95 protein-coding genes and 2 pseudogenes (1 of these 97 cut by a window edge) are annotated in these 115,343 nt (G+C 67.1%); 63 read left to right on the top strand and 34 right to left on the bottom strand.

The window, feature by feature from the left end; all coding sequences use genetic code 11:
* Nucleotides 1–697: the 5' portion of a uracil-DNA glycosylase family protein gene (locus tag ACLJOO_RS31210; protein WP_410791113.1), read on the bottom strand. 110 nt of this gene lie to the left of the window's left edge; only the first 697 of its 807 coding nucleotides appear in the window; it begins with the start codon at nt 695–697; its stop codon lies off the left edge, out of view.
* A gap of 115 nt (nt 698–812) precedes the next feature.
* Nucleotides 813–2,045 carry an amidohydrolase family protein gene (locus tag ACLJOO_RS31205; RefSeq protein WP_410791112.1) on the bottom strand — a complete coding sequence of 411 codons (1,233 nt, stop codon included), beginning with the start codon at nt 2,043–2,045 and terminating at the stop codon, nt 813–815.
* Nucleotides 2,046–2,568: 523 nt separating this feature from the next.
* On the opposite strand from ACLJOO_RS31205, the gene ACLJOO_RS31200 reads away from it, so the two are divergent.
* The 5 genes from ACLJOO_RS31200 to ACLJOO_RS31180 all read left to right on the top strand — a co-directional run bounded on the left by ACLJOO_RS31200 (nt 2,569) and on the right by ACLJOO_RS31180 (nt 11,582).
* The gene (locus ACLJOO_RS31200; protein ID WP_410791111.1) at nt 2,569–3,267 is read left to right on the top strand and encodes a hypothetical protein; all 699 of its coding nucleotides are present in this window, start codon (nt 2,569–2,571) and stop codon (nt 3,265–3,267) included.
* A 112-nt stretch (nt 3,268–3,379) separates the two neighbouring features.
* Nucleotides 3,380–4,459, top strand: a complete 1,080-nt coding sequence (locus tag ACLJOO_RS31195; RefSeq protein WP_410791110.1) for a HupE/UreJ family protein — start codon at nt 3,380–3,382, stop codon at nt 4,457–4,459.
* Nucleotides 4,456–8,091 (top strand): PQQ-binding-like beta-propeller repeat protein, encoded by a 3,636-nt coding sequence (locus ACLJOO_RS31190; RefSeq protein ID WP_410791108.1) that lies wholly within the window; start codon nt 4,456–4,458, stop codon nt 8,089–8,091. Before ACLJOO_RS31195 ends, ACLJOO_RS31190 begins: the two co-directional genes overlap by 4 nt.
* A 207-nt stretch (nt 8,092–8,298) precedes the next feature.
* Nucleotides 8,299–9,009 (top strand): response regulator transcription factor, encoded by a 711-nt coding sequence (locus ACLJOO_RS31185; RefSeq protein WP_410791106.1) that lies wholly within the window; start codon nt 8,299–8,301, stop codon nt 9,007–9,009.
* Nucleotides 9,006–11,582, top strand: a complete 2,577-nt coding sequence (locus ACLJOO_RS31180; protein WP_410791105.1) for a DUF4153 domain-containing protein — start codon at nt 9,006–9,008, stop codon at nt 11,580–11,582. Before ACLJOO_RS31185 ends, ACLJOO_RS31180 begins: the two co-directional genes overlap by 4 nt.
* Nucleotides 11,583–11,596: 14 nt before the next feature.
* Here the strand turns inward: ACLJOO_RS31180 and ACLJOO_RS31175 are convergent, their stop codons facing one another.
* Both ACLJOO_RS31175 and ACLJOO_RS31170 read right to left on the bottom strand, forming a co-directional pair.
* A complete protein-coding gene (locus ACLJOO_RS31175; protein ID WP_410791103.1) occupies nt 11,597–12,736 on the bottom strand; it encodes an amidohydrolase family protein in 1,140 nt (379 codons plus the stop codon).
* 81 nt (nt 12,737–12,817) lie between these two features.
* Nucleotides 12,818–14,155 (bottom strand): hypothetical protein, encoded by a 1,338-nt coding sequence (locus ACLJOO_RS31170; RefSeq protein WP_410791101.1) that lies wholly within the window; start codon nt 14,153–14,155, stop codon nt 12,818–12,820.
* Nucleotides 14,156–14,613: 458 nt separating this feature from the next.
* Here ACLJOO_RS31170 and ACLJOO_RS31165 point away from each other — a divergent pair, with 458 nt between their 5' ends.
* Complete coding sequence (locus ACLJOO_RS31165) at nt 14,614–15,090, top strand: hypothetical protein (protein WP_410791100.1); 477 nt, start codon at nt 14,614–14,616, stop codon at nt 15,088–15,090.
* Between the two features lie 221 nt (nt 15,091–15,311).
* On the opposite strand, the gene ACLJOO_RS31160 is transcribed toward ACLJOO_RS31165, so the two are convergent.
* Entirely contained in the window at nt 15,312–15,629 is a 318-nt protein-coding gene (locus ACLJOO_RS31160; RefSeq protein ID WP_410791099.1) for a hypothetical protein, read from the bottom strand.
* A 174-nt stretch (nt 15,630–15,803) separates the two neighbouring features.
* Between ACLJOO_RS31160 and ACLJOO_RS31155 the strand changes: the two genes are divergently transcribed.
* A complete protein-coding gene (locus ACLJOO_RS31155) occupies nt 15,804–20,075 on the top strand; it encodes a BTAD domain-containing putative transcriptional regulator (RefSeq protein ID WP_410791097.1) in 4,272 nt (1,423 codons plus the stop codon).
* A gap of 867 nt (nt 20,076–20,942) precedes the next feature.
* On the opposite strand, the gene nadB is transcribed toward ACLJOO_RS31155, so the two are convergent.
* The 3 genes from nadB to ACLJOO_RS31140 form a co-directional block, all read right to left on the bottom strand.
* Nucleotides 20,943–22,457, bottom strand: a complete 1,515-nt coding sequence (nadB, locus tag ACLJOO_RS31150) for an L-aspartate oxidase (RefSeq protein ID WP_410791096.1) — start codon at nt 22,455–22,457, stop codon at nt 20,943–20,945.
* Entirely contained in the window at nt 22,454–23,434 is a 981-nt protein-coding gene (gene nadA / locus ACLJOO_RS31145; RefSeq protein WP_410791095.1) for a quinolinate synthase NadA, read from the bottom strand. The genes nadB and nadA overlap by 4 nt, the downstream gene beginning before the upstream one ends.
* Before the next feature lie 91 nt (nt 23,435–23,525).
* On the bottom strand, nt 23,526–23,759 hold the full coding sequence (locus ACLJOO_RS31140; protein ID WP_410791094.1) for a hypothetical protein: 234 nt from the start codon (nt 23,757–23,759) through the stop codon (nt 23,526–23,528).
* Nucleotides 23,760–23,991: 232 nt separating this feature from the next.
* On the opposite strand from ACLJOO_RS31140, the gene ACLJOO_RS31135 reads away from it, so the two are divergent.
* From ACLJOO_RS31135 to ACLJOO_RS31085, 11 genes are all read left to right on the top strand, one after another.
* A complete protein-coding gene (locus tag ACLJOO_RS31135) occupies nt 23,992–24,696 on the top strand; it encodes an NUDIX hydrolase (RefSeq protein ID WP_410791093.1) in 705 nt (234 codons plus the stop codon).
* 565 nt (nt 24,697–25,261) lie between these two features.
* Nucleotides 25,262–26,386, top strand: coding sequence for a multiple monosaccharide ABC transporter substrate-binding protein (gene chvE / locus ACLJOO_RS31130; protein WP_410791092.1), 1,125 nt, complete (start codon nt 25,262–25,264; stop codon nt 26,384–26,386).
* Between the two features lie 76 nt (nt 26,387–26,462).
* Nucleotides 26,463–28,001, top strand: coding sequence for a multiple monosaccharide ABC transporter ATP-binding protein (gene mmsA, locus ACLJOO_RS31125; RefSeq protein ID WP_410791091.1), 1,539 nt, complete (start codon nt 26,463–26,465; stop codon nt 27,999–28,001).
* Nucleotides 27,998–29,248 carry a multiple monosaccharide ABC transporter permease gene (mmsB, locus tag ACLJOO_RS31120; RefSeq protein ID WP_410791090.1) on the top strand — a complete coding sequence of 417 codons (1,251 nt, stop codon included), beginning with the start codon at nt 27,998–28,000 and terminating at the stop codon, nt 29,246–29,248. Before mmsA ends, mmsB begins: the two co-directional genes overlap by 4 nt.
* 12 nt (nt 29,249–29,260) lie before the next feature.
* Nucleotides 29,261–30,331 carry a LacI family DNA-binding transcriptional regulator gene (locus ACLJOO_RS31115; RefSeq protein ID WP_410791089.1) on the top strand — a complete coding sequence of 357 codons (1,071 nt, stop codon included), beginning with the start codon at nt 29,261–29,263 and terminating at the stop codon, nt 30,329–30,331.
* A 27-nt stretch (nt 30,332–30,358) separates the two neighbouring features.
* On the top strand, nt 30,359–31,387 hold the full coding sequence (locus ACLJOO_RS31110; protein ID WP_410791088.1) for a LacI family DNA-binding transcriptional regulator: 1,029 nt from the start codon (nt 30,359–30,361) through the stop codon (nt 31,385–31,387).
* A 120-nt stretch (nt 31,388–31,507) separates the two neighbouring features.
* Nucleotides 31,508–33,172, top strand: coding sequence for a ribulokinase (araB, locus tag ACLJOO_RS31105; protein WP_410791087.1), 1,665 nt, complete (start codon nt 31,508–31,510; stop codon nt 33,170–33,172).
* A complete protein-coding gene (locus ACLJOO_RS31100) occupies nt 33,169–33,846 on the top strand; it encodes an L-ribulose-5-phosphate 4-epimerase (RefSeq protein ID WP_410791086.1) in 678 nt (225 codons plus the stop codon). The genes araB and ACLJOO_RS31100 overlap by 4 nt, the downstream gene beginning before the upstream one ends.
* Nucleotides 33,847–33,862: 16 nt before the next feature.
* Nucleotides 33,863–35,368: an L-arabinose isomerase gene (gene araA, locus ACLJOO_RS31095; RefSeq protein WP_410791084.1), complete on the top strand. Its 1,506-nt coding sequence runs from the start codon at nt 33,863–33,865 to the stop codon at nt 35,366–35,368.
* Nucleotides 35,369–35,388: 20 nt separating this feature from the next.
* Entirely contained in the window at nt 35,389–36,108 is a 720-nt protein-coding gene (locus tag ACLJOO_RS31090; RefSeq protein WP_410791083.1) for a class II aldolase/adducin family protein, read from the top strand.
* Between the two features lie 754 nt (nt 36,109–36,862).
* A complete protein-coding gene (locus tag ACLJOO_RS31085) occupies nt 36,863–37,786 on the top strand; it encodes an alpha/beta fold hydrolase (RefSeq protein WP_410791082.1) in 924 nt (307 codons plus the stop codon).
* On the opposite strand, the gene ACLJOO_RS31080 is transcribed toward ACLJOO_RS31085, so the two are convergent.
* Nucleotides 37,734–37,892 (bottom strand): VOC family protein, encoded by a 159-nt coding sequence (locus ACLJOO_RS31080; RefSeq protein ID WP_410791882.1) that lies wholly within the window; start codon nt 37,890–37,892, stop codon nt 37,734–37,736. The genes ACLJOO_RS31085 and ACLJOO_RS31080 overlap by 53 nt on opposite strands.
* Before the next feature lie 139 nt (nt 37,893–38,031).
* Between ACLJOO_RS31080 and ACLJOO_RS31075 the strand changes: the two are divergent.
* Nucleotides 38,032–38,457 (top strand): annotated as a pseudogene (locus ACLJOO_RS31075) (glutamate-cysteine ligase family protein); the annotation flags it as partial.
* Between the two features lie 157 nt (nt 38,458–38,614).
* Here ACLJOO_RS31075 and ACLJOO_RS31070 read toward each other — a convergent pair.
* Entirely contained in the window at nt 38,615–38,824 is a 210-nt protein-coding gene (locus ACLJOO_RS31070) for a CDGSH iron-sulfur domain-containing protein (RefSeq protein ID WP_410791081.1), read from the bottom strand.
* Between the two features lie 77 nt (nt 38,825–38,901).
* On the opposite strand from ACLJOO_RS31070, the gene ACLJOO_RS31065 reads away from it, so the two are divergent.
* From ACLJOO_RS31065 to ACLJOO_RS31035, 7 genes and pseudogenes are all read left to right on the top strand, one after another.
* Entirely contained in the window at nt 38,902–39,894 is a 993-nt protein-coding gene (locus ACLJOO_RS31065; RefSeq protein ID WP_410791080.1) for an iron-containing redox enzyme family protein, read from the top strand.
* A 69-nt stretch (nt 39,895–39,963) separates the two neighbouring features.
* Nucleotides 39,964–40,416, top strand: a complete 453-nt coding sequence (locus ACLJOO_RS31060; protein WP_410791079.1) for an SRPBCC family protein — start codon at nt 39,964–39,966, stop codon at nt 40,414–40,416.
* 101 nt (nt 40,417–40,517) lie between these two features.
* Nucleotides 40,518–40,763: pseudogene (locus ACLJOO_RS31055) on the top strand (ANTAR domain-containing protein); the annotation flags it as partial.
* 234 nt (nt 40,764–40,997) lie between these two features.
* Nucleotides 40,998–41,270: a GlsB/YeaQ/YmgE family stress response membrane protein gene (locus ACLJOO_RS31050; RefSeq protein WP_410791078.1), complete on the top strand. Its 273-nt coding sequence runs from the start codon at nt 40,998–41,000 to the stop codon at nt 41,268–41,270.
* Nucleotides 41,271–41,396: 126 nt separating this feature from the next.
* A complete protein-coding gene (locus ACLJOO_RS31045) occupies nt 41,397–41,645 on the top strand; it encodes a hypothetical protein (protein ID WP_410791076.1) in 249 nt (82 codons plus the stop codon).
* Nucleotides 41,646–41,780: 135 nt separating this feature from the next.
* On the top strand, nt 41,781–41,981 hold the full coding sequence (locus tag ACLJOO_RS31040; protein WP_410791075.1) for a hypothetical protein: 201 nt from the start codon (nt 41,781–41,783) through the stop codon (nt 41,979–41,981).
* 100 nt (nt 41,982–42,081) lie between these two features.
* The gene (locus tag ACLJOO_RS31035; protein WP_410791074.1) at nt 42,082–43,506 is read left to right on the top strand and encodes a serine/threonine-protein kinase; all 1,425 of its coding nucleotides are present in this window, start codon (nt 42,082–42,084) and stop codon (nt 43,504–43,506) included.
* 191 nt (nt 43,507–43,697) lie between these two features.
* Here ACLJOO_RS31035 and ACLJOO_RS31030 read toward each other — a convergent pair whose 3' ends face one another.
* On the bottom strand, nt 43,698–43,970 hold the full coding sequence (locus ACLJOO_RS31030) for a hypothetical protein (protein ID WP_410791073.1): 273 nt from the start codon (nt 43,968–43,970) through the stop codon (nt 43,698–43,700).
* A gap of 45 nt (nt 43,971–44,015) precedes the next feature.
* Nucleotides 44,016–44,459, bottom strand: coding sequence for an Hsp20/alpha crystallin family protein (locus tag ACLJOO_RS31025; RefSeq protein WP_410791072.1), 444 nt, complete (start codon nt 44,457–44,459; stop codon nt 44,016–44,018).
* Between the two features lie 128 nt (nt 44,460–44,587).
* On the opposite strand from ACLJOO_RS31025, the gene ACLJOO_RS31020 reads away from it, so the two are divergent.
* A complete protein-coding gene (locus ACLJOO_RS31020; protein WP_410791071.1) occupies nt 44,588–45,226 on the top strand; it encodes a hypothetical protein in 639 nt (212 codons plus the stop codon).
* A 171-nt stretch (nt 45,227–45,397) separates the two neighbouring features.
* Here ACLJOO_RS31020 and ACLJOO_RS31015 read toward each other — a convergent pair whose 3' ends face one another.
* Nucleotides 45,398–45,634 carry a hypothetical protein gene (locus ACLJOO_RS31015; RefSeq protein ID WP_410791070.1) on the bottom strand — a complete coding sequence of 79 codons (237 nt, stop codon included), beginning with the start codon at nt 45,632–45,634 and terminating at the stop codon, nt 45,398–45,400.
* Nucleotides 45,635–45,904: 270 nt separating this feature from the next.
* Between ACLJOO_RS31015 and ACLJOO_RS31010 the strand changes: the two genes are divergently transcribed.
* The 3 genes from ACLJOO_RS31010 to ACLJOO_RS31000 are packed head-to-tail and all read left to right on the top strand — an operon-like array spanning nt 45,905 to nt 47,524.
* Nucleotides 45,905–46,498, top strand: coding sequence for a hypothetical protein (locus ACLJOO_RS31010; RefSeq protein WP_410791069.1), 594 nt, complete (start codon nt 45,905–45,907; stop codon nt 46,496–46,498).
* A 1-nt stretch (nt 46,499) separates the two neighbouring features.
* A complete protein-coding gene (locus ACLJOO_RS31005; RefSeq protein ID WP_410791068.1) occupies nt 46,500–46,925 on the top strand; it encodes a phage holin family protein in 426 nt (141 codons plus the stop codon).
* Nucleotides 46,901–47,524, top strand: coding sequence for a DUF3618 domain-containing protein (locus tag ACLJOO_RS31000; RefSeq protein WP_410791067.1), 624 nt, complete (start codon nt 46,901–46,903; stop codon nt 47,522–47,524). The genes ACLJOO_RS31005 and ACLJOO_RS31000 overlap by 25 nt, the downstream gene beginning before the upstream one ends.
* Before the next feature lie 124 nt (nt 47,525–47,648).
* On the opposite strand, the gene ACLJOO_RS30995 is transcribed toward ACLJOO_RS31000, so the two are convergent.
* Genes ACLJOO_RS30995 through ACLJOO_RS30960 form a run of 8 tightly spaced genes read right to left on the bottom strand, consistent with a single transcriptional unit; the run spans nt 47,649 to nt 55,446 of the window.
* Nucleotides 47,649–48,716 carry an MSMEG_0565 family glycosyltransferase gene (locus tag ACLJOO_RS30995; protein WP_410791066.1) on the bottom strand — a complete coding sequence of 356 codons (1,068 nt, stop codon included), beginning with the start codon at nt 48,714–48,716 and terminating at the stop codon, nt 47,649–47,651.
* Nucleotides 48,716–49,531, bottom strand: a complete 816-nt coding sequence (locus ACLJOO_RS30990; RefSeq protein ID WP_410791065.1) for a carbon-nitrogen hydrolase family protein — start codon at nt 49,529–49,531, stop codon at nt 48,716–48,718. The genes ACLJOO_RS30995 and ACLJOO_RS30990 overlap by 1 nt, the downstream gene beginning before the upstream one ends.
* A 2-nt stretch (nt 49,532–49,533) precedes the next feature.
* Nucleotides 49,534–50,370 (bottom strand): carbon-nitrogen hydrolase family protein, encoded by an 837-nt coding sequence (locus ACLJOO_RS30985; RefSeq protein WP_410791064.1) that lies wholly within the window; start codon nt 50,368–50,370, stop codon nt 49,534–49,536.
* Nucleotides 50,367–51,755, bottom strand: coding sequence for an MSMEG_0567/sll0787 family protein (locus tag ACLJOO_RS30980; protein ID WP_410791063.1), 1,389 nt, complete (start codon nt 51,753–51,755; stop codon nt 50,367–50,369). The genes ACLJOO_RS30985 and ACLJOO_RS30980 overlap by 4 nt, the downstream gene beginning before the upstream one ends.
* Entirely contained in the window at nt 51,752–52,813 is a 1,062-nt protein-coding gene (locus tag ACLJOO_RS30975) for an MSMEG_0568 family radical SAM protein (protein WP_410791061.1), read from the bottom strand. Before ACLJOO_RS30975 ends, ACLJOO_RS30980 begins: the two co-directional genes overlap by 4 nt.
* 10 nt (nt 52,814–52,823) lie before the next feature.
* Nucleotides 52,824–53,345 carry an MSMEG_0572/Sll0783 family nitrogen starvation response protein gene (locus ACLJOO_RS30970; RefSeq protein ID WP_410791060.1) on the bottom strand — a complete coding sequence of 174 codons (522 nt, stop codon included), beginning with the start codon at nt 53,343–53,345 and terminating at the stop codon, nt 52,824–52,826.
* 21 nt (nt 53,346–53,366) lie between these two features.
* Nucleotides 53,367–54,185, bottom strand: a complete 819-nt coding sequence (locus ACLJOO_RS30965) for an amidohydrolase family protein (protein WP_410791058.1) — start codon at nt 54,183–54,185, stop codon at nt 53,367–53,369.
* A 1-nt stretch (nt 54,186) separates the two neighbouring features.
* Nucleotides 54,187–55,446, bottom strand: coding sequence for an MSMEG_0569 family flavin-dependent oxidoreductase (locus tag ACLJOO_RS30960; RefSeq protein ID WP_410791057.1), 1,260 nt, complete (start codon nt 55,444–55,446; stop codon nt 54,187–54,189).
* 176 nt (nt 55,447–55,622) lie between these two features.
* Between ACLJOO_RS30960 and ACLJOO_RS30955 the strand changes: the two genes are divergently transcribed.
* Nucleotides 55,623–56,027, top strand: a complete 405-nt coding sequence (locus ACLJOO_RS30955) for a low temperature requirement protein A (protein WP_410791881.1) — start codon at nt 55,623–55,625, stop codon at nt 56,025–56,027.
* Nucleotides 56,028–56,480: 453 nt separating this feature from the next.
* A complete protein-coding gene (locus tag ACLJOO_RS30950; protein ID WP_410791056.1) occupies nt 56,481–57,203 on the top strand; it encodes a hypothetical protein in 723 nt (240 codons plus the stop codon).
* 295 nt (nt 57,204–57,498) lie between these two features.
* Here ACLJOO_RS30950 and ACLJOO_RS30945 read toward each other — a convergent pair whose 3' ends face one another.
* From ACLJOO_RS30945 to ACLJOO_RS30935, 3 genes are all read right to left on the bottom strand, one after another.
* Entirely contained in the window at nt 57,499–59,538 is a 2,040-nt protein-coding gene (locus ACLJOO_RS30945) for a S41 family peptidase (protein ID WP_410791054.1), read from the bottom strand.
* A gap of 67 nt (nt 59,539–59,605) precedes the next feature.
* On the bottom strand, nt 59,606–63,727 hold the full coding sequence (locus ACLJOO_RS30940; RefSeq protein ID WP_410791053.1) for a trypsin-like peptidase domain-containing protein: 4,122 nt from the start codon (nt 63,725–63,727) through the stop codon (nt 59,606–59,608).
* Nucleotides 63,709–64,038: a CU044_2847 family protein gene (locus ACLJOO_RS30935; RefSeq protein WP_410791051.1), complete on the bottom strand. Its 330-nt coding sequence runs from the start codon at nt 64,036–64,038 to the stop codon at nt 63,709–63,711. The genes ACLJOO_RS30940 and ACLJOO_RS30935 overlap by 19 nt, the downstream gene beginning before the upstream one ends.
* Before the next feature lie 218 nt (nt 64,039–64,256).
* Here ACLJOO_RS30935 and ACLJOO_RS30930 point away from each other — a divergent pair, with 218 nt between their 5' ends.
* The gene (locus ACLJOO_RS30930) at nt 64,257–64,430 is read left to right on the top strand and encodes a hypothetical protein (protein ID WP_410791050.1); all 174 of its coding nucleotides are present in this window, start codon (nt 64,257–64,259) and stop codon (nt 64,428–64,430) included.
* Nucleotides 64,431–65,274: 844 nt separating this feature from the next.
* On the opposite strand, the gene ACLJOO_RS30925 is transcribed toward ACLJOO_RS30930, so the two are convergent.
* From ACLJOO_RS30925 to ACLJOO_RS30910, 4 genes are all read right to left on the bottom strand, one after another.
* Nucleotides 65,275–66,723: a M6 family metalloprotease domain-containing protein gene (locus ACLJOO_RS30925; RefSeq protein ID WP_410791049.1), complete on the bottom strand. Its 1,449-nt coding sequence runs from the start codon at nt 66,721–66,723 to the stop codon at nt 65,275–65,277.
* Nucleotides 66,724–66,929: 206 nt separating this feature from the next.
* Complete coding sequence (locus tag ACLJOO_RS30920; protein WP_410791047.1) at nt 66,930–68,618, bottom strand: S8 family peptidase; 1,689 nt, start codon at nt 68,616–68,618, stop codon at nt 66,930–66,932.
* Nucleotides 68,619–68,631: 13 nt separating this feature from the next.
* Nucleotides 68,632–69,372: a hypothetical protein gene (locus ACLJOO_RS30915; RefSeq protein WP_410791045.1), complete on the bottom strand. Its 741-nt coding sequence runs from the start codon at nt 69,370–69,372 to the stop codon at nt 68,632–68,634.
* 172 nt (nt 69,373–69,544) lie between these two features.
* Nucleotides 69,545–69,949: a hypothetical protein gene (locus ACLJOO_RS30910; RefSeq protein WP_410791044.1), complete on the bottom strand. Its 405-nt coding sequence runs from the start codon at nt 69,947–69,949 to the stop codon at nt 69,545–69,547.
* Nucleotides 69,950–69,983: 34 nt separating this feature from the next.
* Between ACLJOO_RS30910 and ACLJOO_RS30905 the strand changes: the two genes are divergently transcribed.
* Entirely contained in the window at nt 69,984–70,763 is a 780-nt protein-coding gene (locus ACLJOO_RS30905; RefSeq protein WP_410791043.1) for a hypothetical protein, read from the top strand.
* A 100-nt stretch (nt 70,764–70,863) separates the two neighbouring features.
* The gene (locus ACLJOO_RS30900) at nt 70,864–72,474 is read left to right on the top strand and encodes a phospholipase D-like domain-containing protein (RefSeq protein ID WP_410791042.1); all 1,611 of its coding nucleotides are present in this window, start codon (nt 70,864–70,866) and stop codon (nt 72,472–72,474) included.
* 529 nt (nt 72,475–73,003) lie between these two features.
* Here ACLJOO_RS30900 and ACLJOO_RS30895 read toward each other — a convergent pair.
* Both ACLJOO_RS30895 and ACLJOO_RS30890 read right to left on the bottom strand, forming a co-directional pair.
* The gene (locus tag ACLJOO_RS30895) at nt 73,004–76,903 is read right to left on the bottom strand and encodes a TIR domain-containing protein (RefSeq protein WP_410791041.1); all 3,900 of its coding nucleotides are present in this window, start codon (nt 76,901–76,903) and stop codon (nt 73,004–73,006) included.
* 13 nt (nt 76,904–76,916) lie between these two features.
* Entirely contained in the window at nt 76,917–77,477 is a 561-nt protein-coding gene (locus ACLJOO_RS30890; RefSeq protein ID WP_410791040.1) for a hypothetical protein, read from the bottom strand.
* Nucleotides 77,478–77,517: 40 nt separating this feature from the next.
* On the opposite strand from ACLJOO_RS30890, the gene ACLJOO_RS30885 reads away from it, so the two are divergent.
* The gene (locus ACLJOO_RS30885; protein ID WP_410791039.1) at nt 77,518–77,706 is read left to right on the top strand and encodes a hypothetical protein; all 189 of its coding nucleotides are present in this window, start codon (nt 77,518–77,520) and stop codon (nt 77,704–77,706) included.
* A 346-nt stretch (nt 77,707–78,052) separates the two neighbouring features.
* On the opposite strand, the gene ACLJOO_RS30880 is transcribed toward ACLJOO_RS30885, so the two are convergent.
* Nucleotides 78,053–78,952: a hypothetical protein gene (locus ACLJOO_RS30880; protein WP_410791038.1), complete on the bottom strand. Its 900-nt coding sequence runs from the start codon at nt 78,950–78,952 to the stop codon at nt 78,053–78,055.
* Between the two features lie 258 nt (nt 78,953–79,210).
* Nucleotides 79,211–80,095, bottom strand: a complete 885-nt coding sequence (locus ACLJOO_RS30875) for a DUF4231 domain-containing protein (protein WP_410791037.1) — start codon at nt 80,093–80,095, stop codon at nt 79,211–79,213.
* A gap of 250 nt (nt 80,096–80,345) precedes the next feature.
* On the opposite strand from ACLJOO_RS30875, the gene ACLJOO_RS30870 reads away from it, so the two are divergent.
* The 19 genes from ACLJOO_RS30870 (at nt 80,346) to ACLJOO_RS30780 (ending at nt 99,783) form a co-directional block, all read left to right on the top strand.
* Nucleotides 80,346–80,702: a hypothetical protein gene (locus ACLJOO_RS30870; protein ID WP_410791036.1), complete on the top strand. Its 357-nt coding sequence runs from the start codon at nt 80,346–80,348 to the stop codon at nt 80,700–80,702.
* Nucleotides 80,703–80,836: 134 nt separating this feature from the next.
* On the top strand, nt 80,837–81,541 hold the full coding sequence (locus ACLJOO_RS30865; RefSeq protein WP_410791034.1) for an AfsR/SARP family transcriptional regulator: 705 nt from the start codon (nt 80,837–80,839) through the stop codon (nt 81,539–81,541).
* Between the two features lie 102 nt (nt 81,542–81,643).
* On the top strand, nt 81,644–81,769 hold the full coding sequence (locus tag ACLJOO_RS30860) for a hypothetical protein (protein WP_410791033.1): 126 nt from the start codon (nt 81,644–81,646) through the stop codon (nt 81,767–81,769).
* A gap of 89 nt (nt 81,770–81,858) precedes the next feature.
* Nucleotides 81,859–84,003 carry an ATP-binding protein gene (locus tag ACLJOO_RS30855; protein WP_410791032.1) on the top strand — a complete coding sequence of 715 codons (2,145 nt, stop codon included), beginning with the start codon at nt 81,859–81,861 and terminating at the stop codon, nt 84,001–84,003.
* Nucleotides 84,004–84,062: 59 nt separating this feature from the next.
* Nucleotides 84,063–84,887 (top strand): Pvc16 family protein, encoded by an 825-nt coding sequence (locus ACLJOO_RS30850; protein WP_410791031.1) that lies wholly within the window; start codon nt 84,063–84,065, stop codon nt 84,885–84,887.
* A 25-nt stretch (nt 84,888–84,912) separates the two neighbouring features.
* Nucleotides 84,913–86,061 carry a phage tail sheath family protein gene (locus ACLJOO_RS30845; RefSeq protein WP_410791030.1) on the top strand — a complete coding sequence of 383 codons (1,149 nt, stop codon included), beginning with the start codon at nt 84,913–84,915 and terminating at the stop codon, nt 86,059–86,061.
* Nucleotides 86,062–86,115: 54 nt separating this feature from the next.
* Nucleotides 86,116–86,556 (top strand): phage tail protein, encoded by a 441-nt coding sequence (locus tag ACLJOO_RS30840; protein ID WP_410791028.1) that lies wholly within the window; start codon nt 86,116–86,118, stop codon nt 86,554–86,556.
* Nucleotides 86,553–86,921: a hypothetical protein gene (locus ACLJOO_RS30835; protein ID WP_410791027.1), complete on the top strand. Its 369-nt coding sequence runs from the start codon at nt 86,553–86,555 to the stop codon at nt 86,919–86,921. The genes ACLJOO_RS30840 and ACLJOO_RS30835 overlap by 4 nt, the downstream gene beginning before the upstream one ends.
* Entirely contained in the window at nt 86,918–87,070 is a 153-nt protein-coding gene (locus tag ACLJOO_RS30830) for a hypothetical protein (protein WP_410791026.1), read from the top strand. The genes ACLJOO_RS30835 and ACLJOO_RS30830 overlap by 4 nt, the downstream gene beginning before the upstream one ends.
* Before the next feature lie 48 nt (nt 87,071–87,118).
* Entirely contained in the window at nt 87,119–88,105 is a 987-nt protein-coding gene (locus ACLJOO_RS30825) for a DUF4157 domain-containing protein (RefSeq protein ID WP_410791025.1), read from the top strand.
* 1 nt (nt 88,106) lies between these two features.
* Entirely contained in the window at nt 88,107–88,862 is a 756-nt protein-coding gene (locus ACLJOO_RS30820) for a CIS tube protein (RefSeq protein ID WP_410791024.1), read from the top strand.
* Nucleotides 88,859–90,538, top strand: a complete 1,680-nt coding sequence (locus ACLJOO_RS30815) for a phage baseplate assembly protein V (protein ID WP_410791023.1) — start codon at nt 88,859–88,861, stop codon at nt 90,536–90,538. Before ACLJOO_RS30820 ends, ACLJOO_RS30815 begins: the two co-directional genes overlap by 4 nt.
* 22 nt (nt 90,539–90,560) lie before the next feature.
* On the top strand, nt 90,561–90,950 hold the full coding sequence (locus ACLJOO_RS30810) for a GPW/gp25 family protein (RefSeq protein ID WP_410791022.1): 390 nt from the start codon (nt 90,561–90,563) through the stop codon (nt 90,948–90,950).
* Nucleotides 90,947–93,166, top strand: coding sequence for a putative baseplate assembly protein (locus ACLJOO_RS30805; RefSeq protein ID WP_410791020.1), 2,220 nt, complete (start codon nt 90,947–90,949; stop codon nt 93,164–93,166). Before ACLJOO_RS30810 ends, ACLJOO_RS30805 begins: the two co-directional genes overlap by 4 nt.
* 20 nt (nt 93,167–93,186) lie before the next feature.
* Complete coding sequence (locus ACLJOO_RS30800) at nt 93,187–94,830, top strand: phage tail protein (RefSeq protein ID WP_410791019.1); 1,644 nt, start codon at nt 93,187–93,189, stop codon at nt 94,828–94,830.
* A gap of 48 nt (nt 94,831–94,878) precedes the next feature.
* The gene (locus ACLJOO_RS30795) at nt 94,879–96,942 is read left to right on the top strand and encodes a hypothetical protein (RefSeq protein ID WP_410791018.1); all 2,064 of its coding nucleotides are present in this window, start codon (nt 94,879–94,881) and stop codon (nt 96,940–96,942) included.
* A gap of 23 nt (nt 96,943–96,965) precedes the next feature.
* Nucleotides 96,966–97,238: a hypothetical protein gene (locus tag ACLJOO_RS30790; RefSeq protein WP_410791017.1), complete on the top strand. Its 273-nt coding sequence runs from the start codon at nt 96,966–96,968 to the stop codon at nt 97,236–97,238.
* Nucleotides 97,238–97,636, top strand: coding sequence for a hypothetical protein (locus ACLJOO_RS30785; protein WP_410791016.1), 399 nt, complete (start codon nt 97,238–97,240; stop codon nt 97,634–97,636). The genes ACLJOO_RS30790 and ACLJOO_RS30785 overlap by 1 nt, the downstream gene beginning before the upstream one ends.
* A gap of 35 nt (nt 97,637–97,671) precedes the next feature.
* On the top strand, nt 97,672–99,783 hold the full coding sequence (locus tag ACLJOO_RS30780) for a hypothetical protein (protein WP_410791015.1): 2,112 nt from the start codon (nt 97,672–97,674) through the stop codon (nt 99,781–99,783).
* Between the two features lie 418 nt (nt 99,784–100,201).
* Here the strand turns inward: ACLJOO_RS30780 and ACLJOO_RS30775 are convergent, their stop codons facing one another.
* Complete coding sequence (locus tag ACLJOO_RS30775) at nt 100,202–101,941, bottom strand: DUF4157 domain-containing protein (protein WP_410791014.1); 1,740 nt, start codon at nt 101,939–101,941, stop codon at nt 100,202–100,204.
* Between the two features lie 1,235 nt (nt 101,942–103,176).
* Nucleotides 103,177–104,016: a hypothetical protein gene (locus ACLJOO_RS30770; protein ID WP_410791013.1), complete on the bottom strand. Its 840-nt coding sequence runs from the start codon at nt 104,014–104,016 to the stop codon at nt 103,177–103,179.
* Between the two features lie 211 nt (nt 104,017–104,227).
* On the opposite strand from ACLJOO_RS30770, the gene ACLJOO_RS30765 reads away from it, so the two are divergent.
* The 8 genes from ACLJOO_RS30765 to ACLJOO_RS30730 all read left to right on the top strand — a co-directional run bounded on the left by ACLJOO_RS30765 (nt 104,228) and on the right by ACLJOO_RS30730 (nt 115,320).
* Nucleotides 104,228–105,013: a hypothetical protein gene (locus ACLJOO_RS30765; protein ID WP_410791012.1), complete on the top strand. Its 786-nt coding sequence runs from the start codon at nt 104,228–104,230 to the stop codon at nt 105,011–105,013.
* A gap of 361 nt (nt 105,014–105,374) precedes the next feature.
* Nucleotides 105,375–106,664 carry a hypothetical protein gene (locus ACLJOO_RS30760; protein WP_410791011.1) on the top strand — a complete coding sequence of 430 codons (1,290 nt, stop codon included), beginning with the start codon at nt 105,375–105,377 and terminating at the stop codon, nt 106,662–106,664.
* 385 nt (nt 106,665–107,049) lie between these two features.
* Entirely contained in the window at nt 107,050–107,511 is a 462-nt protein-coding gene (locus ACLJOO_RS30755; protein ID WP_410791010.1) for a hypothetical protein, read from the top strand.
* Between the two features lie 9 nt (nt 107,512–107,520).
* Nucleotides 107,521–108,459 carry a hypothetical protein gene (locus ACLJOO_RS30750; RefSeq protein WP_410791009.1) on the top strand — a complete coding sequence of 313 codons (939 nt, stop codon included), beginning with the start codon at nt 107,521–107,523 and terminating at the stop codon, nt 108,457–108,459.
* 17 nt (nt 108,460–108,476) lie between these two features.
* Complete coding sequence (locus ACLJOO_RS30745) at nt 108,477–109,808, top strand: hypothetical protein (protein WP_410791008.1); 1,332 nt, start codon at nt 108,477–108,479, stop codon at nt 109,806–109,808.
* An 83-nt stretch (nt 109,809–109,891) separates the two neighbouring features.
* Complete coding sequence (locus tag ACLJOO_RS30740; protein ID WP_410791006.1) at nt 109,892–114,025, top strand: CHAT domain-containing protein; 4,134 nt, start codon at nt 109,892–109,894, stop codon at nt 114,023–114,025.
* Nucleotides 114,026–114,133: 108 nt separating this feature from the next.
* On the top strand, nt 114,134–114,580 hold the full coding sequence (locus ACLJOO_RS30735; RefSeq protein ID WP_410791004.1) for a hypothetical protein: 447 nt from the start codon (nt 114,134–114,136) through the stop codon (nt 114,578–114,580).
* Nucleotides 114,580–115,320: a phytanoyl-CoA dioxygenase family protein gene (locus ACLJOO_RS30730; protein WP_410791003.1), complete on the top strand. Its 741-nt coding sequence runs from the start codon at nt 114,580–114,582 to the stop codon at nt 115,318–115,320. Before ACLJOO_RS30735 ends, ACLJOO_RS30730 begins: the two co-directional genes overlap by 1 nt.
* Nucleotides 115,321–115,343 lie beyond the last annotated feature (23 nt).

Below are 115,343 nucleotides of genomic sequence, written 5' to 3'. Positions count from 1 at the left end.
TCCAGATCGGTTGGCCGTAAGGGAGGTCTGCGTGCGGGATGCGGGTGTAGTCGGCTTCGGCGATGGCGGCTCCGTAGTTGGGGCCGGTTTGGTCGCCGCCGGGGTCTGGGGTGACGGCCGCGCGGGCGGCCGGGATCGCAGCGGCCCACTTGGCGGCGAGGACGGCGCCCTCGTGCGCGGAGGGGTGCGGAATCCGGAAGGTCGGGACGTCGGGTGCGGCGTCCCAGAGATCGAAGGCGGCTTGCGCGTTGCCGCCGAACGCGATGACGGCCTCCAGCCGGGAACCGGTGACGAGGTCGTAGAAGCGGTTGCGCCACGCCCGTTGGGCGGGGTCGGACAACAGCGGGCGGGCTTTGCTGCTCTTGCTGGGGTGAACTGCGAAGGGGAACGCGTTGACCAAGGCGTAGCTGCTGGTCAGCCCTAGCTTGGTGAGGAACCCCTGAACCCGCTGGCCGGCGTCGCCGACGAGGGTGCGGCCGACGAGACGTTCGGTGGGTCCTGGGTCGGAGGCGATACAGAGGACCTTGGCGCTCCCGTCGAGTCGACCGCGGTAGAACACCGGACCCCAGTCGTACCAGAACAGGTTGCGATGTTCGGGGGCGATCGGTGGTAGCGCTGCGAAGTGCCGTGCGATCGCGATGGGTGGCCCTTTGTCGAACTCGATGCTCGGTGAAGCGCCAGGGTCGAAGTCGATCATTGCCTGCCCCGTTTCCTCTGTGTGGCGGGAAGATCCAGCTTGGTCTGCGGTGATCAGCTATCGATCGGTGAAACCGATCGAGACAGCGGGGCCGCGGGCGGGCGGCCTCGAGTCGTTAGGCGAAGATCGGGCCGACGGCGGGGTAGCGCGCGATGAGTTTGGCGCGCATCTCCGCGAGTCGTCGTGGAGGTCCGTCGACGCCGGCATCGACGGGGGAGCCGAATCGGGTGTCGATCAGCATGGGGCGTCCCCAGGCGGTGACCGGTTCGTAGTCGGCCGGGGTGGAGAGTTCGGCGACCCAGTCGGGGCGACCGTAGATGATGTCCCCGCCGACCATCACCATGTCGATCCAGGACGGGTATGCCGAGACCACGTTGTCGTAGGGGTCGTCGAGGTGCTTCTGCAGGATCGCCAGGTCCGCCGCGCGGCCGGGCGCGAGGGTTCCGATCTTGTCCGCGAGGCCGGCGATCTCGGCGGCGCCACTGGTGACCATCCGGACGAGATCTGGTGCATTCACCGTGATGCCAGGAGTTTGCTCGAGGACCTGGCGGGCCACCTTGAGCTCGTGCAGCAGGCTCGGGCTGCCGGAGGGCATCCAGTCCGCGCCCAACGCGATTGGCACACCGGCCGCCAGGGCTGCGCCGATGTCAGTCGTCTCGTTGTACAGACGCAAGTTGGACTGCGGGGACCACACCAGCTTCCCGCCCGCCGCGGCGAGTTGGTCGAAATGCACACGGGCCAAGGCAGTCCCGTGGATCATGACCGTCGCGGAGCCGAACAAGGGTGAGTTGGTGAATCGGACGAACTCGTTCACCGAGGTCTGATTGGTCTTCTGTCCTTCGGCGAGATGGACGTAATGCGCCTTGACCGTCTGGGTGTCGAAGATGCCCTTGCGGATGCTTTCGATGGCGTCGTCGTCCAGGCGGTCGAAATCCACCGTGCTGCGAGCGACCTGGGTGCCGAAGATCAGCAGGTCGACGTTTCGCACCAGCGCCTCGGCCTTGTTCGGGTAGTCCTGGGAAGCGCCCTGGATGGCCGTGACACCGCCGACCGCTGCACGGACCTCTGCGTAGCGCGTCATCGCCGTCTTGACCGACACCGACTTTCCACCACTGGTCAACGTACGCCAGGGCTCCTTGACGAGCCGGCCGTACTCGGGGCTGTCACGCCACTGACCGCGATTGATGTAGGTGTCCGGTGGCTCCCACGCCGCGAACACGTTGTACTCCGGATGCCCGTGCAGATCGATCAGGCCCGGCACGATCACGCCGCCGGTGCTGATCGCGTGCTGGACATCGCGCGGCTTGGTCGAGCGCACCGACACGATCTGCCCGCCCTCCACCACCACCCAGCCACGAGCAAGCGATCCATCGCTCTTCAGGACCGACCCACCAAAAGCCGTCGGTGTCGTAGCCTCAGCACCCGTAATAGCAGCGCCGGCATCCAACGGGACATCTCGCCGCCGCAGCCGCCCTCTTGACCGGGCCGGCCGCCGAACAGCACGTGACACACCTAGCTCATACGCCTCATCAAATGCATCTCTACCCGCCACCCGCCTCCACCCCCCCGGGAAGATGCCTCCCAGCATCCCCCCAGGACGGCCCGCCAGCAACCCTCCGATACGACTCACGCAGCGATTGCCGTCGGAGTCCGATCGGTTTGAGGTTCTGTTGTGGGAGACGCCAGAGCTCGAACCCAGCAGTCCGGCTGGTCAGGTGGTTGAGCGTTGGCCGAGGATGAGCAGGTTGCCGTCGGGGTCCTCCGCTGGCAGCGTGGCTTCGGCGCGAAGACTCGCGGATGGGCGCCACCGGTGTGCAGGCACTGCGACGGGAACAAGTTGTTGGCCTGGGTCGTGGGACAGTTGCCCAACGATGACGATCTTTACGTTTCACCTCGCGGAACTCCGTCCGACGACGACGGCGGGTGCACTGTGGAAGGCGCCGGCTGTGCCTTCCACGCCCGGGTTGCGGTACGCCGAGTGCCTGGCGCTGATGCGCCTCGGTGCCCCGACCGTCTCGCCGTCCCGGATGCAGCTGCGTCGGATGGCGATGTTCGCGCGGTGGGAGGACGAGGCTGCGGTCGAGACCTTCCTGGCGGACGACCCCCTGGGCAGGCAGTTGGCGACAGGCTGGCACGTGCGCATGCAGTTCCTGCGCCGCTGGTCGCGGCTTGCGGCGCTGCCCGATCTTCCGGCGAGATCGGGCGAGTGGGATCCTGCCGAACCCGTCGTGGCGGTCACGCTGGCCCGGATGCGCCTCCTGGAGGTGCCGCGGTTCCTCAAGTGGGGCAAGCCCGTGGAACGGTTGGTTCGCGACCATCCGGGGACCACGCTGGCGCTGGCCGCGATGCGCCCGCCCCGGACGATCTCTACGTTCTCGGTCTGGCGATCCGTGCGGCAGATGGAGGAGATGGTGCACGGCCACAGCACTGTCCCGGATCCCGACCGTCACATCGCCGCAATGGCCGAACGCCGGCGCAGGGACTTCCACCACGAGTTCGCGACCCTCCGGTTCCGGCCGCTGTCGGAGCACGGCTCCTGGCAGGGGCGGAGCGGGATCGTTCCAGGGTAGGCACTCGAAGTGCTCAGCCGAGTTGTGAGCCGAGCTGGCGAGGGCCAGCGTTGGTGGGTTGTTTGCTGAGGGGTCATTGAGGCGTTGCCGGAGTCGCGTGGGATGAGATCTCATGCGGCGTCTGCTGGTGCTCACCGGGTTTACGGTCTTGTTGTTCCTGACCGGTGCCTCGTCTGCTTCGGCGCACGTCATTGCGTCGACCGGTTACTCGAGCGTTAGTCAACAGGGCAATCAGGTGACCTGGTTGCTCAGCCTCGAGTACGACGTACTGTCGCGCGCCGTCGCCCTGGGCGGGCCGACGACCGACGACCGGCAACGGTCGCAGGCCCTGGACGCCGCGAAGGACCAGATCGCCGACTATCTGCATGACCGCGTGATCGTCTCGGTCGACGGTGTGGCGTGTGAGCTCGCGCTCGAGACGACCGCGGTCGGCGAACGGGCGACCAAGGCGTACGCCGACCTGGGCCTGGTCTTCGAATGCCCCGGCTCGACCGGCGCCTTCAGGCTGAGGTACAACGTGTTCGCGACCGAGGAAGCCGTCGCCGACGACCACACCAACCTGGTTGAGTACAGCTTCCGGGATGGATCCGGCCGGACCGTGTTCGACCGGTCGCACGAGGACTTCACTGTCGGCGACAGCACCTTGGCCAGTTCCAGCCTGCAGTTCGGGAAGATGGGGGTCGAGCACATCCTGCTCGGCCTCGATCATGTTCTGTTCGTGGTCGCGCTGATCCTCGGTGCCGCGAACCTGCGCAGCCTGGTGCAGGTCATCTCGATGTTCACCGTGGCGCACAGCGTCACTCTCGTCTCCACCCTGCTGGGCGGCCTGTCGGTGCCGGCGGTGATCGTCGAGCCGCTGATCGCGCTGTCGATCGCTTTCGTCGCGGTGGAGAATCTGCTCGGCTCTACCCGCCACCGGCTCCCGGTGGTGTTCGGTTTCGGCCTTCTGCACGGCCTGGGCTTCGCCGGGTCGCTGCGGATCACCGATCAGGTCAGTCCGGAACTCCTCGCATCCTTGCTGAGCTTCAACGTCGGCATCGAGGTCGGCCAGGCGCTTCTGCTCCTGGCCGTGTTCCCACTGGTCCTGCTGATCCGCCGGACCCGCGTCGCGGTTCCGGTAGTCCGCTCGGCGACCGGGGTCGTCGCCGTCTTCGGCCTGTACTGGTTCGTAGAAAGGTTCCTCCTCGCATGATTCGCCTGACCCGCTCGTCTCGCGATCAGACAACCAAGTGGCACAAGCTCCTGTACGGCGTGACCGGCGGCCTGGCCGTGCTCGTGATCGCCGTACCGCTCACCGGCGTCGTCGCGGACGCCGTTGACGGGCCGAGCGCCACCATCACCGGCACGGTCTTCGAGGACCGGGACGCCGACGACCGGATCGACCCCGGTGAGGCCGGCCTCGCCGGCGTCGCCGTGTCCGACGGTCAGCAGATCGTCACCACCGACGCGCAAGGCCGCTACACCTTCACCACGGACGTCGAGCGCCGCGACGTCGATCTGGTCTTCGTCACCCAGCCGGCCGGGTACGACGTCGGCACCGACGACAACATGACGCCCGCGTTCTTCCGCAACCTCGGGCAGCTCGCCGACGGCGACACCAGGGAGGCCAACTTCGGCCTCCGCAAGGACAAGAAGTCGGCGGGCGGCGGGTTCACCTTCGGCAATGTCGCCGACCCGCACGTGAACGCCCAGTTGCCGGAGCAGATCACCGAGATCAACTCGACCAAGCAGGATCTCGCCTTCATCCAGGTCAGCGGTGACCTGACGAACAACGCGACCGACGCGGAGTTCGAGACCTACAAGCGCGGGACCGCGAACTCGAAGGTTCCCGTGTGGCCGGCCGTCGGCAACCACGAGTACGCGGCGGGTGCGACGTACGCGATCCGGATCAACAACTACCGCAAGCACGTCGGGCCGGAGTGGTACTCGTTCGACTACAGCGACCGGCACTTCCTGGTGCTGGAGAACAACGGCGCCGCGCCGTTCGCCGAGCAGCTGGAGTGGGTGAAGGCCGACCTCGCGAGGAACCTGAAGCCTGGCAAGCACCTCGTCGTACTGACGCATCAGCCGATGAACGTGCCCTTCGGTTCGCCGTCGGTGTACGACGAGTACGGCAAGGTGCTCGAGCAGTACGGCGCCGAGCTGATCCTGGTCGGCCACGAGCACTCGAACGACGTGGAACCGAAGAGCGACTTCGCCGGTACCGCGAAGCACATCCAGACGGTGTCGAGCTCGTACACGATCGACAACGCGCCGCGCGGGTTCCGGTTCGTGCACATGAACAACAAGACCTTCGACAACCCGTTCCGGATCTACGGCGCGGAGAAGGACCTGACCGTCGTCTCGCCGGCGCCGGGCAGCACGATCCCGCTCGACCGGTTCCCCGGCATCCAGGTGAACGCGTACGACACCACCGATCAGCCGGTCCGGGTTCGCTACAAGCTCGACAACACCGGCTGGCGCCCGCTGCAGCCGACCGGCGAGTTCACCTGGTACGCCGACCTTCCGCGGGGAGTCCGTACCGGTAAGCACCGGATCGTCGTGGAAGCCGCCGACAAGAACGGCGCGGCCTGGACGCGGACGTCGGACTTCACCTTCACCGGCGAGAAGGCGATCCAGCCGGTCGCCGGTGCGGACTGGTCGCAGCACCACGGCGACGCCATGCACAGTGGTGTCGCCGGCGACGCGATCGCGGCGGGGCAGCGCCTGGCCTGGTCGTACCGCACCAAGGGCACCTTCGTCACCGGTTCGCCGGTGATCGTCAACGGTGTCGTGTACGCCGGTACCCGGGACGAGAACGGCGACGGCAACAGCGCCGTACACGCCGTCTCGCTGGCGACCGGTAAGAAGCTGTGGAGCTACAGCGTGCCGTCGTCGGTCCATGGCAGCGTCGCTGTCTCGGACGGCCTGGTCTACGTCCCGACGTTGCGCGGCTCGCTGTTCGCGGTGGACGCCAAGACCGGCAAGCTGAAGTGGAGGAACGATCCGGAGCCTGCACCGGAAGGCAACAACCAGCGCACGTACGGCTACTACGGCGTGACTGTTGCCGACGGCAAGGTCCTGTTCCCGTACCAGACCCGCTTCGGTGAAGCGGCCACCGGTCTGCTGCTGGCTCTGGACGCGAAGACCGGTCAGCGGGTGTGGGCGTCGCCGATGGCCGGCAACACGATGAGCGACGGTACGCCGGCGGTCGCGGACGGCCGCGTGTACGTCGGCAACCAGGACGGCAGTGTCGTGATCGCCTACGACCTGAAGACCGGTGCAAAGCTCTGGCAGGGCACCGACACGCTCGGAGGCTGGCAGGACGGCGTCCCGTCCGCGGCCGACGGCAAGGTCTACATCGGCTCGAACAACGGCATCGTCGCCCGGGACGGTGCGACCGGTGCTGTGTTGTGGTCGTACACCAGTTCGCACCCGTCGCTGGTGAGCAGCGGCGCGACCCCGTCCGCGGCGGCGATCAAGGGCAACACGGTCTACATGTCCTTCCCGAGCGGCGCTGTCACAGCGCTGAACGCGACGACGGGTGCGGTGATCTGGGACCAGCTGCTGCCGGGTTCGCAGTACCGGGGTGGTTCCTTCACCTCACCGGCGCTGTCCGGGACAACGCTGTTCGTCGGCGCGAACAGTGGCGGCTTCTCTGCGCTGGATGCGCGGACCGGCCAGCCGCTGTGGTCGCAGGACATCGGTACCTGGGTGTCGGCGGGTCCGGCGGTCAGCGGCAACACCGTGGTCACGGGTGCGTTCGACGGCAACCTGTACGCGTTCACCCCGGGTGGCCCGGTCGCCAAGCCCTGGCCGCTGGTGTCCGGCAAGGTCACCAACAAGACCACCGGCGCGGCGGTTGCCAATGGCACCGTGCTGGTCGTCCAGGACGGTACTGCGGTCGGCCGCACGACGACCGATGCTGCCGGCAACTACCAGGTCGGGCTCTCGAAGGGCGCGGGCACGTACACCGTGCAGGTTGCCCAGCTCGGGTACGCGACCGCTGCTCGCGACGTCGAAGCCGCGGACAGCGGCACGTACCAGGCGGACCTGGACGTGTCGCCGGTGAACGTCGACGCGAGTATCGGCAAGCGGCTGCCGAGCGGGCTGGTCGAGGGCGGTGTCGGTGACATCGTGATCGAGAACAAGCACCTTGCGATGGCGATCGCGAAGGTGTTCCAGGACCCGCAGCTGACACCGTCCACACCCGGCAAGGTCGTCGACCTGGCGATCACCGGACAACCGGACCAGCTGGACTGGATCAACCTGCCGTACGTCAGTACCAGCGAGCCGACCGGAGGCAGCGCCTGGCAACAGTTGCAGGTGCGCTCGACCGACGTACGGATCGTCGAGAACACCGGCGAGAAGGCGGTCGTCCAGGCCACTGGAACCTCGGCGGAGAACCCGAACCTCAAGGTGGTCACGACGTACACCGCGACCGCCGACGAGCAGTTCGTCACCGCGGCCACGACCATCACCAACGCGACCGGTGCGCCCCTGACGGTGTGGGCCGGCGACGCGCTCGACCACGACGGCGCGGGCTCTCGCTCGGCCGTCTCGGGCAACGCTCCCGTGACCAGTGGCGGCCCGTTCGCCCAGACTCCGGACGCCAAACGCTGGATCGGCCAGTCCGGAACGGGTGCCGACAACCAGACCTACGGCCTCGTCTACGACACGGCGAGCGGTCCCTTTACCGGGTACTCGCAGTCGATCTGGACCATGTCGAAGTTCAAGCTCGACCTCCCGGCCGATGGCTCCCACACCATCACCCGCCGGATCGTCGCAGTCTCGAACGGAGGAGCGGCCGACAAGTTCGCCGTACTGAACCCGTTCGCTTTCTGACCCGAACCCGACGGCACACCCGGCGCGCACCAGCCGCCGGGTGTGCCAGCTCTTTGCCGTGGCCTGGTGGCTAACCCTTCACGGCGCCGGAACGGCTGGACCTGGGATCGTCTACCCGTGGCGGAAGCGCGGCCGGTCGCGCAACCTGCACAGAACCTTCACGAGTCGTCGTGCCTGTCTGACCAGGTCGGCTCCTATGGTCGGAGCGTGGTAGTTGACGGAGTGGGCCGCCGGATTCTGGTGGTCGAGGATGAGCCGGTGATCAACCAGGCGGTGACTGACCGGCTGCGTGGGTCCGGGTACGACGTTGTGCAGGCGTGGGACGGGCCCGGAGCGGTCGAGCAGTTCGCGGCGAGCGCGCCGGACCTGGTGCTGCTGGACGTGATGCTTCCTGGGTTCGACGGTCACGAGGTGTGCCGGCGGATCCAGGCTGAGCGGCCGGTGCCGGTACTGATGCTGACCGCGCGCGACGACGAGGCGGACATCCTGGCCGGGCTCGGGCTGGGGGCGGACGACTACCTCACGAAGCCGTTCCGGATGCGGGAACTGGTGGCGCGGGTGGCGGCTCTGCTGCGGCGGGTCGAGCGGGCTGCCGAGTTGGCTGCCGAGTTGGCTGTCCGGCCGGCTGCCGAGGTGGGCACCCTGCGGATCGACTCGGCCGCGCGCCGGGTCTGGGCCGCCGGGGCCGAGGTCCATCTGACGCCGACCGAGTTCGATCTGCTGCTCTGTCTGGCGGCGAAGCCGGGTGACGTCTTGACCCGGGAGAACCTGTACGCCGAAGTCTGGGGCTGGCCGGGTGCGTCCGGGACTCGCACGGTCGACAGCCATGTGAAGGCGTTGCGAGCCAAGATCGGCGCCGACCGCGTGCGAACGGTCCACGGCGTCGGCTATGCCCTCGAGCCCGGGAGCACGACGTGAGCGGCCCGCTGATGGATCAGGTCACGTCGGTCAAGGTCAAGCTCGGTCTGCTGGTAGCGATCAGTGTGACGGTGGCTTCGATCGTCGCCGCGGTGGGGGCCGTCGGCGACGTACCTGCCTGGCTGAGCATCCCGGTCACGGTGGCCCTGGCCCTCGGCGTCACCCAGCTGCTGGCAGTCGGCATGACCTCGCCCCTCCGCGAGATGACCGCTGCAGCCCGGCAGATGGCGCGCGGCGACTACTCGGGCCGAGTCACCGCGACCTCGAGCGACGAGGTGGGAGAGCTGGCGCGGGCCTTCAACCGGATGGCTGAGGACTTGGAGGCCGTCGACCGCCAACGCCGTGAGCTGGTCGCCAACGTGAGCCACGAGTTGCGTACGCCGCTCGCTGCACTGTGTGCCGTACTCGAGAACTTGGTCGACGGAGTCGCCGAGCCGGACCCCGTCGCATTGCGGACAGCGCTCGACCAGGCAGAGCGGCTCTCGGCACTCGCCTCGGATCTGTTGGATCTGGCCCGCGTGGACGCCGGTGCGGCTCCACTGTCCACCACACAGGTCGCGGTCGCGGAGTTGCTGGAGCAGGCAGTCGCCGAGGCTCGAGTGACTGGTCGTGAGGTGCGGTACGACGTATGCGTAACGCCGCAGGACCTCAGTGTCCCGGCAGACCCAGCACGGCTACACCAGCTGATTTCCAACCTGCTCGACAACGGGTCGAGGCACAGTCCTGCCGGTGGCGTCGTCCGGATCACCGCCGAGGCCACGGCCACCGGGTGGCGCTTGGAAGTCGCGGATGACGGGCCAGGTGTCCCTGCCGTCGACCGGGACCGAGTCTTCGAGCGGTTCGGGACGCTGACGGAAGCGGGCGGTGGCGGTGGCACAGGTCTGGGTCTCGCGATCGCCCGCTGGGTGACCGATCTCCACGGCGGCACTATCCACTTCGTCGACCCCGCGCCGGGCAGCACGGGTGCCCGTGTCCGCGTCGACGTACCGCATGAACCACGTCAAGACATTCAGGTCGCCAAGCACGAACAACGGCAACATACACAGGTCATCAAGAGGGAGCCCGCCATGCCTAAGCCGGTCGAGACACCCATACCCGCTGCAGCGCCAGCGCGAGTGTCGGAGCCAGGGATGGATACGCTGTTCGGCAGGTTCTGGCCGGAGACCGGCCTGCCCGGCAACGTCCGTGCGGTCCTGGCCTGCTTGGCAGTCGGCCTGCTGGCCGGCATCGTCCTGCCCTTCCGCGACCTCGGCGTCGGCACGCTCGTCGTACTGCTGGCAGCCGGGGGAGTGATCCTCGGCTTCAGCGTCAACCGCCGGTCCCGCTTCACGCAAGCCTGTGCCGCTCTCTGCGTGCTCTTGGCCCTGACAGCCGTACTGCGGGACGCGGAATGGATCGTGGTCCTGTGCCTGCTGGCGGGCGGCGCGGTCTGCATGGCCGGACTGGTGAACGGCCGCTCTCTACCCAGCTTCGTGCTGGCCGGCTTGGCCTGGCCGCTCGCTGCGCTCCGGGGACTGCCGTGGCTGGGTCGCTCTGCGCAGGCCGTGAGAGGTCTACGGACGAGCGCTGCGGCGCTGCGGACTGCGGTGTGGTCGTTGCTGGGGGTCCTGGTCTTCGGACTGCTGTTCGCCTCGGCCGATGCGGTCTTCGCTGAGTGGGTGGGCGTCGTCGTACCTGATCTGAATCTCGACACGTTCGTACTGCGTGCGTTCATCACCGTGGCAGTAGGTGGCGTCGTGCTGGCAGCGACGTACCTGGGTCTGAATCCGCCCAGCGTCGAACCTGCGGGCGCTCCGGTGCGGCCGGTCGCACGCCGGTACGAGTGGCTGGTGCCGGTGCTGCTTGTGGATGCGGTGTTCCTGGTCTTCCTGGCAGCGCAGGCGACTGCGAACTTCGGTGGGCACGAGTACCTGGAGCGCATCACTGGGCTGACCTACGCGGAGTACGTCCACCAGGGCTTCGGCCAGCTCACGGTGGCCACTGCGCTCACTCTGCTCGTGGTGTGGGCCGCCGCTCGCAAGGCACCGCGTGCCACGCCTGCTGACGTGGCCTGGCTGCGCGGGTCGCTCGGCCTGCTCTGCTTGCTGACCTTGGTGGTGGTCGCGTCCGCGCTCTACCGGATGCACGTCTACCAGGAGGCGTACGGCTTCACCCAGCTCCGGCTGCTCGTCGACGTGTTCGAGGGTTGGCTGGGTCTGCTCGTGATCGGCGTGCTGGTGGCCGGCGTGACCATGAAGGCTGCCTGGCTGCCGCGGGCCGCGCTGCTCAGCGGGGCCGGCCTCCTCCTCGGGATCGCGGCCATCAACCCAGACGCATGGATCGCCCAGCACAACGTCGACCGCTACGCCGCGACCGGCAGAGTCGATTGGTACTACCTGCAAGGGCTGTCCGACGACGCCGTACCAGTACTCACCACTCTGCCGGACGACGTCGTCTACTGCGCACTGACCGCTCGTGAGCCCAGCAAGAACGATTGGCTCGAGTGGAACCTGGGCCGCCACCGCGCCAACCCCCTCATCCGCGCCCACACCAACGCCACTCCAGTCACCTGCAGAAGCGAGCCTGCGGGCTAACAGGTCGGTCCGGTCTACTCCAGACCGTAAGCTCGTACGGCGTTGCCGCGACCCAGCATTTCGAGGTAGCGACGCGCGTCGGTCGCGCCGATCAGATCGTCGGCCAGCCACTCGTCGAGCACCCGGCCGACGGCCCGGCGCCAGAGCCACGATCCGCACGCGTACAGCTCGGGCAGGCCGAACGCGTCCGAGGCGTAGAGCACCTTGTGCATCGGCGCGATCTCCAGCGACTCCCGCACCAGCGTCTGGCTGGACGGCCCGGTATGGCTGACTGCGCAACTGGTGTCCAGCCAAACATGCGGGAAGAGCTGCGCGAGAATCCCGGCCTGACGGATGTACGGGTAGCAGTGCAGCAGCATCAGCCGAGCGCCCGTCGTACGTGTCGCGTGCGCGAACCCGGTGAGGTGGGACGGATCGCAGCGGTGCAGCACGATGTCCGGGTCGCCGTAGCCGACGTGCAACTGGATCGGCTGACGGAGTTCCACCGCCCGCCACAACAAATGCCGCAGCAGCACCGGGTCCGCGAGACGCGTCGGTGAGCCTGCCTCGATTGCCGTCAGCCAGCGGTCCGCGGCAGCGGTTACCTGAGCAGGTTCCGGTGGGGCCGGGTCGAAGTCGAGACCGTACCGGTAGGCGATGATCGACTTGACGCCAACGGCGTTTGCGGCGGCCGCCTCCAGCGCGTCGTCGAACGCGCCGGCGAAGCCGGCGGCAGTACAGCCCGGCGCGATCGACTCGGCGAGCGATTCCAGGCGCACGATCTCCTCGGTAGCCGCGCCGGTCAGCGTCGCCATCTCGTCCGGCGTCATGATCGTCGAAGCCCGGAAACCGGTGTCGAGCAGGTACCGCTCGGTTCCGCTCGAAGCCAGTAGCCGCGCGCTGACCTCCGTGCCGCCCAGCTCGCCGCGGCGCCGAAGATATTCCTCCGCGGTGCAATGCCGCGGCAGGTCGAGCAACGGCGCGCACACCGAACGCACCGTGATCCCGAACGGGTTGTCGAACACGGACGTGCCGGGTGGGGCAGGCCAGTCCGATTCGGTGGCCAGCAGCTCCACCTCCGCATCGGTCGCGGTGCCGGTCTGTACGCCGTGGCAGTGGTGGTCGATCAGCGGCAACTCGGCAGCCAGCTCGGCGACGCTTTCACCAGCCCGCATAACCGGCCAGCCTCTCGTCGTCGCTCGCGCGCTCGCGTGCCAGCTGGGCTTCCGTGGTGTCCAGGATCGCTCCTTGATCGCTCATGCCGACCACGCGAACCGCAACCGGTCGGCCACTGCGGACGGATCCTGTCCTTCGAAGGCGGTCACCTCGTGCCGCCGTACGGCAAGCAGCGCGGACAGCAGGCCCGCGCCGAGGATGTGTTTGGCCTGGGCCGAATCCCGGAGCGCGTCCAGCGCCGCGGTCTGATCGGTAGGCAGTGTCCCGTGCTGCGCGTCGGCTGGATGAGTGGTGGCCTCGGCCGGCAGCGGGGTCCTGCGCCGCAATCCGTCCACGATCAAGCCGAGCACGACCGCGGTCGCGAGGTAGGGGTTGGCGGACGGGTCGACACATTTGACCTCGATGTTGGGGCTGCCTGCCTCGACCGCGCACAGACGCACTGCGGCCTCGCGGTTCTCCAGTCCCCAGCAGGCAAACGCGCCCGACCAGTGCCCAGGAAGCAGCCGCTGACCTGACAGCACGGACCCGGCGAGCACGCCGACCACGCCGGGCAGCCCGGCGACGATGCCGCCGATCGCCGACTCGCCCTCCACGGTCAGCTCGTGCGGTCCGGGCCCGCCGGACAGCATCGGCGTACCGTCACGATCGAGTGAGACATGGATGTGGGCCCCGTTGCCGCTACCACCCGCGAACGGCACCGGCGAGAACGACGCGGCAAGCCCTGCGCGCCGCGCCGCGCGGCCGATCACGATGCGTGCCAAAACAACCATGTCGGCCGCGGTGACCGGATCGGCGGAGGAGAAGGAGATTTCGTACTGGTCGTCGCCGTACTCGGCATGGCACTGCTCGACGTCGAGCCCGGCGATTCGGCAGTCGTCCAGCAGCCGCAGGAGGAAGTCCTCCCGGTCCAGCCCTGCCGTCAGGCCGTAGCAGTTCCACGGGCGTTCGGTCAGCGCCGCGCCGTCGGCGGCGGTGAGTACGAACTCGACCTCGCAGCCGACGGTAGCGGTCACGCCGAGTGACGCCAACTCGTCCACCGTTTCCCGTAGCCGCCCGCGTGTGCACAGCAGCGAGGGCGAGCCGGACTGTTCATGGAACTCCGCCGGCGCCCAGGCCAGGCCGCCGCCGAGCACGCGCAGCGCGCGCAGGTCGGGACGCAGCCGCTGGTCACCGAGCACGCCCAGCTCAGGCGTGAACGCGATGCCGTTGTCGATGCAGAAGACATGCCAGCTCGGTGCCGCTCCCAGCCCGGACCGGTGCATCTCCGCGATCTTCTCGCGCGGCACGAACTTCGCGCGAGGCACGCCACCAGGATCGACGGCGGTCACCGCGAGCGCGGTGACCGCGGCCCGGGCGAGGTCGGCGTCGAGCTCAACGAGCTCGCCATCGCCGAGGACGGGAAGGAGATGCGAGGCCATATAAGAAACCGTCTCACCTCACCCGCCGGTTCACCTCGTACGACCCGACGAGACGGCCCCGCGTGTCGCTGTGGATACCGAGTCTTGGTGGTCGGGTCGACCCTGAGAACACTGTGCACGACATGGCCATGACGATCACTGGCGGCCTGTCGAAGTCCGAGCGACAGCATGTGCAGCGGAGGGTTCGGGCTGCGATGGCTGCGCAATCTACGGCCGCTGGCAGAAGGTCGAAGAGCTGCTGGATCCGGATGATGTTGCCGGGGCTACGTTGTGAAGATCCGGCGGTCTCCGCAGGCCAAGATTGTTCGGTCGCGGTAGCCGGCGCACCCGGCGATCGCGTCCGTTGAGACCTTCACCGCGACCTAGCTCGAAAAGCTGAGGCGGCGATCGGGCGATCGGGCGGACGGGCGCGCTGGTCGGCTGTGCAGCGGCGCCGGGTGTCGAGGAAGGGGATCTACATGTTCCGCAGCAGGATCAAGTGCGGTCTGCGCCTTCGCAAGATGGAGGGCGCCGCCCGGCGCGAGGACACGATCTACTACCGCTGCAACTCTCGAACTCTGGTGCCTGGCTCGGCGACAGCTCTCGCCCACCCGCCGCAGATCCATCTCCGGGGAGACTCGGTCGAACGGGATTTGAAGCGGAACGAGCAGTTGCGGGATCGCGTGGCGGCGGCCGAGGTCGCGATGGAGAGGCTTCGGCGGGCGCTCGACTCGACCTGGGACCCGGACGAGCTGCGTGAGCGGTACAACGCAGCCGCCTCGGAGAAGCGAGCAGCTGAGGCCCAGCATCTGGGAGAGCTGTACGCCTCGCTGAGATTGGTGCTGGCGTACCACCACGTCGAGCGAGGCGTTGACGTGGAGGTCGACCCGATGGGTGAGCGTGTGGAGAAGAGTGTCCGAGGGGGACACGCACTTAACCACACGCCTCGACCTTGACTCGAAGGGAACGGAAGGCCTGTCGATGGTGGACTGATCTGCAGCAGGGCATGGGTGATGAGGTCGTCTAGTCGTGTTGCCAGATCCTGTGAGGTGGTCCCGGACGGCGGTCCAGCGCACTACAAGTCCGCTTCACACCGACTCTGCTGTGTACGACAAGATGGCGCCGCAGGGATCACTGGCACGGTCTGCATCGGCGATCGCTTGTAGGCTCGCGCTGGTCAGGCTGGACGGGTGGCTGCGTGGTCGCGGCGCCGCTGTAGGCCGAGGGTGACGGCGAGTCCGGCCCCGCCGAGCGCGATCCCGCCGAGGGCCCCGAGTGCCGCCGACGTTGCGTCGACTCCGCCGGAGGGCCCTGTGGCAGACGGCGCAGGCGTCGGGAGCATCACCGCGCCTCCGCCGGGGTCCTGGTTGATCGCGCTCGCTGGCACGGCCGCCACCCCCAGTAGCGCCGCGGTCGCGATGGTGCTCAGCGCCAGCCGGACGAGGATGGTCTTGCATGCGGTCTTGGTTGCGTTCTTCGTGCTGTGTGCAGACATGACTGCTGCGCTCCTCTCGAGCATCCAGGCGGGACTTCCTGTACCGGTAGTCCGGGTACGCCTGACGGTCGGTGATGCCTTTGTCGCCCACAGCGGTAACACTCCGACAAACGGCGGTATCACCGCGGTAACGCGGCCCTTGACCAGGTATGGCGGCAGGTCGAGAGTCGAGATGTGGGTATCGCCGTTCTCGGCCCGCTCACGATCGAGGGGGAAGAAACCGTTCTCGGACGACGTGATCGCGTCGTGCTCGCCGCTCTCGCCGTACACCCAGGAGAGGTAGTCAGCGCGGAGGCACTCGCCGACGTGCTCTGGGACGACCAGCCACCTGCGACCTGGCCCAAGGTCGTGCAGGGTTGCGTAGTCCGGCTCCGCAAGCTGCTCGGCAGTCACACGATCGAGACCACACCACTGGGCTATCGGCTCGCGGTGCCGCTCGACGACATCGACGCCCAACGGTTCGAGCGCGCGGTCGGCCGGGCCAATGAGTTGCTGGCCGCTGACGATCCGGAGCGGGCCGCGCTGGTGCTCGCCGACGCGCTGAGGTTGTGGCGGGGCCCGCCACTGGCCGAGCTGGACGGGTGGGATCCCGGACGGATCGAGGCAGCCCGGTTGACCGAGCTGCGCCAGACCGCGGAGGAGCTGTATGTGGATTCGGCGCTGCGGTCTGGTCAGCACGACAGGGTGCTGGCCAAGGCGCGGACGTTGGCGGCGGAGGCGCCACTGCGGGAACGGCGGTGGATCCTGCTTGCCACGGCGCAGTACCAGTCCGGCCGGCAGGCTGAGGCGCTGCGGACGCTCCGTCAGTTGCGCGACGTGCTGAATCGTGAACTCGGCCTGGATCCAGGGCCCGAGATCGACGTACTGGAGCAGGCGATTCTGCATCAAGACCCCTCGCTGGTGGTGGCCAGTGCGTTGCCGGAACCGAGCCCGGACTGTCCGTACCGAGGCCTGCAGCCGTACGACGTGGACGACGCGGACGAGTTCTTCGGCCGGGACGCCGACGTCGCCGCCTGCCTGCGGAAGCTCGCCGACACCTCGGTGGTGGCGGTGGTCGGCCCGTCCGGGTGCGGCAAGTCGTCGCTTGTGCGCGCTGGTGTCGCTGCCGCGTTGCGGCGCGACGGGAAGACGGTCGTCGTGATGACGCCCGGCGTGCACCCGGTCGCCACACTTGCCTCCGTGATGCCTGGTCGGGGCTCGCCGCCGACACTGCTGGTCGACCAGTGCGAGGAGGTCTTCTCGTTGTGTCAGGACCTCTCCGAGCGCGAGAGGTTTCTGACGGCGCTAACGACACACGCTGCCGTGGCGCCGCTGATCGTGTCGTTCCGCGCGGATCGGATGGCCGACATCTCGTCGCATGCTCGGTTCGCACGTCTGGTGGCCGACGGGATGTACGTGCTGGCCGCCATGACCGAACCGGACCTGCGGGCCGCGATCGAGGAACCGGCCAGGCTGGCTTCGCTCGTGGTCGAGCCAGGGCTGGTGGACCTGCTTGTCACCGAGATCGCCGACCAACCTGGCGCGCTACCGCTGATGTCGCATGCCTTGGCCGAGACCTGGCAGCGCCGCGAGGGCCGGACCCTTACCGTCGCCGGCTACCGCGACACGGGCGGGATCCGTAGCGCCGTCGCGCAGTCGGCTGAACTGGCCTACGAGCGGATCCCGGCCGAGCAGCACCCGGTGTTGCGCGACCTGTTGCTGCGTCTCGTCACGCCCGGCCCTGACGGCGAGCCGGTTCGTAGCCGACTTCCCCGGCGCCTGGTTGTGACCAGCCCTGCGAACGACGCGATCATCGACCTGCTGATCGACGCTCGGCTGGTCACCAGCGACGACGGAGTAATCGAGCTCGCCCACGAGTCGCTCGCCCGGGCCTGGCCTCGGCTGCGCGGCTGGCTCGACGACGATCTCGAAGGCCAACGCGTGTTGCACCACTTGGCGGTCGCCGCCGATGCCTGGGCGGGTCTCGACCGGCCGGACAGCGAGCTGTATCGCGGCGTACGCCTGGCCAAAGCCCTGGAATGGCAGGACAACCGTCAGCCCATGCTGACCGCCACCGAGCAGGACTTCCTCACCGCGAGCAAGCAGGTCTCTGAGGCCGAGCTGCATGCCGCCGAGGACATCGCGCGGCGCCAGATCCGCATCAATCGACGCCTTCGCGCCGCGTTAAGCACGGCAGCGGCGCTTCTGGTCGGCGCTCTCATCGCCGGCCTGGTGGCCGTCAACCAGGCCGAACGCGCCGATCAGCAGGCGACAGCGGCTCAGCGTGCGGCGACCAGCGAGCTCGCACGTCGGGTTGGGACGCGAGCACTCCTCACCGAAGGCATCAGCCACTCGCTGCTGCTCGCGGCTCACGGAGCGCGCCTCGACGACTCCGCGGAAACCCGGGCCAACCTGCTCGCGGCGGTGAGCATGCGCCCGCTGCTGGTCCGGTCGTTTCCCGGCCGCGGCGATGATGTGGAAGGCATTTCGGTATCCCCTGACGGGCGCCGGATCGTCTCCGGTGACGACGACGCGCGGTTCCATGTGTATGACGCAGCCACCGGCAGCGTACTCAAGACCGTAGTCCTCGGACCGGACAAGGACGCGCCGGTGTACGGCGACGCCCGCTTCAGCCCGGACGGAAGGTTCGTCGTCGCGTCGACGATCTACCCACCGCAGGCGTCACCACCGCCGGGCCAGCCGCTCCTGCGGCTGTTGGACGGGGATACGCTGGAGGAGGTGTCGCCGCCGCTCGCGTTCGAGAGCACGAAGAATCTCAAGCACGACGCGTCGGCTTTCAGTGCCGATGCACGATACCTCGCGGCCTCGTTCCAGCAGAGCATCGGCAACGCTCCTGCGGCGAGGTCGGATCCGGGGTTCGCACTTGTGTGGGACCTCGAGGCGACCAACCGCCTCCCGCGCAGAGTGAACCTACCGAACTGGATTCAGGGCATCGCTCTCAGCCCGGACGGCCGCGTCCTGTACAGCATGCAGCCACTCACGGCGTACGACGTCGCCACGGGGGTACAGCTCTGGCGGCGCCCGGATCTCACCGGCTTCATGCGGATCGACGTCACCCGTGACGGCGCATTGATCGCTCTCCAACTGCATAACAAGGACTACACGGACCCGAGCGTGATCGGGCTTGTCGACGCGCGCACAGGCAGGACGGTCAAGCTGCTACCCGACCACATCGACGAGCCGCGCGCGCTGGCCTTCTCGCCCGACGGCACTGTGCTCGGCTCCGTCTCGCACGACGGCGAGGCGATCGTCTGGGACGTCGCGACCGGCCGGCCCCGCCATCGGATCAAGTCGTTCGAGATCTTGTGGGGTGTCGGCTTCAGCCCGGACGGCCGGACCCTTTACACCGGCGGCGACGAGGGCATCGTCCGGGCGTACGACCTGTCCGGACAGCAGGCGTACCTGCAGGGCAGCCGGCGGATGCCCACGCGCACGTATGCGCACGTCCTCGCGTCGGGAGACGGCAGGCGTACGGCGTACGTCTGGAGTGATGCCGCGGCCACCTGGGTGAGTTTCGCCGACTCGACCACCGGCGCCCGAACCGCACCGGTGCGACTGGACATCGACACGGTGAGGTCCCTGGTTGCCTGGCATCCGGACAGCCGGCACTTCGCGGCCGTCGACCGGTCGGGCGTCATCACGATCATCGACTCCGTGACGAACCGACTGATCCTGCGGCGCCAGGTCGTCGAGAGGGAGATCGAGTCGATTGCGTACGTCGAGCGTGGGAACCGCATCGCAGTCACCGACATCGACCGCCGGACGACGATGTTCGACGCAGACGGGCTGCGGCCCAGCGGCCCAGCCATCGATGTCGGCGGGGACATCAAGTGGTATGACTGGCCGGGCCAGTACTGTTGCGCCGCGACGTCGCCAGACGGCCAGCGTATGGTGCTGTTCGAACATTCCCCGGACGGCTCCAAGGCACGATGGCAGGTCATGCGCGTCGCGACCGGCGAGTTCGTGGCTGACGGTGAGGTGATGCTCAACCTTTTCGACGCATCGTTCTCACCAGACGGCCGCAAAATCGCCGTTACCGGGATTGGTGGCGAGCTCGTGGTCATCGATGTGACAGCGAGAGCCGCGCTGCACGCACCGACGACCGGCCATGACGGCATTGGTGAGTTCGTCCGGTTCTCGCCCGACGGCACCAGGATCGTGTCGGGAGCATCGGACGGCACCGTGAGCCTCTGGGACAGCAACACCCTCGAGCTCCTCGGCACCGTCGCGACAGCAACCGGCAGCCAACCGGCCCTCGTCTCACCGATCTTCACCCAGGGCAACGACATCGTCACCATCGCCGCGTACGACGGACACGTATACCGGTGGGACACACGCATCGATCGATTGATGACCTTCGCCTGCAGTATGGCCGGTCGCAACCTCACCCACGAGGAGTGGATGCAGGCTTTCGGCAATCGTCCCTACGAGAAGACCTGCCCATGACCTGCCCGTGTGAAGCGCAAACAGCTCCACGACCGACGTACCCGCCCTCTCTCAGGCCGGCGAGGCGTTCGAACACATTCCCGGCGGCCGGGTCGCCGGTGAGTAGCCAGGACCAGCCTGCGGCGAGGACGTACAAGGGGAATCATGGGCAGCCCGAGCAGGCGGAAGTACTTCCAGGTACGGCGTTCTCATGTCGTATTAGCTGTGTGTCCAGGTAGCTTCGCTCATGCTTCGTCAGTACGACGTTGCCGATCACAAAGGTCCCGATGATAGGGAAGGTGAGCCGATAACCGGTTGCGAAGAACAAGCCGCACGGTCCGCGGCTGATGTTTGCCCGGCCGATCGCATTGCCCTGCTGATTCATCACGAGCTTCTCCGCGATCGTCCTGAGGCGCAGGTTCGTTGCTGGTCAACACGTTGTACGGCGGTGGGAAGGTCAAGGCGCTCTACGAGTCGTGGGGTTATGAGTCGATCAGTACGCAGCAGCCGTCGGTCGACAGCCCGGTCGTCACCGCAATGCTCCGGCCAACGCGACCAGCTTGACGGTCTGCGAGTCGATGTCGGGTCAGGTAGCGCCTGCCTGAATGGGCGCCGGGGCGCTGGACAAGTTGCTGCGGCACCGCGCTCGGCAGTTCGTCCAGTGCCTGGCGCCGTTCGGGGTGGTCGTGAGTGCAGTCCGCGCCCGCCGCCGAAGGCGGCCGAAGACAGCCGCCGCGAAGCGGTGTCCGATCGTGGAGGTCGCCTCTGACGCCGCGCCGGTAGGTGGCGTTCAATGAATGTGGCGAGCAGGCCTTCGGTCATCATTTCTCCGCAACGCGCCGCGGCGGCTGCGTGGGGCCTCGGAGCGTTCGCCGTTGGGCGTATCGACTACGCCGAACACGTCGAGGAGAGAAGTTGGCGCGTGGTCGGGCGACCTTCTTGGTCGAGGCGTACGACTATGTGCTTGTCCCATCGTTCGTCGGCGTGCGGATGGTCGGAACGCCAGTGGCAGCCGCGGCTGTCTTGTCGTGCGGTGGCCGCGGCGACGACAGCCCGCGCCACCGTCGCGAGCGGTCCGGTGCCCATGGTGTCGAGCTCGTCCGTGGCGGCGTTCAGACCGGCGCCGTCGCGACGGATGCCGGCGTACCTGCTGAGGATCGTGCGAATCCGCTCCGGTTGACGATCATCGCCGAGCGTGAGCTCACGGGTGCGGCCGCGGTCCTTCGCGGGGAGGTCGAGGGTCAGGGCCGTTGCGACGCGTCGCCCGAAGACGAGTCCTTCCAGCAGGCTGTTCGAGGCGAGCCGGTTGGCCCCGTGTACGCCGGTCGCGGCGACCTCGCCGACTGCGTACAGGCCGGGTACGTCGGTTGCGCCGTTGCGATCGGTCCGAACGCCGCCGCACAGGAAGTGTTCGGCCGGCGCGACCGGGATCTGCTCGGACAACAGGTCGACGCCGATGCGTGCGCACGAGGCCAGTACGGTCGGGAACCGCTTCCGGAGAACGTCCGGCGCGACATCTGTCGCATCCAGCCAGACATGGTCTGATCCGTCGCGGCGCATCGTCGCCTCGATCGCCCGAGCGACGACGTCTCGCGGCGCCAGGTCGGCTCGCGGATGCCGTCCGGCCATGATCCGACGGCCGTGGACGTCGCGCAGTACGGCGCCTTCACCTCGGACCGCCTCGGTGACCAGGGGCAACTGACCGCTGGTCTCACCGGTGTGGAGCGCGGTCGGGTGGAACTGGACGAACTCCATGTCCACCAGCGACGCGCCGGCTCGCAGCGCCAAGGCGATCCCGTCACCGCGCACCGTCGCGGGATTGGTGCTGGCCAGGTACGCGTTGCCGATACCGCCGGTGGCCAGTACGACGGCGCGCGCCTCGATCTGCCTGAGTTCGGTGCCCGCCTCGACGAGCACCCCGACCACGCTTCCGGACTCCGACTGAAGCAGACCGACGGTACGCCCGGTCGCCGTCTGAACGCTGCTTCGCTGCAGGGCGCTGAGGAGCGCGCGATGAACCTCAGCGCCGGTGGCGTCACCGCCTGCGTGCACGATCCGAGGACGACTGTGGCCGCCTTCCAGCGTCCTCAACAGCGAGCCGGCACCGTTACGGTCGAAGCGCGCCCCGTGAGCGATGAGTTCGGCAAGCCGCTGCGGTCCCTCCTCGACCAGCGCGCGGACGTTCCGGGGATCGCAGAATCCCGCGCCCGCGACCTCGGTGTCGTGCCAGTGGTCGAGTGGATCGTCCTCGCCGTACGCGGCCGAGATGCCACCCTGCGCCCAGGGTGTGCTGCCGTCGCCGGCACTGAGCAGGATCACCTGACGGGTCGCCGCGAGACCGAGTGCGGTTGACACGCCCGCCACGCCGGAGCCGATGACGACGACATCGGCCACGCGCGTCATCGAGCACCTGCAGGTTTGCCGATGGCAACCATCCGCTCGACCGAACGCCGTGCCCGCTCGACGACCTCAGGCGGTAGCTGGATCTCGTCGCGTCCCTCCCGCAGGCACCGCACCAGCAGCTCCGGGGTGATCATCTTCATGAAGCGGCACGAGGCCTTCGGGTTCACCGGCAGGAACGTCGTCCGATGGTTGACCTTGCGGAGCTGATGGAGCATGCCGATCTCCGTCGCGACCAGAGCCGTCTTCGCAGTCAGGCCGCGAGCGGTGTCCAACATGCCGGCGGTGGAGAGGATGTGGGTCCGCTCGGCCGGAAGATCACCCACGCCGGCGAGCCAGACGGCCGATGACGCGCAGCCGCACTCGGGGTGCACGAGAACTTCGGCCGCGGGATCGGCGGCTACCTGGGCGCGCAGGTCGGCCGCGCTGATGCCGGCATGCACATGACACTCGCCCATCCACACCTCGATGTTGTCCCGGCCGGTCTGTCGCCGGACGTGCGCGCCGAGGAACTGATCGGGCAGGAACAAGACCGGCCGATCCGCCGGAATCGAGTTCACCACCTCCACTGCGTTGGACGACGTACAACAGATGTCGGCCTCGGCCTTCACCGCCGCGCTGGTGTTGACATAGGCAACGACAACCGCCTCGGGATGGTCAGCCTTCCAGGCCCGTAACTGGTCGGCGTCGATGGTGTCCGCCAGCGAGCAGCCCGCCTGGGCCGTCGGAATCAACACGGTCTTGCCGGGGCTGAGAAGTTTGGCCGTCTCCGCCATGAAGTGCACGCCGCAGAACACGATCGTGGACGCCTCGGTACTGGCCGCGATGCGCGACAGTGCGAGTGAGTCGCCGACGTGGTCGGCTACGTCCTGGATCGCCGGTTCCTGGTAGTTGTGGGCGAGAATCACAGCATCTCGCTCCTGGGCGAGGCGCCGTACCTCTTCCTGCCAGCTGATTGCCGTGCGCTGACCAACGGTCACAACAGATCCTTCTTTCGGGAGGTTTTCGCTTAGCAAGCGATAACTGGGCATGGTGATGCCGTGACGTCCCTGGTTCACCCGTGGTTGCGGGTCACCAGCAGACTGATGTCAAGTGCGGTAGGGGAGTGGGTCGGGAGGTGTTGCGCCGCTCGACGATCAGAGCCATCTGCTCGACCGGCATGTTGTCCAGCAGGATCCACTCGACCTGGCAGTCCAGCGCTTCGCGGGCCTCCTCGGCAGTGGTGACTTCGACCTCGATCGCTGCAACGAACGCCGACGTGAGGGTTGCGACGCCCGACATCCGTTGTGCGAAGTTCAGCGTCACCCGCTCGCCGGTGATGACCGACCGCGCTGCGCTTGGCGATCATCGTCGCCTCGGCCTCTAGCGCCTCCGGGACGCTCCATCGGGTGGTGACATCGTCTGCCGCCTGGTCCTCGATCAGTGCGGCCGCCACCGCGGTCCGGACCGTCTCCGTCGTCAGTTGCATCTGCTGCCCTGCTCTCCGAGATGTTTTCGCTTCTGAGGCGATAACTAGCTGCACGCTACCATCGGCCTCGTGCCCACAGCCAAGAAAGGTGATCCGGTTAACTTCCCCAGTTACCCGCACGAGGTGCTCGCCGTGGTCCTGTCCGTTCGCGACGGCAGGTTGTGCGTGCTGCTGTGGAAACGCGCACGGAGCCCGTACCGCGGCCGCTGGGCGCTTCCCGGCGGCGGGGTCGAGCCCACAGAGCGGCTGCGGGACGCCATCACCGGGCACCTTGCGACGAAGGTCGACGTTCGTGACGTCGCGCACCTCGAACAGTTGGCCACGCACAGCGCGATCGATCGTGATCCGCGGGCCCGCGTGCTGGCGACGGGCTATCTGGGCCTTGTTCCGTCCGACGTACAGCCGAAGCTTCCGTCCGACACGCAGTGGCACCCCGTCGACGAGCTGCCGCGGTCCGCGTTCGATCATCACTACTTCATCGATGCCGCGGTCGCGCGGTTGCGCGCGAAACTGTCGTACACGAACATCGGTTTCGCGCTGGCTCCGCTGGAGTTCACCATTGCGGAGCTACGTGATCTGTTCGGTGCCGCGCTGGGCTATGAGCTCGGCGCCACCAATCTCACCCGTGTCCTGACCCGCCGGCACGTGATCGACCCAACCGAACGGCGAGCCAGCCCCGGCCAGAGCGGCGGCCGTCCTGCGACCGTCTACAAGTTCGCGGCCCGCGAGCTGACCGTCACCGATCCGTTCGCAGTACTTCGCCCACCCCGCTGACGCCGACCCTGAACACCCTGGACGAGTGGCTGCGGCCTTCTGCGGCTCGGCATTCTCGCGCTCCCCACCTTCTGACCAGAGCTGCCGGACGGCTCGGCCAGATGGGGTTCGGGATTGGATACCTGCCTTGCAGCAGCATGGGTCCTACCTTGGCTTGCAGGTTGTCGAGGACCGTTGGCTGTGTCTGGCTGTGTCTGGCTGTGTCTGGCTGGGCGCGCAGGCAAACACGATCGCGCTCGGCTCGGTGAGTATGTTTCAGTTGTTAGCGTGTCCAGGGACAGGTGAGGATTCACCACCTCGCCGGCAACGGGCCCGCGCATCGGTCGACGGGGCTCCGGCGCATCGCGTAGTACGCGCCTGAAGGCCTTCCAGGTAAGAGTTTTCCCAAGTGTCTCGACGATGGTCAGGCCGATTGCCGTTATGAGACCGTGACGCCAGGGTGTGTTGTTGACGCCTTGACCAGTCCGGTTGATGGGGTCAATATGTGAGCGCTAACAATCGATCGGGCCCCTGATGTGGGAGGGACAGCGATGCCGGAAGGGAAGAGTCTGTGAAGAAGAGATTTGTGGCCACTCTGAGTGGAGCCCTGCTGGTGCTCGGCCTGGCGGCGTGCGGCGGACAAGGGGCGGGCGGGACCACCGACACTGCCAGCCAGCAGCCCAAGGATCTGACCATCGGCGTATCGATGCCAACGCAGACGTCGGAGCGCTGGATCGCCGACGGCAAGGCAGTGAAGGAGAAGCTCGAGGCGAAGGGATACAAGGTCGATCTGCAGTACGCGAACGACGACATCCCGACCCAGTCGCAGCAGGTGGATCAGATGATCACCCAGGGCGCCGACGTGCTCGTCATCGCCGCGATCGACGGCACCGCGCTCAGCAGCCAGTTGCAGGCGGCGGCCGACAAGAAGATCCCGGTGATCGCCTACGACCGGCTGATCCGCGGCAGCCAGAACGTCGACTTCTATGTCAGCTTCGACAACTACAAGGTCGGCGTCGCCCAGGCCAAGTCACTTCTTCGCGGGCTGGGCCTGGAGAACGCGGACGGCTCGAAGGGCACCAAGACCGGGCCGCTCAACATCGAGGTCTTCGCCGGTTCGCTGGACGACAACAACACGCACTTCTTCTTCCAAGGCGCCATGGACACCCTGAAGCCGTACCTCGACAACGGCTCGCTGGTCGTCAAGTCGAAGCAGACCAAGCTCGAGCAGGTCGCGATCCTGCGCTGGCAGCAGGAGGCGGCACAGAAGCGGATGGAGAACCTGCTGACCTCGAGCTACAACGACGGCGGCAAGGTTGCCGGCGTCCTCTCGCCGTACGACGGCATTTCGCGCGGCATCATCACCGCGTTGCAGAACGTCGGTTACGGCACGGCGGCCAACCCGATGCCGGCGATCACCGGTCAGGACGCGGAGATCGCGTCGGTCAAGCTCATCAACACCGGTGTCCAGAGCTCCACGATCTTCAAGGACACCCGGCTGCTGGCCGAGCAGGCCGTCAACGCGTCGGTGGCGTTCCTGGAGAAGAAGCAGCCGGAGGCCAACGACACCAAGTCGTACGACAACGGCGTGAAGGTCGTCCCGGCGTACCTGCTGCCGATCCAGACCGTCTTCAAGCAAGACATCCAGAAGCAACTCGTCGACTCCGGTTACTACACGGCCGCCGAAGTCGCTGCCGGTCAGGCCAAGTGACGGACGGCCGGGCCGGCGGCACGATCCGCCAGGCCCGGCCGCCTGAGCTGAACCGCCCGATCGCGAAGGAGGATGTATGAACGACGTGCTGCTCGAGATGCGGGGCATCACGAAGACCTTCCCCGGTGTCAAAGCTCTCGAGGACGTCTCGCTCGCCGTCCGGCGAGGGGAGATCCACGCGATCTGCGGAGAGAACGGCGCCGGCAAGTCCACCCTGATGAAGGTGCTGTCCGGCGTCTATCCGACCGGGAGTTACGACGGCGGGATCAGCTTCGACGGCAAACCCGTGCACTTCAGCGGCATCCGGGGAAGTGAGGCCGTCGGGATCGTCATCATCCATCAGGAGCTGGCGCTGGTGCCGTACCTGTCGATCGCCGAGAACATCTTTCTCGGCAACGAGCGCCGCGGACGCGGCGGACTGATCGACTGGAACCGGACCAACGCCGAGGCCCGCGAACTGCTGACGTCGGTCGGCCTGGACGAGAACCCGGTCTCGCCGGTGATCCAGCTCGGCGTCGGCAAACAGCAGCTGGTGGAGATCGCGAAGGCGTTGTCGAAGGATGTCCGGTTGCTGATCCTCGACGAGCCGACCGCCGCGCTCAACGACGTCGACTCGGCACACCTGCTCGACCTGCTGCGGCGGCTGCGGGACCGCGGGATCACCTGCATCATGATCTCCCACAAGCTGAGCGAGATCACCACGATCGCCGACTCCACCACGGTGATCCGCGACGGTCGCACGGTGGAGACGCTCGACATGACCTCGGGGGAGGTCACCCAGGAGCGGATCATCCGGGGCATGGTCGGCCGCGACCTCGAGAGCTTCTACCCGGTCCGCGACTCCGAGCCCGGAGCCGAAGTACTGCGGATCGAGAACTGGACGGTGTGGCACCCGGTCCAGCCGCGCAAGGTCGTCGACGGCGCGAACCTGTCCGTGCGCGCCGGTGAGGTCGTCGGCATCGCAGGACTGATGGGTGCGGGACGCACCGAGCTCGCGATGAGCGTCTTCGGGCGCTCGTACGGACGCAATATCAGCGGCCGGCTGTACCTCCACGGCAAGGAGGTCCGGGCCCGCACCGTCGCCGAGGCGATCTCGAACGGCATCGCCTACGCCACCGAGGACCGCAAGCGATACGGCCTGAACCTGATCGCCGACGTCCGCGCGAACGTGTCGGCCGCCGCGCTCGGCAAGCTGGCCAAGGCCGGCTGGGTGAACGGCAACGAGGAGATCAAGGTCGCCGAGCAGGGCCGGCGCGACATGAACATCAAGACGCGCACCGTGCTGGACACCGTCGGCACCCTGTCCGGCGGCAACCAGCAGAAGGTCGTGCTGTCCAAGTGGCTGTTCACCGATCCGGACGTGCTCATCCTGGACGAGCCCACGCGCGGGATCGACGTCGGAGCCAAGTTCGAGATCTACACGATCATCAACCGGCTCGTCGCACAGGGGAAGGCGGTCGTGGTGATCTCCTCCGAGCTCCCCGAACTACTGGGGATGTGCGACCGGATCTACACCTTGTCGGCCGGCCGGATCACCGGTGAAGTGCCGGTGGACGAGGCAACCCAGGAGAACCTCATGGTGCTCATGACGAAGGAGAAGGAGCTCGCCGGATGACCAGCACCAAGCCCTCTGCACCAACGGAACAGCCATCAGCAGAGAGCGCCTCCGCCACCGCGCTGCACGTCGGCACCAGCGATCCGCTCACGCTGATCATGCGCAACCTGCGGCAGAGCGGCATCTACATCGCGTTCATCGTGATCGTGGCGCTGTTCGCCTCCCTGACCGACGGTGTCCTGCTCAGCCCGGGCAACATCACCAACATCGTGCTCCAGTACTCCTACATCCTGGTGCTGGCGATCGGCATGGTGATCCTGATCATCGCCGGCCACATCGACCTGTCGGTCGGGTCGATCGTCGCGTTGACGGGCGCGGTCTCCGCCGTACTCGTCATCCAGCACAACCAGCCGTGGTGGATCGGTGTGGTGGCAGCCGTGGCGGTAGGTGTCGCGGTCGGCGCCTGGCACGGCTTCTGGGTGGCATACGTCGGCATGCCGGCCTTCATCGTGACGCTGGCCGGTATGTTGCTGTTCCGCGGCCTGACGCTGCAGGTCCTGGACAACGTTTCGCTGTCGCCGTTCCCGGCCGAATACCAGAAGGTCGCGAGCGGCTTCCTGAACGGCCTGATCGGCGGGCAGGGGTACGACGCCTTCACGCTCCTCATCGGCGGGATCGCGGTCGCCGGGTACGCCGTCGGTGTGTTCCGCACGCGGTTGGCACGGATCCGCTACGAGCAGCCGGTGGAGTCGTTCCCGCTGTTCGTCACCCGGGTCGTGGTGGTCGCCGCGGTCGTCATGTACTTCGCCTGGCAGCTCGCCCACGCCCGCGGCCTGCCGATCGTCCTGATCATTCTGGCGGTCCTGGTGATCGCCTACGGGTTGATGACGAAGAACACCGTCTTCGGCCGCCAGGTCTACGCGATCGGCGGCAACCTGTCGGCCGCGACGCTGTCCGGCGTGAAGGTCCGCAAGGTGAACTTCTGGATCTTCGTCAACATGGGCTTCCTGGCCGGGGTCGCCGGCGTCATCTACTCGTCCCGGTCCAACGGCGCCCAGCCCGCGGCCGGCAACATGTTCGAACTCGACGCGATCGCGGCGGCGTTCATCGGCGGCGCGGCCGTCGCGGGCGGCGTCGGCACCGTGGTCGGCGCGATGGTCGGCGGCCTGATCATGGCGGTCATGAGCAACGGCATGCAGTTGATGGGTGTCGACCAGTCGACGCAGTCGGTCGTGAAGGGCCTGGTACTGCTGCTGGCCGTTGCCTTCGACATCTACAACAAGCGCCGCGCCGGCGCCGAACGCTGACGAAGGAGCCCTATGGTTCGCCCCGTCGACAGTTCGGGACCAGCAGATCTCGGGGCGACCCGCTCCCTCGGTATGTCGGACGTCGCCGCGCGCGCCGGCGTGTCGCACCAGACGGTGTCGAGGGTGGTCAACGGGCACCCGAACGTGGCGGTTGCGACCCGCAAGAAGGTGCTCGAGGCGATCGCCGAGCTCGGCTACCGTCCGAACAGCGCAGCCCGCGCTCTGGTGACCGGATCGTCGCGCACGATCGGCCTCGCGATCGCCAACGTCAGCCAGTACGGTCCTGCCCAGACTCTGCTCGGGCTCGAACAGGCGGCGCGCGAGGCCGGCTACTTCCTGACCGTGTCGGTCTTCGACGACGACAGCGCCGGCAATCTGATCGAGGCTGTCGAGCGACTGGCGACACAGGCGGTCGACGCCATCGTTGCGCTGAGCACCTATGAGGGCGCGGTGTGCGCGTTGCCCGAGGTCGATTCGCGGGTTCCGCTGATCGCCGTACAGGCCGAGCGCGACGGGCAGGACCTGGCGGTCTGGGTCGACCAGGAGGCCGGCGCGGCGCTCGCGACGAGGCACCTGCTCGATCTCGGGCACCGCACCGTTCACCATGTCCGCGGACCGGCCAACGCGCTCGAGGCGGACGCGCGGGAACGCCGCTGGCGGCTGGAGCTCGAGGCCGCAGGCGCTCCGGTACCGCGGGTGTTGTACGGCGACTGGTGGCCGCCGACCGGCTATCTGGCCGGCCGTGAGCTCCTCGCCCGCCGGCGTGGCGGGGAGGAGGTCACGGCGGTCTTCGTTGCCAACGACCAGATGGCGCTCGGATTGCTCAGCGCACTCGACGAAGGCGGGATCCGGGTGCCGGAGGACATCAGCGTCGTCGGTTTCGACGACGTCCCGGAGGCGCCGTACTACGTCCCGTCCCTGACGACCGTCCGCCAGGACTTCACCGCACTCGGCCGACGGGTCGTCCAGGTGGTGCTCGCCCGCATCAGTGGTACGCCGATCCAGCCAGCACCAGTGCAACCGCACCTGATGGTCCGCAGTACGACCGCCCCGCCACTCCGCGATGCCCGGTTCGATCGGTAGGTCAGCCGGGATCCTTACTATTTCCCCATGGCGAGAGTGAGCGAAAGCGTCGGACGAGCTCCGAGTATGACGGATGTGGCCGCCGCGGCGGGTGTCTCGCACCAGACCGTGTCTCGCGTGCTGAACGGGTCGGAGCTCGTCAAGGACGAGACCCGCACTCGCGTGCTGGCGGCGATCGCCGAGTTGGGATACCGGCGCAACAACGCGGCCCGGATGCTCGTGACGAACAGGTCGGGCCGGATCGGGATGATCTCGGCGCACCTGGTTCTGCACGGGCCGAGCATGATCGCGGTGTCGGTCCAGGACGCCGGCCACAAGGCGGGGTACGACGTCTCGCTCGTCGCTGTCGAGGACTTCTCGCCGCAGTCGCTCCGGGAGGCCGTCGGTCGCCTACGCGACGAGGCCGTCGAAGCGATCGTCGTGGCCGTCGCCCATCGCGAGGCGCTCGAGCAGGTCAGGTCGCTCGATACGGCCGTCCCCGTCCCCGTCGTCGTCGTCCAAGGTGTGAGCACCGGACAACCGATGGCGGTGGGTATCGACCAGGAGGCCGGCGCGCGGATGGCGGTGGAGCATCTGCTCGACCTTGGTCACCGGCATGTCGCGCATCTCACCGGACCGCTGGAGTGGGTGGAAGCCGGGCAGCGGCGCGCGGGCTGGCAACTTGCCCACGAGCACCGGCATGTTCTGCCGGGACCGGAGCTCGTCGGTGACTGGTCGCCGCGGAGCGGCTACGAGGCAGGTCTGCGGATCGCCGAAGATCCCGACGTGACGGCGGTCTTCGCGGCCAACGACGGTATGGCCATGGGGCTGGTGTACGCCTTGCACGAGAAGGGTCGTGACATCCCGGGCGAGATCAGTGTGGTCGGATTCGACAACATCCCGGAGGCGCCGTACCTCTGGCCGGCCTTGACGACGGTCAACCAGGAGTTCTCCCTGCTCGGTCGGCGCGCTGTCGAGTTGACCCTGCAGGCGCTCGCCGGGCAGGTCGATCCGTCGACCGAGCTGATCCGACCCGAACTGGTCGTTCGCGACTCCACGGCCGCCCCGGGACACTGATCGGTTAGCGCTAACAGACACCGTCCGAATCGTCTCTGCCGTCCTTGACAAACAAGAATGTTAGCGTTCACAATTTCGTGACCGTTGCCGGTCCCGGAGATCGTCGGAGAGGAACTGTGGATGAGCCCTGAGGAGCGCTACGTCGTCGGAGTGGACTTCGGGACGCTCTCCGGCCGCGCCGTCGTCGTCCGCGTGTCCGACGGGGCCGAGCTCGGTGCCGGCGTCCATGAGTACGCGCATGCGGTGATCGACGACCGGCTGCCGGCGACCGGTCTGCGGTTGCCGCCGGAGTGGGCGCTGCAGGTCCCCGACGACTACCGGGACGTGCTCAGGACCGCGGTTCCGGCGGCGATCGCGGCCTCGGGCATCGACTCGGCGCAGGTGATCGGGATCGCGACCGACTTCACCGCGTGCACGATGGTTCCGTGCCTGTCCGACGGCACCCCGCTGAACGAGGTCGAGGGACTCGCGGACAGGCCGCATGCGTACGTGAAGCTGTGGAAGCATCACGCCGCGCAGCCGCAGGCCGATCGGATCAACGAGCTCGCCCGCGAGCGGGGCGAGGGCTGGCTGCCGCGGTACGGCGGGCTGATCTCGTCGGAGTGGGAGTTCGCCAAGGCGCTGCAGCTGTTCGAGGAGGACCGCCCGCTCTACGACCGGATGGAGCACTGGGTCGAGGCGGCCGACTGGATCGTGTGGCAGTTGTGCGGGCGCTACGTCCGCAACGCCTGCACCGCGGGTTACAAGGGCATTCTGCAGGACGGCCGCTACCCGTCGGCGGACTTCCTCGAGGGGCTCGCGCCCGGCTTCGGGTCCTTCGTCGCGGACAAGCTGGAACACCCGATCGGTCAGCTCGGTTCCGCGGCCGGCACCCTGACCGCTGAGGCAGCCGGATGGACCGGGCTGCCGGAAGGCATCGCGGTTGCCGTCGGCAACGTCGACGCGCACGTGACCGCACCTGCCGCGCAGGCCGTCGACGCGGGTCAGATGGTCGCGATCATGGGTACGTCGACCTGCCACGTGATGAGCGCCGACACGCTGCGCGAGGTGCCTGGCATGTGTGGTGTCGTCGACGGCGGCATCGTCGCGGGCCGCTGGGGGTACGAGGCCGGCCAGAGCGGCGTCGGCGACATCTTCGGCTGGTACGTCGACAACGCCGTACCGCCGTCGTACCACGAAGCGGCCGCTGCGGCGGGGGAGTCGCTGCACGAGCACCTGACGCGACTCGCTGCCGGTCAGGCGGTCGCCGAGCACGGGCTGGTCGCACTCGACTGGCACAGCGGCAACCGCTCGATCCTGGTGGACCACGAGCTCTCGGGATTGGTCGTCGGCCAGACGCTGGCGACCCGGCCCGAGGACGGCTATCGCGCCCTGCTCGAAGCGACGGCGTTCGGTACCCGGGTGATCGTCGAGACCTTCGCGAGCAGCGGCGTACCGGTGAAGGAGCTGATCATCGCCGGCGGCCTGGCGAAGAACGCGCTGCTGATGCAGATCTACGCCGATGTCACCAGGCTTCCGCTCTCGATCATCGACTCCGAACAGGGCCCGGCCTTGGGTTCGGCGATCCACGCCGCGGTGGCGGCCGGTGCCTATTCCGACGTCCCGGCCGCGGCCAAGAGCATGGGCAAGGTCAGACGCGGCGTCCATCTGCCGGATGAGGAGCGGGCGCGTGCCTACGACCAGTTGTTCGAGCTGTATCTCGAGCTGCACGACTACTTCGGGCGTCACACCCGGCTGATGCGGAAGCTGAAGGCGATCCGGCGCGCTGCGGTGGAGGCCCGATGAGCGCGGTCGCGGAAGTCGCCGACACCCTCATCCGGTTGCGGGCCGAGGTATGCCAGTTGCATGCCCATCTGCCGGCGTACGGGCTGGTGGTCTGGACGGCGGGAAACGTCTCGGCCCGGGTTCCCGGGCACGACCTCATGGTGATCAAACCCAGTGGGGTCGCCTACGAAGAGCTGACACCCGCCAACATGGTCGTCTGCGATCTGTACGGCCGGGTCGTCGACGGCGAGCACGCGCCGTCCTCGGACACCGAGGCCCAGGCCTACGTCTACCGGGAGTTGCCGGACGTCGGCGGTGTGGTGCACACGCATTCGCCGTACGCCGTCGCGTGGGCCGCACGTGGTGAGGCGATCCCGTGTGTCACGACGATGTGTGCCGACGAGTTCGGCGGCCCCATCCCGGTGGGTCCGTTCGCGATCATCGGGGACGACTCGATCGGCCGCGGCATCGTCGAGACGCTTCGCGGTTCGCGCTCGCCGGCTGTGCTGATGCAGAACCACGGTGTCTTCACGGTCGGGCCGACAGCCAAGGCCGCGGTCAAGGCGGCGGTCATGTGTGAGGACGTCGCGCGGTCCGTGCACCTGGCCCGTCAGCTCGGCGACCCGATCCCCATCGACCAGACGTACGTCGACCACCTGTACGACCGCTACCAGAACGTCTACGGACAACGATGACTGCCGGAAGGACCACATGTCTGTGAACAGCCCCGAGGTTTGGTTTCTCACCGGCAGCCAGGGTCTCTACGGCCCCGGAACTCTCGAGCAGGTCGCCGAACAGTCCCAGGCGGTGGCGAAACGCCTCGCCGACGCCGGTCTGCCGGTACAGATCGCCTGGAAGCCCGTCCTGCTCGACGCCGACGCGATCCGCCGGCAGATGCTCGAGGCCAACAGCGCCCCGGAGTGCGTCGGCGTCATCGCGTGGATGCACACCTTCTCGCCGGCGAAGATGTGGATCGCCGGACTCGACGCGCTCCGCAAACCGCTGCTGCACCTGCACACGCAGGCCAACGTAGCGTTGCCTTGGGCAACGATCGACATGGACTTCATGAACCTCAACCAGGCCGCGCACGGCGACCGGGAGTTCGGCTACATCCAGTCCAGGCTGCACGTGCCCCGCAAGACCGTGGCCGGGCACGTCGAGTCGCAGTCGGTCCAGGAACGCGTGGGTCACTGGGCTCGCGCAGCGCTCGGCGTCGCCGAACTCCGTTCGCTGAAGCTCGCGCGTTTCGGCGACAACATGCGCGACGTCGCCGTGACCGAAGGCGACAAGGTCGAGGCGCAACTGCGGTTCGGCGTATCGGTCAACACCTACGGCGTGAACGAACTCGTGGCAGCGGTCGACGGCGTCGCCGGTGCCGAGATCTCCACCCTGGTGGACGAGTATGTGGACACGTACGACGTCGCTCCCGAGCTGCTGCCCGGCGGCGACCGGCACGAATCGCTGCGCTACGGCGCCCAGATCGAACTGGGCCTCCGGGCGTTCCTGACCAACGGCGGGTTCGGCGCGTTCACCTCCAACTTCGAGGATCTCGGCGGTCTCCGTCAGCTGCCCGGTCTGGCTGTGCAGCGCCTGATGGCCGACGGCTACGGATTCGGCGGCGAGGGCGACTGGAAGACGTCGGTGCTACTGCGGGCCAGCAAAGCGATGGCCGCCGGGCTGCCGGGCGGCACATCCTTCATGGAGGACTACACCTACCACCTGATGCCGGGGGAGGAGAAGATCCTCGGCGCCCACATGCTCGAGGTGTGCCCATCGATCACGACGACCCGCCCGTCGCTGGAGATCCACCCGCTGTCCATCGGCGGCCGCGAGGATCCGGTCCGGCTGCGCTTCATCGCCGACCCCGGACCCGGCGTCGTGGTCGGGATCGCCGACCTCGGCGACCGCTTCCGACTCACGGCCAACGTCGTACACCTCGTCGAGCCGGACGAGGCGCTCCCGCGGCTGCCGGTCGCCTGTGCGGTGTGGAAGCCCGAGCCGTCCCTGTCCACCTCGGCCGAGTCATGGCTCGTAGCCGGCGCACCCCATCACACCGTCCTGACGACGGCGCTCGAGCGCGAGGTCTACGAGGACTTCGCCGACATGCTGTCCGTCGAGCTGGCCGTCATCGACGCATCGACCACCGTCCGGGAGTTCCAGCGGGAGCTGCACTGGAACGACGTCTACCACCGCATCAGCCGGGCCGGAGCCCGGTGATGTCCGGGAGGTAGATCGGGATGTCGATGACCGGAGTCGGCGAGACGGTTGACGAACTGCGTCGATGCGTCGCAGACCTGACGGAGTCTGAGCTCGACTTGTTCACGACGGGCATCGTGTCGGTCCGTCTTCCGGACGCTGACCTCATTGTGCTCAAGCCCTCGGGAGTCTCCAGCGACAACCTGTCGGTTGGTTCGATCGTGGTCACAGACCTGTCCGGGAAGGTGCTCGACGGTGTGCATGCCCCGTCGTCCGGCGGTGACGCTCACGCCCATGTGTACCGGGAGATGCCTGAGGTAGGAGGCGTCGTGAACACCCGATCAACGCTTTCGCTTGCTTGGGCAGCCCGGGGCGAGCCGATCCCATACGTGCCGACGCTCGCGGACGAGTTCGGTGGCCAGATCCCGGTCGGTCCTTTCGTCTCGAGCACGGGCGATGCCCTCGGCCGTGGAATCGTGGACGCGGTGCGAGCAACCGGGTCACCGGCTGTCCTGATGCCGCGCCACGGGCCGTTCACCGTCGGCCGGACCGCAAGCGCGGCAGTCAGAGTCGCCTTGCTGCTCGAGCAGTTGACCCGTACCGTCCACATCGCCCGCCACCTCGGCACCGTCGAACCCCTCGACCCACACGACACCGACTGGCTGCGCACCCGCGTCGCGCGGACCCAACAGACTGACTTCGATCACCACACCCCCACCCCGTGCGCCGGCGGCGCGGCGGACCGCGCACCGAAACCGTAACGACTCTTGCACACTGGACTGCGAACGTGTCGTCCACTGGGGAATCAGGGGTTCCATGCGTGCCGGGGAGGGGGCGGGGTGGGGGCGAACCGAGTGATGGTCCGAGTGGGTGCTGCACGTCTGGCCCGGCCGGTGTGGGACTCTGCGTTGGGCTCACCGGTCTGGGGGGAACGCACTCTCGCAGGACTTGCTCGAGCTGACCTCGAGACCGGGTGTTTGCCGGCCAGCGCCGAGACGGCGCCTGGCACGAGTGACCCGATCGCGGACGGTCTCAGCCTCGAGGCGGGCAAGGTGATGAGTGACGGACGGCACCGCTCAGCTCGTGGCCGAGGCACTACGCCGCCACCTGCCGACTCCCGACGTACTGTCCGCTGAGCAGCGCCTCGGCTCATCTTAGGCCCGCAGGCAGCGTCGCTGATCCAGCCGCTCGTCGTGGCGATGACGCTCGACATCGACGTCAAGACCCTTGCCGAACGCCCCTTTTGGATCCATCCAGCCCTCACCGGGGTAGTGAAGGAGACCCTGCGCCAACTCGCGGCTTGATGCGACTGCTGAGCGGTGAGTGTGCGGCGGCGGGTAGCTGGCCGGCCCTTGCCGCCCTTGCCGCTCTGCTCACCGCCGTGCTTGTTTGACTTCGGGGCGTTGGCGGCTCGCTCCTTCGGCATGCCCTTGGCCTGCGACGCGTTGTTCGCCACGGATCCGAGTCGGGGCGGGTTGCGACCTGTTGTGCTTGTGAAGTGGGTACAGAGGGGGGATGTTCGAAGACTTTGTGTTGAAGGAGCTCGACGTCGCGGGGATCCGGATCCGGGTGCGGCACGGCGGTTCCGGGCCGGCTGTGGTGTTGCTGCACGGTCACCCGCGGACGCACACGACGTGGTACGCCGTCGCGCCACGGCTCGCCGACGCGGGGTTCACCGTGGTGTGCCCGGATCTGCGTGGGTACGGCGGATCGGTCAAACCTGTGACGGACGCCGACCACACTCCGTACTCCAAACGTGCGATGGCCGCCGATGTCGTCGGCCTGATGGATTTGTTGGGGCATCAGCGGTTCGCTGTCGTGGGGCATGATCGGGGCTCGTACGTCGCCTATCGGACCGCGCTGGATCATCCTGATCGGGTGGCGAAGCTGGTCGTGATGGACGGCGTGCCGGTGGTGGAGGCGCTGGAGCGGTGCGGGTCCGAGTTCGCGGCGGCGTGGTGGCACTGGTGGTTCTTCGCGCAATCGGCGAAACCGGCCGAACGGGTGATCTGCGCCGACCCGGAGACCTGGTACGAGGCCTGGACCAAGAACTCACCGCGGGCGCTCGGACCGGAGAACCACGCCGACTTCTTGGCGGCGATCCGCAACCCGGCGACGGTGCACGCGATGCTGGAGGACTACCGGGCCGGGATCGGGATCGATCGCCGCAACGACGAGGCCGACCGTGCTGCCGGTCGGCGGATCGAGTGCCCGACGCTGGCCCTGTGGTCGACCGATGACGATCTCGAGCGGCTCTACGGAGATCCGGTCGAGGTCTGGCGGTCCTGGTGCCGCCAGGTCGAAGGGCACGGCATCAAGTCCGGTCACCACATGGCCGAGCAGGCGCCGGAAGAGCTGGCCAACAGCTTGTCCGCGTTCTTGGAGGCTAGCTGCCGGGTAGGAAGAGGCACACCAGGTGGCCGTGGGGATCGCGGATGACGCGGACGCCGTCGGGTTGTGGCTGATGTGACTCGGCCGTCGCGCCGAGCTTGACGGCGCGCTCGGCCTCGCGATCCAGGTCATCGACGTCGAAGTGTGCCTGCATCTGCTGGACGCCGGGCCCGATAGAAGTCTGCCACCCGCACAGACCCTGTCTGCGCTCGATCCGGGTAGCCACGTCTGATCGTCCAGGCGTCTGGCCGCCGGTCGAGGGTTGGCTTGCGAACGGGAGGTAACAGGATGGCGTGACCAACGCGAAGTCCACCGCCGTCCGTCCGTCCGACGCCGAGCGGCTCCGTGAGTTGTTCTCCGGCACCGTCGCGGGAACTGTGGGGTTCGAGGAAGAGGTGCTGGTGGTCCGTCGGGGGAGCTGGTTGCCCGAGGATGCCGGCGCGGTGGTTGTGGGTGTCGGCGACCCTCGGGTGAAGCGTGAGCTACCGGCCTGCCAGCTCGAGATTGCGACGTCCACTCACGCTGAGGTGACTGACGCGGTTGAGGAGCTGCGCAGTTGCCGGCAATTGGTGGCTGACGTGTGCGGCCCGGACATGGCCGCGATCGCGGCGCCGGTCCACCCCCTCGTCGACGGAACCACTGCTCTGTCGGGCACTGCGCGGACCGCCGGGCTAGGGACTCGCTGCGGACGAGTGAATCCCGGTCCACTCGGAGCTGCCTCCACGACGTCGTCGATATCGCCGAGCCGTACGCGCGGGGCGGTCTGGACGACGTACGCGCGATGGTCGAGCACCCTCTGGTGGATGAACTCCGAGCCCTCGGTCCACACCGCGTGGTTCCGTGGCTTGCGCAGGTCTTCACCGCATGAGGTCGCACTCAGGTGGCTCGGGTGCGTTGGGGGATGGTGTGAGTGCCATCGCAGAACGGAGGGATGGCGGTGCGTCCGCAACGGCAGAGAGCGATGGTGCGGCGTGCGGCCGGGATCGCATCGCCGTCCTCGTCCAGCAGTTCGAAGTCGCCGCGCACCAGGATCGGTCCGTCCGGGTAGAAGCGGATCTGGGTCGCGCTGTCGTCCTCCGTGGTCATGAAAGGCCGGTACCCAGTCCGGTAACGGTTTCCTGGCCGGGTACTGGTCTCCTGGCCAATGCGTCGAGGAGACATACATGCAGCTACCACCGCCGCGTGGGCCGCTCAGTGCCTGGTTGAGCGACCAGCTCACGGGCGCTCGCGGTACACAGCGGTCCATCGAGATCGCGCGATCCAGTCAGCCGTTCGCCGACGAGGATCTGCAACTGGCGCTCTGGATCGCGTACGAGCTGCAGTACCGCGGCTTCGACGACGTGGACCCCGACGTCCAGTGGGATCCGGTGATCATTGCGGCCCGCACTCAGTGGGAGCGTCCGTGGATCAACTGGCTGGAAGCCAACTGCCGGGTTCGTCCGAGTGACGAACCGGTCGCGGAGCAGCTCCGCGCGATGATCGACGCCGATGACGGACCGCGGCTGGCGTCGTACCTGCGTCGGCATGCCACGCGAGACCAGTTTCGTGAGTTCGTTCTGCAGCGGTCTGTGTACCAGCTCAAGGAGGCCGACCCGCACAGCTTCGGCATTCCACGGCTGGACGGTGCTGCGAAGGCAGCGCTGGTCGAGATCGAGTCCGACGAGTACGGCGGCGGTCGCCCGGAGCGGATGCATTCCGAGCTCTTCCGTACGACGATGCGCTGGCTCGGCCTCGACGACAGCTACGGCCGGTACGTCGCGGCGGCCCCGGCCGTCACGTTGGCCGTCTCGAACGTGATGTCGCTCTTCGCGATCCACCGCCGATGGACCGCCGCCCTCATCGGCCACCTGGCCCTGCTCGAGATGACCTCCACGCTCCCGAATCGCCAGTACGCCGCCGGTGCCGCCAGGCTCGGGGCTTCGGAAGACCAGGCGCGGTATTTCACCGAGCACGTCGAAGCAGACGCCGTCCATGAGCAGATCGCGGCCCACGACCTCTGCGGCAGCTACGTGCAACAACATCCCGACGCGATCAGCGACGTCCTGTTCGGCGCCCGCTGCTCACTCGTCATCGACAACCTCTTCGCCGAACACCTGCTGACCGAATGGGCGGCATCGTCACGTTACCTCCGCGCGAGCGACAGTGCCGCGGGATGAATCGCTTCACGAGTCGCGGGTACCGGGTTGCGGTCCGAACGACGGCAGCGACCCTTGGAGGTAAGGCGGATGAGCACGATCACCCAGTCGATCGACGTCGAGGTCCCGGTCACGACGGCGTACAACCAGTGGACGCAGTTCGAGTCCTTCCCGCAGTTCATGGAGGGTGTGGAGGAGATTCGTCAACTCGACGACACCCACAATCACTGGGTCGTGAAAGTCGGCGGAGCCACTCGTGAGTTCGACGCGACGGTGACCGAGCAGCATCCGGACGAGCGGGTGGCGTGGAAGTCGGACTCCGGGCCGCAGCATGCCGGCGTGATCACCTTCCACAAACTGTCCGACGACACCAGCCGGGTCACCGCGCAGATGGACATCGACCCCGAAGGCTTCCTGGAGAAGATGGGCGACAAACTCGGTGTGGTCGAAGGCCGGGTGAAAGGCGACCTCGAGCGCTTCAAGGCGTTCATCGAGAGCCGCGGCACCGAGACTGGCGCCTGGCGCGGCGACGTACCTCGGTAGCGCACGCCGGCGCGGCAAGGTCAGCCGTTGGAGTTCTCGTCCAGCGCTGCTCGTGACCGCGCCGCGTCGTAGCTGGCGCGGTCAACAGCTCCACCACGCGCCTGCTTGCCCGCAGCGCCTCCAGCCCGGAGACGCCCGCTGTCGCCAGCGCCCGGCACGAGGACAACCTCGCCCAGGCAGTCGACGCCCGCAAACTCGTGGGCCAGGCAATGGGCATCCTGATGGAGCGCTACAACCTCGACGGCGACCAGGCCTTCGCCATACTGCGGCGCTATTCCCAAGACACCAACACGAAGCTGCGCGCCGTCGCGCTGCAGCTGATCGAGACCCGCAAGCTGCCCGACTGATGATTCCGGAGTGCCGCAGGCCGCGGTGGTTGCCGTAGGCATGCGGCCGGGCACCGGCAGTGTCAGGAAGCCTGATCGCGCGCGAGGTCCGGTGCTCCAGGTTCCGGGAGTTCAGACCAGCAGCCCCGGAACCGCACCCGACACCAGGGAGCTTGACTGGTTTGTGGCTTGGGCACCGGTGGGTCGCTGCGGTACATCATCTCAGCGATTCGGGGCTACAAGAGGAACGGAACCATGGAAATCATCGGAGTCATCGTCGCCGGCATCATCATCGGCATACTCGGAAAGTTCGTCGCTCCGGGCAACAAGGACAACATCCCGATCTGGCTGACCATATTGTGCGGAATCGGCGGGGTAATCATCGGATGGTTCGTCTACACAGCGTTCGGCGGTAATGGCAGCCCAGGCGTCGACTGGGTGCGCTGGATCGTGGCCATCGCGATCTCAGCCGTTCTGGTCGTCATCGCATCCACGGTGACCAGTCGGAACACGTCCGCGCGAGGCTGAATGTTGCGGCGACGGTTGAGTGCCCTGGACCCGACAGTTCGCCACGTGGTGGATTGTGTTGGGGCTGGGGCTATGTGTTCTTATCGCCGTACGGGCGTCAGTCGATCAGAGTGTTCGGGGACGCTGATGGCCGGCGTGCGGCAGCACGAGCGGCCGGTGCAGGCCGGGGCGATGGTGGCACACTCCCGAGACCACAACGTCAAGCTCACCGAGGTCGCGTCCTCACTGCTCAGCAAGCACGTCCTCCCATTCCCGCTCCGCGATGCCGGCGACGAATCCATCGGTGACGGATTCACTGTCTGGGGCCGCTGGGAGCGGCGCCGCGGCCGGGTACGGCACCCTCCTACCGTATCCGGCGAGGCGACGCGCGGATAACCGGCAATGGAAAGGGGGTCGGCGAGCTCGTTGGTGTGCAGCGTGCGGCCGCCGGCCAGTCGCAGGTCTCGCTCGAGCATCTCGTCGTCCTGGTGCGTTGCATGTTCGTGACGATCAGCACGTCGGAGGCCGCACGTGATCCTCGACAATCCGCACCAGAACCGGCGCACCGCACGCGACGATCGCGGCGCTGTCAACCAGCTGGGCCTGGGATCGCAGGCGGCGGGGGCGTTCCTTTCCATCGATCCGGGCAGCGCCGATCTCGCCGTACCGGCCAGGTTCGGGGCCTCGGGAGGGCAGGCGTTGGCCGTCGCCGCCTGCTTTCCACTGCACTGACCTGGACGGACGCGCGGCACGATCCCATGCATCATCGGCCGACCGCCAGGTGGGTGTCGTATCGGGTTCGTTTGCGGTTGGGCTGGGTACGGGGATCGGGATGCTTATTGCTGAGCGGTACAGGTTGGGGCCGTCTGTTGGTCGGGGCGGCATGGGGGAGGTGTTCCGTGCCACGGATGAACTGCTGGGGCGGGTGGTCGCGGTCAAGTTGCTGCTGCCGTCTGATCGGGACGCCAGAGCGGGCGAACGATTTCAGCGGGAGGCGCGAGCTGCTGCGAGGTTGAGCGACCCGCATGTGGTCTCGGTGTACGACTTCGGTCGCCACGACGAAGGTTTCTTCTTGGTGATGGAGCTGGTCGAAGGCCGCACTGTCGCCGCGGAGCTCGCTCAGCAGGGACCGCTGTCGAAGGATCGTGCGATCGACATCGTCGAACAGGCGGCCGCGGGTCTTGCCGCGGCGCATCTGGAGGACGTCGTCCATCGTGACGTGAAACCGGGCAACCTGCTGCTGACGGCGGACGGGACCGTGAAGGTCGCGGACTTCGGCATCGCTCACCTTCCAGGAGAAGGGGCGAGCACGCTCACGGCGACGGGCCAGATTGTCGGCAGCACGCACTACCTCGCCCCCGAGCGGGCGAGGGGTGAGCAGGCGGGGAAGGCAGCTGATGTGTACGCGCTGGGTTGCGTGCTCTATCAACTGGTTGCCGGTCAGCCTCCGTTCACGGCGGAACACCCGGCGGCGATTCTCTACCAGCACGTCGACACCGCTCCGACGCCGCCGAGTTTGGCCCGCCCCGAGCTGGCCGGATCGTTCGAGAATGTTCTGCTGCGGATGCTCGCGAAGGATGCCGCCGACCGTCCGTCCGCAGCCGAGATCGCGGGCGGCGCTTTGCGTGCCCAGCTGCGGGCAGGTGATCCCGGCCTTGCCATGTCCGTCCCGGCAGTTGTGGCCGCGCCGGAAGTTGTGGCAGCGAACGACCCGGTCGTCACCGCCACGCAGCCGCCACTCGACGCGCCGGAAATGCCGACCCGGACACGAAGAAGGACAGTTCTCGTCGGGGGGATCGCCGTTCTCGCGACAGGAGCGGCCGTGCTGGCCGGCGTCGTGCTCAACGGCAACGACACCAGGTTGCCCCCGACGACCGACGTCGGTCCTCAAAGCAGCCCCAGTACGCCGACGTCGAACGCCACCAAGACGAGAACGGCATCGACCGCCGGCGCGAACCAGCCGGATAGCACGAAGGTCACCTCGGCTCGCCCATCGCAAGGCACCTCTGAACAGGTAACGCCGAGCACACCTTCGCCCAGCACGTCGGTGACTGATTCATCGTCGCCGGGTACGGAGTCGCCGAGCGTGCCCACCCAGAGCAGCGCCACGCCGAGCGCTTCCACCCGAGGAACGCCTTCGACGGGAGACTCCCCGTCAAGCACTCCGACCAGCAGCACTCCCACGACGAGTACCCCGCCGCCTGACACCTCGTCGCCCAGCCCCCAACGCACCGAAACCCCGCCAGCAGCCGACTAGCCACAGGTCGGGTCGACGCCGTCCGCCCACGACTCCGCGGGCTTGAACCTTGATCGTTGGGTCGGGGCTGGGCCGAGGCGATGCGGCGGCCCGCCTGGTCAAGGGTGACTCGGCGGGCGGCCGCATCATCGGTCAGGAGTTCTCTCGACTGTCGGTTGTGTTCACCTCCTCCACCCGCGGATCGAGATCTGTCAGCAGCTTCGGCGCCGCGGAGGGCCGCGAGCACGGCCATCGGGCCGCCGCGGCGGCACCCGCCCGAGCGCACCGGTGCCGCGGCGCGCCCGTCGCGACGGTGGCCGCGCCGTCTGCCCACCGCCGCGTGGACAGGGCTTGTCGAGCGGGGGCTCGCACGGCGACTCCCAGACGGCAGCGATCAAGGCGTCGAACTCGGCCCGCATCAGCTCGTCATCGGCGAGCGTCAGGTCAAGGAAGGCCTGGTCGAGTTGCTGTGTGTCCACCGTCATCGATCTCACCCCATCGACAACAACTTGCCCTGTCACCGGCCCCGGTCAGGCGTTGATCTCCTTGCGATCGCTGTCGGTGCTCGCGATCGAGATCTTGCGTGGCTTGGCCTGTTCGGCGATCGGGATCCTCAGCGTCAGCACGCCGCCCTCGTAGCGAGCCACGATCCGGTCGGCGTCCAGCGTGTCACCCAGGAACAGTTGCCGGGAGAACACCCCGAGTGGGCGCTCGGCAACCTGCATCTCCACGTCCTCACCGAGCTCGAGCGGCCGGCGCTCGGCCTTCACGGTGAGTACGTTGCGTTCCACGTCCAGCTCGATCGCGTCCGGTGAGACACCGGGAAGATCGAAGGAGACGACGTACTGATCGCCTTGCCGGTAGGCGTCCATCGGCATCGCGGTCGGCCGTGACCACGTGCCCGGCGCTTGGCTCCCGAGCACCTGCTGGGCCAGCCGGTCGAACTCCCGGAACGGGTCTGTGCGCATCAACATCGTCTGCACCTCCTGTGGCCTCAAGTCAACTGTGGTGTCAATACGCATCTCCGGTATAACATGTCATCGAAACGATGACAAGTAGGGATGTCGTCCAATCGCTGACATTGACACGATGAGGTGACGGAGTGGCTGCCGACTACCAGACAGACGATGCGCGGACTCCGGTGGCAGCCGCGCTCGCCGCCGTGGAACAGGTTGTCCGGCAGCTCGATGAAGCCCCGGGGACCGGCGTCAGCGCGGTGAACGTTCTCGCGGCGCTGACCGAACTGCGGGCTGTGCAGGACCGGCTCGCGACCTGGGAGCCGGTGCTCATCGGTGCGGCGCGCGAACAAGGCATCAGCTGGGCCGACCTCGCCCCAGCGCTCGGCGTCGCCAGTCGGCAGGCCGCCGAGCGTCGCTACTTGCGACTCAACCCCCACAGCACCGACCAGGCGGACATGACTGGCGAACAACGAGTGCAGGCGGCTCGCGACCGCCGCGCCGGTGAACGCGCTGTCACGCACTGGGCTCGAGACAACGCGGCCCTGCTGCGCCGGCTCGCCGCGCAGATCACCGCGCTCGACGACCTCGACGCCGCCACCCAGGAAAGCGTCGATCGCCTTCTGCACGCGCTCGGCGACAACGACACCGCGACGTTGCTGGCGCCGTTGGCCGAGGCTGGAGCGCAACTCGAGAACAGCAACCCCGCCTTGGCCGGACAGGTCGCCGACATCAACCTGACCACCGACCAGCTACGCGACGAACACAGGACCAGAGCGCAGTAACGCAAGCCGAGCCGGGCACCGTACGTTCAGGGGCTTCGCGCCGGACCCAACCCCGGGCGCCAGGACGAGACCCGGCTTTCGAGCTTGGCTGCACTCGGCCTGGCCGTGTGCTGCCCGGCGCGAAGCGTTCTGTACTGCGGCGGTTCTACCGACTCGCAGACACTTGGTGGATCAGCCGTCGCCCGTGGTGGCACGGCGGCGTCCTGCTCGGGACCCCGACGTACCGCGATGCGATGCCCGCGTCGTCTGGTCGTCGGTGACCGCTGTCTCAGGTGGGTCGGGAGATCTGCGAGCCGGATGGACCGGACCCCCGCCGAGGCGACGGAACTTCCACCGGCGCTCGTCGTAGTCGTAGTAGGTGTCCACCCCGCCGACAGACATGACGACCTCCCACCCGTAGGTGCTCATTTGAGCAAGTTGCATTGGGGTTCCCAACGATCGCAGTCCTCAAACCTCCCGCGCCTGCGGTCCTTCTTGAAGTCCGTGGGTTTGGACCGCGGGTACTTCGAATGTGGTACGGCAGTGTGCCATTTCGGTAAGTCCTTGTTGCGAGGCAGAAATGCTGCGCCCGCCGGCCAGAGCAGGCCGCTCCCTACAGCTTTGTTGCCGTCGTTGTCGTACGGCGGATGCGGCGCGGCGCCTCGTGACATCAGTAATGCTCCGGAAAGGAGCCGTCACATGTCGCCAACGACAGATCATCGGATGAACGTGGAGAGCCCACCGGCGGAAGGTGTGGCCGAGACCGCCCGGGACCAAGCCGGGCAGCTGAAGGAGACGTCGGCCGACGCTGCTCGCGAGGTCGCGGGTACGGCCAAGGAGAAGGTGTCGGACGTGACGTCGGACGTCCGTGCGGAGACCCGGCGGCTGGCGAGCCAGACGCGACAGGAACTTGCCGGGCAAGCGCGTCAGCAGAAGGACCGTGCCACCACCGGCCTGCGTTCGGTGAGCGACGAACTGCGCGGTATGGCCGAGCACGGACAGTCGGGCCTGGGTGCCCAACTCGCACGGCAGGGCGCCGACTTCACCGATCAAGCCGCGGATTTCCTGCAGCAGCACGAACCCGCCGACCTGCTGGACGAGGTTCGCTCGTATGCGCGGCGCAGGCCCGGCACATTCCTGCTGGTCGCCGCGGCAGCCGGCGTCGTCGCCGGACGCCTGACCCGTGCCCTGGCCGCGGGCGGTACCAGCGAGCCGAACAACACTGTGATGCCGAACAACACTGCGGCGCCGCTGAGTACGCCGGTCATGACGCGGCCAGGACCGGAGCAGTGAGATGACTGTCGACGGATCACCACCCGGCGGCAGTCCGCAACGGATGTCGATGGACGAGTCGGTCGGCGAGCTGGTTTCGCAGCTGACCACCGACCTGGGTCAGTTGACGCGCCAGGAACTCGCGCTGGCGAAGGCTGAGCTGCAGACGGAGGCGAAGAAGGCAGGCAAGGGCGCGGGCATGCTCGGCGGCGCGGCCTTCGCCGGATGGATGGTCGCCCTCTTCGGTTCGCTCACGGTGATGTGGGCTCTGGACAAGGCAATGGATCTCATCTGGGCAGCCCTCATCGTCGCGGCCAGCTGGGCGGTCGTTGCCGCCGTACTGGCGGCGGTGGGACGCAAGGAGCTCCAAGAGGTGCACCCGAAACCCGACCAGACGGTCGAATCACTCAAGGAGGACGCGAAATGGCTGAAGACCCGGAAGAGCTGAAGCGGGACATCGAGCAGACCCGGCGCAGCGTAGGTCGCGACGTTGATGCCCTGACGGAGAAGGTCAGCCCCCGCCGCGTCGTCGGCCGGCGCCTCGACCGGGCTCGTGGTGGGGCCCGTCGGCTGAAGGATCACGTGATGGGTTCGGCGGGGTCGGTGAGCGAGACCGCCGGTTCGGCGATGTCGACCGTGCAGGACGCAGGCAGCAAGGTCGGTGAGGCGGTGGACTCGGCACCAGACCTGGCCCGGGCACGAACTCGCGGTACGCCGCTGGCCGCCGGCCTGATCGCCTTCGCGGCCGGGTGGGTCGTCGCCGCGGCGCTGCCGGCGTCGACGCGGGAGCGCGAGCTGGCCCACGACACCAAGGACAAGGCGATGGAGGCCGCCGGTCCGGTGAAGGAGCAGGCCGCACAGATGGCGCAAGAGGTGAAGGACAACCTCCAAGAGCCTGCGCAACAGGCTGTCCAGAACGTCAAGCAGTCCGTGTCCGAGGCAGCCACCGATGTGGCGGACGAGGGCCGCTCCGCGGCTCAACACGTCGCGGACGAGGCCAAGGACTCGGCCGACAACGTCCGGCAGGCAGGTTCCTCGAGCTCATGACCGACGAACGACGACCGGCCGTTCCGGGAGTGCTTCCTCTCACTGTTCCCGGCCGTCGTCGCCGGTGTGCTGGGCTATGGGCTGGTTGCAGCTCGACGCTCTGACCTCGGCGCCGCGAGCTGCGTCATCTGCGCCCGATCGGCGTGGCGAGCTGTGAGTACAGGGTGAGGTGGGCTTCGGCGGCTGCGTCCCAGGTGTAGGTGGCGGCGGTCTTGCGGCCGAGGTCGGCGCGGCTGTCGTCACCGATTGCAGCGTGCAGGGCCGTCGCCAGCGCCTCGGGGCCGGTTGCGTAGGTTGCCGCGGCGCCGAAGATTTCGCGGAAGACCGGTAGGTCGGAGACGACGACCGGTACGCCGGCTGCGAGTGCTTCCATGGGTGCCAGACCGAAGCCTTCCTTGACGGACGGGAATGCGAACACCTCGGCTCCTGCGACCAGGCCGGGTAGTTCGGCGTGGTCCACCGGGCCCAGGACGATGGGTGCGACGCCGAGCTCGTGTGCGCGTTCTTCCCAGCGGGCCCGGTAGTCGCGGTAGTCGAACAGGGTCTCGCCGCCGGCGATCACCAGCTTGATCGGGTCGTTCAGGACAGCGACGGCTTCGAGCAGTTCGAGGGATCCTTTGCGGGGTTCGATTCCGCCGACGGTCAGGAGGTAGCGGCCGAGCTTGGTGCGCCAGGGCGCAGGATCAGCGGCTGCGAAGCGTGCCGAGTCGACGCCGTTGGGGATGATCGTTGCGTGGATTCCCCAGCCCGCGGCGAGTTCCTTGGCGACGGCGGCCGACACACAGACGTGGGCGTAGGGGTTGACGATCGCGCGTTCGTGGCAGGCGGCGAGTTCGGGTGTGGTGAAGGTGTCGAGGTGGTGCACGGTCCGGATGCAGGGCCCGGCGGCGTTCGCGCTGATGCAGTCCTGGGCGTGCACGACGTCGTACTGCGAGCCGTCGAAGGCGTCACGCAGTACGGCGATCGAGCGGAGGATCCGCGCGCCGACGTCTTCGCCTCGCACCTCGGGGAACGGTACGACGGACAACGTGACGCGTGGGTCGACGGGACGGAAGAAGCCCGTGTCGCCGCCGCGACCGAGCGACCACACCGTCACGTCGGCACCGGCAGACGCGAGCGCTTCGGCCAGGGCGAGGGTGTGGACTACGCCGCCGCGTGGTTTGGTCGAGTAGCTGAGCAGCGCGATCCGCATCAGTAGGCCTCCGGGCGGCGTTCGTCGAGGTGGTGCAATACGCGGCGGGCGTTGTCGATCTCGGCGTGTACGTCGACCTCCGCGGTCGCGATGCCGGCTTTGGACCAGGTTCGCGCGACGATGTCGCCGCCCGGGCCGACGACCTTCGACTGGCCGAGGAAGCGCATGCTGCCGATCGAGCCGGTGAGGTTCGACGAGACGAGTACGACCTGGTTCTCTGCTGCGCGGGATCGGTCGTAGAGGTCGAACAGGCGGGACTGGCGGTCCTCGTTCATCCGAGGTGCGCGGTTGGTGATGCTGGTCGGCCAGGCACACAGGCAGGCGATCAGGTCGGCGCCGTCGAGGGAGAGAGCCCGGGCGGCCTCCGGGAAGGTCTTGTCGTAGTCGATCATCATGCCGATCCGGCCGACGGGCGTGTCGAAGGCGGCGAATTCGTTGCCCGCGGCATAGATCGCCTGCTCTCCGCGTGGTTGGTGCACCTTGCGATGTTTGCCGAGGACGCCGTCGCCGGTGACGCAGAGCGCGGTGTTGTAGCGGTACGGACCGGCCGCCTCGCAGAAGCCGAAGCACACCACCATCTCGCCGGCCATCGCGATCACCTTGGCGATCAGGGGGTCGTCGGGATCGAGTGCCGGTGGCAGGTCGTCGAGGTCGGGCTCGTTCAGATCGGTGAGGTAGCCACCGAGAGCGGCGTCGGGCAGGACGAGGAGCTGGATCTCCTCGCGACGGCCGTGCCGGATCAAGGCCTCGACCCGGGACAGGTCGAACTCGAGGTCCCGGGTGAACCCGGCCGCCACCGCACCGATCTTCAGCACGCTCAGACCGCCGCCAACTCGGGCGTGCCATAGGTCTCGGGCCGCCGGTCGCGGAGATGACCCATCGACCGCCGCGCCAACTCGAGCGCCTGCTCGACATCAAGGTCAGCAATCGCCATCCCCTCGGTGACGCCGGTGTCCGCGAGGATTTCGCCCCCCGGGTCGACCACCTTCGCGCTCGCCACGAACCGGAGCGAACCGAACATGCCGGACTGGTTCGCGGACAGCCACACCACCTGGTTCTCGAGGGCTCTGGCCTGATCGAACAGATCGAACCGCCGCTTCCACCGGTCCTTGGCCAGGTCGGGGTCCGGATTCGTCCGGGCTCCCGGCCAGGCCGACACGCAGGTGATGATCTGGGCGCCGTCGAGTGCCAGTGTCCGGGCCGCTTCGGGGAACGCCTTGTCGTAGCAGATCATCAGCCCGAGCCGGCCGACCGGTGTGTCGAACGCCTCGAACCTGTCGCCGGCGGCGTAGTGCTCGTCCTCGCGGAGCGGCTGGTGGACCTTGCGATGATGCCCGAGTACGCCGTCGCCGGTGACGCAGACCGCGCTGTTGTAGATCAGTCCGTCCTCGGCCTCGGCGTACCCGGCAGTGACGACCATGTCGCCGGCCAGCGTGGCGAGGCGGTTGATCTCCGGGCTGTCGACGGTGAACGCCGGTGGCGGTTCGGCCGTGCCGTCGAGGCTCAGGAGGTAGCCGCCGAGAGCGCCTTCGGGCAGGGCGAGCAACTTCACGCCGGCCTCGCGAGCGGTGCCGATCAAGGTCGCGACCTTGACGAAGTCGGCCTCCAGGTCGCGGTCGAAGTTCGCGGCCACGGCCGCCATCCGCAGATTCATGCTGCTCCCAATCCGGTCACGCCGGCGCTGAGCGCCTGGGTGGTCTCGCCGTTCGGCCAACGAAGTACGACGCCTTGCCCACTGGTCAGCTCGCCACAGATCGCACCGACGGCCGGGCCGGCGTCCAGTTGCTGGGGACCGGTGGTGAGCATCGCGTACCCCGGGAAGCAGGTGAGCCAATCGCCCATCGAGGCTCCGGCGGGCTTCGGTACGGCGGCCACGTCGAGAACTGCGCCGCAGCCACTGGCTTCCGCGAGCATGCCGAGGGTGCCGACGACACCTGCCATCGAGACGTCCTTGGCCGCGTCGGGTTGAGCGTGTCCCACTGCGGCGACCATCGCGCGGAGCTCCGCCGGCTGTCGGTGGCTGGTGGAGTCCCATTGCCGTCCCGCGTAGCCAGGGCGCCAGCCTCCAGCCACGTCGGCGGTCAACCTGACCTGCTGACCAGGTCGTCCTCCACCGCCTGGTACCGGTTGGGCTGTCCGCCCGAGCGCGGTCACGCTCAACGCTGCAGGTACGCCGAGCTGCGTGTGCCCGCCGAGGATCGAGACGCCGTACGCCGCGGCGGCGCGGCGCAGACCGCTCAGCACCTGGGCGGCGAACGCGACGTCCCGGGCACCGAGCGCGTCCAGCAGCCCGATCGGCGTGGCGCCCATCGCGGCCAGATCGTTGACGTTGACCAGTACCGAGCACCAGCCTGCCCACTCGGGGTCTCGCTCGACCATCGCCGGGACGATCGCATCGCACGCCGCGACCAGGTCGCTGCCCGGGACCGGCGCACCGTCGTCACCGACGAATCCGGCCGGTCCTATGCGTTGGAGGAGAACACCTAGGTCTCCCTTGGCGGTGCGGGCCAAGCGCGAGACCCGATCGATCGGCCAGCGCATCAACACATGTGGTGTACCGGCGACGGCGACGGGCCCGACCGTCTGCCAACCGAGCCGTTCGAAGAATCGCTGCGTGCCCAGTTGAACGGTCGCGTCGAACCGCAAGGCTCCGGCCGCCTCGGCCCGTGCGCACGCGGACCTCACCAGCGCCGCGCCGACGCCCCTCGTCGCACCGCCCGGCCTGGTAACGAGCCGACCGCCTCGCCACCAGCCGATGTCCGGCCCGTCCGTCGCAGGCCCCAGCCGTACGCCGCCGAGGACCTCGCCGTGCGCGTTCCGGGCGACCAGGACGACAGTGCGTGGATCATCGTCACGCTCGTCCCGGTCGCTCTTCGCGAACAGCCCTTGCTTCTCGACGAACACCTGCCGCCGCAGCTCGTGATAGGCGTCGAAGGTGTCGGCCTCCTCGATCAGGAACGCGGGCGGCGGATCACCGAGCAGCGCATAAACCTCCGCGGCACGGCGTACGCCGGTGGTCTGCACAACCGGCGTACTCATGCGCCCGCCGCCGAGAGCAGACTGCACGCACCGCAAGCGGCGCAGCCCGCGCCCTGATCCGCGCCACGCATTCCGGCCGCGGCGAGCAGCTCGGCGACCCGGGCTGTCACGTCGCGAACCGCTGCCGGATCGGGCGGCAACGCTCCGTCCGCCCGAGCCAGCGTCCCGAGCATCGGCCGCAGCGGTACGACGAACGGGTACACCCCGCGCTCGATCAACCCGGCCGCGCCGGCGACCAACTCGTCCGGGTCCTCACCCATCCCGACCAGCAGGTACGTCGACACCCGGTTCCGGCCGAACACGCGGACGGCCTCGTCCCACGCCGCGTAGTACTCGGGCATGCTGACCGTCGACTTGCCGGGCATCCACTTCCGCCGTACGGCGTCGTCGAGGGACTCCACGTGGATACCGATCGAGGTGGCCCCGGCCTCGCGGAGGTCGGTCAGGACCGCCAGATCGCCGGGCGGCTCGATCTGAACCTGGATCGGCAGCCCGGGCACGGCCTGCAACACCGCCCGCACGCATCGGACCAGGTTGCGCGCTCCGCGGTCCTTGCCGGTCGTCGTACCCGTCGTCATCACCATCTGCGTGACACCGTCCAACCGGACCGCGGCCTCGGCGACCTCGGCCAGTTGGGCCGGCGTTTTCGCAGCGATCGTCGAGCCGGCCCGCAACGACTCTTCGATCGAACAGAACCGGCATCGCGTCGACTCGTCGTACCGGATGCACGTCTGCACGACCGTGGTGGCCAGTACGTCCTTGCCGTGCAGCAACGCGATCTGCTGGTAGGGGACCCCGTCAGTCGTCGTCAGGTCGTAGAACCGAGGACGGCGGACGGGCTCGATCGACAGTCCCAGGCTCCGGCCGTCCCGGAAGACCGTGCCGTCCTTCACGTGGTAGGGGCTATCGGCAACGATCGGGAGAGTGGCGTTGGCGCCGTCGACGACCAGGTGACCGTCGTCGCTCGGGCCGGCGCCCTTGCTGCGGCGTACCGGTGCGTCCACCTGAACGCCGTACACCGCCATCTCCGCACGCGTGACCAGATTGTCGACGGTCATGTGGGTCTCCTCAGAACATGTACGTCGAGTTGACGATCGCGCCCTTGCGCGCGTAGTGGATCAACGCGTCCTGGACATCCAGAGGGTGCGTGGGGATGACGCCCTCGATCAGGTCCTCTTCGCGCGCACCGTGCAGCGACAGGCCGAACCGGCAGCAGTAGACCTTGCCGCCCTCGGCGATGAACGTCTTCAGCGACTCGTTGATGTTGTGCTCGCCCGGAAAGGCGGAGTTACCGGTGGTCGGGAAGCCGCGCGTAGCCAGGCAGTTCAGCGAACCGGGACCGTAGAAGTAGATCGCGGACTCGAAACCTTTCCGCTGCGCGCGCGTCGCCTGCAGGATCGCGACGAAGCTCACCGACGACTCGTGGGCGATGCCGTGCACCAAGGTGAAGTAGGTCTCGCCGTTCTCCGCCTGGTAGTCCGGGAAGACCTTCGTACCACCGTAGATGCTCGATCCTTCGGGCAGGGACGGGTGCGGGATCTCGCCCAGGCTCTTGGCCTCGAGCTCGGTCAGTTCGACGGTTTCGGACATCTGCTTGCTCCTTTGTAGGGGTCAGTCGTAGAGGTGTTCGAACGTGCGGTGGAAGACGAGCTCGGCGAGCTCGCCGTCGCCCATCGCGGCTTGCATCCGGGCGAGTTCGCCGGCGTGGTCGCCCCAAGGCTGGTCGCTGGCGAACAGCACCCGGTCGTGCCCGATGCCGCGACGCTCGATCTCGGCGGCCAGCCAGCCTGGAGCGAATCCGATCGCCCAGGACAGATCGGTGTAGACGTGCTTGCCGGCCTCGATCCAGTCGAAGAACCGGGATCCGATGAGCTTGATGTGCCCGCTCATCCCGCCACCGAAGTGGACCAGGTGCAGCGGTACGTCGGCGGCGTACGTATCGACCAGATACCCGATGTGATCGATGTCCGACGCGGCGCCGGGGGAGGTGTGCACGTGGACGACGAGCCCGTTCTGCCGTGCCACGCCGAAGATCTGGTCGAGTTGCGGCCGGACGGCGTCGTCGGTGGGGTGACCGCCGAGCAGGAAGCTCAGCTTCAGCGCCCGTACGCCGGGTTCGCCGGCCAGCGTGAGCGCTTTGGCGGTGAGCTCGGCATCCTGCGGGCGCGGCGACACCCACAGCCCGGCGCGGATCCGGTCGTCGCGGGCCGCGGCCTCGACGACCAGGTCGTTGAAGGCGAACGAGACGGCGACGTCCGGTACGCCGTAGTTCGGGATGACCAGTGCGCGTTCGGTGCCCTCGACATCGAGATCGGCGAGCAGTTCGTCGACGGTGGCGCGGGCGGTGAGGTCGGGGTGGACCGGAGGGCCGCCGTAGAACGGGTACGCCGGAAGGATCCCGAGGTGGCGGTGTGCGTCGTACACCCTCATCTCAGGCCACCGTCCGCTGCGGCCGACCGGCGATCCACGGTACGCCGACCTGCTGGTGGGTGATGCGATCGACGATGTACTCGGCGTCTGCAGCCACTCCGCCGAATCGTCCCGATCCCCACGTGTGCTGCCAAGGCAGGCCCATGAAGTACAGGCCCTGGACGCTCGTCACACCGCGCTGGTGTGTTGGATAGCCGCGGCCGTCGAAGACCGGCACCCGGATCCAGCTGTCGTCGCGGCGGAATCCGGTGCTCCACACGATGGCGCCGATCCCTTGCAGGGACAGGGATTCCAGCATGTTCGCGGGCTGCCAGACAGGCTGGTAGCGGGGCTCTTGCGGAGCGTCAAGTCCCTCGGCGGCGATGAAGGCGTCGATCGAGTCCTTGATTCCTTCGGAGACGGCGTCGGCGTGATCCAGGTTCTGCGCCAGATCGTCGGCGAAGCGGAGCGTGCTCTGATCCGCGTCGATCAGCCGGCCGTACAGCCGCATCCCTTCCAGCGCGAACTTCCGCAGGTCGATGTCGCGACCTCCGTCCCGGCCTGTGACGTAATGGTTCACCCGGAACCGGACCGCGTCGGTGTCGTCGAACTCGTCGATCCCCTTGCTGTAGTAGCCCATCCGATCGAGCCAGGCGACCACGTCGGCTCCGCGATAGAAGCGCGCAACCCGTGGCGCCGTACGTGTCACGAGGTGGACCTGCCTTCCCGCCAGATGCAGATCCTCGGCGATCTGACAACCGGACTGGCCGGTGCCGACCACCAGGATGTCGCCGTCGGGGAGTTGGTCAGGATTCTTGTACGCCGACGAATGCAGCTGAACGACTGGCAACCGCTCGGCCAGCCGGGGGATCCGCGGTCGCTGGTACGGACCAGTCGCGACCACCACCTGGTCGGCGCTGATCGTGCCGGCCGTCGTCGCGATCCGGAACCCGCTGTCGAGCTGTGTCGCCCGCACTCCTTCGACGAGCGGGACGTCGTACGAGCGGGTGTAGTCCTCGAGGTAGCCGACGATCTCGTCGCGGACCATGAAGCCGTCCGGGGCGGGTCCGTCGTACGGGAAACCCGGCAGGCTGCACTGCCAGTTCGGCGTCACCAGGCAGAACGAGTCCCACCGCCTGTTCCGCCATTCGCTGCCAGCTCGATCCGCTTCCAGAACGACATGATCGACACCGGCGCGGACCAGATGCCAACTCGTCGCGAGACCCGCCTGACCTCCGCCGACCACGACCACGGAGTACCGCGCACCGTCCCTCAGTTGCATCTCGGCTCCCGGGTCTCGATCCCTCCTGAACGCCTTCCAGTGAAGAACCGCCCGATTGCCTGACCGTTGCCACCGGAACAAACTCACGTTTCCGAATCGACCCCCCACGTTTCGCGTGGGTAACCACGAATTTGGTGACGGCCCGGCTGTGCGGCCATTGAGTCATCTGAGTGCAGATGGCCGGGGTGGTCGTCCTGGCGCTGGGTCTGCCGGACATGTTCGCGTCGTTGGACCACGGCGGGCACATCGACGTCCGGGTGATGGTGTTCGGGTACGTCGTCATGCGGCTGTCGATGCTGTTCCTCTGGATGCTTGCCGGACGCAACGATCCCGACCGGGCGCCCGTGACCCGTGGCGGGTTCGTGCTCGTGACCGGCGTACCGCTCTCGCCCGAGCAGCGGGCGGTCCTGGCGAGCCGCGGGACCGAGGTGCTCGAGGTGGCACCTGGCTCGGCCCTGTACAAGTGGCTCGCAGACGGCAAGGCTGCGGCCGCACTGGTACGACCGGACTTCACGGTCCTGCGGGTTGCCCGCGACGTCGCAGCGCTCTGCGAAGCAGCACCGAACTTCGTGGTTGCCTGAGGTAGGCATATACCGACAGATGATGCGGCTTCAGAGATCACTTGTTGGCTTCGAGGAGACCTAGTTGGTTGCCCTCCGGGTCGGTGCAGGTCACGAGTCGTTGCCGACCGCTGGCCCCCGCACCAGGTCACCCCGACGCTACGGTGATCCTGTAGGGGGAGAACAACTGGTTCGCGGCGTACGCGCAGTGGCATTTCAAGCTCTGCGGACATCGCGACGTACGTCTGCTGGGCGGCGGTACGAAGCGGTGGGAGCTCGACGGCCGCCCTCTGACGGGTACGCCGACAGTTCGCGAGTGCACCCTGCGCCTAGGTGCCTGTCGCGCGCAATCGGTGGACGGAAGTCCGCCTGCGTTCCGGGACGACCTGAACGCGGCGATCGGCCGGGACAGCATCCTGACGTCCGGTCTGCGGCGGAGTTCTCCGGCGAGATCCTCGCTCCGGAGCGCTTTCCGTGGGAGCACCTCCAGTCCCGGCCACCGACGCCGGACTGTCGCTCAGCGCGCCGGACGGCGACGCGGCCGCGGACATCGTCGTCTACTGCCGGATCGGCGAACGCAGCGCGCATAGCTGGTTCGTCCTGCACGAGCGTTGCAGACAGCTGCAACGCTGCCCGACTCTGGTGCCCGGATCAGCGACCGCGATGGCTCATCCGCGACAGATCTGCCTCCGCGCGGATCTGATCACTTCGCAGATCAACCGGTGGATCGGCAGCCTGTTCGATCCGATCCATCGGAGCGAGACGATCACCGCACTCTTGCAGGCTGACGACTCAGCCGACCAGCTACGCGACCAAGTCGAACGACTGCGAGGTCGCGTGGCCGCGGCCGAGGCCGTCATGGAGAAAGTTGCGCAAGGCATTGGATGCCGGCTGGGATCCGGTCGAGTTGCGGGCGCAATACAACGCGGCGACTGCCGAGAAGCACGCAGCCGAGACGGCACGTGCCGCGACGAGAGTGAGATGGGTCTGACCCGTGCAGAACTCGAGACGTACGTCGACCAGCTCGGCGACGTCGCGCAGGCCTTGGACTCTGCCGAGCAGGAGGAGCTGAGTGAGCTCTACTCGTCACTTCGACTGTCGCTGACGTATCACCACACCGGCCGACAGTCGATGTGGAGGTCGACCCGATGGGTGACCGTGTGGAGAAGAGTGTCCGAGGAGGGATGCGTACCTTAACCACGCGCCTGGAGCTCGACGACGATGTGATGGGGAGAACTGTGTAGCGAACGGATGTTGCCTTCGACTCGGAGCTCCGACGGACCTTTGCTGGTCCCTCATACAAGCGCCACCAGCCTCGACGAAGGGCGCCCGGCCGGTTGCTGGCGCGTCGTCGAAGCCATTGCTGGGAGTGTGTCGCTCCCACACCTGAAGATGGCCAACGTCAATCTGGGATCAGGATGACGCCCTTGGTCCTAGGTGCATACGCCGGAATTTGACTTCAGCCACGTCGGCGGGATCGGAGTCGTTCTGGCTAGATTCTGCGGCGGTGGGAGGCTACCAGGGTGCCGGTACTGTAGGCGTCTGCGCGAAGCAGGGCTCCTGGTGGGACGTCGAGGATGTCGACAGACAAGGGTCCGTCGTCGATGTCTTCTGAGCTGATGGGGCGGCCGTCCAGGTAGAGATCGACGCGATCCACGCCTTGTCCGTCGAGTACGACCGTGAGGGTTGTGCCGACGGACGATGTCTCCACCTCCAGTTGTCCGCTCGGCATCGCGGCGAGTAGTGCGCCGGCCTTGTTCAGAAGGTCGGCGTTGTGGTTGAGGAGATCGACCGGTGTCAGCCAGTGCAGCTCGATGGGCGTGACGCCGAGGTCTTCGAGTGGGGTGCCGGCGAGGTCATGGACGCGAAGTGTGCGTCGCACGGCAACCTGCATGTTCGCGCCGTTCGGCAGGGCGACGTACGGTGATGTCCTGTCGGGTGGCGACGGCTCATTGAGGAGAGCGGTAAGCAGACCGTGGGTCCAAGCGTTGCTCCCACCGGCGCCGGTGCCTGGGTCGACGCCGAGAATTGGGCCGATCCCGTGATCGGCAAATCCGGCCGCGAAGATGTCGGTGGCCGAGTAGGAACGGCCGTCGACGATGAGGACCACGGGTCCGTAGTACGTTTGGCCGATCTCGTTTGCCGCGTCCTGTGGAGTGATCGGCTTGGCGGCCGAGTAGGTTGCGCCGGAATCCGTGGCCAGTTGGAGTGAGCCGAACCATGGGTAGAGGTCGACGCCGAGAGGGTTGTCGCGGTGTCGACTGCAGATGCTGAGATTGATGGGTGTACTGATGAATTGTGCGGGCTCTGGCGTGATCGCGCGTGGCGTCATCGTCTGAAGGATGAGTTCAGCGGCAAGGATGTGGCCGCCGCCGTTATTGCGGACGTCAACAATCAAGCCGTTCTGCGGCAGGGCCGCAGCCAGGCGGATGAACTCGTCCCGGAACGCGACCGGGTCCAGCACGCCGAAAGTCAAGATCCGCAGGTGGCCGAAAGTCCCGGACGACGTGACGATCACGCGGGCGCGAAGGGCTCCTGGCATTGTCGTAGGGACGTCCGCCGGACCGACGGCAACCGCAGAGGACAGCTGCGTCGACGTCTGTCCGCCGGTCACCTCGACGACCTCACGAAAGTACAGAAGCTGCTTCGCGCGGGATCTCTCGTCGGAGTCGAGGTCGATTCCCATCGAGGTGGTGGCTTCGCTGATCGCGTTGAGATCTGTCACCGGAGGCAGGTTGCGAGCGACCTTCCACTGCTCACGAAGCTCGTATGTAGATCCATCGAGACCGATGTAGGTCACCGTCACCCAACCCTCGTCAGGCGGCGGCTGGACCACCAGCGGGCGCAGTGTGAGTGAGTCCAGTCCGCGAGCCAGGTTGGCAGCGCTACTGCTGCCGACGAAGGTCGCACCGTTCAGCGCGGCGGCACGCGCGATCGGCGTACCGTTCCAATAGGTCACCTCGGCGCCGGCACCGAAGTGCGGAGCCTCATAACCGGGGGTCACATGGGTGACCAAATAACGCTCGATTCCGATCTCGTCGATGCCTGCCTCGATCACGAACGGTAGGAACGCAAACTGTCCCGCGAACGGCGACGGCAGCAGGTAGCACGTTGCCAGGTCTCGGACGGAGTGGAAGATGCTCGACATCTCGCGATGGAAGATCCACTCCGCGGCCATGGTTTCATTGGTCTGCCGTCGCAGTCTCGCTCGCAAGCCGCGGAGCAGCTGTGCTGGATTGATGACGTACATCGCCACCTTTTGCGGTAGGTGTACGTAGTTCTCCTCGAACAACATGATCGCTTGATCGACGAGCAACATCCTCTGTGCGAGAGTCAGCGACCCAGCCGAAGAAAGAAAGTCTTCAAGTGGGACGGCGGCGTGCTCTGCCGCGTCGGCCGCCCGATCCCGGGCTCTCCCAGCGCCGGACCTTCTCGTCTTGGCGCTAGTGGCATCACGAGTTGCACTGCGTGGTCGAGCCATGAAATCCCCCCAAATGCCATCGGATTCGGAACCAGGCCGCAACAGCACCACCGTCGGCCGCGGGTCTGGCGATGTCAACGGTCGAAGGCGTACGGCCCTCAACGAGTGTTGGAGCCGTCTAGGAGGCCGGTGGACAGCTAAATGCGCAGATCGCTGTGACAGATGCCGTGTAGATCGACTCTCCGGAGGCCGCGATCGTGACACCACTCGGGTTCCCGAGAAGGTCGACGACTGCGACGCTATTGGCATCGCCCGGACGCCATATCCGTAGAGTTTGGTCCGCACTGGCCGAGACGATGAGGTGCCGATCGCCGAATCGTCCGAGGGCGACCGCGGTGACATCAGCCGTATGGCCGACGAGCTGTTCGATCGGTTGTCCTGTCCGACTCCAGACTCGCAGAGTCCGATCCTGATGTGCGGAGACGAGGACATCGCGTCCTTCCAGCTCGCCGACCGCAAGGGCGGTGACGATGCCGTTGTGGTCAGCCGGCAGCTCGCCGCGCGAACGTCCGCGTTCGTCCCAGATCCGCATCGTCCCGGTCCGGTTGACGCCGTCGTAGCCGGCCGAGATGATGACATCGCGGCCACCGAGTCGGCCTAGAGCGACGGCGGTCAGTCGAAGGCTGGGATCCGCGGACAGGACCGAACGTCGGGCGACCACAAGTCGCAACTGCTTGCCTGCAGCCCTGGCCTTTTCCTTGCTGTGTTTGCTCCTCTCGAGATCCCAGATTCGCAAGGTGCCCGCAGCATCGACCGAGACGATGACATCGCGCTTTCCGAGCTTCCCGAGCGCGAGTGCCGTGACGCTGCCGAGGTGGCCCGTGAGGGCCATGTCGACGTGTGTTCCGAGCTCCCAAAGGTGCACGGTGCGGTCGTCATTCGCCGCCGCGATGGTGTCGCACTTGGCCAGCCGCCCAACCACAATCGCGTTGACCAGCGCGGTGTGGTCGGCCATCGGGCGACCGAACGGATGACCATCCCTGTCCCAGATCCGCACCGTGCGGTCGTAGCCTGCCGAGACAATCGCGTCCTTGTGGCCTACTCTCCCGACAGCCAAGGCTCGCACCACATCGCTGTGGCCGATCTGTGGGGTGCCGATCGGATGACCGGGTTCGTCCCAGATCCGAACTGTATGATCGTGACCGCCAGACGCGAGAACCTCGCGTCCACCTAGTCGTCCGATCGCCACCGCTGTGACGCTACCTGAATGACCTGTCAGCGGACCTCCGATCGGCTCGCCGCCCGCGTCCCAGAGCCGGAGGCTCTGATCGTGACTGGCTGAAACGACGACGTCGCGGTTGTTCATTTGACCGATCGCCAGCGCCGTCACTACATCTCGGTGTCCAGAGAACGGGCGAACGAGTGTCGTGCCGTCCGCGTCCCAGGCCCGTACCCGATCACGACCCGCGGACACGATGACATCGAGGGCGCCGAGATGTCCGACCGCTACGGCGAGGACCACATCGGTATGACCGACCAGCGGCGGGCGGAGCGGCTGTCCCTTGTGATTCCAGATTCGCACGGTCCGGTCGTAGCCGGCTGAGACGATGACCTCTTCGTCACCAAGCCGCCCCACCGTCACGGCGTGGACGACATCGCTGTGGCCGGTGAGTGGCTTGCCAATCGGCTGCCCTGCATCGTCCCAGATTCGAATCGTGCGGTCGTAGCCGGCCGAGACGATGACATCCCGATCACCCAGCGATCCCACAGCTACCGCGGCTATCGTGCCGGCATGGCCGGTCAACGGCTCGCCGAGCGGCAGCCCTGCATCGTCCCAGATTTGCATCGTGCCACTGGCATCGGCCGACACGATGACGTCGCTCGTGCCGAGGCGTCCGATCGTGACGGCGACCACCTCGCTGGTGTGCCCGGTCAGTGGCTCACCGACCGGTCGGCCGGTCTCATCCCACACCCGCACTGTTCGGTCGTAGCCGGCCGAGACGAGTAGGTGCCGTTTGCCCAGTCGTCCGAGGGCCACGGCCGCGACCGGCCCTGCGTGTTCTGTCAGTTCTTGATGAGGGGGGCCGATGGTATGCGCCCAGCGCGGCATGAAGTCGGCCGAACTGGCACTCGAGAATTCTTGTGGCAGACCCCGAAAGCCCCGATGCGCAGCGGTCAGAGCGAACAGACGGGCGCGGCGATCGGGTGGGAGACTAGCTGCGCGGGAGCCCACTTGCCGGAGCACCGTCCCGATCGGGCTTTCAGCGGCCGTGGTGCCAGGAACGAGGAGCGGCAGAAGCCGGGGCAGGTCGGCATCGACGACGAATGAAGGCTGCTCGATGAGCTCGGCCAGGCGGTCCGCGGCGGCAGCGTGATAGGCGAGGTTGCGGTGCAGGTAGGGATCGCTTCCGGCCCAGTCCGGCCTCAAGGTGTCGTGGGCGATGACAAGCCGGCGGAGTGCGTCGAAAATGAGACCGTCGGCGTCGAGGCCACGGCGATCCTGACGCCAGCGGGTGCGGAGGTGCGCGTCGAGCGCGTCATGGAACAGCCGGTAACACACGATCTGGTTCGGCCCGACTCGCTCAGTGAGATAACTGGCCGCGGACTCGAACATCCACTCGAGATCCGCCGGTTGGTACCTGACCCCGGTCAGCGCCTCGATCGCGCTACACAAGATTTGCCCCTGCGGCATGCCATCGCCTTTGGCGAAGGCCAGCGCGGTGAGCAGGCGCCGAAGTTCGGGCTCACGATCGTGATAGCGGTACTCCAAGTATTCGTCGAAGGCCGTTCCGACCTCGTCGGGAAACCTGCCTTCCCAGCCATCTGCGAAGTCGATGGGCTCGTCTCGCGCCAGAAGCCCCTGGCAGGTCAGCTGGGCGACAAGGAAGTTCCCTGCGGCGCGACGTGCGATCGCGGCGGCGAGTTCGGTCCGGTCCGGACCATTGCGGTTCGGCGAGTCCGGTTCGGCGTGGTACGACTCGGCGAGCAACCGCTCCGCATACGCAGCCAGGTCGGCCTCGTCCAGATAGGGCGGTTCGTCGAGGTTAATCACCTTAGGCCTGCCGAGCCGACGAAGGTTCCCCTCGGGGCCGTGGGAACCGTGGCGAGTGCCAACCAGCACTCGCAATCCGATCTTGTCCGGGTCAGCCGCCACCGACCGCAGCAGGAGCGCGAGCTGCTTCGGCTCGATTGCCTCGTCGAGTGCGTCGACCACCATGGTGAAGGGTTCACGACGGATACGCAGCCGACTGCTCAAGTCCACGTCCGTACTCATATCGACGCCAGCAGCCCGTGCGATCTCGGCGACCACGGCGGCCACGGTCTTGTCGCGGGCGTGAACGGCGACGTCGACGCGGCCCAGATCCGGTACCAGGCCCGCGGCCAACTGACTGGAGGGGACTTGATCCCGCAGCCATCGTTGACTCGTGATCACGAGATGAGCGAGTACAGCGCTCTTGCCTGCGCCGGGGCTGCCGGTGACCACGCGGACTCGGCCGTCAACGGGATCGGCGGAGTTCAACCAGGTCGTGAGCTCGCGTAGCACGCACGTGCGCCCTGTAAAGAGCCACGGATCGGTGGGTACCGATGATCCTTCGATTCCGCGGGCCCTCGGCGACCAATGCGTGTCCAGCGCCTCGTCGAGATCCATCCGCCAGCCGACCAGATCGCCGAGCGGCGGCCACGCGCGACTGAGCTGCTTGACGGGAATCAGATGCGCGACCTTTGCTGCGACGTGCTTGTCCTGCGCAACCGCGATCCCGATAACCGCGCCGACAGTAGTGTCCCAGACAGGGCAGCCCGAATACCCCTGTACCACTGGCAGCCCTGAGCCTGTGTCAGCGTCGAGCTGCATCCATTGCCCCGACGCGCCACTCGTGCCCCGCATCGTGCCATGGCTTTCCCGCACAGTCGGCGTCCCACCACCGAATCCACGGCAGGAGAACCCATGGCCGATCACAGCGTACGGCTTCAGGAGCGGCGCCGGCACCACCTCGTCCCCATCGATCGGTGTCAGCAGCCGCAGGACCGCCACGTCGCCGCTGTCCTCGGAAGCTGGCTGCCAGCCCTCGGCGACCACGACAGCCTGGCAACTCGGCACCGCTGGCAAGAGCGGGAACTCAACACGTATCTCGCCCTCCGGCGGACCACTGCCGGGTGCGGCGCCAAGCACGTCCTCAACGACGTGCGCACAGGTGACCACATGGTTGTGGTCCACCAGCATCCCGCCACCCGCGACCCTGCCTGGGCGTCGCGGAATCCGGGCCAGCCACGGCGGGCTGTCTACGAACTGCGCGTCCACTTCAAGGTCACCTTCAGGTGGGCCTCGCCTTGAGCAGCGGCTAAGACGCCGCCGACCTTTCCGGTCAGAGTCACACCGAAGTCGACGATCGCCTCATCCGGCCGGACCTTTTCATCCAGCGCCACGACCTGATGGACCACGGCGCGTGCCGTCGTCTGGATGACCCCCAATGCGTCGTCGAGTTGGCCGACGGCCCTGCCTACCAGCTCGCCGGGACTAGCGGCGCGAACATAGTCAGCGCCGTCATCGTCGTCGACCTCCACCACCAATGATCCACCGTCGGCGGCATCGAACTCCACCAGTTCCTTCATGACCCGACCCCTGCCTGACCAAATCCCGACAGCCCCTTGATCTCAGCATGAGATCCCCGATCCCCGTCTGGGAAGAGCGCGGTCGTGGAAATCGATTTACGGCAGCGGAGCCTGATCTGCTGGTATGAACGGAACGAGCCGGAAGGTGAAAAGCCGAAGTCCAGTGGGCCCTGTTGCCACTAGGTGGGAGACGTGGCGCGGTGTTGCAAGGAGGGCTCTTGCTCGTTGAGCTGTTTGGCAGCGAGGTGGTTGCTGGGTGGTTCGGGTTTGAGGCAGTGCAGTTCGTGGCCTTCGGGATCCGCGGGGCCGGTAGGCGGCCCGGGGTGTCTGTGGGCGGCGGGCGGGCCTCGAGCGGCTCGATGGAAGTTCTCACACTTACCATCGACGTATGAGGACCGCAACCCGCCATGGCATCGTCGTCCATTCCTGCTGCCGGTAGCCAGTACCTGCTCGATCTGTTTGCCCAGATCCCCGATCTCCCGCAACGAGCGTGGTCGTCGGCACTCGCCGGTCGGCCTGTTGGCGATCGAGCAGTGGGCTGCGGATGCCTGCGCCGACGCCGACGCCCAGGCAACACTAGGCGCCGCTCGGGGAGCGGCGGAGGAGTCAGGTTCCGCAGGGCGTTCACTGCGGTCGACGCGAGTAAACTCGACAACGTCCTCGGTGCTTGGTTGTGGACCCGGTGCGCCTAGGTGATGGGGCCGGTCGGTGGTCGCGATCGACGGCAGACCGTCCGCGGCGCACGGGACAAGGACAGGCACGCGCCGCGCCTGGTCGCAGCGTTGGCGCACGGCATCGGAGCCGTCCTCGCAGGTCGCGGTCGCGGCGAAAGTCGAACGAGGTTCCCGCGGTCCGGATCTCCTGTCGGCGTTCACGAACCTGACTGGCGCGGTCATCACCGTCGATGCGATGCATACCCAGGCCTACACTGCTCATCGGGTCTCCTGTCTGGGGTAGCGGACTCAACCGGGGACCGGCCCGCCGGCTGGTACGCCGATCCTCATGCCCAGTGCACGCCAGGTACCGGCCGCTACCGGCAAGGTCTGCCCCGCCCCCATCGCAGACCAGACCGACGCCACCATTCGTGCGCCGCTGAGAGGGTTCATCCGGATCAGTCATTCGTGAGAAGCAGGTCGTTTACGAGAGGATCCGGCTGGCCACGGCCGTTGGTTGTACTGGCGACGATCACCTGAAACAGCGGCCAGGTGTAGTCCTTTCCGAGTCTCGGGATGTTGGTCATTTCGTTGTGGACATTCTGATGTCGACCTGCATGGTGTCCGCGCCGGGAGTGCCTTTGACGGTGATGGTGACGCCTGACCATTTGCCGCCGGGCAGTTCCAGAGGGGGATTAGTGGTCTTGCCGATCTTGAAGTTCCCGGCGCTGGGGTACAGGTCGTCGGAGTCGCCCCGGTTGCCTCGTCCGAAGATCGTTGCCAGGTCCCGACGGCCGTCAGCTTGGAGTAGCTCGATGGCGAGGGCGTCTTCGTCATCGACGTTCTCGATGTGCTCGTCGACCACATAGACCGCGATACCCTCGTCCGGCAGATAGGCATCTTGAGATTTCCTGCGTCGGTACTCGACGACGATGTACTGCGTCTGCGACATCGTCTTCTTGTTCTGAATGAAGAGCATCGAGCCGCCTTCTGCCGCTGGCTTCAGGTCGATGCCAGAGGTCGTCTTGTTGACCCGCTGCGGGGCTACCCAGCCGTGGAACATGCGTAGCATTCCGTTCGGGAACACGGGGGTGAGTCCACCGTTTCCCCACGAGCCCGCGGCCATCAAGCAGTAGTTGCCCAAACCGTTCGAACGAGTCGCGTCCAGTTCTCCGGTGTCGTAGTAGTCCGCCCACCGCGCTGCGAGATGGCCCCACTCGTGCGCGCAAACGCCCATCGCGCAGTCCTCCGGCACCGTCAGGAAGGTGCGTGCGGTCAGGTTGTCTGCTACTGGCACTCCGCCTGGGATCACCCATTTCAGGCTCCAGAGGTCGTCGCGCGACAGTGTCTGTTCTGCTCCACTGCCGGCGTGTACGACGAACAGAGCGGTGACTACGTGCTCGCCGAGAGCATCGAACGGCGCGAAGTCCACGCCCTCCGCGAGGGCGGCCTCGACTGCGTCGCGGGCCAGTCCCTGGGCATTGCGTGGAAAGTTGTCGTTCATGCCGGAGTTGCCGTCGACGTAATAGGTGAGGGGGTGGGGCATCCGGAACCAGCCGTGGATCTCGCCTTGCACGTCGATGCCGGTGTTTTCACCCGGTCCATATCCGCTGACTCGCTGGTAGAAGTCCCGCATGCTGCCGGTGGGGAAAGTCCCTTCCGTGAACAGCATCGCGTCGTAGTACGCAGGCCCGCGATTGGGGTCGTGCTCGCGATCCGGAAAGTCGGCGAGCAGCACGAGCGTCTTGACCACTCCGCGCAGTTGCCGGTCCGGGCGATCGATGAGCAGCCGGCCGGTAGCGGGTCCTTGGTCCAGTGAGCCGTCGTCCAAACCTTCCAAGCTCTCTCCTCGACGGCCAGACCGCCAGACCGAGTAGTACTGCTCGAAGGTCATATCCGCGGGTAGTCGCCGGGACTGCTTCAGTTCGAGGAAGCGTGCGTAGAGCTGTGCGAGCGCTTGTGGTGACAGCGGCACGGGGCACGCGGCCGCCATACTCTCGTGGCGTGGCAGGGGAGTGAGGAGATAGCGCATCTCGGGATTCCTTCCGGCTTCCGGTTGTGCGGATGACCTGCGGTCGACACTGTGGACGGCTGTGCGTCCTGGCGAAGGCGCTGATCAGATTGATGACTTGGGCGATCACGTGATCCGGGACCCTCTGGGTCTTGCTCTCCAGATGGTCGTCCGCGGCGAGCTGCAGCCGGCCCATCGCCGCGGCAAGTCCGTCGCTTGCTGGCGAGCTAGCGCGACAGCTTGACCTCCAGGGCCTCCGAGACCCCTTGCTTGAGTAGCTGTTTGCGGACGTCGTCGACGGCGGCATCGTGTTGCCCGTCGGCGACCGCGGCGTCGAAGCGACGGTAGAGGCTGGGCTCGGTCGTCAGGTAGAAGGCGAGTTCCTGGCCGACTTGGCCGAGGTCGGCCGGCACCTTGTCGGCGGTTCTGCCCAAGAGCTTCGCCAACCCGTCGTCGAGGGGGTTGGCCGCACCGTCGCCCGCAGCGGCGAGCGACGGTTGGGCACTGCGGACACTGCCCTCGAAGAGGTGGCCGAATGTGGTGAGGCCGCCGCGTGCGAGCGGCACGTGCTGGGTAGCGGTCGGTGCGAGGGTCGGTACGGTTCGACCGTTCGGCAGGTCTGCGTCCAGCAAGGCGTTGGCGTCTACGAGTCCGCCGCCGAACTGCCCGGACGGCCAGCCCGGGACCGGGGTCGCGGTGTCGCGCAGCAGTTGTGAGAACGTCGACGCGATCCGCTCCTTGCCGCCGCACGCGCTGATGATCTTGTTCCGGCCATGTTTGGCGAGCCACAGTGCCGCGATCCCAGCGACGGTGGCCACGGCGTACGACGTACCTGAGCCCTGGCTCACGTTGTTGAGGGAATCGTCGGCGTTCGCGGCGGCGTGCCAGACCCGGTCGCCGGGTGCAGTGATGTCGACCGCGCGTCCTCGGGACGAACCCTTCCACGTGCCGCGCTCGGCATCGCAGGCGGCGACCGCGACGACCTCGTCGTACGCCGCCGGAAACACCACGAAGCGCACGCAGTTGCCGGCGGCGGCGAGCACGATGACGCCTCGGCTGGTCGCGTAGACCACCGCGTCATGCAGGCGATCGCTGGCGAGGCCGCCCATGCTGATGGAGATGACGTGGACGCCTCGGTCCGTGGCCAGCTCGATGGCCCGGGCAAGGTTGAGCGTGTCGAGGACGACGACGCTGTCGGAGACCCGGAACGGGACCAGTCTGGCGTGTGGCGCCGTACCGCTGACCGCATCGCCCGGACTCCCGCTGGCGGCACCTCGGGGGCTGACGATGACACTCGCAGTACCGGTGCCGTGCCCGCCGTTCTGCCAGGGGAAGTTCTTCTTCAGCTCGTCTTGCGGGTCGTCGTCGTTGTCGACGAGGTCGCGGCCGATATTGGTCTGCAGGTTGGCCGCGATCTCTGGGTGGCGTCGGTAGCCGGTGTCCGGGTGGCCGATGACAACTCCTTCGCCCGGCGACGCGCCGGCGAAGTGGTTCTGCCAGGCCAGCGGGACGTTGGCCAGTTCGATGCTCCATTCGTGTGCTTTGGCTTTGGCGAAGTCCTTGCCACTGCCACAGCCGAAGTTCGGTAGACCGAAGGCGGCGGCCGCCTGCTCGTCTCCGTCGAGGCCCCACTCCGGGCGGTCGGTGACCCAGGCCTTGAACAGCGGCTCGGCGCTCGCGATGCCTTTGTGCGCGCGGAGTTGATACGTCCGGTCCCACGCATCCCGTGGGCTCAGTGCACCTTCTTCGGCGATCACTTCGAACTGGTTCTTGCGGTCTCCGTAGTTGGTGGCGTGCCAGCCGTCGCCGAGTACGTCGCTGATCGCGCGATCCACCTTCTGCTGCGCGGCGCGGTTGGTCGTCTTGATGGTGAAGGCCTGGAGGACCGGACCTGGATCTTGCTCGTTCTCGCTCATCTGCGCGTCCGGGTCAGCTCGTGGATTTGGCGATGAGGTGATCGAGTGCCTGCCGGGTCTTGCTGACCCCGCTGTTGTCGATCGGCAACTGCATCTGCTGCACGAACGCAGTCAGTGCGGCCTGAGCGGCGACGGCCTTGTTCGGCTTGGCGACGATCGAGAGCTCGAGGAAGTCGAGCCCGGCGTCGACCTGCCAGCGTTCGGCCCGCGCCCCTGACGGCACGCCGTCGATGGTGAACTCCTCGAACCGGGTCGCCTTGATCGGCGGCAGCATGCTGACGGCCGCGAGGTTGACCCGCCCTGAACTGCAAGTGCTCAGGAAGTCGAGTTGCCGCTTGCTGAACAGCTCGGGGTCCAGCCATCCACCGGCCGGCACGGTGGCGAGTCGATCGTCCGACCACTCCAGTTTCATCGACGCGGCCAGAGTCCGGGTGTCGCCCGCCCAGTCCGCCTCGATCTTCAGTTCCTCGGGGTGGTCCTCGTCGGGGTCGGTGTTCTCGAAGTACAGCGGATCGAGCTGGGACCAGCGGCTGGGCCGGAGCTTGATCGTCGAGTCCCCGGTCGGCGAGCCCTTTCCGCGTACCCGCAGTACGACGCCGATGTCGAGCAACGCCGTCGTCGCGGCGGCATCGGTGACGTCCTCACAGAACACCACCGTCCACGGATCGCCGCCGGTGAGCCCGAGGCGATCGATCGGCTCCTCGACATCTTCGCCGGCCAGCGTGACCTTGATTTCAACCTTGTCTGGACGCATCTGGACCCCCCCGATGAATACGTCGGCCAGACCCGCCCCCAGGTCCACCGGCCGCACCTCATTTCCACACTCCTCCGAGTCCCAACCACCGTCAAGGTTGCAAATGTTTGAACTCTCGGCAGGCCCTCGCGACCTCTTGAGGAAGCAGACATTGCAAAGGTCAGTGTGATTGTCACCCCCTGCGTGTCCGCGGCAGTGGCATTGTCGCCAGAGTAGTCAGAACAATGATCGATCCGAGCTGAGCTTCCGGCGCGAGGATGACCGCAACCGGCAGTTCCTCCGCCTCGGGAATGCCCAGGTATGTCCGGGTCACAAGGAACAGAACGACGAGGCCGAGCACCGATCGCACCACGTACACGAGCTGGTATCCCTGCGGTCTTGAGCCGAAACCAGCAGGCACAAGCAACCACCGTGCCAGCCGGAACGCTGAACTCAAGAACCAGCCGATGCGACTCCCATGGCCACGCTGAACTGATTCGTCCTGCCAGTACACATTCATCGTTCCCCCATCGGCATTGCGCCAACGCCACGCCATCGGCACCGCGCACCATCGCCACGACTCATCCTCTTCGGTCATCGACCGGCCGGCCGGCGTCGTTACACGACGGCTCGTGGACCTCGAGGCGCTTCAGGCGGGCTTGCACGTTGATGTCGGTGCTTTGAGCTTCCCAGATGGTCGGGTGTGGATCATGCTCATATCTGGGGGAATTGAGCGGCGAGGGGGGCTTGCCATGGGGAGATACAGTCGCGCCCGAATTGTGCGCGGCGCAGCCGCGGGGTTTTTGACGGTGGCGTGCTTGGCGTCGTGCGGGGGACAGGATCAGGCGGCTGCTCCGCCGACGGTCACGCAAACCGTGGTGGTCGGGCCGCCGACCTCGGCATCGGCGGCTACGTCTGCGCCTGAGCCGGGCGAGGCGACACCAGCCAACACCCTGGAGAGTCGCGCTGCGGCGTGTCGGGAGCTCAAGTATTACAACCTGAGTCCGGCGACGGAGAAGAACGTCACCATCAGCGCCTACATCGTGTGGCGGTGGTATCTGGCGAACCAGGGCAACGACGATCCGCGGTGGCTGGGTTGCCTCGTTGAGGATCCCACGAGTGCCTTGGGTCAGTACGTGGCCTCGACACACCTGTTGACCGAGCTCGACAAGGCGCCTGCGGACCGGTTGGGGAAAGGTTCGGAGCGCACATTCAGCACCGAGCTGATCGACCGGCAGCAACTCGACGGGAACTGGGTGAATGTCACCGAGTCCGTCACGCTGCATGTCGTGTTCCACCGGCTACCGCCGTACAGCCAGGGGGTGTGGCTGCTCCGTGGCATGCATATCACCGCCCGAAGCACCATCGATGGCGGCGACCTGGGGCCCGGGGGCACCTACGGAACGATGTGATCGGGGATCGCGGCCACCGGTAGGTGAGGGGCAGCGTGTCGGAGATTGTGGTCAAGGGGGAGTCATGCGGAGTAGGGGTGGCAAAGCGGGATCTTTGCGGGTGCATGCGATCGCGGGAACGTACGTCGTACTGCTGGGGCTGGATCTACCGAAGGCGCGGACAAAGGGTCTTCTCGGCTTCGCGGTCGAGCGGTGGGATCCAACGGAGAATGAGCGGTACTGGCTGCGGGGTATGAAGACGTTCAAGGAGACGTCGGCGGGCGTTCCGCCGGGGAGTTCTGTCAGCCTGCGCGAGCATCCGGTGCAGTCGTTCCTCTGGGGTGACTACACCGCAAAGCCGGGGCGTGAGTACGAGTACAGGGTCGTCGCGTTATACGGCGCGCCGAAGAACCTCGAGATCCGCCAGGACGTGACCGTGGCCGTGACCACGGAGTCCGTCGATCAGGGGACCCACGCTGTCTTCTTCAATCGTGGTGTCGCCGGCAGCCAGGCCTATGCACGGAGGTTCGGGCGGGCGCCTCGCGAAGACGATCGCTCGGATCCGGCGTACGACTGGCTGTCGAGAGGACTCGAGGAAGCTCTGCTGTCGTTCATCGAATCAGCGACCGGAGCCGAGTTCTCACTGCGCGGCGCGGTGTACGAGTTCACTTACCCTCGGGTGCTGGATGCGCTCGCAGCGGCGGCTGCCCGCGGTGTCGACCTTCAGATCGTGTATGACCGGCGCGGCAAACCGAGCGACGATCCGGAACGCGAGAAGGTCTGGCAGGAGAGCGAACCGGCAATCAAGGCAGCCGGGCTGGAGCCCTTCATGATTCCGCGACGAACCAACAGCGCCATAGCGCACAACAAGTTCTTCGTCCTGCTGCGCAACGGCGTTCCGGAGCAAGTGTGGACCGGATCGGCGAACATCAGCTGGGGTGGTCTGTTCGGTCAGTCGAACGTCGGTCACCTGGTGCGCGATCCGGACACTGCGACCTTGTATCTCGAGTACTGGGAACGGCTGGCTGCCGACCCGTCGTACGCCGTGATCCGTCCGGCGAACACGACGGCAACTCCGACTCCCACCACCCCGCCGCCGGCCGGGATCGCGCCACTGTTCAGTCCACGGACCAGCCTGGATCTGATGCATTGGTACGCCGCTGAGGCAGCCGCGGCAAAGAAGTCCTTCTTCATGACCGCTGCCTTCGGTGTCGACGACACGATCGCCGACGTGATCAAGCCCCCGTCCGACGTGATGCGCTACCTGATCCTCGAACGACCGCCACGCTCCGATGAGGTGCAGTTCACAACGGACCACAACTTGAAGGTCGCTGTCGGCTCGTTCTTGCGAACGGACAAGTTGGACCGTTGGGTCAAGGAACAGCTCACCGGTCTGAACTCGCGAGTGCGGTACACCCACAACAAGTTCATGCTGATCGACCCGCTCGGCAACGCTCCGCTCGTCATCGCGGGATCCGCCAACTTCAGCGATCCTTCGGTCAACGAGAACGATGAGAACATGCTGGTCATCCAAGGAGACTCCCGGGTGGCGGATATCTACCTCGGCGAGTTCATGCGGATCTTCAATCACTTCTACGTCCGCTATCTCACACAGATCCTTAACGACACGGATGCAGACGGCTCGGGGTACCTGAGCCCGGACGACGGCTGGACCACCAGGTACTTCGACCAGACAACCCCCAGCTATCGACAACGCTTGCTCTTCCGGTGATGGCGGAGGTGGGGCAATGCCTTAGCGAGCTATGGAGTTCTCGTTGGTCGGCTGGTTCGTTTCCCCTCACACCGACAGCAATGGCCTACCTCCGCTTCTTCGGAGGCACGCCCACAGTAAGGAATGGTGGACCAGCGGAGGTTTCACCTACACATGGGTCATCTACACGTCTGACGAGGCCGCCACGCACGAACGAAATGTGCAACCTCGCAAGCTCGCGGCTGATCTCGGTCTGTTCCTACTAGACCTGATGCCGGACAAATGCCGAGTGTCCGGCACCCGCGATTCGCGAGCGAAGTCTGAGGTGAGCAAGCGACTGACAGAGGCGGGCGGCAACGCCGAAGCCGTCGACACCAGGATCGGCGACAGACTCGAGCTTTGGTCCAGAGGCGAGGTTCCCAGCAGCGGAACTCTCATCAGCCCAGGTGTACCGGTCGCCAATGCGTGGCCCGGCGGGGGTGACACCTCACCCACGAATCTCAACTAATATTTCCGCTGATCGCTTGGGAAGCAGAGTCCGGCTTGCCGCTCAGCGGGACGGGCAGGTGACCATCGGATCGGTGTCGCCCAGGATCTGCCGGCGTTCGGTGTCCGAGAAGGTTCGCCCGCCCAGGAGGTGGCAGGTGGTGTCCCGCCATCGGTCGGGGGAGAGGGGCCAGCGACTGACGCCCGTTGAGGTGACGATCAGTGCGGGCCCCCCGTCCCGCGTGTAGGCGAGGGCGGGAATGGACGGCAGGTGTACAGGCTGCCCGGTCTGCTCGCCGCGTGCGAGGTTCCACCGTATGACAACTCCGTCTTCCGCGGATGACGCGAGTTCGCCGGCGTCCGGGTTGAAAGTCAGCGCGACGACCTTCTCGTCGTGACCTATCAGAGCCGGTCGCGCCTGCGGTACGCCGTCGTGGAGATCCCACAGTACGACGCGTCGGTCGTCGCCTCCGGTGGCGAGGAGCTTGCCGTCGGGGCTGATCGCGACGGCGCTGGTGGGTCCGTCGCCATGCGCCGGATAGGTCCGAACGTTCTCCGAATCGCCAACGGCCGTGCCGCTGAGAGCCGTGGTGTCGACGACAGCCAGCCGACCGTTCGCCAGGGCCAGGTAGAGACGTTCTCCACCGGCGGTTCCGGCGACGACGGTCGAGCCGAGTCGCGCGCCGGTCAGCAGCGTGAGTGGTTGCCCGTTCCCGAACACGGTCGTCCGACCGTCCCGCTCGACAACGACAACCTGCGGATCGGTCGTGAGGGAATCTACGAAGGCGATCGCGACCGGTGTGGTCCGGACCGAACCTAGTACCTTCAGCTCAGGACCGAGGAAGATCTGACCCGTGGGTGATGCCAGTGCCCAGGTCTGGTCTCGGGCGACGAGGATCCCGTCGCTCGCGGTGGCTGCGAGTTGCGTGACCTGGTTCTGCCCGTTCAGGGTCCAGGCGCCGTCCGGTCCGGTGACGACCAGCCCGCCGTCGCTCAGCGCTGCGACGTTGTCGATGCGCCGGTCGGCCAGAGCGGGCGGGTCGAACGCGGTTTCGGTGTGGAATGACCAGGATGTGATGCGGCCGGTTTCATCGACGACGTTCGCGGTACCGATACCGGTGCCCAGGGCGAGTGCCGCCGGGTCGGCGGGGTCGCCGAGCGCTGGCAGGCTGGCGAGTTCTGCGCCGGGTCTGTCGTCGCCGGTTGTGAGGACGGCCAGACTTCCGTTCGCGCCGGCCGCGAGCCACCGCAACGAGCTGGAGCGGTCGGCCCGTGGTGACTGGGGCAGGGGTGCGAGAGCGACGCCGGCCTCCTCGTCGCTGAACGCACGGGTCTGCCACTGTGGCGCCTCTTCCGTCAGCCGCGACACTCGCAGAATCCCCAGCGTGTCCAAGGTCGCGACCTCGTCCTGGGCGAGCGCGACGGACGTCACGCGTGACGCATCCTGTGCCACGGAAATCGTCCGTACGCCACGTTGCCCCCCGAGACTGATGATCTGCAGTTGCGCAACGTCGCCATCGTTCAGCAGTACGGCGAGCCGCCCGTTGTCGATCGCCGCATCGGCGACCGTACCGCTGAGGCGCAGTTGCCGCGTCACGACGCAGCCGCCGCTCGTCGTGCCGAGGCGAACGGCTGTCGACGGTGAACCGGCCTGGTCGGCCGACAGCGCGGCCCAGGTCCGGCCATTCGGCGTGAGCCGGACATCACTGGCCCCTCCGGGGATTCGGCACCGCCACGCGTCCGATCCGAAGGATCTGATGCGCACCGCCTCAACATCTGCCACTGCGACCGTCGAGCCATCGGCCGAGATTGTCACGGTGTTCACCGAGGCGTTGTCTTTCAGGACCTGCTGACCGGCAGCGGCATCCCAGTCGATCGAGTTCCCCTCGGTGTCCCTCACGACTGCCCGCGCCCCGGCGGCGCTGAACGCGCCTTCCGCGAGTCGCGCGGGTATCTGCTGGTAGCGCCGCGGACCCGCTCCCCGGGTCAGGGCCACGAACGGCGCGTTCACCGCTCGCGGATCGCCGCCGCGGGCGGCCGCCTCGAGCGCGAGCAGCAGTGAGAGGTCCGGTCGCATGCGTTGCGCTGACTCGGACTCACCGACGAGGCGCAGAGCATCCGTCGTACGCCGAGCCTCGTTCGCCACACCGACCTGTCGGAACAGGAGGACCGCGAAGACTGTCACGACGGCTGCCACTGCGGCGAGTATCGGGGTGGCGACGGTCAAAGTACGCCTTCTGCGTCGCTGATGGGTCGCCGCGTTGAGGTACTGACCAAGCTCCGGTGATACGTCGTCCGGATGGCGCTTGCGCCACTCGTTGGCCCGCTCCAAACGCGCTCCGGTCAGGCTGACCACACCGCCGCCGGCGCTCGCCCAGTGCTCGGCCTCCCGACGCAGCCGGCTGCGGAGCACCAGGTCGCCGCGTTGCTCGTCGACTGCGTTCGCCAGTGCGGGCCAAGCCGTAAACACGACCTCGTGGACGGCCGTGATGATTTCGACCGGCTCGACGTACCGCTTCTCGTCGGGCGCCGGTGTGCGCAGATCGCGGATCACCAGGCGATGGCGCTCGAACACCTCGAACAGGCGGCGCAGGGTTGGGGAGAGCGAGGCGACTTCCTGCTCCGTGCGGACCACGTTGCCGCGGTCGTCCAGTTCGGCCAGTCGCAAGAAGGCCTGGATGACTTGCTCGTCGGTCATGCCAAGTTCGGACCGCGCCTGTGCCGCCGCGAGCCCGGCGCGGCGCTCGATGACGCGCTCGACCGGACCTACCAACTCGTAGCGCGCTTTGTCGATTGTTGCCGGGTGCACCCTGGAGTGGCCTTCGGCCAGTTCCTCGAGCAGAGCGGCGAGCAGCGGCAGAGCTCTGCCGTCACCGGTGTCGTCGAGAATCGCTTCCACCAGCTGGCGCGGCTCGAACGTGATGCCGGCTTCCTTGGCCGGGCCAAGGATGACGTCGCGCAGACCGTCGCGGTCCAGTGGCCGGACCCAGATGGGCTTGGACGAGCTGATCGCGGAGAAGCGCTGATCCTTGCCCCAGGCATCCATCGAGGCACTGCGCAGTGCCACCAGGAGGGTGAGCCGATCCCGGTCGACGTCCTTGAGCTGATCCAGCAGATCGGTGGTTCGCTGCGGGTCGTCAACCGTCAACAGGTCCTCGGCTTGATCGATGAACGCAACCACCCGGTCGCCGTGCACGGTCAGGCGATCCACCGCGTCCGCGATCCCGCGCGGCGCAGTACTGATTCGGTCAGGGTCCAGCGCCGGATCCCGTGCGGCCAGCGCGAAGGCGAAACGACCCAGCGGATTCTGCCCCGGTTCGATCGGCGGGAGCACGATGATCTTCTTGCGTCGCTCGAGCCGCGCCAGCACGCCGGCGCGCAGCAGCGAGGACTTTCCGCTTCCAGAGGCACCCACCACCAGGATCGGTGCGGGTTTCGGGCCGAACACGCGATGCATGAGGTCGTCGATCTCGTCCTCGCGTCCGAAGAACACCGGCGCGTACTCGGCGGTCAGCCGGAACAGGCCGGGGTAGGGAGACCGGTTGGGATCCCAGGCCCCTCTGTCGGACGGCCCGAAGCCGGCCTTCTCGAGATCGTCCAGCAGGTGCGGCACGATGTCCGACACCGACCGTGCGGCCGGCAGCACCTGCCGCGCGGCCAGCACGGGGTGGACGCCCACTTCGGACCGCGACACCTGTACGACGTGCTTTCGCCGGGCCACCGCGACGGACAGCTCTGTGTGGCACCACGGCGAGGCGAGCGACGCTACCGACGCCAGGAAAACGACGATGTCGGACCGCTCGATGTTGCGGTGCAACTCGTCCGCCCAGAGCGTCCCGGCCGGGATTCCGCCGTCTGGATCAGTGTCCAGGAACACCTGGTATCCGGCGCGCTGCAGAGACTTCTGCAACTGCTTCGCCGGTACCCGGTCGACGTGCGCGTAACTGAGGAATAGCCCCGACATCGCTGACCACTGCTCAAGGAATGACGGTGATCGTGAATGGGACGTCCTTGCTGCTGCCGGCGATGTTCACCGGTCCGGCCCGGGCGAACATGGAGCAGGTGTATCCCGGCGGGTCAGGCTTCGCCAGCGTGACCGTGACGTTGTAGCTCCGGGTGTCGGGGGCCGAGTAGCCGCTAACAGGGGCCTGGCCACCGCTACATCTGTTGGCCTCATTGCCCTGTTCGTTGACGTAGACGGTGTAAGCGGCACCTGAAAGCTCTCGGACGTGCACCGTGACCTGGTTGGTCGTCGACCAGGAGATCTTGGGAACGGGGTCCAGGTGGACGTCGAACGTTGGGTACCACACCTTGATCAACGCCCGCTTCGGTGTCGCAGCCGGACGCCCACCGGAAGCCTGGATGAGACAGGCGGCGTAGAGGGCTGGTGGTGCGGCGTCGCCCGGAACGTTCGGGTTGACCACCCTGAGGCGGCCGTCGGCGATGAAACACTGTCCGTCAGCAAGGCTCCCCGGACCACCGCGAACGACCGAGTACTGGATCGGGCCTTTCGGCGTGATCGTGGCTCCGATCTCCATCGGATGACGTCTGAACTCGATCGTTTTGTCGGCGAACGAGATGACCGGTACGACCGGGCGATCCGTGGTCGTGGTGGTCGTCGTACCGGTCGTGGGTCTCCGGCTCGTCGTGGTCGAGCTACCCGACTTGGTCGAGCCACTGGTCTTCACCGAGCCGGTGGATCCGGTGGGGTCTCCGGTGCTCGGATCACTGCTTGCAGCGGTCGAGGCTCCTGCATCAAGGGAGTAGCTGGTCGCGCCGCTGCCTGTCGCCGAGGTTCTTGAACCGGCCGGTGACGTAGGTGGCTGGGAATTCTGTGGCACGGTCACGCGGGGCGTCGTCGTACCCGCCGTCGACGTCCGCGGCGGGGTAGGTGCCGCGTTGTCCTGGGGCGGCCGTTCGGTCCCGCAGCTAGGCAGCAACAGGACGATCACCAAGGCAAACGCCGTGCGATGCGCTTTCGGCAATCCCCCCATGGCAGGCTCCCCTCCGAATTAGAAACCCATCTCCTGGCGCGGGCGGCAATGGAATGAGCTGCAGTCATCTGCGCATCCGATGAATCGACGGAACAACAACGCACAATTGATGGGGTTTGTCAGGGATTGACGGTGATCGTGAACTTGGCCGACTCGCGGCCCCCGCCGGAGATGTCCTGTGGTCCGGCGAACGCCGTCATGTTGCAGGTGTAGGAGGTGTTGCCTGGGTTCGCCAGGGTCACCGGGATGTCCAGGTGCAGGGCGCCGGGAGCCATCGGGCCGTCCGGCGCGGGCGAACTGCACTCGTCGGAGAGAGACAACGTCAGGTAGTACGCGGCTCCGGAATATTCGTGGACCCGCACGGTGACAGTCTTGTGTTCGGACCAGTCCACCGGGTCGACGGGGTCCACATGGACGTCGAAGATCGGGTACCCGATGTGGATCGAAGCCTGCTGCGGCTTCACGGCGTCAGACTGTGGTGAGGACGCCTTGACCAGACAGGTGGTTGGCAGGGAGGGCGAGATCTTGTCCCGTTCGGCCGGGGTTAGGTTCGGCCTCCAGAGTTTCAGCAGGCCCCCGACGATGTGGCACTGCTCGTCGTTCTCGGTTCCGGCCACGCCGTGGACAATGTCGTACTGGATCGGGCCCTTGGGGGTGATCCGGGCGCCGAGAGTGACACCCCGCCGCCGGAAGGTGATGCTCTTGTTCGGGAAGGTGATAACCGGGACCACCTTCGTGCTGGGTGTCCGGGTGTGACCGCCACCATCGGTTGCCGGAGAGGATCCGGTGCGCGTGGGTCTGGACGTGACCGGGGTCGACGGGAGTTGGATCGTCGAGGTCGGCGGCGTAGTGCTCTGCGGGCCCGTCGTACTCGGAGTTGTCGTCGGTGTCGTCGTACCGGGTATCGCGCTCGACGCCGACGGTGGGCTCGGTGCGGCGTCGTCCTGGGCGCCCCCTTCGGCGCCGCAGGCCGACAGCAGCAATGCGCCCGCGAGCGCCGTCGAAAGCGTTCTATACAATCTTAATTCCCCCACGGCCGGCTCCCCTCCGGATAACAATAAGTATACCAATTCGTACACAGGAACTCCATTGGGTTTTCGCGCCGCAAACATCCGCTTGATTTGAGAATCGGGGTGCGAAATTCCGGCTCGCGTGAGGCACGGTGACGGTCAGGACTGGTTGGCGACCGGGGGCCGGGACCGTTCGATCCCGCTGTGGGACCGAAGAAGGGCTGCGCCCGTCGGCCTACGTCTCGTGAACCGCTGAGAATCGCGGGGCTAGCTGGAGGAGCGGGAGGCTCGCCACATGGTGTGTTCGCGGCTGATGGCTTCTTCGGTGTCGGCGACGAGTTGGGGCCACTCGGTATCGCTCGTGCACCGTTCGAGCGCGGCGCGGGCGATGGACAGCTCCTGACTGGCGTAGGTGTACGCGCGTTGCAGGTTCTCGTGCTGCCGGATGCCGAGCCAGGCCGCGCCGGCGCCGACGAAGGCCGCGATGATGCCACCGGCATCGATCGGGATCAGGTCGCTCGCGCGTCCGAACGCGAAGAACACACCGAGGCCTTCGGCCGCGATCAGGGCCGTACGCCATTGAGTCGATCGCTTGCGGCTGAGCAGGGCCTTAGTGCGGTACCAGTTCAGTTGCACGTCGATACGGTCGCGCAGGTACACACTTCGACGGTCGTGCAGATCAAGTCCCCGGACGTGTTCCATCGCATTACTGATCGGTGGTTTGTTCGACGGATAGATGTCGGTCTTGGGGCCGTCGTCCAGCAGGCGATGGAGGTCGGCAAGGTAGCGGTCCTCGGCAGTGGCATCGGTCTTGAGGTACGGCGCCGCTCCGACTGCGAAGCGCCACGCCATCGTCTTCGCCGATTCCGCGAACGCGCGACCGTCGTACCACCGCCGTTCGGGTTTCCTCGCCCAGAGCCACGCTTCCGCGCAGAGTACACCGAGGAAGAGGCCGGCGACTGCGATGGCGAGACCGCGCGGCCCGGAGAACGCACTGACGACAGCCGCACTAGCCGCCAAGCCGAGCTTGATGCCGCTGGCGACGACGAAGTAGCGCTGTCCTTCCAAGGAGGCCTTGTCCCCGGCGTCGTGAAGTCCCGGCAGGTCGTCGTCGGTGATCGTCCCTGCGGAGCTGCTCTTAGGTACCGTCAAGGGATCCTCCCCGTGATGCCACGACCGACCAACGGGTTGAACGGCGGGTCTTGACCCGACGGCGAGGTCAGCGCAGTTTCATGACACCACCAGACACCAGTTGTCGCCAGATGGCTTCGAAAGGAAACCTGTGACGAAAGTCGGAGTGTCTGGCCATCGGGGACTTCCTGCGACTGCAGTGACGCAGGCGCGGCGGGATCTCCGGCAGTTGCTTGGTAGCTTGCCTGCCCCCGCCCTTGGGCTGAGCAGCTTGGCAATTGGCGCTGATCAACTGTTCGCCGAGCTGACCCTGGAGCTCGGAGGCGTGTTGCATGCGATCATCCCGGCTGCGGACTTCGAGGCGACGTTCGCGCCGCGGGATCAGGAGCGGTACCTGGACCTGCTGTCGCAAGCCGATGAAGTGACAGTGCTCGACTTCCTGCAGTCGACCGACGAGGCGTACAACGCGGCGGGTCGCTTCATCGTCGATCACTGCGACATTCTGTTCGCGGTCTGGGACGGCCGGCCCGCTCGTGGACAGGGAGGCACGGGCGACGCCGTCGCTTATGCGCGCACTGTGGGCCGCGAGGTGCTGATCTCCTGGCCGCCTGGCGTCCAGCGTGATTGATCAAGTTCCGTCAAACGTTTGAAGCTTCCCGCCGGGAATTGCTGCATGCAAAGCATCCGGCATGGCGGGAGCATGTGTGGGCGTGCCAGAGTGGAGCAGGGCGTCTTGGACGCTTTGGGGGCAGGGGGCGCACTATGGATGGGTCACGGCTGTTGCTGCTCGGCCGCTTCTCGTGCGAGCGGCAGGGGAGGCCGGTCGAGACGCCGGTCGGCATGCAGCGGTTGATTGCGTTCCTGGGGCTGCGCGGGCCGTCGCACCGGTGCTTGATTGCGGGTTCCTTGTGGCCTGAGGTGCCTGAACAGCAGGCGTTGGCCAGCTTGCGTACGGCCGTTTGGCGGACGAAACGTTCGGCGCCTGGTCTGCTCGAGGCGGACGGCAACGCGATGCACCTGTCGGCCACCGTCTGGGTGGACAGCGCCGCGCTGGAACGAGTCGTCAGCCTGGTGCTCGACTCGCAACAGGCCGCCGACTCAGATGTCGGGATCCTCTGTCAGCCTGAGCTTCTCTGCGGCTGGTACGACGACTGGGTCGTCGTCGAACGGGAGCGCCTGAATCAGTTGCGGTTGCACGCGCTCGAGGTCGCAGCGCAGCGGTTCATCGAGAAGCAACGACTTGATCTGGCATTACGCCTCGCGTTGGAGGCGGTTCGGACCGAGCCACTGCGTGAGACCGCGAACGCGGTCCTGATGTCTGTCTATCTCGCCGAGGGCAATGCGTCGGACGCAATACGGCAGTACGGGATGTTTCGCACGCTGCTCCGACGCGAGCTGGGCCTGGAACCGTCGCCGCGGTTGGCCAGGCTGCTGCCCGATCGCAGCAGCGTGTTGACGCCGACGTGACGGCCGGGACGGTGAATGGGTGCTGTGGATACAGAGAGGCATCCGGGTGATCTCGTCGTGGTCCGCCTATGGACGGAGGCTGGGGGCAGGGTCCGGATGCGCGTGACCACCTCGACACGCCTGCGCCAGGAGCCGGTGAAGACGCAGACCGTCACCAGCCGCGACGGAGTAGTCGAACTGGTCGAGGCTTGGCTGGACGAGGTGCTCGGGCCGGTGACGCGCGGGTGACGGGGCGTGGGGTTGGCTCGGGATCCAGCATTTAGTGCACCGCGTTCGGGGACTGGGTCCTTCGACACTCCGGTGAAAGGGGAGACGGCATGCTCGACGCCGACGCGACGTCAGCTGTCTCACAGACGCCGACTCCTCTTCCCGGCTTCCTGGCCTTCCGTCGCCTCGACCTCCTGCTCTCCTGTGCTGTGACCGCGGCGCGTCAACGGTACGGACCGGGTGCCGCCGCCGACGACTATCGTGGCCTGTATCTCACGGCTGAGCAGGTGGAGCTGTCCCTGGCCCGTCCACCGGGGGAGCCGATCGCCGGGATGGCCGACCTCGGCGCCGACCTGCCGTCCTGGCGCGAGGTGGCCACTGACAGCCCTCGTTGGAGCTGGCTTCGGGACACCTATGGACTGACTGACCTCGAGCTCGACGTCGTGTTGATCGCCCTGGGGCCGGACGTCGATCTGCGGTACGAGCGTTTGTACGGCTACCTCCAGGACGACGTGTCGGCGCGCCGTCCGACCGTCAATCTCGCGCTCGATCTGCTGACGGTGTCGCCGCAGCAGCGGATCGCCGCACTCGGACGGTTCGGTCCCGAGGCACCGCTGATCGCCAACGGGCTGCTCGGGATCAGAACCGACGAGCGGTCTGCGGACGGCCCGCTGATCGCGCACCGGATCGCCGTGGACCCGCAGATCGTGTCGGCCTTGATCGGACAGGACGGCCTCGACCCGCGACTGGCGTCGTTCTGCCGCACGGTGCCGGCGATGCCTGATCTGGACCCGTCGGATGCCGAAGAGCTGGTCACACCCCTCGCCGCTCTGGTGGCTGGGGCGCTGAACCGTCGCCCACTGCGGCTGTCCTTCAGCGGGCCGCCGGGCAGCGGCCGCCAGCGGACAGCGAAACTTGTCGCGGCGCGCCTCGGGATTCCGCTGCTCGTGGTCGACCTACTGGGGCTGGTCGGCGAATCCGCCGAGGTGCCTGAGCGGCTTCGGCTGGTGTTCCGCGAGGCCGCGATGCGCGGCTCGCTAGCGTATCTCGAGAACGTCGACATGCCCCAGGCAGGGACTGCACAGCTGGCTGCCGCCCTCGCGGACTTCCAGGGGGCGGTCGTGTTGGCGACGAGGGACCACTGGGTACCGACAGCGGCGGACGCTCCGCTCGGGGTGCTCGACGTGCCGTTCCGGCTGCCCGGGGCAGCTCGCCGCCGGCGCCTCTGGGATGACGCCTTGCGTGCTGCCGGAGTACGTGCAGATGACCGCGACGTGGCCGCGGTCGCACAGCGCTTCCGTCTGTCGGCCGGGCAGATTGAGGACGCCGCCCTTTCCGCCGCGACCGGCGCTGTCCTGCGAGCGTGCGGCGACGAACCTCGCGCTGCCGGCGACGAGCCCTGGCTTCGCGCGCCGGATCTGTACGCCGCCGGACGGCGAGCAGGCGGTCGGGCCCTGGAAGCGCTCGCCAGGCGGATCGTGCCAACCCGTGCCTGGTCCGACCTCGTCCTGCCTGACCACGCCCTCGGGCAGTTGCGCGAGTTGGCTGCCAGGGTCGAGTACCGCGACGAGGTCATGGAGACATGGGGCTTCAACGCGAAGTTGTCCACCGGTAAGGGCAACGCCGCCTTGTTCGCCGGACCTCCTGGGACCGGCAAGACCCTGGCCGCCGAGGTGATCGCCGCCGAGCTCGGCCTCGACCTCTTCACGATCGATCTGTCCAGCGTGGTGAGCAAGTACATCGGGGAGACGGAGAAGAATCTCGAGCGGGTGTTCATCGCCGCTGCCGACACCGACGCCATCCTGTTCTTCGACGAGGCGGACGCGCTGTTCGGCAAGCGCTCGGAGATACGAGACTCGCACGACCGCTACGCCAACCTGGAGATCGCCTTTCTGCTGCAGCGGATGGAGCGCTACGACGGGCTCGCCGTACTCGCGACGAACGTGCGGCACCACTTGGACGATGCCTTCGTCCGGCGGTTGCAGGTGGTCGTGGAGTTCCCGTTCCCAGACGTCCCCGAGCGCCGTCGCATCTGGCAGGCATGCCTGCCACCGGAGGCACCGCTGGCGGCGGACGTGGACGTCGATCTGCTGGCGCGGCACAGGCTGTGCGGCGGCAACATCAAGAACATCGTGCTCGCCGCCGCGTTCCTCGCGGCCGCTGAGGGTACGCCGATCGGCATGGACCAACTGTTCGCGGCAACCCGGCGCGAGCACGAGAAGATGGGCAAGGTAGCAACCGATCCCTCCCCCTGACCGAGACACATCGACGCGCACACGATCGGTCGAGGATGCACGAGCTGAGGGAGGGGGAGATGTTCGACGATCTCGACGCCAGCCTGGCCGCGACGCTGGACGACCCGGCGGCACCGGCGCCGGTACGCAGCGCGGACGTGAGCTTCGCGGTACCGGACAAGAGCTTCGCTCCGTCCCAGGCGACGCTCAATCTCTTCCTGCATGAGGTGGAGGAGAACCGCGCGCTGCGTGACGACACACCAGTGACGGAACGCGTTGCCCAGGGGTATCTGACTCGAAGGCCTGCTGTCCGGGTCGATTGCACCTACCTCATCACAGCCTGGTCCACGAAGACCGGTGGTCTGCAGTCCGCCGAGGAGCACCAGATTCTCGGCCTGACACTGCAGTGGCTCTGCAGGTTCCCGGTGCTGGACGCGGGACATCTGCAAGGGCTTCTGCAGTCCCCGCCTCAGCCGTACCCCGTGACGATCAATGTTGCCCAGCGGCGTGAGGGACAGTCCATCGGTGAGTTCTGGACGGCTCTGGGAATCGCCCCGCGGCCTGCGTTATCCCTGACCGTGACGCTGGCAACGGTCCCGTTCCCCGAGAGTCGCACCGACCCGCAGGTCACTGCCGTGCAGCTGCGCGGCGGACTGGTCGGCGACCCTGTGCTGCGCGGGCGAGTGCTGACCAGTGCGCTCGACGCAGTTCCGGCCGCCACCGTCCAGTTGATGGAGGCCGGCCTCAGCACCGGTGTCGATGCGCTGGGTGGCTTCAGTTTCACCGACGTCCCTTTCGGCGCCTACACCCTCACAGTTCAAACGACCGGGAACGCCGACACCACACGGCACGTCGACTACGCGGCCGACGCGCAGGTACACGACGTCATCCTGACCGGGCCCTGACCCGGCATCGCCGAGGAGAGAAAGCATGGTCGACTACGAGACCAAGGCGCCAGGCGTCTACATCGAGGAGCAAACGGCTGCCGGGCCGATCACGGGTGTCGGGACAAGTACCGCCGCACTCATCGGCACAGTGGTCGGCAGCGTGCCGACCGCGAACCTCGGTATACCCGTGCCGATCACCAGCTGGACCGAGTACGTCGACCAGTTCGGTGGATTCAAGACCGGGCAGCCGCTGCCATACGCCGTCCGCGGGTTCTTCGACAACGGCGGTACGACGGCCTACATCGTCCCGGTAAAGGACATCAAGGACTCCGGCGGGATGACGGCGGCGCTCGACAGCCTGACCAGGGTGCGGGATGCGAGCCTTGTGTGCGCACCGGGCGCAGTCGACTCCGGCATCCAGGGCTCGATCCTTACGCACTGCGAGGCGATGGCCAACCGATTCGCGATCCTCGACGGCGCCAACGACACTGCCCCACTCAAGCCTGACGGGCCGTTGCAAACCCAGCGCGGTGCGTTGCTCTCCAAGGGTGGCTGGGGCGGTCTGTACTGGCCGTGGATCGTCGTCGACGATCCGGCGCCGACGCCGTCGGCGACAGCTCTCGTGCCGCCGTCGGGCCACGTGGCGGGGATCATGGCTCGCTGCGACGCCACCGTCGGTGTGCACAAGGCGCCGGCGAACCAGGTGGTCCGAGGCGCCCGGGACGTCTCGTACCTGTTGAACGACACCGAACAGGGGTCGCTGAACCACGCGAACATCAACGCCGTCAGGGTGTTCCCCGGCCGGCCTCCATTGCTGTGGGGCGCGCGCACCCTCACTGACGGGACGGCCTGGCGGTACGTGAACGTGCGGCGGCTGGTTGCCTTCCTGGAGGCGTCTCTGCTGGACGGATTGCGTTGGGCAGTGTTCGAACCCAACACCACCGGTCTGTGGAAGAGCCTCGATCTGACCGTGACGGAGTTCCTGACCCGGGTGTGGCAGTCCGGCGCGCTGTTCGGCCGGACGGCGAAGGAAGCCTTCTACGTGCGGATCGACGAGGAGCTCAACCCCGCGGCGGTGCGGGCCGCCGGACAGGTGGTCATCGAGATCGGGGTGGCGCCGACCCGGCCGGCGGAGTTCGTCGTCGTCCGGATCGGGCTGTGGGACGACGGCTCCCGGACCACCGAAAGCTAGCTGCGAGCAGACGTACGCCCCGGCCTGCACGGTCCGGGACCGGAGGAGATGGCGATGGCACAGACAGGACAACTCGTAGACCCGTACCGGAACTTCAACTTCCTGGTGCAGATCGACGGGATCACGCAGGCCGGCTTCAGCGAGTGCAGCGGTCTGTCGTCGACGACGGAGGTCGTCGAGTACCGCGAGGGCGGCGACAACACGACGGTGCACAAGTTGCCCGGCAAGACGGCGTACGGCGACATCACGCTCAAGTGGGGGATCACCGACAACCTCGACCTGTGGAACTGGCGGCAGCAGATTATCGACGGCCAGGTGGTGCGCAAGCACGGCACGCTGGTCCTCTTCGACTTCGACGCGAGCACCGAGCGGGCCCGGTGGAACTTCATCCGCGCCTGGCCGACGAAGTGCGAGCTGCCGTCGTTCTCGGCCAAGGGCAACGAGGTAGCGATCGAGACGCTGACGCTCGCGCACGAAGGGCTGACGCGAGCGTGACACCCCTCGTCACCGAGGTCGAGTTCGAGCTGCCGAAAGGGTATGTCGACGCGACCGGCACCGTGCACCGGACCGGTGTGATGCGCCTGGCGACGGCCGCGGACGAGATCTACCCGCTCAAGGATCCCAGGGTTCGCAACTGGCCGGCGTACCTCGTCGTCCTCGTGCTCTCGCGGGTGGTGACCAAGCTGGGCAGTCTGCCGGAGGTTCATGCCGGCGTGGTCGAAGGGCTCTTCTCCGAGGATCTGGCGTTTCTGCAGGACCTCTACAACCGGTTGAACGGGCTTACTGCGACGCAGATGGCAGTGACCTGCCCGCAATGCGGCGCCGAGCACGTCGTCGAGGTGGTGCCGTTGGGGGGATGACCGGCTACCCCGTGGACCGGGTTCACCACGAGGTCGCCTTCCTCGGACGCCAAGTCCACTGGACCCTCGAGGAGCTGCTCGGCCTCGACCACGCGCAGCGGCTGCGCTGGGTTGGTGAGGTCAGCGCGCAGCTGGCGGATGAGGGCTGAGCCGGATCGGGAAGCGACGCCGGCGCCGACATTGAGAGGAGGACCGCAATGGACGATGCATCGCCTGAGGACGACCGACGAGCGTCTGGTCCATCGCCGTGGCCCACGCTCGGCCGGCAATTGGATGCCGAGGCTCGTGCGTGGATCGCCGGCTACGTGCCCGGTCTGGCCTGGGCAAGGTCGTTCGCTGTCCTCGTGCGGCGGGTCGAAAAGCTCGCCGAGATGTCGGGCGAGCGCTTCGAGCGCGTCGAACAACACCCGCACACGGACATCGCCGCGCGCGACCTGCGGTCTTCGGGCGGCGCGATGCAGCAGCCTGCGGGTCTGGTGGCCCGTCCACTTGAGCGCTTTGAGGAGTACGGCGAGGGGCGGCACCAGGAGAGCGAAGTACGCGAAGTTCCGTCCTCGGTGCGGTCTCGATTGCGCGGACTCGCAGGACCTGCCGCTGAAGCCATGCAGGTACACGTCGGCCGCGACGCCGACTCGATCGCGCGTGCAGCGGACGCGGACGCCGTGACGGTTGGCCGCGACGTCCATGTCCGCCAAGACCGGTATGCGCCGCAACGGGAGGACGGAGTCGCGCTGCTCGCGCACGAGGCCACCCACGTAGCTGCCCTGCTCGACCCCGGCAAGGGTTGGAGGCGTGCCGTCGGCACGGGTGCCGAAGAGCGACTGGCTCGGGACCATGAACGCCACGTCCTACGCGGTTCGGCGGACCAGCCGACGCGGCCGAGGACGGGGCGGGCGCCTAGCGATGACGGCAGGCACACGGACTCAGGCACACGGCTGGCAGGCGCCACCACCGGTATTGCGCCGCTGAGCCTCGCGGCGGGGCCGGGTGTGCCGAGGCAAGCAGCCGCGATGCCGTCGGCCGTCATGCCGGCGGCGGTGCACGCCACGGCACCGCATGCCGCCCGTGCGGCGACCGACCGGGACCTGGACGGTCCGCCGGCCGTGGATCTCGAGTCGTTGCGCCGGGGTGTGGTGGCGGACGTGATGCGCCAGATCATGAGCGAGTACGAGCGAGGTGGCTGACATGAGCGAGCCGAGCGTCTTCACCGGCCAGTTGGCCGCAGTCGCCTCGCCGACCCGCGCCCTCGCCAAGGCGACGATCATCAACACCTTCACGCACGAGACCCACTCGGTGATGTACAACCCCGAGGAGGTGAAGCTCGAGCAGGGCAACACCTTCGCAGAGGTGGGCATCCCGGGCCTGAGCACCCCACCGGTGCAGTACGTCCGCGGCAAGGCCAGAACCCTGTCGATGGAGCTGTTCTTCGACACGTATGAGACGGGCGAGGACGTCCGTACCTTCACAGCCCCGGTCGTCCAGCTGCTCGACAAGGATCCGAACGAGCAGGCGCCACCGATTCTGCTGTTCTCGTTGGGACGGTTGCAGTTCCAATGCGTCCTGGTTGACGCCGGCCAGCGCTACACGATGTTCCTGCCCGACGGTACTCCGGTGCGCAGCAGCCTGTCCGTCCGCTTCCAGGAGTACGTGCGCCTCGAGGTCGACGTCCATCAGGGCGTGTTCTTCGGCTCGCCGACTGTGTCAGCGGCCGCGAACGCCGTGGGCGCGATGATCGGCGTCACCACCGCGCTGCACGTGACGAGCACCAGCGACACCCTCGCCGGTCTGGCCGCGGCCTACCTCGGAGATCCAGCCCTGTGGCGCGAGATCGCCCGCGCCAACAAGATCGACGACCCCCTCGGCGTACCGCCGGGAACGACGCTCATGATCCCGCCGCGCGGACGCGCGGCCGGTACCGGCGCCGGGGGGCGGGTGCCATGACGCAGCCGTTCTACGCGCCACGCTTCGAGATCGTGCTGTCCGGCGTCACCCTGGGCGCGGACCTCACCGAGCAGATCGTCAGCCTGACCGTCGAAACCGACCTGGACATGGCAGGCACCTTCTCGCTCGTACTGCGGAACCCGGACAACACGCTGCTCGACTCCGCCCTCCTGGACATCGGCAAGACGGTCGAGATCCACCTCGGGTACGGCAACGACCTCCGACCTGCGTTCCTCGGCGAGGTGGCCTCCGTCGCGCCGAGCTTCCCGCAGGATGGCCCGCCTACGATCCAGGTGACTGGTTACGACAAGTCGTACAAGCTCCGGCGCAACCAGCCGAAACCGACGACGTACGGCCTCACCAGTCCCAGCGTGATCGCGGCCCGGATCGCCGTCGAGAACGGCCTCATCCCGTTGGTGGACCCCACGCCGCCGCTGCTCGAATCCCTGTCCCAGACCGACAGTGATTTCACCCTGCTGAAGTCGCTGGCCAAGCGGCACTACTTCGACGTCTACGTGGAATGGGACAGACTGCACTTCCAGTTCCCCCGGCCCCAGCTGGCCGCCGAGGTTCTCCAGTGGGGCAAGAACCTGTCGGGCTTCACCGCCCGCATTTCGGGCGCCGGCGTGGCCGGCCTCCAGGTGGTCCGCGGATACAACCAGGAACTCGCGCAGAGCATCTACGCCGCTGCGATCGCGGCGGACCTCGACACCGACAACCTGCTCGAACGCCTGGGCAGCTCGGCCGTGGACCTGCTCAGCTCCCTGGTTCGTGAGGGGATCCGGGACCACACCATCGCGAGCTCGTTCAGCGCGGTGGAGATCGCGCGCTCGGTGCTCGCCGACCTGCTGGAGGGGATGTACGAGGGAGACGGGTCGTGCGTCGGTCTGCCGGACCTGACGGCCGGCAAGTACGTAGAGATCCAGGGAGTCGGCAAGCGGTTCTCCGGCACATACCGGGCCCGCAAGGTCACCCACACGATCGACTCGGGAGGATTTCGCACCAGCTTCTCGATCTCCCAGCGCGGACAGTCGAGTCTGCTCGGCCTGCTGCGGAAGAAGGCCGTCGACGTGCGTGGGCCTGAGCACGCGGAGAAGTTCTACGGCGTCATGGTTGCCGAGGTCATCGACAACATGGAGCTGACGGCCGCCCCGCCCGTGACACCTCTGGGCAGGGTGAGGCTGCGGCTGACCGAGTTGTCGGACGAGACGGAGACCGGATGGGCGCCTTGCGTCCAGCCCGGCGCCGGCTCCGGCAGTGGGCACTACTGGCTGCCCGCCTCCGGTGATCAGGTGCTCGTCGCCTTCAAAGGCGGCGACCTCTCGCAGCCCTACGTCCTCGGCGGCCTGTGGAACGCGAAGCAGTTGCCGCCGGAGAAGAATCCCAGCAAGCGCGTCATCAGGACTCCTGCCGGACACATCGTCACCTTCGACGATTCGGACGACTCGCGGTCGGTGACGATCCAGGACACCAAGGGCAGCAAGGTGGTGCTGGACTCGCGGGACGGCGCTGTCACGATCGCGTCGGCCGGCAGCCTCACGATCAGTGCCAAAGGCAACATCTCGATCTCCGGCGACGGCAACCTGACCTTGTCGGCCAAGCAGGAGCTTCATCTCGAAGCCGCCGACGGCACAACCAAGATCGCGATGACGGCGGCCTCGGTGGATGTCACGTGAGCGGGCGGACGAGGGGGCGGCGATGAATGAGGCGGTGTACGGGCGCGGGCTCAGCCATCCGTTCCGGCTGGGTGTGGCCGGACTCGGCGAGTCCGCCGGATCACCCAAGGTCGAGGAGTCGATCCGAATCATCCTCGGCACGCAGTACGGGGAACGGGTCATGCGGCCCACGTTCGGCTGCAACCTGAGCACGCTCGCCTTCGCACCGAACAACGCTGCCACCGCCGGTCTCGCGCGCTACTACGTCGCGGAGGGGCTGGCCCGGTGGGAGCCGCGGATCGAGGTGCTCGACATCGTCGTCGAGAACGCCAACCGCGCGGCCCAGCTGCTCATCACGGTCACCTACCGGCTGCGCGCCACCCAGGACGTGCACAACCTCGTCTACCCCTTCTACCTGGAGCCGACATCATGACGTTCGATGCGCAGCGTGGACGTATCGAGCCGCCGGACCTCGACGACCGGACCTGGCAGGACCTGGTCAACGAGATGCGGGCGCTGATCCCGAAGTACGCGCCGACCTGGACCGACCACAACCCGAGCGACCTCGGCATCACGCTCATCGAGCTCTTCGCTTGGCTGACCGAAAGCGTTCTGTACCGGCTGAACCAGGTGCCAGAGAAGAACTACGTTGCCTTCCTCAACCTTCTGGGGATCACCCGCGACCCGCCGACACCGGCCCACACGTATCTCACGTTCAGCAGCGATGCCGTACCGGTGGACATCGCGGCCGGAGCTCAGGCCGAGACCGCGGCGACCGAGGGCCGACCCGGCATCGTCTTCGAGACCGACGAGCCGGTGCGGGTCCTGCCCGTGCATCTCGACACCGCGCTGCAGATCGGTCCCTTCGACAACGGTGCCGCGACAGCGACGTACGGCGATGTGACGACGGCGCTGGCCGGGTCGCCGGCGGCCAAGATGCTCGTTACTCTCCCGGCGGGCAAGACCGTACAGCTGTGCTTCGGCCTGGACGCGAAGCCGGCAGAGGCTGCCAGGCTGGGCATCCGGCTGTACCGACCGCTGCCGCCGGGGGTCGCCGTCACCTGGGCGTACTCGACGGCGGCCGTGGAGCCGATCGCGTGGACACAGGCTGCGGCCAGCGAACTCACGGATGGGACCCTGTTCCTGCCACCCGGCGGCGGTCCGGCGCTGGCACTGGGTCAGGACGGGGCTGTGGTCCTGACACCGCCCGCGGCCTGGTCCGCGCAGCGCGCCGCACCAACGTCCGACGGCCCGCCGACGCCGACCTGGAGTGCGGTCAGCGCCGCGAGTCCTGCGGACGCCAACAACAGCCCGCGTTTCTGGCTGGGACTGCGGCTCGTGAACAGCGGCACAACCCAATCCGCCGTCGGCATCGACCGGGTGCTGTTCAACGCCGCCCATGCGTCCACCGCATTGACCCTGCGGGTGCCGGAGGACCTGGGGGTGAGTGACGGTACGCCGTTCCAGACCTTCCAGCTGCGTTACCGGCCGCTCTACCGGGCGCCGGACCCGCGTGCGCCGTACGGGCACCTCGTCGTGGAGGTCGGCACGGGTACGCCGCCGGTGTGGCAGGCCTGGAGTGCCGTCGAGGACCTCAAGGCCGGACCGGGTGACGTGTACCGGGTCGATCCCGTTGTGGGCGAGATCTCGTTCGGCAACTACGACCCGCAGGCAAGGGAGGGGAGCGGTGCCATCCCTGCTGCGGGCTGCCGGATCCGGGCCGCCTACCGCTACGTTGCTTCCGGCGGAGCCGGGAACGTAGCGGCCCGCCAAGTGGTACAGCCGGGGACGACGCTGGTCGGCGAGAAGCTCTCCGCGGTGAAGTCGGTGACAAACCTGGGTCCGGCCGCCGATGGCTCGGACGAGGAGGCCGTCGCCGACACACTGCGCCGGGCGCCACGCGAGCTGAAGACGCGGGATCGAGCTGTGACGGCGGAGGACTACGAGATCCTTGCCGGCGAGCCCAACAAGAGCGTCGTCATCGCGGCCTGCCTGCTGCCACGGATGCAGCTGCTAGACCAGTTGCCGGCCTGGAAAGCCGGTGATCCATGGACGTTCGCCGGCGTGGTGCGCGCGCCGGGAAACGTCACTGTCGTCGTCGTGCCCGACCAGGGCGACTCGGTCCCGCGGCCGACTCCGACTCCGGAGCTCGTCGACGAGGTGCGCGGCTACCTCGACCAGCGCCGCGACATCGGCGTACAGCTGCAGGTCACCGGACCTCGGTACCTGCCGATCATCGTGCAGGCCCAGGTGGTGATCTGGAAGGAGGCAGCGGCCGCGGGGGCGAAGACGGAAGACGTCAAGGCCGACACCCTCGCCCGGATCGCCACCTTCCTGCATCCGGCGCGCGGCGGCCCGGACGGCATCGGATGGCAGGTCGGCCAGAACGTGTACACCTCCGACCTGTTCCAGGCGATCATACCGGCCCGGGACCTCGGCTACATCTCGACGCTGCAGGTGAAGCCGGATATTCCGGCGTACCACTATCCGCCGCTGAACCCGACCGGGACCGATGGCAACTACAACCAGACGTTGGAGCGACCGTTCGCGCTGTCCGGGTTCGGGGCCTCGGTCCGCCTCGCCGACTACGAGCTGGTCTGCGCAGCTACAGGCAAGCACGACGTCCAGCTCCAGGTTTCGGACAGCTGAGCGCGGCGGGAGGACGCGACATGGAACAGAGCTCCTATCTTCGTTACCTGCCGCCGGCGCTGTGGCGGGACACCGGCCCGCCCGACGGCATCAGGCTGGGCGAGTGGCTGCGCATCGTCGAGAAGGTGCTCACCGGGATAAACGACGACGTCCGGCTCGATCACGGGGACCATGCTCACGACGCCGTGGCCGACGTGGTCGCCGGCACCGACCGCCTGTTCGATGCCTGGAAGACGCCGGAGAAGTTCTTGCCGTACCTTGCCTCGTGGGTTGGCTTAGACCTGCCGACCCTGCGCGGCGAGCCGCTGTGGGACGAGTACCAGCGCAGACGGGTCACGGCCTCGATTGCCGCCGTCTATCGCCGCCGGGGGCTGAAGGGCGGATTGCTGGACCATCTGGCTCTCCACACGCTGGGACCGGCCAGGCCCCGAGTGGCCATCGATGACGGGAGCCGGGTGCTCGTCACCAGGCCACGACCGGACCTGCTCGCGCCGGTCAATGTGATGGTTAGCCAGGGGCCCGTACTGCGTGGTTCGACCGTCGTGACCGAAGGACTGATACGTCCGTGGTGCATCGCCCGTGGTGGCGGGGGAGACCTGTTCGTGGGCGACGTCGGCCTGCCGACGGCAGTTCCGTTGCCACTGCGGCCACGGGTGTGGCGGCTCACTTCGTCCGGTGACTACACGTACACCGGCGCCCCGCCGAAGCCGCGGCCCGTCGCCCCCGACACCCAGTTCCGGCAGGTGGTCGGCGTCGCGGTGAGACCGCCACGCGGCGCGCAGCCGGAGACGCTCTACATCCTCGACGTGCGTGGAACGCTCACCGCCGTTGCCGCGCCGTACGACGCTCCCACCGCGACACAGGTCACCACGCTGGCCGTCGGCGCCAACCTGTTCGCACCGGTGGCACTGGCGGTCGACGTCAACGGCGACCTGCTCGTGCTCGACCGTGGAGACGGCCCTGGCACACCCAACCCACCGAAGATCGTCACCATCACGCCGACCCCGCTGTCGGTCACGCGACACGCGCTGACGACCGTGCTGGAACCGCTGTCTCTGCTGGTCCGTCCCGACGCGACATTGGTGATCGGGGACGGGCGCGAGCAGGAGGGTCTCGGCCCCGGACTGCTCAACGGCAATCTCGTCGTGGTCGACCGGACGAACGCCGCGGCGTGGGCGGAGTCCCTACTGCTGCCGACGGCCAATCCTCTGGTCGCGCCCACCGCGGTGACCCATACCCGGGGCGGCGCTCTGCATGTCCTGGATGTCGGGATCAAGCCGTTCCGGCAGCTCGACCAGGACGCGTTCGTCCGGGCGGTGTGCGACAGCGCGGCTGTCTACCAGGTCGATCCAGAGGCCGCGACGCCGCAAGCGGTGCGGGTCAGCGTGGCAGGGCACATGGTCTTCCCGACCGGGATGGTTGCCGCTGACGACCGGCTCGTCATCTGCGATCCCGGCCAGCCGGAGGCGCCCGGCGTCACCCCGATCTGGCCGCGGCTGCGCCCGTACCGGTTCGACGTCGTCGTCCACTTCCTCGAGAGCGGGCTGCCGATCGACCAAGAGGAGCGGGCTGCGACCGAGAGCCAGGTCCTGGCGATCGTCAGCAGTGTCGTGGAGGACAACCGCCCCGCTCACACCGAATGGGGCCGGATCACCGCGAACTGACGACGTCGGCCCAGCAGGCACAGCATTTTAGGACGGAAGGGAACCAGCATGAGACTGCGTCGAACGTACTACGGGGTGCTCGACACGGGACCCGTCCGCGGCGGCAGTACACAACGCGGTGAGAGTCTGACCGACGTCGACGGATACCTGCTGCCGATGGAGCGGACCACGCTCGGTGCGCTGCTCGAGCCAGGCGTCGCGGACGGCCTGCAAGTGAGTGCGGTGCAGGGGCAGCCGGGGCTGACGATCGCGCCGGGAGTGGCCGTCGACGGTCTCGGCCGGGTCGCCGCCCTCGTCGTGGACGGCACGGCCGTCATCGACCAGACTCTGCCGGCCGATCAACAGACGAATGTGCCGATGGTCGATGTCACCGTGGACGGGGTCGCCCTTCCGACGGACGGTAGCAGCGGCGACTTCGTGCTCTCGATCGTTCCTCGGGAAGTCTGGGTCACCGCGAATCTGGGGCAAGTGCCTGAGATCGACCACGCACCTTGGCTGCACCTGGAGCCGGCGGCGGCGTGGACCGAGAACGAGCACAGTGTTGCACTCGCGACGGTCATGCTGGACGCGAACGGCGCGGTCACCGCGCTGGTTGCTGATCGCCGTCGCCTAGCGCTCGCGGTCACCGACACCGTGACCCGCCACCCAACTGCTGCGAGCGGAATCTCCGCGCTCACTGTTGGCCAGGCCATTGGTAGCCGGCCGAGGTCGCTTCCCGACGGCAGCCTCGAGCTGGAACGCACCGCCCCGGACGGCACAGTCAGCGCCGGCCTCACCGTGGACGGACCAACCGGACAGGTGCGGGTGGCGGACGGCCTGACCGTGGCCGGTGATCTCGATGTAGCAGGGACGGTCGTCGTGGCGGGGACCTTCGAGACGACGGGTGGTCTCGACGTCGCCGGCAAACTCGTCGTCGAGCCATCCGGGGACGTGGCGATCGGGTTGGGTTCCGCCGTACCGTCACGGGTCCTGCACGTCGAGGGATCAGAGGTGCATAGCGGCGGGACAGGCGGAGGGTTCTCGTTCGCGGACCGCCAGGCCGGCGCCTTCGTCGAAAGCCCGGCCGCGGGACAGCGCTGGGTCTGGTACGCCGCGGGTGGCACCGCCAGATTGTGGTCGGGGACCGACCAGCTCACCGTCGGAGCGCCTGCTGAAGGTGGCGGGCTCGACGTCGCGCGCCGGATGCGGGTACGTCAGGGGGGTGACGCGTCAGCGGGGATCTGGCTTCACCAGAACGGATCCGGGGACGCCGCGTTCCTTGGGATGTCCGACGACAGGCACGCGGGGATCTGGGGCCGGGGCGCGGGTTTCGCGTTGGTCATGGATGTGGGCGACGGCCGGGTCTCGGCCAGAGGGCCGCTCGATGTCGGTGCGGGCGGGCGGGCCGACCTGCGTGTGACAGGCGACGTGTACGTCGGTGCGGGCGGCAACGGCGTACTGACAGCCCGGCACGTCAACGGCAAGGCAGTGGGCAGCGACGGGGCGGACGACCTCTTCCTCAACTGGGCGACGGGCCGCAGCGTCCACGTCGGCGGGGCTGCCGCGGCGACCTTCGCGGTGCACGGCGACGGCGTGGTCGACGGGAACCTGCGTGTCAGGGGCGCGCCCGCAGTACCAGCCTGGTCCGGTGGCGGAGTCGTGACCTTCGACCTGTTCTCGACGGGTGGCATCTACGTGGGCCAGGACGTGGACAATCCGAGGACCGCCATCTACGCGAACGGAACGAAGGCGTTCGTCATCGACCATCCGCTGGACCCCGAGAACCGGACGCTGCAGCACGTCTGCATCGAAGGCCCGGAGGCGGCGGTCTTCTACCGCGGGTCCGGTCGGCTCGTCGACGGCCGCGCCGAGGTGGTTCTTCCGGAGTACTTCGAGGCGCTGGTCCTCCCCGAAGAGCGCACAGTCATGCTCACAGCCCTCTGCGACGACGACGAAGCAGTCGCTGTCCTGGCCGCCTCGCCGGTGCGTCGCGGCCGGTTCACGGTACGGGCGGCGGACGGGCGCAATCCCTCTCAACGCTTCTGGTGGGAGGTCAAGGGTGTGCGGGCGGACGTCGAACCGCTGGCCGTCGTGACCGAGAAGTCCGGCCGCACGCTGGTCGCGGCAGGCTGACAATCGGAAAGGAGCGAACGATCATGACAGATACGACGCAGGACGCTGCGATGCGGGAGAAGGCGCAGTCACGGCTGTCGGAACTGCAGCGCGAGTACGAGGTGGGACAACGACGCCTCCAGGAGTTCATGGCCCAGGAGGTGACGCTGCGCGAGACCTTGCTGCGGATCAGCGGGGCGATCCAGGTGCTCGAGGAACTGACCGGACGCCCACCTGGCGAACAGGCAACCGTCGGCGCCGCCAGTGACGTGGCGGACGGCCCGGCGGCCGCCGGCTCGGTGCTGAAGGTCGGCTGATGGCAGAGTCGGTTGTCGTCGAGGGCGGAACGATTGATTGCGGCCACTCCGGGAGGATCAGCCTGGTCCACGTCTCAACGCGCCTCACCGTCCGCAACAAGGGCGTGCTCCTACTGGAGCAGGAGAAGAACCTGCCATTCCTGCCTGCAGCACCGCCGACATCCCCCTTGCCGCTGCAGTGCACGCACGTGACGACGAGTCAGGTCCCGTTGCCGGCTCCCTGCATCACCAAGGCCGCCTCATCGGGGGTGGCCACCAAGTTGACGGTCGGCAAAGCGGCAGTGTTGCTGCGTTTGGCCGGGGGCGCGACCACCACGCCGGTCGCGAATGCCGTCCCGCCGACGGACAGCACGTGGAAGGTCTCCGCCGCCGGGCAGAGCCGGCTCACTGCGGTCTGATCCGGCGACCCAGGTCCACGAGGAAAGGTCCTACCGTGAGTGTCACCCCGATGGTCCGTACGCAGTACTGGAACCTGTCCACGAACACGATTCGCAGCGGCTCGACGAATCACGGCGAGAGCTTTACGGACGTGGAGAGCGGGCTATTGCCCTTGTCCAGGACGACCGAGTCGAGCCTGCATTCCTGGGGTGTCGCGGATGGCCTGGCCGTGTCGGCGGTGCTGGATACGGCGGGTCTCACCGTGGCACCCGGCGCTGGTCTGGACTCGCTGGGCCGGATCGTCGCACTGGCGGTCGGAGGTGTGGCCATCGTGGATCCGGCGGTCGATCCGGGCCAGATGGTCAACGTGCCGACAGTGCCCGTCGGAGACAGCGGTCTGATCGTGCCGACCGACTCGGCCGGGCCAGGCACTCTGCTGCTGACGATCGCTTTCCGCGAGGTGCAGGATCAAGGGCTGCTCTTCAACGCTCCACTGCTCGTTCACACGCCGTGGCTGCGGTTGCTGGCGCCGGACGACGTACCGGACGACGGACGCATCCTCGTCCTGGCGTCCGTGACTCTGGGGCCCGGCGGCGTCGCGACCGCACTGGATGCCGATCGGCGTCACCTGGCCGGCCTGCCGGCGGGCCGGCTCGAGCTGCGCAGTCCGGTCGCCACGGGCGGTCCAGCACCCGACGTGACGCAGCAAGAAGGCGCTGCGCTCAGCATCCCCGCCGATGGCGGCCTCCTGCTCAGTGCTCGCTCCGACGGCTCGGACGTCCCCCTGCTGTCTGTGGACGGTGCCCTTGCTTCGCTGTCGCTGCTTTCCGGAGGGGGACGCGTGTCGGTCGCTTCTCCCGGACCCGCGCGTACGACGCTGCACGTCGAGGGAGAGCCGGTGCACAGCGGCGGCACGCGCGGCGGGTTCTCGTTCGCCGACCGGGCAGTCGGCTCCTATGTCGACGTTCCGGCGGCGGGGGAGCGCTGGGAGTGGTACGCGTCGGCCGGCGCGGCCCGGCTGTGGTCCGGTACCGACGTACTCAGTATCGACATGACCAACAAGCGGCTGACCCTGCCGGGCGGACAGTTGGCGATCAGCGTTGCGGGGGACCCGCAGCGCATTGTCCACGTGGAGGGCAGCGAGGTACACAGCGGCGGCCCGGCCGGCGGGTTCTCGTTCGCGGACCGGGCCGTCGGCACCTTCGTCGAGTCTCCGTCTGCAGGACAGCGTTGGGTGTGGTACTCCGAGGGTGGAAGCGCCAAGCTCTGGTCCGGGCGAGACCTGCTCACCGTGACTCCGACGACGAACGGCGGTGTGGAGTTCGGCCGGCCCGACGCGCCGGCGACGCTCTCGCTGTTCGGTTCGCGGATCTTCGACGTCGGCGGGGGAGTCCTGGCAATCCAGTCCGGTGGGGCGGTCGTGGCGTTCAACGGCGGGGACGCCGTCGGCATCGGCACCACGAGTCCCGGCGGGCAGCTAGGGGTCGAATCGATCGGTACGGCAATCGTCGCCACGAACTCGCAGGACGGTCCGTTCAGATCCGCCGTACAGGCGAGCGGAATGACGGGTGTGTTCGCCCAGGGTCGCAGGACCGGCGTGTTCACCAGCGGAGGTTCGGTGGGCTTGGTCGCAACCGGGCCGACCGCGGGACAGTTCTTCGGCGACGTCGACGTGACCGGCACCCTGCACAAGGGCGGGGGAGGCTTCCGGATCGATCATCCGCTCGACCCCGCGAACGCCTACCTCTCACACTCCTTCGTGGAGTCGCCGGAGATGCTCAACGTGTACCGGGGGACCGTGACGACGGACCTCGACGGCGACGCAACCGTCGAGTTGCCGGCGTACGTCGAGGCGCTGAACGGCGATTTGAGCTATCACCTGACGGTGGTTGGCGGTGCGAGTACCGTCGGTGTGACGCAACCGCTGGAGAACAACAGGTTCAGCCTGCACACCGAACTACCCGGCGCAGGCGTGTGCTGGCTGGTGTTCGGCGTACGCCAGGATGCATGGGCGCAGGCACACCGGATCCAGGTGGAGGAACCCAAGCCTGACCAAGACCGTGGACGCTACCTGCACCCGGACCTGTTCGGCGACGGCGCGGCACGGGTGCTCCTGGACCCAGAGCACGAGGCCATGCTCGCTGGCGGATTCCCGGTCGGAGACTGACCGGAAACAAGGAGGTCGAAACCGCTGCTCGCCGAGAAGCTCTCCGAACTTCGCGTCGATCGCCTTCCGGGCGCGCTCGTACGCCACCCGGAGTGCGGTGAACCGCGGATTCCTGCCGATCTGCGATCGCGATGTGGTGCGGTCGGCCTGCCAGGTCACGTGGGCCATCGGCCGCCCAGTGGTCATGTCAACCGCCAAATCATTCACCGGTGCGAGCACCGGATGATCCTTCGCCAACTCCTGGACGTTGGTCACCGCCATGGCCGTTCTCCCTGGAGCAGCCCGCTGGAGTTGCTGATGGGTGCTGCGGTTCAGGTTCTGCACCTGCCTCGTCTGGTCGCCTGCGACGAGGCAACTTGGTGGGCATATCTAACTGTTGGACAGGTCCCGATCCATGTCAGTGATCACCCAGGGCTGCTCAGAAGCCTTGATCGAGTCTGGCGAGTTCAGCAGCCATCCGATCGCCGTCCGCATCGAGCAGAGCCGCCAGCCCCTCTCCGGCCGTACGCGAGATCCGCCGCCCCGTGAAGACCGGCCAGACCGTCCTCGACTCGCCGGAATCCTTGCTGGTCAGGCCATAGCCGAGCTGCGTTTCGGTGTCACCCGACTGAAGCGCCGTCTCGACCGACTCCGCCATCACGAAGCCACCGCCTGTCGGCCGGGTTTCGTCGGTCACCTCCCGAAACGTCTTCCGGACCACCTCGCGTTCGAGTACGTCGAGCTGGTAGCTGCGGGAGGCCCTCCGCTCGTCGACCCTCACCTTCGCCTCCTCGTGCCTATCGGCCGACTTCCGCCCCTTCTTCACCCCAGCGCCCAGCTTGATCTCGACAATCTTTTTGATCGGGATCTTCACACCGACCTCCGCCCCGGCCGAATAGTCCGTATACAACTCGACGGACACCGAGTCGCTGGTCTGTTGCCGGGTCGCGGCGATCAACGCGAACGCCATCGAGAATGTCTTCCGCGCCGGTCCGGTAGGCAGGATCTCGGTCTGGAACTCCTCCACCCTCGAGGTCGGGCCGAAGCTCGGGCCGAGCGTATGGCCGCGGTTGTCCAGCAGCTTCCGTTCGCCGCGCTGATGGCGCTCGGTTCGGGCCCGCACACCCTCGACTGCCTGCGCTACCTTCGCTCGGTAGACCGTTTTGGCCCTGCCCTCGAAGAAGCGTATCGTCGCCTCGATCTCGTCGCGAAGGTCTACGCTAACTGTGCCTGTTCGCAGCTGCACCGCGTGCCGCCCGCCGACCCGTTCGGCATCCGCGACGCTGTTGGCCCGCATCGTCGTCACGAGCAGCGGCGGAATCACTCCAACGCCCGGCGCCTGGGCCGGTGCATTGCGGCGTACCTCCCGCAGCACGTCACGATCCTTGATCGCAGAGTCGATTACGGCATGGAAGGCATCGCGGGCCGGGACGGTGAAGTACGAGCCCGCTTGCCGCAGGACCTCGTGGTCGTCGTCGGTCATGGTGCCGGCCTGGATCCGGCCGGCCAGAGCAGCGGCCAATCGGCGGGCACCGGCCGTGTCGCCAGGGCCGGACCCAAAGACGACGACCGTGGGGATGCGAGCCGGTGCGCCCGCCTTGGCCTGCCGGTGCAGCGCCGGGGCGACCTCGGCGAGGGCAGGAGGCTGTCTGCCGGCGGTTCCGGCGTCCGCGGCGCGGCGGGCACTGAGTTCGGCCCGGCTGTCATTGCGGCCCACCGGGAGAAGCAGCGCCTCTTCCATGATGCGGCGGCCCCGCGCCTGGACCGTGTGTGAAAGCTCGTGGGCCAGCAGCGCCTGTCCGCCGGCCGTGCCTGGCCGATACTCGCCTGCATTGAAGTACACGTCCTGGCCAACTGCGAAGGCCCGTGCATGCAGCCGCTCGGCCAACTGGACGGCTTCGCTACCGATGTGCACCCGGACATGGTCAACGTTCTTCCCCAGACGTGATCCGATCACTGCCGCGACCACGGGATCCAGCACCTGGCCGCGGGAACTGAGGTCGAGGTGCGCTGCGTCCGCTCCGTCGGCAAGCAGTTCGCCGGCTACCTGATTTCCCACGATTCGCTGAAGATTCCACACGGCGGGAACGGCGCCGCTGGGTACCGCCCGGCCGTGTGGGACCGGCGTCCCTGCCGACCGTGCGCGCCCGGCGACCACCCTCGACATCGATCGGTTCATGACGCCTCCTGCGCTCCTTTCATTAGCGCAGCGCCTCACGACGGCCGTCAAGCGGATCGACGACATCTCGGCGGTCGGATCCCGAGGTCTCGGGCGCGAGATTCGTTTCCACTCGGTCATGGGTTTCAACCCAAAGCCCCCGAACGGCCGCTGCGACCATCATTCACCACCGGTCCGGCACAGCGCACGGCAGCGTATGCAGTTAGCCCATCAAGCGCGGCCTTAGCGGCGGAGTCCGCCGCGGGACACGCACCTGAACCGCACCGCCCGGCCCTGCATCTGGGCCGGGATCAAACGTCAGCGGCGCGTGGACGCACGAGCAAGCCGGCCGGTTCTGCCGTAGGCGCCTGCGAGTGGTACAGCGCTCCTCGGGACATTGAACTCCGCGAACAAGATCCGCTACCGCAGTGGCCGGGTCGAGGTTGCATCTGAAGGGCAGATCCCAGATCGGCCAAGCGGTTGCCACGACCTCGCGGGCGCCGGCCAAGCCTTATGGGGAGTACCGTGCGTACCGCGCTCTCGGCCGCGTCGTCGACGAGGACCCGTCGCTCCTGACCAAAGACCTTTCAGCTGAGCTCGGGGCAAGGCTGTCGAGGATCTCAGCGAGCTCGGATCGTGCACAATTCCTTCGCCGACTGCTCCGTCGATCGGGAATCAGTTGATCGCGTACCGCTCTGTCGTCAGTCCGGTGCGCGACGGTCGAGTGTCGCTCGAGGTACGCCGAGTCCTTGTGCACCGGGATCAGGCACAACGGTTGTCCGCGCTCATGATCAGTCACGCAGCCTGACTGAGCCGAGTAGGTGGCATCCTGTGCCCGGCAGCCAGTGAGTTGTCCAGCGCCGGGGACGCACGTAGAACCTTGAACGCTGCACGGGGCGCTTTGCCCCGGCGCCGCAGCCCGCTGTCGGCCGTGTTGCGGTGGCCTGTTCCTGGCGGGACACGCACCTTAGCCACACGCCTCGACCTTGACTTGGATCACGACACTGCCCGCCGAACCCATGACTACTGAGTTCCACTGACCACGCCGCGTGCAGCCATTGGCGGCGACCGCGATACCCAGCTTCGATTCTCCATTGTCGCAGCCAGGAGTTCGCGGTGGGAAGTACCGCCACGTCCGCGCCCTGATCAACTCGCAAGACCTTGATCCACATAGCCCCTCGGCCGGCCGCGCGCTTCCATCCGCGGCCCGCGAGTGACGGCACGACGGGCTGCGAATGCCGGTCGGATCGCCGCGTTCAGCTGAGGTTCGGTTCGACCCCGACCAGGCCGAACTTGCAGGCGTTCAGCAGGTTCCAACGGCCCTTCGGGCTCAGGCTGGTCTTGTGGCTCCCGCCGCCTTGAAGCTCTGGGACACAGCCCGCGCCCTGGATGCTGATCTGAGCCATCCACAGCGCCGCCTTCCGGACCGCCGCCGCGTCGACCTTGTGCGTGGGCGTCGCCGTGTCCCACACGGCCAGGGTCCATTCGTTCGGTCCGAATTTCGCCGAGACGTCGTTCAGTGCGTTGGACGAGCACAACACGCGGCCCCGGATCGGTTGCTCGACTGCGCTGTGATGCGGGTCGTAGGCGATCGCGTTGACCCCGGGGCTCGTAATGGGGACTGAGATGTCCCAGTTGAAGCCGTTGCCGGTGATGTCGGTGGTCATGGTCTCGACGTGGACTCTGTAGCCCACGCTGTGGGAGTTGGTCTCCCCGATGATGTTGTTACAGGGGTTGGCGGAGTCCCCGATGCTCACCAGGTCCGTGACCGTCTCCGGCGCGCTCACCTTCACGTCGATCCGGGCCTTGTAGCCCTGTTTGCTCGTCAGAGTGACCGTCGCGGTTCCGTAGGGCTGTTCGGCCGCCGTCGCCTCGGTCGGGCACACGAACTTGCCATCAGCATCCTGCGTGGCACCCGGGCAGGACAGCGACGAAGGTGTGGCGGTGGCCGGCGTCGGCGTGGACACGGTGGGCGCGCTGTACGTGCCCGGGACTCCTCCGGGAGTCGACGCCTGGTCGTCTGAGCGGGAGCCGCAGGCCGCCAAGAGTGCGCACAACGCCCCCACGCCAACAGCGGTCATGGTCTTGCGAATCATGCGGGAACCTTCCGGATCGGTGATCGGGCCGAGCGGGCACGACATCACCACTCAAGACCTGCCTACGCTCCGGTCTGATACCGGTTGTGCGCAACCGGGTCGGTCGCGCACAACTCCCGTTCCTCGGGTAACCGAGACCCATACGGTGGCCGAGGGCGAGCGCTGTCGCTGACAGCTTCGCTCACTCTTCACGCGCCGAAACGGAGTTGGAATGGACTTAGTGGTTGGCTTCCTCGTCGCCTGGGCAGCCGGCAAAGCCCGCCGGGTGTTGAAGATCGTCGACGGGTTGACCGACAACGCGCTGGACGCGGTCGGCGAGCGAATCTGGAACGTAGTGGAGCCCAAGCTGGGTCTCGATCCGGCGATCCAGCGGCTCACTGCTGAGGCTCGCGCGACCGGTGAAGCGACGAGTGAGGTTCGCGTTGCCGCAGCGCAGAGTCTTGCGACCGCGGCTGCGGCCGACCTGCAGTTCAGGGCCGCGCTCCAGGCCGCGATGCCGTCGCTCGGGCACTCTGCTCCTGCATCGCGGAACATCGGTGTCTCCATGGGCAACGCGAACACGATCCACGGCGGCGTCAAGGTCGACCAGAGTCAGAAGATCGTCAACAAGATCCGGCAGAACCCCGTCTACGCGGTAGTGGCAGTGGTGGCCCTTGTGCTCGTGGCCTGGGGACTCTGGTCAACCCTCGGCGGCCATCCCAAGTCCGACGCGAGCACGGTGGTAGGAAACTGGACGGCCTCCGACGGCACGGGCGCCAAGTCCTTCAGCTCAGACGGTCAGTGCGACGGCGTCTTCTACAACCAGGGCAAGCCGCTCGACATCGGCGGGCCGATGACCTGCGCCCTCTCGGCGAAGCCGGACAGCAACGGCCTCTACACCCTCCGGGTGACCCAGAGCATGAACAGTGCCACCTACAAACTCCGCTTCGACTCGACCGACCACGTTGCGGTTTTCGACTCGTCCGGCCGGAAGCTGTACGAGCTCGACCGCTTCTGACAGCGCGCGCCACTACGGCGACGCGGCAGATGACAACGTCGCACAGGCCCTGCGACCGTCACTGATCGAGCGCGCCGGGGATAACTGTGGCGTTGCGGTCGGCATCGGGACCTGCTGTCGTTGAGGTATGCGGATTCGGCACTGGCTGGCGTGGACGCTTCGCACCTGCCGCCAACTGGACCCCGATCGTCGATTCAGGAGCCGGACGTCGCTTGCCCGGGCTTGGCCGGACGGTGAGCACATCAGCCCTGTTCACGTCTCGACGATTCAGCGATGGGAGACCGGGCACCTGCCCGTGCCACGGGAGGCGCTCGTACGTTACGAGCAACTGCTGGGGCTGCAGACTGGTCGCCTGACCACAGTGTCGGACTTTCTCCGAGGCCTTACGCCTCAACTCCGCGCTTCTGTCTCCGGAAGCGATCTGCAGCAGTTACCGGACGACAGCCGCCGCGTCGGCGAACTGCTTGATCGGACAACGACCGACGCGATCGTGTCCGGCAGCGAGTGGGACGAGCTGACCCGTATTTTGATGCGTTGGCCCGGAGCCATGCTGCCGATGACCATGTGGGAAGCGACGGCCCAGCGCCTACTTCTCGAGCTGCTGGCCGCCGATGGCATCGCCTGGGCCCAGCGCTACGAGGCGTTTGCCAGATTGGTCAACCATCCGGCCGGCGGTCCGCCGACGATCGATGCCTGCGCGTCCGCGGCTGCTCTTCGCAACCACCAGGCGATGGCCTCGACGGTAGCAGCGCTGGGCAGCAGTGATCACCAGGACTCGATCAGGGCGATGGTCGGTCAAGTCCACCACCCTACCAACGATCGTGCACTCGACGGGGCGATCGCCGGCCTCGCCGAAGCGGTGTGGCGTGGGCAGCTGCAGGCCGCACAGCGAGTACGAGTGATGGACGTGCTGCGGCCGCTGTCCGGATCCGGTGACGAGCTGGACTCGCGGTCGACCCGGATCTTGCGCAGACTCTCTGACGGCACGCACAAACCGTTGCTGCCGGATCCACTTCCTCCACCTGAAGATCCGCGGCGACAGGTGACCGATCGGGTGGTCCTCCGAACGCTCACTCAGCTCAACGACCCCGACTTCGGCGACATCGAAGAGCTCACCGAACTCGTCCACTGCCTCCTGTTCCATCCGCTCCAGGACAGTCAGCTCGCCGCCGCCTTCACGGTCTCGGCGACTCCCTGCCAAACCTCGCTGGCGGCCGCTCTTCGTGCAGAGCTCATGCTGCCCAATACCTTGACCGGTTCGACTCGCTGGAGTACCACGATTCTCATGGCCCTCGGCTTCATCGGGGGCGAACCGGAGCTCCGGCTGGCCGAGCGGATCGTGCTGGCCCGCGGCATACCATCCGAAACCCAGCGCATTGCCGCGTTCGCACTCGCTCACCTCGGGACCGGCACTCCCACCGAGTGGTGGCGTGGCGCGATCAACCAACGGCTGAGCCTTCTCACCGCGAACCCCGACCGCCAGGATGATGTCGAGATCCTGCGCAATCTGATCTACAGCGCCGCGATCACCGGCCGTCGTGAAGCACTGGAACAGGTCCGCTCCGACCCGCGCACCACGGTCGATCCCCGCGCAGCGGCTACATGGTGGCTGGCACTGCCCAACCATCTCCTCATCAGCGCCAGGACCTAGGCCGCGTCATTGTGATCTGGCGGAACAAGTGCGCTGCTCATTGAGTCGCTGACTTCCTGTTCATGGTTGCTGGAGATATGGACTGCTCGAGTTAACCAGTTTCCGTGGACGAGGCCTTGGCAGGGCGCGGCGGAGCAGTGCATAGTTCGTGAAGCGCCTCGTGGGCTATGTCCATCGTCGCGCCAATTGTTGTGGGGGATGGATGATTGCCAGATATTGCCTGGAATTCGCAGTCGCTCGGCGCAGTCATGCGATTGATTGCCTGAGTACACGGTCCGAACGGGTGAGTTTGTGCTGACCGGAGGCAGCAGCCTGACGAGCCGGACCCGCGGACATCCCGCGACCAAGCAAGGTTTCGTCCTTCGAGCCAGTCCCTTGTGTCCGGATGCGGCTGCGTGTTGAACGGCTGGCCCCTGGCATCGATCGTTCTCACATATGGGGGAGTGAAACGGTGATTGAGGATCAGGTCTTGGTTGAGGCTGCCTGCGCGATCCGGCCGTATCTCATTGAGTTGTTGGGGGACGACGCGAGCAAGGTCGATGCAGAATTGTCGGCACTGCTCGAGGTCGAGTCCGGACACGTGGGGGAGGTCGAGCCGCTGCGTCGTGTGCTCGAACGAGATGAGGCCACCAGGGAGTGGCTTCTGGAGTTCCTGGACGACCCCGCGCATGTGCCGCCTGATCTGCAGGCGGTGCGATCGTCCGGTGTCCAGTTCCCGGACGGGAACCCGGTCCGCGCGGTTCGGTACCGGTGTCCGGAGGCCGATCACTACGTGTGGTACCGGCGCACTGTGACTGAGCGCGTGGCTGAATGCCCGGATCACGCGTGCACTCTCGTTTCGCCGTGAGGGGTAGCCGTGCTTGAGAAGTTCTGGGACGGCCTGGCGACGAAGCTGGCCGACCGCTGGGCCGCGATATCCGGACCCGCACTGGCGTTCTGGCTCGTCGTGGGGGGCGCGTGGGCGACCGGCCATGGAGGGCTGGCTCGCCTCAGCGCGAGGATCGACTCGCTCGATAACCACAGCGTGTTGCTGCAAGCCGTGATCCTCGTCGTCGGTCTGCTGGCTGCGGCCGGATCGATGCTTCTGGTCGAGCGAGTCACGAAGCTTGTCGTCCCGCTGCTGATGGGCAGTTGGCCCCGGTGGACGGGGTGGTTTCGGCGGCTTCTGGCGCGACGGTTTCGGAACCGCGCCGCGGCGTTGGACTCTGAATGGCAGTTGGCTGTCGATCGCGTGTACGGGTCCAGCTCTCCCGCGGATCAGGACGAGCGCCGGATGGTCGAGTTGGATCGGCTCAGGCGGCGGTATCCCGCAAAGCTCCAGCAGGTCATGCCGACGCGCGTCGGTAACATGCTTCGTGCGTCGGAGAGCCGGCCGTACGAGAAGTACGGTTTGGAGGCTTCGGTCGTTTGGCCGCGATTGTGGACGGTGCTTCCGGAGTCGACGAAGAAAGAGCTGAGCACATCGTGGGGCCAGATCGGCACCAGCGTGAGTGTGATGGTTTGGTCCGTGTTGTTGGTGCCCTTCAGCCTGTGGACTCCGCTGGTACTGATTGCCGCGGGCGTCGGTCTGCTCTTCGGTTATCTGTCCCTGCCGGATCGCGTCGAATCGTTCGGTGATCTGCTCGAGTCGGCGTTCGACGTCCATCGTGGCGATCTCTACGTCAAACTGCGTTGGCCGTTGCCGAAGCAGATCGAGGACGAAACGAAGCTTGGCCTCGCCCTGACGGAGTTTCTGTTTCGAGGTACCACAGCGGAGCCCATTACCTTCGTCGACCACGGCGGTGGGGACTCGTGAGTGGCGATTACGATCACTTGATCCTGAGCGAAACGGTCGCGTCCGCGCTGATGGTCGCCGCGACAGAACGTAGGGCAGGCGGAGAACTTCGGACGGGCCTGGTCCTCGATGCATTGTCTCGCGTCGACACGCTCGGCGACTGGAGCCGGATCTGGCTGCACAGCGGCACGCCCGCTGCCATCGGGTTGAGCGACGTGGCCGACGATGCGGAGTCGCAGGATGCTGTGACGTTCCGCTCGCGCTCGACCTGGCGGGGAGTGCCGCTATCGGCCGCAATGAAGGCCTGCATGGACCTCCTGGCAGAGTTGGTCGACACGTACCACATGGTTCCCGTTCAGCCGGGCGCGCTGGCCCTCGCGCTCGTCGCAGTGCCGTCCGGTGGCGCGGCGCAGGCTCTGCTGACCAGTGGAGAGACCACTCGCGACGAACTGATTAACATCATCCAGTCAGATCTACTGGGCACGAGCCTGTCTGGGCTGCCTTCGGTCCTGGCTGGGGCCGGCGAAGGGGCGGCGCTGGTCAACGAACTGCCGTTGCACCGCGCGACCGCGCAGGCTCATCCACGGTCGCCGGACGACATCGACCTTCTCCTTGCCAGTGCGTCCGCACCAGAAGTCGAGAAGGTACTGGCGAGAGCCAACGTCGACAGCGAACTGATCGGTTTGATCGCCGAGCTGGCCAGAGCTTTTGGTAGCCGTCCGGCCGCCGAGGCGGTCAGCACCGTCGAGGAACGCTCGGATCGGCGGCCGGCAACAGATCTCGACGTGTTCGTCGAGGTGGCCGGACGACCGTCTGCGGCGCTCGAGCGTGCCCTGGGCATCTTCGGAGTGAGCGGCGCCGAGTTGGCGGTGGACGCGCGGCTCGAAGCGTACGCCGACGACCGGGTCGCCCGATCAAGAGCTGAGCGGCTCTCGAGCGTCATCAACCTGGTCGCGATGACGGCGGTGTTCGGCCTCCTGATCTGGCACGCAGTCGGCCCAGGGGCGTGGTGGGAGCTGTTCCTGATTCCGCTGGTGTTCACCGGTCCACCGTCCTCGCCGTCGATCATTTCGTTGGTCAGTGCGGTCGTCTTCTGGCTTCTTGCGGGACCTCTGGTGGGTGGCGCGAAGCTGGTCGAGACGGCAATCAGCTACTGGCGCTCGCGCGCCGAGCGACGTGACCTCTTGAGTCGAACCGGCATATGGCTGACAGAAACCGAGCACAACGCGCTGGAGAAACGTCGGAGAGGCCGCGGTGAGGCAATCTTGGCGACCAAGACGGCGAGCCTTCTGAGTTGGCGTCTGCGCCGCCTCGAGCGGGCTGCGGCCAAGGCAGCAGCCCGGCACACGAGCAGCGCGGACGTGCCATGAACGAGAGACAACGGCGCCGCGCGCAATGGACCAGCCGACTCCACATTGTCGCACTGCTCGGGGCGTCAGCTGTTGGCGTGTGGATGGCTGTCGATCGGGATGCGATCGGATTGGCCGTCGCCGGCACTGCGCTGGTAGCAATCCTGGTGGGTAGAGGTCTCCAGGTGGCCCTGCTGATTGTCGCAGGGAGCCTAGGTGTCTGGGCTGCGGCCGCCGTCTGCGCCGTCGACATCCTTGTCTTGCTGGCGAATCGATACTACGTCCCGCGCGGAAAGCCCGGTCCTCCGGACGAGGGAGCTCTGGTCGGCGGCGTCCGATCTCTCCCGTCCGAGCTGCTGCGCTTGCTCGCTGAGGAGGCTGCGGCGGCAGGTGGCGTGGTCGATACCGCCGGAATCGTGCGGTCGGCGATCCGCTCGGATCCGCTCCGATGGGGATCCGTCAGGGCGTCGAGGGTTCCCGTCCGTCGCGGTTCGGAAGGAGGAGTCGTCGCTGACGTTGGATGGACGTTCTGCGCCGCTGAGGCCGCGCTCGTGGCCAGGTGCCTCACGCTGCCCGACGGTCGGCTGGACGTGCATGGGCTGGCTGCGGCGGCGGTCGCGGTTCCGAACTCCGCAGGTGGGACGCGGCCGGAGATTGTGTCGCAGGCCACGAGCGCCGCAGGTGTCGGGCCGCGCAACTTGATCGAGGCAATGGCCCGTGCCAGCGCGATGCCGGGAGGCGAACTTCTTCTCCCTCGGGTCGAGCTGAGCGACAAGTCGCGATCGGGCAACAAAGCAGCAGCGGAGCTCGATGACGCGATCTGGCTCGACCTGCGCGCTGTCGGCAGGCCGGCGGCGAGCCCCGCAACTCAACCCCAGAAGGATGCTGCCACAATCCGCGTCACGACCGCTGAGACGGTGGCCGTCAAGGCAACCACTGAGTCGCGCAAGCCCCGCAATCCGGATCGAGTGCGCGGATCCGACTCGTCGAGGGTGCCGGACGGCAAGAGTCGAAAGGTCGAGCCGGACCGTACGACCGGGCTCGGACGGATCGTTGCACAGGCCCGTGATCTTTGGCCGCCATGGGCCCTGCTCGTCTGGTGGGTAGTGCGGCCGCTCTGCACTCTTGGAGCATTGACCGTCTGTATCGGCGTTGCCACCACTGGTCGTGGTCTCCTTCAAGCGATGTTCTGTGCGGTCATAGTGATCCTCGTCCGTCCGGTAGGCAGTGTTTGGCTGGGACTGGCGGCCACTGGTGCAACTGCCCTCCTGGTACCGGCTGCCGGCGTCCTCGTCGGCATTCGATTCGCTGCGGGTGCGCTTGTCTTGCTCCTTGTAGGCCGAGGCTGGGCCCGGGGCAGACAGTCACTCGTCGGGCTGAGACAGCGTGTCGTCGGAGAAGCGGGCCTGCCGCAGGCTTGGGATGAGCCCGCTACAGCTCTTCGAAACTCCAGAGACTTCGATCTCGTCGACAAAGCGGTCGCGACCTGGCTGGCTGCATGGTCGGCTGTCGACTTCAAGGCAATCACGCGGAGTACCGCCAATTTGCTACGAGGCGCATTGTTCGGACGCTGGCCGTCCGGTCCGACGCCCGGCCTGGAGGCCGCGGTCGCCTGGCTCGCGTTCTTAGAGTCGGTCCTTGGCCTCGCGGTGCGAGCCGTGGCGGCGACAGGCACCTTCCTTGTCGTATGGCTCGTCTTGCCTGCTCCGGACCATCGGCTGCTCGGTTTCGGCGTACCGTCCTGGATCGGCGCCGCCTTTGCCGCGGGGCTGGCCCAATCGATCGTCAAGGCCGGACCGTTCAGCGGCCGACTGGCGACCCTCGGATTCTGGTGCCTGGCCACGCTGCTCGCGACCGGGCAGCGTGCCGGCGTCGACTTCGGCGTCGCGCTTGCGTTCGGCATCGTCGGACGAGGTGCCGGTACCAAGGCACAAGCTCCTCTGGTTGTCGGCCGAAGACAGTCGCCCCGCCGCCCCGGCGGGTTGGGGACGTGGAAAGCTCGTGAGTATTGGCATGCGGCGTGTCGCGCCAGTGAGACTGGCCGACTCGACATTGCGCGCAAGCTCTGGAGCGATCTCGCAAGCAATCATCAACAGGCCACCGTGGTCAGGGCAGGCGCGTGGGCAGGATTGGCGGTTCTCGAACTCAACGACGGCGATCTTCAGAAGGCCGTGGACCACACTCGGCGTGCTCTCGCACTGACCCGACCGATGGACCGGAGCAGATACTCGGTCTATGCGACCAGCGGCATGGTTCTGCTGGCGGCCGGTAACGCACACGAAGCACGCAGGATGTTGAACGACGCCATGGGATCACGCCGGGTGCGACGTGATCCCGGTGTCGCTGCGACGCGGGCCGAACTGCTCGCCCTCGAGCGCGATCCGCAGGCTGCTCTGAGCCTGCTGGAACATTCGGCGGCGGGCCTGCTGCGCACCGGTCGACTGGAGCAGATCGTCGCGACGGAGGTAGCGATTGTCAGTCACCTGCTCGGCACTGTTGCGGCTGCGGAGCTCGAGGAACGGCTCGGCGACCTCCTTCTCTTCGATTTCGACAGTTTCGAGTTCGACGAACCGGCTGCCCGGCGACTGACGGCTGTCGTCGCCAGGGCGCACCTGGTGATGGGCCGGGTTCGCCTCGAACGAGGCGCACTGCCCGACGCAGCAGCATCCTTCCGGCGTTCTGCGTCTGACCTGTCGCAACCGCGGGACAAGCTCGACCAAGCCATCGCGCGTGTCCTGCTCGGCGTCGCCTCATCGCGGAGTACGCCGGAGGAAGCACTCGCCGAGCTCAGGGCAGGGATCGAACAACTCGAAACGCTTCGCGGCGCTCTCCGAGCAGGCGAGCACAGAAGCAATTTGGTCGGACGTCACACGACGATCTACGAGAAGGCGTACGACGCGCTCGTCCACATCCAGCGGACCGAGCCGTCCGCCGGCCTACTCGCTGCCGAGCTCACTGAATCGCTGCGGCGCAGCGCCCTGGCACAAACACTCCGACACGGCGGGCTGGAGATGCCGCCACCAGCGCGAAGCCTCATCACGCAAATATCGGAGCTCGAGAAGAAGCCGATCGGCGACGTGGACGACGAGCTACTGAGGAACTACCGCGACCAACTCGGCGACCTACTCTCCACAACATTTGCCAACGCGTACCTGCCGTCCGGGGTGGACTTCGCAGACCTGCGGAGCCGAGTCGGACGAGCTGACATCCTCTCTTACCGCGTACATCTCGCGAGTCCAGACGAACTTCGCGGCCATGTGGTTTGGACATCGCCAGGCAGATGTCCATTTGTCGCGCCGTTCCGCATCGACTCCGAACCGATTCTCGAGATTCTTGGACTGCGAGGAACGCCAGCTCGCGAGCACTCGATGACGCGGATGAGCCTACGTGTCGACGCTGGGCATTGGAGGCAGCTGGGCGACGCCCTGGTGCCGCACGCTCTACAGTCCGCACTCCTCGCCGCGGACAATCGGGACCCCGGCCATCTGGTTGTCGTGCCCGACGACAAATTGGCTGTTCTGCCGTGGCCGGCGCTACGGCTGGCCGACGGTCGCTTCCTCGTCGAGTTAGCAAGCGTCCAGCTGGTCCCGACGCTTGACCTCCTGGAGGCTCGGTCCGATTCACGCGTCACCGCCATCCGGCGACCTAACGCGGAGTCCGATCCCGTCCTCGTGTACCTGGATGCGGCGGTTGAGCAGCCAGCGGAACGTTATGAGGTCACCGGCTTCAATGAGATCATCCTCGCTAGGGAGCTTGGCGAGATCATCAATGCGCTCAGATCGAGAAGGCTGTCCGGTGCCTACATAGCAGCGCATGGCGACGGCATCGGTCTCGGCCAGTATCTGTCGGTGCCAGGTTCGGGGCGACTGTCGGCAGCAACCGCCCTGAGCCTGCCGTGGCCGGACTGGACCATCTTCGCTTCATGCCTGGTAGGTCGACTGGAGATCCTGCTCGGTAAAGAACCCATCGGCCTGCCGATCAGCTGCCTCATCGGCGGAGCGAACTCCGTGATCGGTGGAGTTGTCGAGATCCAGGGCTCTCTCAGCGGCCAGCTTGCGCCCAAGGTGGCGTCGCAGCAGCGTAGCTGTAAGCACGCAGCTGACGCGCTGCGCGACGCACAGCTCGCTTACCTGGGGACACCGGCCCGGCCGGCGGCACCCTACCGCTGGGCCGGGTTGGCGTGCTTTGCACGGACACTTCCGGCGCGGTGCTTTGACGCTGCACGGACCACTTTCTGATGCCCTGGGGCTGACTATGAACTACAGAGAGGCCCTGATCCACAAGCGTCCTTCGAGCGCAAGGCGTGCATTAGTTCGGTGAGTGCGAGGTTCAAGGGAGGGATCAGTGTGAATGCTGCGGCCCTGATTGTGGCGATATTTGCGCTTGGAGTAAGTCTGGCGGCGTTCGTATTCGAGTACATCAGCCGCCGCCGTCAACTGTTCCTCACCATCTACGGGACCCTGTTGGAAGCAGACCAGCAGCGTGGACGGCGGTTCGTTCATCAGTTGGCCGAATCGGGGTCTGCGTATGACTCGCTGGACGAGTCCGCTCGCGACACGGTCAACCACGCACTTTCGACGCTGAACGTCCTGGGGTTTCTCTACCATCGGCGCTACATCTCGCGACGTGACGCGCTCTCGCTGTGGGGGCCCGCAACCTTGCGCGTGCGCCGTTCGGCTCACATTTCCGGCTTCCTGGCCTATCGTGACGGCCTGGAAGGTGGCCGTGTTTGGCCATTCTTCCGAAGCTTCTCGGACGACGCTGAGAAGTTCAACAAGCAAGGACCCTCGTGATGGACGGCTATCAAGCAGTCGAGGACTCCGTCGACTACTTCAGATGCACCGGCTTCCTCGTAGTTCCCGGTGTCCTGGCCCGACGTTCCCTGTCCATCCTCTTGACCAAGGTTCGCAGCCTGCTCCCGGTCGGCGACCGGGCAGCAGAGAGGATCGAGGATGTGGCCGCACGGCTCGATCTAGTCGACGTGCTGCAATCGTCCGGGCTGCCAGAACGCTGGATTGCCCTGCTTGGTGGGAATGTGGTTGCGATTCGCAATCGACACAATCACTTGACGATCGATCGTCAGCGTGGTCTGAAATCTGCCGCTCTGCATCGCGACTCGCTGAACTGGACCAGGTCCTATGTGACGACCATGGTTCTGATGGCGGGAGAGCATCAGGACGCTTGGCCTCGTGTGATCCCGGGATCCCATCTCTGGACTCCGGCAGGACCGCCGAACGGCGGAGGCTACTGGCTCACGGACGATCGGCGACGAGACCTGGCGCGACAGGCTGTGATCGTGCCGATGAGACCAGGGGACGCAATCCTCATGGATCCGCTGCTCTTTCATGCAGCAGGGCGTGGCAGCCGCGAGGATCCGAGGATCGCGCTCACCTTGGCGGTTCGGGCCGTCGATGAACTTGCGGAAGGTCTGCCGCGCCACGAGCAGCTCCTGCTGGGGACGCAGATTTACGAGGGCCAGGCTTGGTTCCCTGCCGAGCACGAGAATGTGCGCCGGGATCCTCAGATTGACTAACTCAAGGTTCGTGCAGTATTCGC

The organism is Kribbella sp. C-35, from assembly GCF_046549195.1.
Lineage (GTDB): Bacteria > Actinomycetota > Actinomycetes > Propionibacteriales > Kribbellaceae > Kribbella.
Note: the sequence above shows the minus strand (reverse complement) of the source record. Positions and strands in the feature narration are given on the sequence as shown.

Excerpts from the sequence above, each read along its gene's own strand:
- ACLJOO_RS30795 (WP_410791018.1), top strand. The coding sequence starts at position 94,879 with ATGAGACTGCGTCGAACGTACTACGGGGTGCTCGACACGGGACCCGTC.
- ACLJOO_RS30830 (WP_410791026.1), top strand. The coding sequence starts at position 86,918 with ATGACCGGCTACCCCGTGGACCGGGTTCACCACGAGGTCGCCTTCCTC.
- ACLJOO_RS30965 (WP_410791058.1), bottom strand. The coding sequence starts at position 54,185 with ATGAGGGTGTACGACGCACACCGCCACCTCGGGATCCTTCCGGCGTAC.
- ACLJOO_RS30730 (WP_410791003.1), top strand. The coding sequence starts at position 114,580 with ATGGACGGCTATCAAGCAGTCGAGGACTCCGTCGACTACTTCAGATGC.
- ACLJOO_RS30970 (WP_410791060.1), bottom strand. The coding sequence starts at position 53,345 with ATGTCCGAAACCGTCGAACTGACCGAGCTCGAGGCCAAGAGCCTGGGC.
- ACLJOO_RS31090 (WP_410791083.1), top strand. The coding sequence starts at position 35,389 with ATGTCGATGACCGGAGTCGGCGAGACGGTTGACGAACTGCGTCGATGC.
- ACLJOO_RS30890 (WP_410791040.1), bottom strand. The coding sequence starts at position 77,477 with ATGGAGATCGGAGCCACGATCACGCCGAAAGGCCCGATCCAGTACTCG.
- ACLJOO_RS30995 (WP_410791066.1), bottom strand. The coding sequence starts at position 48,716 with ATGCGGATCGCGCTGCTCAGCTACTCGACCAAACCACGCGGCGGCGTA.
- ACLJOO_RS31165 (WP_410791100.1), top strand. The coding sequence starts at position 14,614 with ATGTTCCGCAGCAGGATCAAGTGCGGTCTGCGCCTTCGCAAGATGGAG.
- ACLJOO_RS30920 (WP_410791047.1), bottom strand. The coding sequence starts at position 68,618 with ATGAGCGAGAACGAGCAAGATCCAGGTCCGGTCCTCCAGGCCTTCACC.
- ACLJOO_RS31110 (WP_410791088.1), top strand. The coding sequence starts at position 30,359 with ATGGCGAGAGTGAGCGAAAGCGTCGGACGAGCTCCGAGTATGACGGAT.
- ACLJOO_RS31170 (WP_410791101.1), bottom strand. The coding sequence starts at position 14,155 with ATGGCCTCGCATCTCCTTCCCGTCCTCGGCGATGGCGAGCTCGTTGAG.
- ACLJOO_RS31000 (WP_410791067.1), top strand. The coding sequence starts at position 46,901 with ATGGCTGAAGACCCGGAAGAGCTGAAGCGGGACATCGAGCAGACCCGG.
- ACLJOO_RS31025 (WP_410791072.1), bottom strand. The coding sequence starts at position 44,459 with ATGTTGATGCGCACAGACCCGTTCCGGGAGTTCGACCGGCTGGCCCAG.
- ACLJOO_RS31200 (WP_410791111.1), top strand. The coding sequence starts at position 2,569 with ATGACGATCTTTACGTTTCACCTCGCGGAACTCCGTCCGACGACGACG.
- ACLJOO_RS30955 (WP_410791881.1), top strand. The coding sequence starts at position 55,623 with ATGGCCGGGGTGGTCGTCCTGGCGCTGGGTCTGCCGGACATGTTCGCG.
- ACLJOO_RS30865 (WP_410791034.1), top strand. The coding sequence starts at position 80,837 with ATGGATGGGTCACGGCTGTTGCTGCTCGGCCGCTTCTCGTGCGAGCGG.
- ACLJOO_RS30755 (WP_410791010.1), top strand. The coding sequence starts at position 107,050 with ATGCGGCTGCGTGTTGAACGGCTGGCCCCTGGCATCGATCGTTCTCAC.
- ACLJOO_RS31030 (WP_410791073.1), bottom strand. The coding sequence starts at position 43,970 with ATGACGGTGGACACACAGCAACTCGACCAGGCCTTCCTTGACCTGACG.
- ACLJOO_RS30815 (WP_410791023.1), top strand. The coding sequence starts at position 88,859 with ATGACGCAGCCGTTCTACGCGCCACGCTTCGAGATCGTGCTGTCCGGC.
- ACLJOO_RS30975 (WP_410791061.1), bottom strand. The coding sequence starts at position 52,813 with ATGACCGTCGACAATCTGGTCACGCGTGCGGAGATGGCGGTGTACGGC.
- ACLJOO_RS31080 (WP_410791882.1), bottom strand. The coding sequence starts at position 37,892 with ATGCAGGCACACTTCGACGTCGATGACCTGGATCGCGAGGCCGAGCGC.
- ACLJOO_RS30790 (WP_410791017.1), top strand. The coding sequence starts at position 96,966 with ATGACAGATACGACGCAGGACGCTGCGATGCGGGAGAAGGCGCAGTCA.
- mmsA (WP_410791091.1), top strand. The coding sequence starts at position 26,463 with ATGAACGACGTGCTGCTCGAGATGCGGGGCATCACGAAGACCTTCCCC.
- ACLJOO_RS31100 (WP_410791086.1), top strand. The coding sequence starts at position 33,169 with ATGAGCGCGGTCGCGGAAGTCGCCGACACCCTCATCCGGTTGCGGGCC.
- ACLJOO_RS30915 (WP_410791045.1), bottom strand. The coding sequence starts at position 69,372 with ATGCGTCCAGACAAGGTTGAAATCAAGGTCACGCTGGCCGGCGAAGAT.
- ACLJOO_RS30925 (WP_410791049.1), bottom strand. The coding sequence starts at position 66,723 with ATGCGCTATCTCCTCACTCCCCTGCCACGCCACGAGAGTATGGCGGCC.
- ACLJOO_RS30770 (WP_410791013.1), bottom strand. The coding sequence starts at position 104,016 with ATGATTCGCAAGACCATGACCGCTGTTGGCGTGGGGGCGTTGTGCGCA.
- ACLJOO_RS30740 (WP_410791006.1), top strand. The coding sequence starts at position 109,892 with ATGGCTGTCGATCGGGATGCGATCGGATTGGCCGTCGCCGGCACTGCG.
- ACLJOO_RS30805 (WP_410791020.1), top strand. The coding sequence starts at position 90,947 with ATGACGTTCGATGCGCAGCGTGGACGTATCGAGCCGCCGGACCTCGAC.
- ACLJOO_RS31005 (WP_410791068.1), top strand. The coding sequence starts at position 46,500 with ATGACTGTCGACGGATCACCACCCGGCGGCAGTCCGCAACGGATGTCG.
- ACLJOO_RS31060 (WP_410791079.1), top strand. The coding sequence starts at position 39,964 with ATGAGCACGATCACCCAGTCGATCGACGTCGAGGTCCCGGTCACGACG.
- araA (WP_410791084.1), top strand. The coding sequence starts at position 33,863 with ATGTCTGTGAACAGCCCCGAGGTTTGGTTTCTCACCGGCAGCCAGGGT.
- ACLJOO_RS31070 (WP_410791081.1), bottom strand. The coding sequence starts at position 38,824 with ATGACCACGGAGGACGACAGCGCGACCCAGATCCGCTTCTACCCGGAC.
- nadB (WP_410791096.1), bottom strand. The coding sequence starts at position 22,457 with ATGACGCGCGTGGCCGATGTCGTCGTCATCGGCTCCGGCGTGGCGGGC.
- ACLJOO_RS31190 (WP_410791108.1), top strand. The coding sequence starts at position 4,456 with ATGATTCGCCTGACCCGCTCGTCTCGCGATCAGACAACCAAGTGGCAC.
- ACLJOO_RS30845 (WP_410791030.1), top strand. The coding sequence starts at position 84,913 with ATGGTCGACTACGAGACCAAGGCGCCAGGCGTCTACATCGAGGAGCAA.
- ACLJOO_RS31065 (WP_410791080.1), top strand. The coding sequence starts at position 38,902 with ATGCAGCTACCACCGCCGCGTGGGCCGCTCAGTGCCTGGTTGAGCGAC.
- ACLJOO_RS31010 (WP_410791069.1), top strand. The coding sequence starts at position 45,905 with ATGTCGCCAACGACAGATCATCGGATGAACGTGGAGAGCCCACCGGCG.
- ACLJOO_RS30785 (WP_410791016.1), top strand. The coding sequence starts at position 97,238 with ATGGCAGAGTCGGTTGTCGTCGAGGGCGGAACGATTGATTGCGGCCAC.
- araB (WP_410791087.1), top strand. The coding sequence starts at position 31,508 with ATGAGCCCTGAGGAGCGCTACGTCGTCGGAGTGGACTTCGGGACGCTC.
- ACLJOO_RS31045 (WP_410791076.1), top strand. The coding sequence starts at position 41,397 with ATGGCCGGCGTGCGGCAGCACGAGCGGCCGGTGCAGGCCGGGGCGATG.
- ACLJOO_RS30980 (WP_410791063.1), bottom strand. The coding sequence starts at position 51,755 with ATGAGTACGCCGGTTGTGCAGACCACCGGCGTACGCCGTGCCGCGGAG.
- ACLJOO_RS31050 (WP_410791078.1), top strand. The coding sequence starts at position 40,998 with ATGGAAATCATCGGAGTCATCGTCGCCGGCATCATCATCGGCATACTC.
- ACLJOO_RS30885 (WP_410791039.1), top strand. The coding sequence starts at position 77,518 with ATGACCGGTACGACCGGGCGATCCGTGGTCGTGGTGGTCGTCGTACCG.
- ACLJOO_RS31085 (WP_410791082.1), top strand. The coding sequence starts at position 36,863 with ATGTTCGAAGACTTTGTGTTGAAGGAGCTCGACGTCGCGGGGATCCGG.
- ACLJOO_RS30765 (WP_410791012.1), top strand. The coding sequence starts at position 104,228 with ATGGACTTAGTGGTTGGCTTCCTCGTCGCCTGGGCAGCCGGCAAAGCC.
- ACLJOO_RS31195 (WP_410791110.1), top strand. The coding sequence starts at position 3,380 with ATGCGGCGTCTGCTGGTGCTCACCGGGTTTACGGTCTTGTTGTTCCTG.
- ACLJOO_RS31115 (WP_410791089.1), top strand. The coding sequence starts at position 29,261 with ATGGTTCGCCCCGTCGACAGTTCGGGACCAGCAGATCTCGGGGCGACC.
- ACLJOO_RS30775 (WP_410791014.1), bottom strand. The coding sequence starts at position 101,941 with ATGAACCGATCGATGTCGAGGGTGGTCGCCGGGCGCGCACGGTCGGCA.
- ACLJOO_RS30895 (WP_410791041.1), bottom strand. The coding sequence starts at position 76,903 with ATGTCGGGGCTATTCCTCAGTTACGCGCACGTCGACCGGGTACCGGCG.
- ACLJOO_RS30935 (WP_410791051.1), bottom strand. The coding sequence starts at position 64,038 with ATGAAGGAACTGGTGGAGTTCGATGCCGCCGACGGTGGATCATTGGTG.
- ACLJOO_RS30855 (WP_410791032.1), top strand. The coding sequence starts at position 81,859 with ATGCTCGACGCCGACGCGACGTCAGCTGTCTCACAGACGCCGACTCCT.
- ACLJOO_RS31015 (WP_410791070.1), bottom strand. The coding sequence starts at position 45,634 with ATGAGCACCTACGGGTGGGAGGTCGTCATGTCTGTCGGCGGGGTGGAC.
- ACLJOO_RS30960 (WP_410791057.1), bottom strand. The coding sequence starts at position 55,446 with ATGCAACTGAGGGACGGTGCGCGGTACTCCGTGGTCGTGGTCGGCGGA.
- ACLJOO_RS30800 (WP_410791019.1), top strand. The coding sequence starts at position 93,187 with ATGGAACAGAGCTCCTATCTTCGTTACCTGCCGCCGGCGCTGTGGCGG.
- ACLJOO_RS30810 (WP_410791022.1), top strand. The coding sequence starts at position 90,561 with ATGAATGAGGCGGTGTACGGGCGCGGGCTCAGCCATCCGTTCCGGCTG.
- mmsB (WP_410791090.1), top strand. The coding sequence starts at position 27,998 with ATGACCAGCACCAAGCCCTCTGCACCAACGGAACAGCCATCAGCAGAG.
- ACLJOO_RS30850 (WP_410791031.1), top strand. The coding sequence starts at position 84,063 with ATGTTCGACGATCTCGACGCCAGCCTGGCCGCGACGCTGGACGACCCG.
- ACLJOO_RS30840 (WP_410791028.1), top strand. The coding sequence starts at position 86,116 with ATGGCACAGACAGGACAACTCGTAGACCCGTACCGGAACTTCAACTTC.
- ACLJOO_RS30985 (WP_410791064.1), bottom strand. The coding sequence starts at position 50,370 with ATGAATCTGCGGATGGCGGCCGTGGCCGCGAACTTCGACCGCGACCTG.
- ACLJOO_RS30820 (WP_410791024.1), top strand. The coding sequence starts at position 88,107 with ATGAGCGAGCCGAGCGTCTTCACCGGCCAGTTGGCCGCAGTCGCCTCG.
- ACLJOO_RS31175 (WP_410791103.1), bottom strand. The coding sequence starts at position 12,736 with ATGCGGGCTGGTGAAAGCGTCGCCGAGCTGGCTGCCGAGTTGCCGCTG.
- ACLJOO_RS31035 (WP_410791074.1), top strand. The coding sequence starts at position 42,082 with ATGCTTATTGCTGAGCGGTACAGGTTGGGGCCGTCTGTTGGTCGGGGC.
- ACLJOO_RS31160 (WP_410791099.1), bottom strand. The coding sequence starts at position 15,629 with ATGTCTGCACACAGCACGAAGAACGCAACCAAGACCGCATGCAAGACC.
- ACLJOO_RS30910 (WP_410791044.1), bottom strand. The coding sequence starts at position 69,949 with ATGACCGAAGAGGATGAGTCGTGGCGATGGTGCGCGGTGCCGATGGCG.
- ACLJOO_RS30825 (WP_410791025.1), top strand. The coding sequence starts at position 87,119 with ATGGACGATGCATCGCCTGAGGACGACCGACGAGCGTCTGGTCCATCG.